Here is a 115,343-nt window from a genome sequence, read left to right as displayed (position 1 = left end):
TTACTGAGCAGAATATTTTCTTCTGCACAGGTAGCCTGGGTACTGAATGTATACGGGCCTACAGAAACTACAGTGTGGTCATTGAATCAGCTGAATACGGCAGATCATTACAACATACATATTGGCTGCCCGATCGCCAACACCTCCGTATATGTACTGGATGCCCGGTTAAAACCGGTGCCGGCAGGTGCTATCGGAGAGTTGTACATCGGCGGTGCCGGTGTGGCAAGAGGGTATTGGAACCGCCCTACGTTAACGGGGGAACGTTTTATCAATAATCCTTTCCAGACAACAGCAGAAAAAGCGACAGGCGCCAATAGCCGGATCTATAAAACCGGCGACCTGGTGAAATACCTGCCGGATGGCTCACTGGCTTATATCGGTCGTAACGACTTTCAGGTGAAGATCCGCGGCTACCGGATTGAATTGGGCGAGATAGAAAACCGCCTGGCTGCCTATCCGGGTATTCAACAAGCGGTAGTAGTAGCACGGGAGCAAGCTACCGGCAATGGCAAATATTTGGCGGCTTACTTTGCCGCCGCCACACCTGTGGCAGAAAGCGACGTACAGGCTTATCTGGCTGCCGCTCTGCCGGAGTATATGTTGCCCGCCGTGTTGATGCAGTTGCAGGAAATGCCTATGACGGTAAATGGTAAACTGAACCGGCAGGCACTGCCTGATCCGTTGTTTACAGATACCACGCCTTACGAGGCACCGGCTAATGATACAGAAGCTGCTTTGTGTGCCATTTATAGTGAAGTATTGGGTGTACCGGCAGCGGAAATCGGTGTACAGGATGATTTCTTCCGCCTGGGTGGTAACAGTATACTGGCGATCCGGCTGGCCAGCCAGATCAACAAGGCATTAAACAGTCACCTGAAAGTGGCAGCTGTTTTTACGGCAAAAACTATCCGGGCCCTGGCTGCACTGATACCTGCGACTGTAGCAGATCATAGCGGTATCGTGGCAACACCGGTAGTGCATCCGGAAGAACAACGCTTGTCTTTTGCCCAGGAACGGTTATGGTTTATCGAAAATTATGAAGGTGGTAGCAATGCCTACAATATTCCGGTTATGCTGCAACTGCCACCCGCTACCAACATCGGTTATCTGGAGCAGGCGTTGCGTGCGGTGGTACATCGGCATGAAGTATTACGTAGTCTGATTAAAACTACGGCAGAGGGTACTGGTTATCAGCTGGTGGTAGATGATACGATACATCCTTTGGAGATAGCAACCCTGGAAGTATCTACTGTAGAAGAGCTGGACGCTGCAATGCTGGCAGCGGTGCAACATGTTTTTCAGTTATCCGTAGAAATACCGGTACAGATAAAAATCTATACCCTGCGGTCTGCCACTGGTGAACCTACACATTACCTGAGCTTCGTACTGCATCATATTGTGTTTGATGGCTGGTCGGCAGATATCCTGTTACAGGAAACGGAGCACTATTATCATTATTATGCAACGGGTGCAACAGGTATGACTTTACCTGCTTTGACCATACAGTATAAAGATTTTGCGATTTGGCAACGGCAGTATCTGACCGGTGAGGTACTGTCCGGACAAATGACTTACTGGAAAGAAAAACTATCGGACTACGAACCACTGAACCTGCCAACAGACCGGGAAAGACCGGCACGCATCAGTTATGCGGGAGCTAACCATACATTTACGTTGAGTCAGGCATTGAGTGATGATTTGCGCACAGTGGCGAAAGAATTGGAGGTGAGTATGTACAGTCTCTTACTCAGTGGTTACTATCTGTTGCTTCATAGCTACAGCAATCAGTCAGATATTATCATAGGTAGCCCGGTCGCCAACCGGCACCATCCGGAGATAGCAGGTTTAATTGGTTTCTTCGTGAATACACTGGTATTGCGGGAACAAATTGAACCGAAACAACTGCTGACCGCATTTATTCAGCAGGTAGGTACAGCCGTGGTAGCTGCGCAGTTACACCAGGATTTACCATTTGAAAAACTGGTTGATGAATTGCACCTGACACCGGATCCTTCGCGGCATCCGCTCTTCCAGGTGATGTTTAGTGTACAGCACTTTGGTAATGAGCAGGCAGCTGATACCGAGCCGTTGTTTGTTCCATATCTGTTGCAGGGAGATTATCAGACTGCCAGGTTTGATATGGCTACGATGTTGGATGATAGTGAATCGATCATCAAGGGGCTGGTAAACTATGCGACCCATCTTTTTGAGCCGGCCACGATTCGGACGTTTATTGATACTTATATAGTGATCCTGCAACAGGTGGCTTCCCTGAAAAATGTTACCCAACGGCAGTTATCTGTCCAGGCGTTGCATTACCTGAGTACGGAACAAGAGACTGCCATCATACATCATCGCAATACCACCGATAAAGTGTATCCGACGGATATGACGATCGATCGGCTGTTTAAGGCACAGGTAAACCGTACCCCGGATCATCCGGCCGTTGTATTTGAATACCGGCAGCTGACCTATCGGGAGCTGGATGACAAAGCAGAGAGGATTGCCGCTTACCTGCACACCAGACATCATATACAACCCGACGACCTGGTCGCGCTTTGTCTGGATCGTACGGAGTATATGCTGGCAGCGATACTGGGAGTATTGAAAGCTGGCGGCGCTTATGTACCGGTGGATCCTGCTTATCCGGAAGACAGAATTGCCTATATCCTGGCGGATACCGGTACAAAAGTAGTATTGACAGATGAAAAGAGAATACCTTTTCTGGAACAACTGACAACTGCTGCCATCACGGCAATAGATACAGCTGCTATATATGAATCATATACCGTGGTTGATACGTTACCCGTAAACGTCACAACACAGCTGGCATATGTGATCTATACCAGTGGTACTACCGGTAAACCGAAAGGGGTGATGATTGAACATGGTGCAGTGGTTAACTACCTGTTTAACCTGCAGGAGATCATTCCTGCAGCGATTAACAATGTAGACTTTTCGAGCAACCTCTCTTTTGATTTGTCGGTGACGACCACCTTATATCCGGTATGTTTTGGCAAAACCATTTTTGTGTATGGGCAGGATATCATGCAGATAAATGATTACAAACAACACCTGTTACTGCATCGGATTGAACTGGTGAAGTCTACCCCGGCTTATCTCGCCCTGTTAAGTAATCTGGAACAGGATCCTGAAAATGAGTTGTTTGAAGAAGCCGGTTTGAATATTAAGATAACGATTACCGGCGGAGAAAAATTACTACCTCACCACATCGCCAACCTGTTAAATTTTTCAGATAAGATCATCGATGAATATGGTCCTACGGAAACAACGGTAGGCGCCACCATTTATGAGATAGACCGGAACACGGAACATTTTTCTATTGGAAAGGCGTATAACAACTACAAGATCTATGTACTGGATAGCCATTTGTCTCCTTTACCCATTGGGGCTATCGGAGAATTGTATATCGGAGGTGCGGGTGTTTCGCGCGGGTATCTGAACCAACCCACGTTAACGGGGGAACGATTTATTGATAATCCGTTCCGCACCGACGCAGAAAAACAGGCAGGTGCCAATGCACGTCTATATAAAACAGGCGATCTGGTCAGATATTTACCGGATGGTAACCTGAGTTACATCGGCCGAAACGATTTCCAGGTGAAGATCCGGGGATACCGGGTGGAGCTGGGAGAAACAGAAAGCCGCCTGTTGTCATTTACAGGTATGCAGCAGGTCATTGTACTGGCGAAGGAGCAGGCTTCCGGCGATAAATACCTGGTTGCTTACTATACGGCAGCAACAGTGATGGCGGAACAGGCATTGAGGACTTATTTAGCTGCACATGTGCCGGAGTATATGATACCGGCTGTATTTGTACCGTTAACAGTGATGCCACTCACCGCAAATGGTAAGCTGGATCGTAAGGCGCTGCCGGACCCGGTATTTACGGCTACACAACAGTATGTGGCGCCGGCCAATGAAACCGAAGCGCGCCTGTGTGAGATTTATGCGGCCATACTCGGACTGGAGGCTGCACAGATCAGTGTGGAAGATGATTTCTTCCGGTTGGGAGGTAACAGTATCCTGGCGATCCGGCTGATTAGTCAAGTCAATAAAGTACTGGATAGCCACCTGAAAGTAGCGGCTGTTTTCACTGCAAAAACCATCCGGGCGCTGACGAAACTGATACCTGTTACCATGGCAGATCATAGCGGTATCGTGGCAACACCGGTATTGCATCCGGAAGAACAGCGGTTGTCTTTTGCTCAGGAACGTTTGTGGTTTATTGAAAACTACGAAGGTGGTAGTAATGCCTATAATGTACCGTTAGTATTGCGGCTCCAGCCGGATACACAGGCCGATCGGCTGCTGCTGGCCCTGAGAAGTATTGTGCACCGGCATGAAGTATTACGCAGTCTGATTAAAACCACAGCAGAGGGGATCGGTTATCAGGAAGTACAGGATGATACCGTACAGCCGTTACCGGTAGAACTGCTGGATGTTTATACTCATTTGGCACTGGAAGATTGTCTGATAGCAGCCGCCAAGCATGTTTTTCGCTTGTCGGAAACATTCCCGATACAGGTAAAACTGATTACGCTGCACACCGATGGCGCGACAGAACGCTACCTGGTGGCAGTATTGCATCATATTGCTTTTGATGGGTGGTCCACCAATATCCTGATCAGAGAGCTACTGGCGTACTATGCTGCAGATAACATACTGCAGCTGCCTGCCTTACCGGTACAGTACAAAGACTACGCACTGTGGCAACGTCAGTATCTCACCGGTGATGTTTTAAACCGGCAGTTGAATTATTGGAAAGATAAGCTGGCTGCCAGTGAAGTACTGCACCTGCCCTTGGATAAGAACAGACCTGCGTATATCAGTTATGCCGGCGCAGACCTGCACTTTACGCTGGATAAAGCAATCAGTAACGAACTGCGGGTGTTGGCCAAAGAATTATCCGTAAGTATGTACAGCCTGTTGCTGAGTGGTTATTACCTGCTGTTACGCAGTTTCAGTAGCCAGGATGATATCCTCGTTGGTAGTCCTGTGGCAAATCGTCATCATGAAGAGATCACCTCGGTGATAGGATTCTTTGTAAATACGCTGGTATTACGGGCTACTATGCAGACGGACCAACCTCTGACAGATTTTATCCGTCAGGTAGGGGCAGACGTTGTGAATGCACAGTTACATCAGGACCTGCCTTTTGAAAGACTGATAGAGATGCTGGAGGTAACACCTGATACTTCACGTCATCCGATCTTCCAGGTGTTGTTCAGCATACAGCAAACAGCTGCTGAGCCGATTGCATTTGATCACTTGTTTGAACCTTATCATAACGGGGATTACAGCATCGCCAAATTCGATCTCTCGTTGATGATGGACGACAACGGTGAAGTACTGAAGGGCGTCTTTAATTATGCCACCAGTTTGTTTGAGCCTGCGACTATTGCTGTTTATGTAAATACCTACGTGGAAATATTACGGCAACTCGCCTCTCTGCATCAGGAGCAGCAACGCGATCTGAAAGTGAAAGATCTCTGTTATCTCAGCGATGCCAGCTACCAGGAAGTAGTATATGACCGGAATGCTACCGCTGTACCCTTTGCAACTGAACAAACCATTCACCGGTTGTTTGAAGCGCAGGTAGTTCAAACACCGGATCATATAGCCCTGGTATATGAAGCTACAGCACTGACTTACCGGGAACTGAACGAAAAAGCCAATCAGCTGGCTGCCTGGCTACAGACAAATTATGCGGTACAACGGGATGATCTGATTGCGCTTCACCTGGATCGCTCCGAACAGATACTCATTGCGATCCTGGGTGTATTGAAATCTGGTGCGGCCTATGTACCGATAGACCCTGGCTATCCGGAGGATCGGCGGAACTATATATTGACAGATACGCAGGCACGGGTAGTACTGACCAACAGCGTATATGCGGCTGCGTTATCCGATACGGATAGGCCGGTAATCAGCCTCGATAACCCTGATTTTCAAGCTACGCTGGCTGTCTGCCCGGTGAGTAACCCTGTGCATACGAGCCAGGCCGGAGAGCTGGCCTATGTAATCTACACCAGCGGTACTACCGGTCAGCCTAAAGGTGTCATGATCGAACACCGCGGTGTCATTAACCTGATCACGGCACTGATACCGGTACACCAGCTGGATCTTCACAACCGGGTAGGATGTTTCTCCAACTACGTGTTCGATGCTTTTGTATATGAGGCATTCCCTGCTTTGTGCAACGGAAATAGTCTATACCTGTACAGCAACCAGCTGCGTACTTCTCTGGATGACCTGACCGCGTATATCCGGCAACAGCAGATTGTAGTATCGTTTATACCTTCGGCTTTGGTACCGGCATTGGCACAGCAGAAAACCACCTTACAGCTGGTGTTTACCGGCGGCGAAAAACTGCCGGACCTGCAGCCGGAGAATATTCCTTTTGAACTGATTAACGAGTACGGACCAACGGAGATTACGGTATGTGCTACCCTGCATCCTTACCGGGAGAGTGGTAACAGCAGTAATATTGGTCGTCCTTTGGCTAATACTACTTTATATGTGCTGGATGCCCATGGTCAGCCGGTACCGGTAGGGGCTACCGGTGAGTTGTATATCGGCGGCGCAGGGGTAGCCCGCGGCTATCTGAACAATACCACGTTAACGGGGGAACGTTTTATCGCCAATCCTTTCCGTTCAGAAGCAGACATCACATCCGGTAGCAATAGCCGTATTTATAAAACCGGTGACCTGGTGCGGTACCTGCCGGATGGCAACCTGGAATATGTGGGGCGTAATGATGCACAGGTAAAGATCCGCGGTCACCGTATAGAGCTGGGAGAAATAGAAAGCCGGTTGGCTGCCTGTGAGGGTATCCAACAGGCTATTGTATTGGTGAAAGAACAGGTGGCAACCGGTGTGAAATACCTGGCAGGCTATTACGTGTCGCCGGCCTCCCTGGATGAAACGATTATACTGGAAATACTACGGACATCGCTGCCGGAGTACATGGTGCCGGCAACCCTGGTACATCTCTCCGCATTGCCGTTGACGGTCAATGGGAAGTTGGACCGGCGTGCACTACCGGAGCCACATTTTACAGCTACAGATACCTATCAGGCGCCACAGAATGAAACAGAAGCGCTGTTATGCGGAATTTATGCAGAAGTATTGGGGCTGGCAGCCGGTACAGTTGGGGTGCAGGACGACTTTTTCCGGCTGGGAGGAGATAGTATTGTAAGTATCCAGCTGGTAAGCCGTTTAAGGCAACGTGCAGGTATACACGTAAGCGTGAAGGACATTTTTCAATACAGAACAATTAGCGCCCTTTATACCCATGTCATTGCCAGAAATATGGCCGACATCACCCCGTTAAATACGGAACAGGGACTGCTGCATGGGGCCTTGCCGTTGCTGCCTATACAGGAATGGTTTTTCCACCATATAGAAACCGGCACTTTCCGGGATTATCAGCATTGGAATCAATCCTTCCTGATCCAGGTACCGGTGTTGGACAAGTCCATTCTGGAGCAGGCGATTGCGTTACTGTTGAGCTACCACGATGGATTACGCGCCCGTTTTAATCATACTGCCGATGGAGCTACCCAGTATTACCATGGTGCAGTGCCGCAAGGGATCCTCACCGTGGCGGATATACGTCATTATCCCTCTCCGGAAGCGCTACAGCAGTTGTTAACCAGCTGGCAGGCTGATTTTGATATCCTGGGTGATAAATTGTTGCACATAGGCTACCTGGAAGGATATACCGATGACAGTGCCCGCATATTCGTAGCAGTACATCACCTGCTCATTGATACGGTCAGCTGGCGGATTATCACCGAACACCTGCAGCAACTGTATGACTATATTGCCCTGCATGGATCATTGCAGGAGGCAGAGCAGGTGCTGGGTGAAAAAGGTAGTAGTTACCGCCAATGGGTAAACGTTATTCTCGATTATAAATTAACCGCCAGGCCGGAGGAAAAAATATGGTGGTCGCAGGCGGCAGCGGGTATCCCTGCCAGTAATGCTGTACTGTCGGCGATGGCTGATACCACGATGAGCTATGCTGCTGTCATGCTGGATCGGCCAACAACCGGTTTATTATTGCGCGAAAGCGGTCGGGTATATCAGACACAGATCAATGACCTCTTACTGAGTGCGCTGGGTATGGCCTTAACAGCTATTACCGGTCAGCAGCGCCACCATATTTTACTGGAAGGCCATGGCCGGGAAGAATTACATCCATTTATTGATATTACCCGTACCACAGGTTGGTTTACCACCATGTATCCCGTGGAACTGACATCCGTTTCCGGTGATATAGCTGCTACTATCATTTCAGTGAAGGAAATGTTACGCCAGATACCTGGCAAGGGCATCGGGTACGGAGCGCTGATTGGTTACATAGCGGAAGCACTGCCCCATATCAGTTTTAACTACCTCGGACAGTTTGATAAAGGAACATCCGAAACACAGGCTGGTTGGTTTATCAGCAGCGATGCCAGTGGTGTATTTACCGCGCCGGGTAACCAGGATCCGCATATCATTAATATTACCGGGATGGTGATCAACGGACAGTTGCAATTTAGTGTAGCCGGCCGTTTAAAACCAGCTGTATTATCGGCGCTGGCAGCCCGTTATCAGGCGGTACTGGAAGAACTGATTACGAACCTGGCAGGGGCTACCCGCAGTTATTTAACTGCCAGCGATGTAGCCCGGATCATCTCTCCGTCTTACCTCGATACCCTGCAGGCTAACCGGGAGATTACCGGTGTGTTGCTGGCCAACAGCCTGCAGGAAGGATTTATTTATCATGCCTTGAATCAGGGGACAGTGGATGATGCGTACCGGGTACAATTGCAATGGGAGTACCAGACAGCAATAGATATACCGCTGTTGATAAAGGCCTGGTGCGCTGCGCAGGAGAGATATCCGATATTACGGTTACGTTTTGCCTGGGCGGAAGAACTCGTGCAGGTGATCGATAAAACGGGCACCCTGAACTGGCGTTATGAAGACATTACCGCTTTATCCACTACTGAACAGGATGCCTTTATACAGCAGCTATCGGATACCGACAGAACGCTTTCCTTTGACCTGGCTGCCGGCTCCTTATTCCGGATATACCTGGTGAAATGTAGCCATACCCGTTACCAGTGTATTTTCAGCAATCACCATGCGATCCTGGATGGCTGGAGTATGCCGGTACTACTGGGACATGTACACCTGGTTTACCGCCAGTTGCTGAAAGAACAGCCGGTAAACTATCAGCTGGATAACAGTTACGTAGCTGCCCAACAATATCTGCAGGCACATCGTAGTGATAATATCGCTTACTGGGAAACAGCCGTGAGTCGCCATACTTCGCGGGAAGATCTCAGTAGTTTATTGAAAGTCGGACAGCGGCATATTGTTTTGTCTGATTACCGGCATATCCTGCAACCATTGGAATTGTCCTGGCAAATAACAGGAGAAACCTATCTGCAACTCAATGCCCTCTGTACGACCTATGGCGTTACCGTGAATGCGGTGTTACAATACCTGTGGCATAAACAATTAAGGGCGTATGGTCATAGTGAAACCACCGCCACTGGTATGATTGTATCCGGCCGTAACCTGCCGGTAGATGATATTGAGCAATCAGTGGGACTATTCATCAATACGTTACCGGTGATGATGGAACATACAGGTGGTGCAGCTATCAAAGCAATACAAGCTTTACAGGAACAAATTAATGACATCAATACCCGCAGCGACATCCGGTTGTCGTCGCTGCAACAACAGGGTGAGCGGTTGTTCAATACCTTGTTTGTATATGAAAACTATCCGGTGCCAGCCGATAGTGGGGCGGAAGATGAGCTGCCGGTTGTTTTCAAAAGTGGTACGGAAAAATTGGATTATCCGCTGGCAGCTGTGGCCTTTGAATCCGGTAGCAGCATTGTATGTCAGCTGAAGTATGCAGGAGAATTATTTGCGCAGGAACAGATACAGGATATACTGGATGGCATGGCTACCTTGCTGGAGCAGTTGTTGCAGACGCCTGCTATTGATAGCAATCTGATGCGGTACCTGTCTGCAAGCCAATATCAGCAGGTCATCCACGACTGGAATGCTACAGCCAAACCATACGCTGCCGCCCAAACCATTCACCGGTTGTTTGAAGCCCAGGTGAATCAGACGCCGGATCAGACAGCGCTGGTATATGAAGCAACGCAACTGACTTACCACGAACTGAACGAGCGGGCCAACCGCCTGGCGGCATGGCTGCAGGCCACTTATAATATCCGCCCCGACGATCGGGTAGTGTTATGCCTGGATCGTTCCGAACAGCTGCTGATCACCATCCTGGCAGTACTGAAATCCGGTGGCGCCTATGTGCCCATGGATCCGGACTATCCGGAGGAACGTAAAGCCTATATACTGGCAGATACACAGGCAAGGACCGTATTAACCAACGACGTATATGCTGCTACGTTAGCTACCTGGACAAACGAGGTAGTCAGCATAGATACACCTGCTTTTGAAGCTATACTGGCGGCTTATCCGATTGAAAATCCGGTGGCAACCAGCCGCTCTACGGACCTGGCTTATGTGATCTATACCAGTGGTACCACCGGGCAGCCCAAAGGGGTGATGATCGAACACCGCGGTGTCATCAACCTGATCTCAGAACTGATTCCGGTGCATCAGCTGGATCAGCATACCAATGTAGGTTGTTACTCCAATTATGTGTTTGATGCCTTTGTATATGAAGTCTTCCCGGCACTGTGCAATGGTAACTGCCTATACCTGTACAGCAATCAGCTGCGTACGGCTCCCGAAGCTTTAACGGCTTATATCGCTGCGCACCGGATTGCCGTATCATTTATTCCATCGGCGTTATTACCGGCATTGCTGCCTTATAAACCAGCCCTGGAGGTGATCTTTACCGGGGGAGAAAAATTACCCGATCTCCGGATATCATCGCTCTATGGTACCTTGATGAACGAGTACGGACCTACGGAGATTACCGTGTGTGCTACCCTGCATGCTTACAGGGATAGTGGCAACAGTAGTATCATAGGCCGTCCTGTTGCGAATACCACGTTGTATGTACTGGATGCGCAGGGGATACCGGTACCGGTGGGCGCCATCGGAGAACTGTATATTGGCGGCGCCGGTGTGGCAAGGGGATACCTGAACAATCCTACGCTCACGGGGGAACGTTTTATCGCTAACCCATTCCGCAGCGCTGCGGAAAAAATGGTCAACAGCAACAGCCGTTTATATAAAACAGGAGATCTGGTGAGATATTTACCGGATGGTAACCTGGAATATGTAGGCCGTAACGACTTCCAGGTGAAGATCCGCGGTCACCGTATAGAGCTGGGCGAAATAGAAAACCGGCTGGCAGCATATCCCGGTATTCAACAGGCCGTGGTGATGGCCAGAGAGCAGGCCACCGGCGGTAAATACCTGGCAGGTTACTACGTAGCTGCTACACCGTTAGACCGCGCAACACTGGTGGCTTACCTGGAAGATTATTTACCGGACTATATGATACCATCGGTGTTGATACACCTGGAAGCGTTGCCATTCACCGTTAATGGTAAGGTAGATCGTAAGGCCTTGCCGGATCCGCTTTTCACGGATACGGCCAATTATGTGGCGCCGGCTACCGATACGGAAAGCCGCTTATGCGCCATCTATGCGGATATCCTGCAACTGCCTTTAACCCAGGTAGGGGTGGAAGATGATTTCTTCCGGCTGGGAGGTAACAGTATTCTGGCGATCCGGCTGGTGAGTCGTATTAACCAGGAACTGGGCAGTGCGCTGCAGATCAGTGCTGTTTTCATCGCCCGTACCATCCGCCGGTTGGCGGCCGCAGTGCCGGAAACGGCAACAGCCGTGGCTATCAGTGCAACAGTTGTGGCGCATCCGGAGGAACAGCTGTTATCCTTTGCGCAGGAACGGTTATGGTTTATCGAAGCGTTTGAAGGGGGAAGTGATGCCTATAATATTCCTGTGATATTACAGTTATCACCCGCTACCAATATCGGTTATCTGGAACAGGCCTTGCGTGCCGTGATACACCGGCATGAAGTATTACGCAGCCTCATTAAAACAACGGCAGCAGGTACCGGTTATCAGCAGGTGGTGGATGATACCCTTGTGCCTTTGGAGATAGCCATGCTGGAAGTGACGACGCAGGAAGAACTGGAAGCGGCTATGCTGGCAGCGGTACAGCATGTATTTCACTTGTCGGCAGCTATTCCGGTACAGATAAAAATGTATACCCTGCATGCAGCCACGGATACGCCTACACGCTACCTGAGTATAGTACTGCATCATATTGTGTTCGATGGCTGGTCAACCGATATCCTGTTACAGGAAATCGGCCACCACTATCATTATTATGCCACCGGTGCAACAGCTGCCACGTTACCGGCATTGTCCATACAATATAAAGACTTTGCGCTTTGGCAACGGCATTACCTGACGGGTGAAGTGCTGGCAAAACAAGTGACCTACTGGACAGAAAAACTGTCGGACCATGCACCACTGAACCTGCCAACAGACCGGGAAAGACCTGCCCGCATCAGTTATACCGGGGCTAACTGCACGTTTACCCTGGATCAGTCGCTGAGTGACGATTTACGTACGGTTGCCAGAGAACTGGAGGTGAGTATGTATAGTCTGTTGCTGAGTGGTTATTACCTGCTGTTACATAGTTACAGCAATCAGTCAGATATTATCATAGGTAGTCCGGTAGCCAACCGGCACCATCCGGAGATTGCCGGTTTAATCGGTTTCTTCGTGAATACATTGGTATTGCGGGAACAAATCGAACCCCGGCAACTGTTGACCGACTTCATTCAACAGGTAGGAGCAGCAGTGGTTACTGCACAGTTACACCAGGATTTGCCATTTGAAAAACTGGTAGATGAACTGAACCTGACACCGGATCCTTCGCGGCATCCGCTCTTCCAGGTGATGTTTAGTGTACAGCACTTTGGCAAGGAACAGGCAGCCGCCGTAGATCAGTTGTTTGTACCCTATCCGTTGCCAGGTGATTACCAGACCGCCAGGTTTGATATAACTACCATGATGGACGACAGTGAAGCGACCATCAAAGGTTTGGTGAACTATGCTACCCGTCTTTTTGAACCGGCTACCATCCAGGCATTGATAGATACCTATGTGGTGATCCTGCAACAGGTGGCCGCGCTGAAAAATACGGCACAGCGTCATTTACCTGTGCATGCGTTGCATTATCTGAGTCCGGTGCAACATACGGCCATCGTGCATCAGCGCAACGCAACAGAAAAAGTTTATCCGACGGAAGTGACGATTGATCGCCTGTTTGCGGCACAGGTAAGTCGTACCCCGGACCATCCGGCTGTGGTATGCGGCAACCGGCAGCTGACCTATCAGCAGCTGAACGACAAAGCAGATCGGCTGGCTGCTTATCTGCACACGATACATGATATACAACGCGATGAGCTGGTAGCCCTTTGTCTGGATCGTACGGAATATATGCTGGTAGCCATACTGGCAGTATTAAAAGCAGGAGGCGCTTATGTACCCGTGGATCCTGCTTATCCGGAAGACAGAATTGCCTACATCCTGGCGGATACCGGTACCAAAGTAGTACTGACAGATGAAAAAAGAATACCGCTCCTGCAGCAACTGACGGCTACTGCCATCGCCGCGGTAGATACCACTACTATCTATGAACAATACGGTACTGGCTATACGTTGCCTGCCAACGCTGCGCAACAGCTGGCGTATGTGATCTATACCAGTGGTACCACCGGTAAACCCAAAGGCGTGATGATTGAACACAGCGCTGTAGTCAACTACCTGTTTAACCTGCAGGAGATCATTCCTGCGGCAATCAACAACGTAGATTTTTCCAGCAACCTGTCTTTCGATTTGTCGGTAACAACCACCTTGTATCCGGTGTGTTTTGGCAAAACCATCTTTGTGTATGGACAGGATATCATGCAGATAAATGAATATAAACAACACCTGTTACAGCATCAGATTGAGATGGTAAAGTCTACGCCGGCTTATCTCGCCTTGTTAGGTAACCTGGAACAGGAGATTGATAATGAGGTGCTTGCAGAAGCAGATTTAAATATTAAGTTAACGATTACCGGAGGAGAAAAATTATTACCTAACCATATCGCCAACCTCTTAAAATTTTCAGAAAAGATCATCGATGAATACGGTCCTACAGAAACAACAGTAGGTGCCACCATTTATGAGATTGACCGGAGCACGGAACATTTTTCCATTGGAAAGGCGTATAACAACTATAAGATCTATGTACTGGATAGCTATTTGTTTCCTTTACCCGTTGGGGCTATCGGAGAATTGTATATCGGAGGTGCGGGTGTTTCACGCGGGTATCTGAATCAACCCACGTTAACGGGGGAACGTTTTATTGATAACCCGTTCCGTACCGACGCAGAAAAACAGGCAGGCACCAATGCCCGTTTGTATAAAACAGGCGACCTGGTAAGATATTTACCGGATGGTAATCTGAGTTACATCGGCCGAAACGACTTCCAGGTAAAGATCCGGGGATACCGGGTGGAGCTGGGTGAAACAGAAAGCCGCCTGTTATCATTTGCTGGTATGCAGCAGGTCATCGTGCTGGCGAAGGAACAACCTTCCGGCGATAAATACCTGGCTGCCTACTACACCGCCGGCGAAGCCATTGCAGAACAGCCATTGCGGACTTACTTAGCGGCACATCTGCCGGAGTATATGATACCGGCAGTATTTATACAACTGGCGGCGATGCCGCTCACCGCAAATGGTAAGCTGGATCGTAAGGCGCTGCCAGATCCGGTATTCACCACTACGCAACAATATGAGGCACCGGCCAATGCAACCGAAGCGCGCCTGTGTGATATTTATGCGGCCATACTCGGACTGGAGGCTACAGCGATCAGTGTGGAAGATGATTTCTTCCGCCTGGGAGGTAACAGTATACTGGCGATCCGCTTGGTCAGCCAGATCAACAAAGCATTAAACAGTCACCTGAAAGTGGCGGCCGTTTTTACAGCAAAAACCATCCGGGCCCTGGCTACACTGATACCTGCCGCGGTAGCTGATCACAGCGGTATCGTGGCAACACCGGTATCTCATCCGGAAGAACAGCGGTTGTCTTTTGCCCAGGAGCGGTTATGGTTCATTGAAAATTATGAAGGAGGCAGCAATGCCTACAACGTACCTATCGTATTGCGGTTGCAACCAGCTGCCCAGACAGACCGGCTGCTGCTGGCATTGAAAAGCATCGTGCACCGGCATGAAATATTACGCAGCCTGATTAAAACCACGGAAGCAGGTATCGGTTATCAGGAAGTACAGGATGATACCGTACAGCCGTTACCGGTAGAACTGCTGGATGTTTATCATTCGGCAGCATTGGAAGCTTGTCTGACCGAAGCCGCCAATCATATTTTCCACTTGTCAGCGGAGTGGCCGATACAGGTAAAACTGATGACGCTGCATCCTGCCGGCGCAACAGCAGCACGTTACCTGGTCGTGGTATTACACCACATCGCTTTTGATGGCTGGTCTACCGATATCCTGATCCGGGAACTGCTGGCGCATTATGCAGCAGACGCAACGTTGCAGCTGCCAGCTTTGCCGGTACAGTACAAAGACTATGCACTATGGCAACGTCATTATCTCACCGGCGACGTCTTAAACCGGCAACTGACCTATTGGAAAGATAAACTGGCTGCCAGTGAAGTGTTACACCTGCCATTGGATAAGGCAAGACCTGCCCGCATCAATTATGCTGGCGCAGACGTCTACTTTACCCTCGATCAACCATTGAGTGATGGGTTAAGAGCGTTGGCAAAAGAGCTGTCTGTAAGTATGTACAGCCTGCTGCTGAGTGGCTATTATCTGCTGTTGCGCAGTTTCAGCAATCAGGATGATATCCTGATCGGTAGCCCTGTGGCGAACCGTCATCATGAGGAGATTACCTCCGTGATCGGATTCTTTGTCAATACCCTGGTATTGCGCGCCACCATGCAGACAGACCAGCCCCTGACTGATTTTATCCGGCAGGTAGGTACTGATGTGGTGAATACCCAGTTACATCAGGATCTGCCTTTTGAAAAACTGGTGGAAATGCTCAACGTAACGCCGGATACCTCGCGTCACCCGATCTTCCAGGTATTGTTCAGCATTCAGCAAACAGACGGGCAGCAGCTTACCTTTGATCATTTATTTGAACCTTACAATAACGGGCATTACAGCATCGCCAAATTCGATCTCTCATTGATGATGGAAGACAACGGCGAAGTACTGACCGGTGCATTTAACTATGCCACCAGTTTGTTTGAACCCGCTACCATCGCTGTATATGCAGATACCTACCTGGAAATTTTACGGCAACTCGCTTCCCTGCAACGGGAGGAACAACGTGGGTTGAAAGTGAAAGACCTCCGTTATCTCAACGCCGCCAGGTACCAGGAAGTTGTTTATGATTGGAATGCTGCCCGCAGCACCCGTGACACAGACCAGACCATTACGCAGTGGTTTGAAGCGCAGGTAGCGGCAACGCCGGATCATACCGCCGTTGTTTATGAAAACGAGCAACTGACCTACCGGGAGCTGAATGAACAAGCCAATCAACTGGCCGCTTATCTGAAAGCCACCTACGCGATTCAGTCCGGCGACCTCATTGTATTGTGTCTGCATCGTTCGGTGCAACTGCCGGTAGCCATACTGGCCGTATTGAAATCCGGTGCGGCTTACGTGCCCATGGATCCGGCCTATCCGGAAGAGCGCCTGGCTTATATCCTGACAGATACCCAGGCCCGTGTGATCCTCACCAACAGCGTGTATGCGGATACGTTAGCCGGTATATTACCCGAAACGGCTGCCACCATGGAGCTGATCGATGATGCCGGCTGGCAGGAAAAATTGGCCGGATATGCTGTTGAGAACAATAACGATTGTACCCCGGATAGCCTGGCATACGTGATCTATACCAGTGGTACCACCGGTAAGCCGAAAGGGGTGATGATTGCCCACCGGAACGTGGTACGTTTGTTTACGGAAACCCATGACTGGTACCACTTTACAAATACCGATGTATGGACGTTATTCCATTCCTATGTGTTTGATTTCAGTGTATGGGAAATATGGGGCGCCTTTTTCTACGGTGGCAAATTACTCATTCCTACCTATGAACAAACCAGGGATGCTGCGCTGTTCTATCGTTTCTGTCTGAACGAAGGCGTAACGGTATTGAACCAGACGCCGACTGCCTTTTACCAGCTGATAGCGGTAGCTGTCAACGAACCGGTACGGTTGCAGCAGTTGCGGTATGTTATATTCGGGGGAGAAGCCCTGAACCTCACCCAGCTGAAACCCTGGTATAACTGTTACGCAGATACGGCGCCGCAGCTGATCAATATGTACGGTATTACAGAAACCACGGTACACGTGACCTATAAGCGTATCACCGCTACGGAGCTGGACAGGGGATCGCTCATTGGTACGGTTATTCCAGACCTCTATGCCTACGTCTTGAACAATCAGCTGGTGCCATTGCCCACAGGTGCTATCGGAGAGCTGTACATCGGCGGTGCTGGTGTGGCTACCGGTTACCTGAACAGACCTACGTTAACGGAGGAACGATTTATTGCCAATCCGTTCCGTACGGCAGCAGAAACAGCTACGGGTACCAACAGCCGGTTGTATAAAACCGGTGACCTGGTGCGGTACCTGCCGGATGGCAGCCTGGAATATATTGGTCGTAACGACTTCCAGGTGAAGATCCGGGGTCACCGTATAGAGCTGGGAGAAATAGAGAACAGACTGGCTTCCTTCCCGGGAGTACAGCAAGCCATTGTGCTGGCGAAAGACCAGGCCGCCGGCGGAGGTAAATATCTGGCAGGCTATTATGTAGCCGAAACTGCCATGGATCCATCAACCATACTGGCTTATCTGCACGAATACCTGCCGGATTATATGGTGCCTGCCGCCCTGGTACACCTGACCCGGTTACCGTTGACCGTCAATGGGAAGCTGGATCGTCAGGCTTTGCCGGATCCACTGTTTACAGATGATAGTAATTACGAAGCACCACAAAACGAAACAGAAGCCAGGCTGTGTGAAATCTATGCAGATGTTTTGGGCCTGCCGGTAGCCAAAGTGGGTATCCGTGATGACTTCTTCCGCTTAGGGGGAGATAGTATTGTCAGTATTCAGCTGGTGAGCCGTTTAAGACAACGTGCAGGCATGCAGGTGAGTGTGAAGGATATTTTCCAGTACAGAACCATTGGCGCCCTTTATACCCACGTCATTGCCAAAAATATACATAACACCATCCGGTTAACCACCGAACAGGGATTGCTGAGTGGTACGATGCCATTGTTGCCAATCCAGGAATGGTTTTTCCATCATATGGAAACCGGTACCTTCCGGGATTATCAGCACTGGAACCAATCTTTCCTGATCAGGGTACCGGCACTGAATAAGACTATCCTGGAACAGGCTATCACGTTGTTATTAGGTTATCACGACGGATTACGCATTCGTTTTAACCGCACTACCGACGGATTTACCCAGCATTATCAGGGGGAAGTAGCGCCGGTACAACTCACAGTGGCGGATATACGTGAGTATGCGTCTCCGGAAGCATTGCAACAGCTGCTGACCAGCTGGCAGGCTGATTTTGATATCCTGGGCGACAAATTGTTGCAAACAGGGTATCTGGAAGGATATGCAGATGGAAGCGCCCGTATTTTCCTGGCCGCACATCACCTGCTCATTGATACTGTCAGCTGGCGGATTATCACGGAAAATCTGCAACAGTTGTACGACGATATCATTATGCATGGATCACCGCGGGATGCAGGGCTGATACTGGGCGACAAAGGAACCAGCTATCGTCAATGGATAAACGTTATTACGGATTATAAATTAACCGCCGACCCGGCAGAAAATGCCTGGTGGTCGCAGGTGGCAGCCGGCATCCCGGCCAGCAATGCGGTATTGGAAGCTATGGCTGCTACTACCGTGAGCTATGCGTCCGTTGTATTGGATCAGGCAACAACTGGTTCGTTGCTACGGGAAAGCGGCCGCGTTTATCAGACGCAGATCAACGATCTCTTACTGAGTGCACTGAGCATTGCCTTAACCACCGTCACCGGTCAGAATCGTCACCACATTTTACTGGAAGGGCATGGCCGGGAAGAATTACATCCGGCTATTGATATTACCCGCACTACCGGTTGGTTTACGACCATGTATCCGGTAGAACTGATATCCCATTCTGGTGATATCACTGCTACCATTATTGCCGTTAAGGAAATGCTGCGGCAGGTACCGGGCAAAGGTATCGGGTACGGATCACTGATTGGTTATGTTGCGGCAGCACTGCCCCGCATCAGCTTTAACTATCTCGGACAATTTGATAAGGGAGAACCCGACAGGCAAACCGGCTGGTTGATCAGCAGTGATGGCAGCGGTATTGGCATTGCTCCGGGTAATGCAGATCCGCACCTGATCAATATTAATGGTGTGGTGATCAACGGACAACTGCAATTCAGTGTAGCCGGTCGTTTGGAGCCAGCTGTACTGACAACCCTGGCAGCCCGTTACCAGGCCGTATTGGAAGAACTGGTTGCGCATCTGGCGGCTGCCCCGCGCAGTTATTTAACCGCCAGTGATATAGACCGGATCATCTCTCCGGATTACCTCGATATCCTGCAGGCCGATCGGGAAATTACTGGTGTTTATCTGGCCAACAGCCTGCAGGAAGGATTTATTTACCACGCCCTGAACCAGGGTACTGTGGATGATGCCTACCGCGTACAGCTACAGTTGGAATATCTCGCTGCCCTGGAAGTGCCGCTGCTGGCACAGGCATGGCAGGCTACCCAGGAACGGTATCCGGTATTACGGCTGCGTTTTGCGTGGGAAGAGGAACTGGTGCAAGTGGTTGATAAAACAGGGCACCTGGATTGGCGGTATGAAGATATTACGGCTTTATCTGCCACTGAACAGGACGCATTTATGCAGCAGTTACAGGAAAACGACAGAACTATTTCCTTTGACATGGCCGCCGGCGCTTTATTCCGGATATACCTGGTGAAGTGTAGCCATACCCGTTATCAGTGTCTGTTCAGTAATCACCATGCGATCCTGGATGGCTGGAGTATGCCGGTGCTGCTGGGGCATGTACATACGGTGTACCAACAGTTGGTGAAAGGACAAATCATCCACTACCCGCAAGACAATAGCTACGTAGCTGCCCAGCAATATCTGCAGGCGAATCGGGGCGACAATACCGCTTACTGGAAAGCCGCTGTGAGCCGCCATATTTCGCGGGAAGATCTCAGCAGCTTGTTGAAGCCCGGACAACGGAATATTATTGTATCCGATTACCGGCACGTCCTGCAGCCGGTAGAATTATCCTGGCAGCTGACAGGAACGGCTTATCAGCAGCTCAAAGCCCTGTGTGCGACCTATGGCGTTACCGTGAATGCGGTGCTCCAATACCTGTGGCATAAACAATTAAGGATATACGGACATAGCGAAACCACCGCTACTGGTATGACCGTATCCGGTCGCAACCTGCCGGTAGATGATATTGAACAATCAGTGGGCCTCTTCATCAACACATTGCCGGTGATCGTAGAACATAACGTAGGGGCAACCATTACGGCAATACAAAGATTGCAGGAACAGATTAATGAAATCAATAGTCGCAGTGACATTAATTTGTCTACACTGCAACAGGCGGGAGAACGCCTGTTCAATACCTTGTTTGTATATGAAAACTATCCGGTGCCGGCCGATAGTGGGGTAGAAAATGAACTGCCGGTAGTTTTCAAAGGTGGTATGGAAAAGCTGGATTATCCGATGGCCGCCGTGGCTTTTGAATACGGTCACAGTATCGTGTGCCAGTTGAAATACGCCGGCGAATTATTTGCACAGGAACAAATGCAGGCCATACTGGATGGCATGCATACCTTGCTGGAGCAGGTATTACAGGAGCCCACCATTGATAACCATCAGCTGCAATACCTGCCGCCCATGCAGCACCAGCAGGTGATCCACGACTGGAATGCAACCGCTCAGCCCTATGCGACGGAGCAAACCATTACCGGATTGTTTGAAGCCCAGGCAGCCCGCACACCGGATCGTACCGCCGTGGTGTTTATGGCGCAGCAACTGACGTATCGCGAACTGAATGAGCGGGCCAACCGCCTGGCAGCATGGCTGCAGGCTACTTATAACATTCGCCCGGACGACCGGGTACTATTGTGCCTGGACCGTTCCGAACATATGCTCGTCGCCATCCTGGCCGTACTGAAATCCGGCGGCGCTTATGTGCCTATGGACCCGGGCTATCCGGATGAAAGGAAAGCGTATATGCTGGCAGATACGCAGGCGAAAGTAGTATTGACCAACGACGTATATACTGCGACGTTAGCTGCGCGGACGACAACCGTGGTAGGTATAGATGCACCTGCATTTGAAGCGATACTGGCCGCTTATTCGGCCGAAAATCCGGTACCGGCCAGCCGTGCCACAGACCTGGCTTATGTGATCTATACCAGCGGTACCACCGGCCAGCCTAAAGGCGTGATGATTGAACACAGGGGTGTCATCAACCTGATCACAGCACTGATTCCTGTGCACCAGCTGGATCAGCATACCCGTGTAGGCTGTTACTCCAATTATGTTTTTGATGCCTTTGTATATGAAGCCTTCCCAGCATTGTGCAACGGGAACAGTTTGTACCTCTACAGCGATCAGCTGCGTACTTCCCTGGATGCGCTCACAGCTTATATTGCCGCACATCAGATAGCGGTATCGTTTATACCATCGGCCTTATTGCCGGCATTGCTGCCTTATAAGCCAGCCTTGCAGGTGATCTTTACCGGGGGAGAAAAATTACCCGATCTCCGGATATCATCTCTCTATGGTAGCTTAATTAACGAGTACGGGCCTACGGAAATAACGGTTTGCGCTACATTACATCCTTACCGGGATAGTGGCAACAGCAGTATCATAGGCCGTCCGATTGCCAATACCACCTTATATGTACTGGATCCCCAGGGCATACCGGTACCGGTAGGGGCCACCGGCGAACTCTATATCGGTGGCGCCGGCGTAGCAAGAGGATATCTGAACAATCCTACGCTCACGGGGGAACGATTTATCGATAATCCTTTCCAGACAGCAACAGAAAAAATAAGGGCTGTCAACAGCCGTTTGTATAAAACAGGGGATCTGGTGAGATACTTACCGGATGGTAACCTGGAATATGTGGGCCGCAACGACTTCCAGGTGAAGATCCGCGGTCACCGTATAGAACTGGGCGAAATAGAAAACCGGCTGGCGGCGTATCCTGGTATACAACAAGCTGTGGTGATCGCCAAAGAGCAGCTCACCGGCGGCAAGTACCTGGCTGGTTATTACGTAGCTGCCATCCCGGTAAGCCGCGAAAAACTGGAGGCTTATCTGGAAGATTATTTACCGGACTATATGATACCATCGGTGCTGATGCACCTGGAAGCATTACCATTTACCGTTAATGGAAAGGTAGATCGTCAGGCTTTGCCAGACCCGCTTTTCACAGGAACAGAAAATTATGTGGCGCCGGCAACCGCTACGGAAGACCGCCTGCGTACCATTTATGCCACGATCCTGAACCTGTTGCCGGAACAGGTGGGAGTAGAGGATGATTTCTTCCGGCTGGGTGGTAACAGCATTCTGGCCATCCGACTGGTGAGCCGTATCAATCAGGACCTGAACAGTGCCCTGAATATAGGCGCCGTGTTTACCGGCCGTACCATCCGTAAACTGGCGGCGTTACTGGGCGATACTGAAAAACCAGCCGCCATACAGATTATGGCGACGGTGGCCCATCATCCGGAAGAGCAGTTGCTGTCCTTTGCACAGGAACGTTTATGGTTTATTGAGGCCTATGAGGGTGGCAGCGCCGCTTATAACATTCCGGTAGTATGGCGGCTGTCGGCAGCTACCAATACCGACTACCTGTTACAGGCACTCCGTACCATAGTACACCGGCATGAAGTGTTGCGCAGTCTCATTAAAACCACGCCGGAAGGCAGGGGCTATCAACAGCTGATAGATGATGTAGTGCAACCTTTCCTGATTACAGACACCATCCTCTATGAGGAAACAGCTTTGCAGGCTGCGTTACAGGAAGATGCCAGCCGCATATTTAATTTAACGGAAACATATCCGCTGCAGGTGAAGTTATACCGCCTGCAAACCCCAACGGAAGAAATAGTTTACCTGAGTATTGTACTGCACCATATTGCTTTTGATGGCTGGTCAGCGGGTATCCTGATGAAAGAACTGGAGCAGTGTTATTACCATTACGAAGCATTAACAACCGGAGATATACAACGGGCACAGACCCATGCACTGCCGGCATTACAGATACAATACCGCGATTTTGCCCGCTGGCAGCGGGAATACCTGACCGGTGAAGTACTGGCAAAACAACTGACTTACTGGAAAGATAAACTACAGGACTTTGAAACCCTGCACCTGCCGGCAGATAAAGCAAGACCTGCCCGTATCGACTATACCGGCGCCAATCATGCCTTTGAGCTGGAAGCGTCACTCAGTACCGACCTGAGAGCGCTGGCCAAAGACCTGGAAGTAAGTATGTTCAGCCTGTTGCTGAGTGCCTATTACCTGTTGCTGCGCAGTTACAGCAACCAGTCAGATATTGTTATCGGTACACCGGTGGCCAACCGGCATCACGCGGAAATTACAGGCCTGATCGGCTTCTTCGTGAATACACTGGTATTGCGGGAACAGATAGCTGCTGAACAATCCCTGAAAACGTTTATCCGTCAGGTAGGGGAAGCCGTGGTAGCCGCCCAGTTACACCAGGACCTGCCTTTTGAGAAACTGGTAGATGAACTGGGACTGATCCCGGATACTTCCCGGCACCCCGTTTTCCAAACTATTTTCAGCTTGCAACAGTTTGAGGGAGAAACTACGGCCTTCAATGGATTGCTGACGCCTTATGCGCCCGACAGCGGCCAGCAGACGGCTAAATTTGATCTGTCGGTGATGATAGATGATAGCGGCGCTACCATCAAAGGCCAGTTCAATTATGCGACCAGTCTTTTTGAAGCAGCTACCATTGCTGGTTACAGTGATACCTTCCGCATCATACTGACACAACTGGCGGCGCTGAAAAATCCGCTGCAGGCGGGTAAACGGGTACAAGACCTGCATTACCTGGATGCCGGTCAGTATACCACCGTCATAGAGAAGTGGAATGCTACCACGAAAAATTATCCGGCTGAAAAAACTATTCACCAGCTGTTTGAAGAACAGGTACAACAAACCCCCGATCGCATTGCCGTGGTATATGAAGCACAACAGCTGAGTTACCACGCGCTGAATGAACAGGCGAACCGGTTGGCAGCTTACCTGCAAACAACCTGGCATATTGGCCCGGGCGACCTGGTAACCCTTTGCCTGGATCGTTCCGAACAGCTGCTGGTAGCCATTCTCGCCGTACTGAAATCCGGTGGGGCCTATGTACCCATGGACCCCGGTTATCCGGAGGACCGGTTGGCCTATATTGTGGCCGATACCCGTACCAAAGTGGTACTTACCAATAGCGTACAGGCGGCCACGTTAACTGCCTTACCAACACCTTTGGTGCGTATAGACGATCCTGCATTCCTGGCCATGTTGGCCACCAGCCCCGCTACCCGGGTGACTGGCGGCAGTACCGCCACCGATCTGGCGTATGTGATTTACACCAGTGGTACGACCGGTAAGCCGAAAGGAGTCATGGTACCGCATCGCGGAGTTATTAATCTCATCATGGAGCTGATTCCGGCCCATAGCCTGGATAAATATGAGCAGGTGGGCTGTTATTCCAACTATGTATTTGATGCTTTTGTATATGAAGCGTTCCCGGTATTGTGTAATGGCAATACTTTACATATCTACAGTAACCGGTTAAGAACCTCGCTGGAGGAACTGGCGGCATATATCCAACAACAGCGTATAGCCGTTTCCTTTATCCCGCCGGCACTCTTGTCTGCGTTTATGGATCATCAGCCGGAACTGCAGCTCATCTTCGCCGGAGGCGAGAAACTACCGGATATCAGTGCAGATGCCTTCTCCGGAAAAATCATTAACGAATACGGACCTACGGAAACAACGGTATGTGTGACCTGGCATCATTACCAGGCAAACAGTAGTACCGCCAATATCGGCCGTCCTATTGCCAATACGGCGTTATATGTGTTAAATGCCCATCAGGTACCGGTACCCGTGGGGGGTATCGGGGAGCTGTATATCGGCGGCGCCGGTGTCACCAGCGGTTACCTGAATTTACCGGCATTAACCGCAGAACGTTTTATCACCAATCCTTTCCGGACAGCGGCAGAAAAACAGGAGGAACGCAACGGTCGCCTGTATAAAACCGGCGATCTGGTACGCTACCTGCCAGGTGGTGACCTGGAATACATGGGCCGCAATGACGCCCAGGTGAAAATAAGGGGATACCGCATTGAGCTGGGTGAAATAGAAAACCGGTTGCTGGCTTATCCGGGTGTGAAACAAGCCGTTGTATTGGTAAAAGAACAGGCTGCCGGTGGTAAATACCTGGCTGGCTATTATACAGCGGCCACTTCACTGGAACAGGAGCAGATACGAGAACATATGAGTGCCGGCCTGCCGGACTATATGGTACCTGCGGTACTGGTGCCTTTGGAAACGATACCCCTGACCGTCAATGGTAAAGTAGACCACAAGGCCTTGCCGGACCCGATATTTACCGATACGGTACATTACGCGGCGCCGGAAAATGAAACAGAAGCCCGCCTGTGTGCGATCTATAGTGAAGTGCTGGGCTTACCTGCCGCACAGATCAGTGTACTGGATGATTTCTTCCGGTTAGGAGGGAACAGTATGCTGGCCATCCGCCTGGTACGTTTGATTAACAAAGCGCTGCACAGCACCATCGGCGTGTCGGTGATTTTCACCAGCAGAACGATCCGGGAACTGGCTGCACGCCTGTTTACCAGTACCAGTGAAGAAGTAGTGATCACAGCACCGGTAGTGTCCCGGCCGGAAGAGCAATGGTTATCTTTTGCGCAGGAACGGTTATGGTTTATTGAAGCATATGAAGGTGGCAGCAGTGCCTATAATATTCCGGTGGTATTGCAGCTGCTGCCTGCCACCCAGGTTGCATGGCTGATCGCCGCATTACAGGAAGTGGTACAACGGCATGAAATCCTGCGCAGTTATATCCGAAGCAGTGCAGCTGGTACCGCTTACCAGCAGGTAGGCGATAACGTAGGGGCATTCCCGGTAGTACAACAGGAAGTGTTTACCCGGCAGCAACTGGAGGCAGCGATCCTCGCTGCGGCTGCTCACAGGTTTAACCTGGCGGAAGAATATCCGCTGCAGGCGCAGCTCTACATCCTGCAGGAAGGCGACCATACCACCCATTATCTGGGATTAGTCTTGCACCACATTGCCTTTGATGGTTGGTCATCCGATATTTTGCTGCGGGAACTGGGGCAACATTACGCCGGCTTCGAAGCACAGGCAGCAGGAGATACCCTGCGTGCTGCTCAATACACCCTGCCGGCGCTGCCGCTGCAATACAAGGATTTTGCCGCATGGCAACGTTCGTACCTCTCAGGTGAGGTACTGGAAAGACAACTGTCTTTCTGGAAAACACAGCTCTCGGATTATGTGCCACTGAACCTGCCTACAGATAGAGAAAGGCCGGCACTGATTCAGTATGCCGGTGCAGATAGCCTGTTTAAACTGGACAAAGTGACCAGCGATGCATTACGGGCAGTGGCCAAAGAGCTGGAAGTAAGTATGTACAGCTTAATGCTCAGCGGTTATTACCTGTTGTTACATAGTTACAGCAGTCAGACCGATCTGGTGATTGGTAGTCCGGTTGCAAACCGGCATTATCGGGGGCTTACCGATATGATCGGCTGTTTCGTGAATAGTCTTGCGCTCCGGGTAGAGATCACCGCAGACCAGCCGGTGACAGACTTTATCCGGCAGGTAGGCGCCGTAGTCATTGCAGCGCAGCTCCACCAGGATTTACCTTTCGAAAAACTGGTGAGTGAGCTGGAAGTGATACCGGATACTTCCCGTCATCCGATATTCCAGGTGCTGTTTAGTGTACAGCATTTCGGACAGGAGCAGCCCGTGCAGCATCCGTTATTTGCGCCTTATCAGGCCGGAGAACCTGCGGTGGCCGCCAAGTTCGATTTGTCGGTTACCCTCGACGACAGCGCCGATGGTATCAATGGGGTGTTTAACTATGCAACGGCTTTATTTGATGCCGCTACCATTACCGCCTATATGGATACCTACCGGGTTATTCTGCAGCAGCTGGCGGCTATCGGACAATCGCGTAAGCGTGCGCTGAAAGTGAGCGATATCAATTACCTCAATCCGGCACACTACACAGATATTATCTACGAGCGCAACGCTACATCGGCGTTTTATCCGGCAACCACCACGTTCCGCGAGCTGTTTGAAGCACAGGTGGCGCGTACACCGGATAATATAGCCGTTATCAGCGGAACGGAACAGCTGACCTATTGGGAACTGAATGAACGCAGTAACCGCCTGGCCGCTTACCTCAGCGCCAATTGGGATATCCGGCCGGATGACCTCATCGCCATCTATACAGACCGCTCCGCCTATATGCTGATCGCCGTGATCGCGATATTGAAAACAGGCGGCGCCTATGTACCGGTAGATCCGGCATTCCCGGCAGACCGGGTACAGTATATCCTAACAGATACGGATACACGTATTGTACTGACCAATGAAAAATATGCAGATACGCTGGCCACACTCATGACAGGATCAACGGCCACACCGGTGTATATGGACAATATATCCCTGCAGGAAAAACTGGCGGCAGACTATCATAATATGAACCCGGTTCACACAGCTGCACCGGATCACCTCAATTATGTCATCTATACCAGTGGCACTACCGGTAATCCCAAAGGGGTAATGATTGCCCATCATTCTTTTGTGAACCTGCTGCATTATTACCGGCATACCTATTTCGGCGCGGAAGAAGCCATCCATACTTTATCTGTCACCAGTTATGTATTTGATATCTGGGGCCTGGAATATGGGTTGCCCCTGATCAGCGGCGGATTTATTGAATTGTCGGATAATAAATGGCTGGATATCGACACCAGTAAATATACCTTCATTCAGTTAACACCAGGATTGTTATCAGCCGGTTTGGATCAGATCCGGTTCAATAATCCTGCATTGAAACTGTTTGTAGGAGGAGAAGCCATTACCCGCGAGTTACTGAACAGAATATTCTCTTCCGCACAGGTAGCCTGGGTGCTGAATGTATACGGACCCACAGAAACTACGGTATGGTCATTGAATCAGCTGAACACGGCAGATCATTATAACGTACATATTGGTCGCCCGATCGCCAATACCTCGGTGTATGTACTGGATGCCCGGTTAAAACCGGTGCCGGCAGGCGCTATCGGAGAGTTATATATCGGCGGTGCCGGTGTGGCAAGAGGTTACTGGAACCGACCCACGTTAACGGGGGAACGTTTTATCGATAATCCTTTCCAGACAACGGAAGAAAAAGCGACAGGCGCCAATAGCCGGATCTATAAAACCGGCGACCTGGTGAAATACCTGCCGGATGGCTCACTGGCTTATATCGGCCGTAACGACTTCCAGGTAAAGATCCGCGGATACCGGATTGAACTGGGCGAAATAGAAAACCGCCTGGCTGCCTATCCGGGTATTCAACAGGCGGTAGTGGTAGCAAGGGAGCAAGCTAGCGGCAATGGCAAATACCTGGCGGCTTACTTCGCCGCCGCTACACCAGTGGCAGAAAGCGACGTACAGGCTTATCTGGCTGCCTGTCTGCCGGAGTATATGTTGCCCGCCGTATTGATGCAGTTGCCGGAAATGCCCATGACGGTAAATGGTAAACTGAACCGGCAGGCATTGCCCGATCCGCTGTTTGCAGACACCACGCCTTATGAGGCGCCCGCCAATGATACCGAAGCTGCTTTATGTGCCATTTATAGTGAAGTATTAGGTGTGCCGGCAACGGAAATCGGTGTACTGGATGATTTCTTCCGCCTGGGCGGTAACAGTATGCTGGCTATTCGCCTGGTGAGTCTCCTCAATAAAAGACTGGATACCCGGATGCGGGTATTGGAAATATTTACCGGCAGAACCATCCGCCGGCTGGCGGCGCAACTACATACCGTAACGGATACGGCTATCCGCATTACCCGTGCGGCCGTTGTAGCGCCGGAGTTGCAGCTGTTGTCCTTTGCGCAGGAACGTTTATGGTTTATTGAAACCTTTGAAGGAGGTACCAATGCCTATAACATTCCGGTTGTGCTGCAACTGCAACCGGAAACACAAACCGATGGACTGTTGTTTGCCATCCGTTCCATTGTACACCGGCACGAAGTGCTGCGCAGTGTGATCCGTACTACGGCGGAAGGCAACGGTTATCAGCTGGTATGCGATGATGTGGAATACCCTTTACCGGTTGCACACGTACACGTATATACGACCGAAGAACTGGAAGCAGCCATACAACAAGCTGCCCGGCACATCTTCCAGCTGGCCACCGCCTATCCGGTACAGGTACAGCTGTATACCCTGCATCATACTGCTGGTGAAGCAATACATTATGTGAGTATCGTATTCCACCACATTGCTTTCGATGGCTGGTCTACAGACATCCTGATCAAAGAACTGTATGCACACTATGCCCACTATGAAGCATTACAGGCGGGTACTGCCGCAGGAGAGCTATTGCCGCCACTGGAAATACAATACCGCGACTTTGCCAGCTGGCAACGGAATTACCTGACCGGTGCTGTATTGGATGCACAACTGGCTTACTGGAAAGAAAAGCTGGCAGGTTATGAAATCCTGCACCTGCCTACCGATAAGGTACGGCCGGCACAGGTAAATTATGCCGGCGATAATGTCGTATTTGCGCTGGATAAAAATGTGAGCGATGCCCTGAGAGCAGTGGCCAGAGACCTGGAGGTAAGTATGTTTAGCCTGCTGCTCAGTGGTTACTACTTACTGTTGCGTTGTTATGCCAATCAATCAGATATCATCGTAGGTAGCCCTGTGGCCAACCGGCATCACAGAGAAGTAGAAGGCATGATCGGTTTCTTTGTCAATACCTGGGCATTGCGGGAACAACTCAGTCCGGATCAGTCACTGATTGATTTTATCCGGCAGGTAGGTGCCTCCGTGGTAACGGCACAATTGCATCAGGATCTGCCGTTTGAAAAATTAGTGGGAGAACTGCAGCTACCGGCAGATACATCGCGGCATCCGCTCTTCCAGGTAATGTTCAGCGTACAGCAGTTTGGCAGCGATGCCGCGCCACTCAACCGCTTGTTTGCGCCGTATGCCAATGCTGCCGGACACGAAGTCGCCAAGTTTGATCTGACGGCTACCCTGGACGACAGCGGAGAAACCATCCGTGGTATGTTCAACTATGCGACTGCCTTGTTTGAACCAGGTACCATGGCGGGTTATGTAGATACTTATTTGTCGGTCTTAAGCACGCTTGCTACGCTGAAACGCAGTGGCGCGGCCTGCCGGATCGGTGACCTGCAGTACCTGCATCCGCAGCAGTTACATAAAATAGTACACGAATGGAATGATACAGCTGCGACCTACCCGGCAGACCAAACCATTGTACAGCTGTTTGAAGCACAGGTAGCCGCAACGCCCGACAAGATTGCGCTGATAGGGGAAGAACAACAGCTGACTTACCGCGAACTGAATGAAAGCGTGAACCAGCTGGCAGCCTACCTGAAAGCTACCTATGATATCAGACCGGATGACCTGGTGGGCATCTACCTGGATAAATCTGCCGGTATGCTGATTAGCATTCTGGCCGTGCTCAAAGCTGGTGGAGCTTATGTACCACTGGATACTTCCTGGCCGGAAGACAGAATCGCCTATATCATTGCTGATACGCGGACCCGGGTAGTACTGACGGGCAATAGTTATGCAGCCGCACTGCAAGCACTGACAGCTGATAGCGCCGTGATTATTGATAATGTAGACACCACAGCCTGGCACATTACTATCACCAACGCCTATCCGAAAACGAATCCGGCTACCGCCTGTGAGGCACATCATCTTGCCTATGTGATTTATACCAGCGGTACTACCGGTCAGCCGAAAGGTGTAATGGTAGCACATCGCAGTGTAAACCGCCTCGTGAAAAATACGGACTATATCACGATCACGCCGGAGGATAAGCTGTTGAGTATGTCCAGCTTCTCGTTCGATGCATCGGTGTTTGATATTTTTGGTGCTTTGCTGAATGGCGCTACTTTCATCATCCCGGAAAAAGAAGTGATGCTCGACATCAGCAAACTGGATCAGTTGCTGTATGCCGGCGGGGTTACCGTATTCTTTATTACGACCGCCTTGTTCAATACGCTGGTAGAAGAAGCGCCATCCGGATTGAAACAGGTGCGGCAGATTTTATTCGGTGGAGAGCAGGTGTCGTTGCAGCATGTTACCCGTTTCCTGGCTGCTTATCCGGCGGTACAGCTGACACATATGTATGGGCCTACGGAATGTACCACCTATGCAACGGCTTTCCAGTGTAACGGTCAGATGGTAGCCGCATCGGGTACCATTGCCATTGGCCGCCCCATTGCCAATACAACGGCTTATGTACTGGACAGTCAGCTGCATCCGCTGCCGGCAGGTGCGATCGGAGAACTGTATCTGGGCGGCGCCGGTGTGGCACGCGGATACCTGTATCAGCCGGCCCTTACAGCACAGCGGTTTATAGCAAATCCATTCCGTACTGCGGAAGATATACAACATCACACGAATGACCGCCTGTATAAAACAGGTGACCTCGTGCGTTATCTCGCAGATGGCAATATTGAATATGTGGGCCGTAATGATTTCCAGGTGAAGATCCGCGGCTTCCGCATTGAACTGGGTGAAATTGAAAGCCGGTTGTCTGCTTGTCCGGGTGTGAAACAGGCCATTGTACTGGCGAAAGAACGCAGTAACGGCGGCGGTAAATACCTGGCCGGTTATTATGCGGCGGCGGCAGCGATACCCCAGCAGGAATTACTGGCTTATCTGGGTGGTTATCTGCCGGATTATATGATACCAGCGGTATTGGTGCATCTGCCGGAATTACCATTGAATGCCAATGGCAAAGTAGACCGCCGGGCCTTACCGGAACCGGTGCTGACAGCCGATGGCCGGTATCTGGCGCCGCAGAATGACACCGAAACACGCTTATGTGAAATCTATGGAGAAGTACTGGGCGTACCTGTAGCGCAGATCGGCGTGGAAGATGATTTCTTCCGGTTGGGAGGTAGCAGCATCCTGGCCATCCGCCTGGTAAGCCTGATTAATAAACAGCTGGACAGCCAGATCCGGGTGCCGGCCATCTTTGCCGGCAGAACCATCCGGAATATTGCGGCACAGCTGCATACCGGCGCTGCAGAAGAAGTAAACATGCTGCCGGTGGAAGTATCCCATCCGGAATTACAGTGGTTATCTTTTGCCCAGGAACGCCTGTGGTTTATTGAAGCTTATGAAGGTGGTAGTAATGCCTACAATGTGCCGATCGTCCTCAAACTGATGCCGGCTGTTAATGCAGACAGCCTGCTGCTGGCCGTGAGAGCGGTGGTACACCGGCATGAAGTACTCCGGAGTCTGATCAAAACTTCGGCTGATGGTAATGGTTATCAGCTGGTGATCGATGACCGTGTAACGCCTTTACCGGTGGAAATGCTGGATGTATTTTCCGCCAAAGGACTGGCGGAAGCGCTGCAAACATCGGTAGGGCACGTGTTCCGGCTGGAAGAAGAATTTCCGGTGCAGGTAAAACTGTATACGCGGCATAAAAAACAACGGGCAGCAGAACGTTACCTGAGTATCGTTTTACATCATATTGCTTTTGATGGCTGGTCTGCTGACATCCTGTTACGGGAGCTGCATCATTATTATGCCTATTATGAAGCCCGCTTATCGGGAGAAGGCATTGCCACACAACCGGCCACTTTACCCGCGTTGAAGATTCAGTATAAAGATTTTGCGCGCTGGCAAAGGAATTTCCTGAGTGGCGTGGTGCTGGACAAACAATTATCTTACTGGAAAAATAAACTAACCGGTTATGAACAACTGCATTTGCCGGTAGATAAGGTAAGACCAGCCCGGGTGAGCTATGCCGGAGCAGACCTCTCCTTTGAACTGACCCGTAAGCTGAGTGAAGAGCTGAGGGCGGTGGCCAAAGACCTGGAAGTAAGTATGTTCAGCTTATTGCTGAGTGGTTACTACCTGCTGTTACGTAGCTATAGCAATCAGTCGGATATTATCGTGGGTAGTCCGGTGGCGAACCGTCATCACCGGGAAATCACGGACCTGATCGGGTTCTTTGTGAATTCATTGGTGTTGCGGGAGCAAATCGATCCGGCCGTGTCGCTGGTGGATTTCATCCGCCAGGTAGGACATTCCGTGGTGGAAGCACAGCTGCACCAGGATTTGCCATTTGAAAAACTGGTGAGTGAACTGGAGCCTGTGCCGGATACTTCCCGTCATCCGTTGTTCCAGGTGATGTTCAGCGTACAGCATTTCGGCCAGGCCGTTGCGCCGGTGCCGCAGTTGTTTGAAGCGTATCAACGCAGCAACAGCGGGCCGGTAGCTAAGTTCGATCTTACCACCACACTGGACGACAGCGGAGAGGTGATAAAAGGCGTATTCAATTATGCCACTGCCTTGTTTGAAGCGGCTACTATCCGGTCCTTTATTGCCACCTTTAAAACCATCCTCAGTCAGCTGGCGGCACTCAAATCCAGCCGGCAGCATCACCGTACCGTGGCCGATCTGCATTACCTGGATCAGCCGCTGTTTACCAAAATGATACATCAATGGAATGATACGGTACAATCCTATCCTTCCGAACAAACTATCCCACAGCTGTTTGAAGCGCAGGTAGCCGCTACGCCGGATCAACCGGCCGTCGTATATGAAGGACAATCCTTCACCTACCGGGAGCTGAATGAAAGGGCCAATCAGCTGGCAGCTTATCTGCAGGCAACCTATCATATCCAACCGGATGACCGGGTAGCGCTCTACATGGAGAGATCTGCCGATATGCTGATCACTATCCTGGCCATCCTGAAATCCGGTGGCGCTTATGTGCCGGTGGATACGGCCTATCCGGAAGACCGGGTGACCTATATCCTGGCCGATACCGGCGCCAAAGTGGTATTGACAGATACTATTGCAGCACCTGTGCTGGCAACCTGTATGCAGGAAGTGAACCTGCCGGTAGCCTGCCTGGATGAAAGGCTGTGGCAACATATCCTGTCGGCTGCTTATCCGCGTACCAACGTAGCGAGCACCTGTGCTGCACATCACCTGGCGTACGTGATTTATACCAGTGGTACTACCGGGCAGCCAAAAGGCGTGATGGTGGAACACCACAGTGTAGCGCGGCTGGTGAAGGGTACAGACTATGTAACAATAGACACTTCCGATACCCTATTGAGTTTGTCTAATTTCTCGTTTGACGGATCAGTGTTTGATATTTTCGGCGCCTTGTTAAATGGAGCTACCCTGGTGATTCCGGTGAAAGAGGCCTTACTCGATATGAACCGGTTGAATGCATTGATGCATGCCCACCAGGTATCGGTATTCTTTGTGACGACCGCATTATTTAATGCCCTGACAGAAGAGGCGCCGGACGGTCTGCAACAGGTACGACAGATACTGTTTGGTGGAGAACAGGTATCCCTGCAGCATGTAACGCGCTTCCTGGAACAACATCCTGCCATACAGCTGACGCACGTATACGGGCCTACGGAGTGTACCACCTATGCCACCTCGTTCCTGTGCAATCACCAGCTGGTGACGGCATCCGGCACCATTGCCATTGGTCGTCCGATTGCGAATACTACCGCTTACGTACTGGATCGCTACCTGCATCCGGTACCTGTGGGGGCAATAGGAGAGCTGTACCTGGGCGGCGCCGGCGTAGCACGCGGATACCTGCATCAGCCGGCCCTGACCGAACAACGTTTTATTGCCCATCCATTCCTCTCTGCGGCCGGAAAACAACATGCCGGCAACAACAGGTTATACAAAACCGGCGACCTGGTAAAATACCTGGGAGATGGTAACATTGAATATATCAGCCGGAATGATTTCCAGGTGAAGATCCGCGGCTACCGCATTGAACCGGGCGAAATTGAAACCCGCCTGCTGGCTTATCCAGGTATCAAACAAGCCATTGTAGTAGCGAAAGAACAGGCTGCCGGTACCGGCAAATACCTGGCGGGTTATTATGCTGCAGAGGCACAACCGGATGAACAGGCCTTGCTGCACTACCTGGGTGAGCACCTGCCGGATTATATGGTGCCGGCGGTATTGGTGTATCAACCCGTGCTGGCATTAAATACCAACGGGAAAATTGACCGCCGTTTGCTGCCGGAACCGGTGTTTACGGCGAAGCATACCTACCTGGCGCCTGAAAACGAAACAGAGCTGCGGCTATGTAAAGTGTTCGAAGACGTATTGGGTATACCGGCTGAGCAGATCAGTGTGGAAGATGATTTCTTCCGCCTGGGAGGCAGTAGTATCCTGGCTATTCAGCTGGTAAGAAAAATAAATCAACAGCTGCAAACCAGCATTAAAATAGCAGACGTCTTTATGCACAAGGCTATCCGGCCATTAGCTGCCCACATCAGCAAAGGGGAATATAAAGGCAAGCTGGTGGTAAAACTGAATAAGACAACAGACCAGGAAAATATGTTTATGATCCATCCCGGTGGCAGCGGATGTGAGGTGTATACCGGGCTGGCAGAAAGCCTGCAATCAGACTATTGCTGCTATGGTATCGACTCCTACAACCTGCATCATGCCGACAAGATCGCTGACCTGAACCGGTTGGCGGCCTACTACCTGGCCTGCATCGATGAAGTGCAGCCACCCCGCGAAGACGCCGCCTATCATCTGTTGGGTTGGTCGCTGGGCGGACAGCTGGCTATGGAAATAGCGGTGCTGCTGGAAGCCAGGGGCGTGAAAAATATAACGGTATACCTGCTCGATACCATCCTGAATGATGGCGACACCCGGTTGTTGTCGCTGAAAGCAGGACTGGATGAAGAACTCAGCAAATTGCTGAACAGGGAAGCCGCTATCCGGGAAGACGTAAATAACCTGAAAACACTGATGGAGATAGACTATCAGCTGGGTAAACAATTGATCTCCGACAGTCTCCGTTATACCAGCGTCGTATTGTTTAAAGCGATGTTACCGGATGAGAGATGGCAGGGTGAAAAGGCCGCATTGCTGAATAACTATGTATTGCAGTTGCCGTTTAATAATGTGGAATATGTAGTGGATGGCTTACAACAGCTGAAAGTAGTGAAGGTATATGATAAGAGTCATGCCAATATACTGGAAGATGTGGACGTATTGTTATCCGTCATGCTCAGATCAGTGTAGCAGATAATAACACAGGAAAAAAGGCAGGTATCTACATAAGATACCTGCCTTTTTAAAATAAGCTATGGGAGCCGGTCAGACGGTTTCCCGGTTGTTTTTATAATGAAGACATACCACGCCGGAGTCGAAAGCAATTCTCTTGATAAGATCCAGTTTGATGGTATGCGTAAGACCTTTGAACAAAGGAATGCCTTTGCCCAGCACAATGGGATTTACAAACAGCCAGAATTCATCAATCAGGTTTTCCTGCATGAGGAAATGTACCGTACTGGGGCTGCCGAAAATCAGGATATCTTTTCCGGCTGTTGCTTTCAAGGCCTGCACCTGTTCAGCTATCCGCTCACTAAAGATAATGGTCCGTGGTTTTTCGGATCCCTGCAGGGTAGTGGAAATAACCACTTTTGTTACCCGGTTGTACCATTCGGCATGTTCCAGGTCATGTGCAGAAGGGTTGGGCTGATCGGCGGCTGTCGGCCAGTAGCTTTCCATCATCTCATAGGTTTTGCGGCCGTAGAGTGCTGTATCTGCTGCGCGGGTACTTTGACTGGCATAGGTAAAGATTTCATCGTTGGCATTAATCCAATTCATTTCTCCCTGAGGACCTGCCACAAAATTATCCAGGGACGTATGCATGAATAATACGGTTTTTCTCATCTGCATTTTTTTGTAGGTGATGGGTATAGTTGCCAGGTAAACAAGTAAGGGGCAGGCTGCTATCTGCCTTGTTATCACTATCAGATATGGTTACTGTTTTATCGGATGCATGAAAATCGTGGCACGCAGTAATCAGGTGAAGTAACGAATCATTTCACATAACCGCTGTATCCGGCTACATTTTATCATGTTAGTGGAATAACCGTACCTAAGATCGCTATTTCTTTTAAATTTGTCAAGGGTTGACGGGAAAATATCCGGTCATCATCTACCTGAATTAATCTATGCGCATATGTACGATCAGACAGTAGCCGGAAAAGTGTATACGGGTATCAGCATCCGGGAGCAGGAATTTGAAAGCTGTATTTTTAAGGGATGTGATTTTTCCGACAGTGATTTTGCCACGTGCCGATTCCTGGACTGTACCTTTGAACACTGTAACCTGTCTATGGTAAAGCTGAAGGGAACGACGTTGAATAATGCCGTCTTCCGGCATTGTAAACTGCTGGGGGTAAATTTCAGTGAATGCCAGGATTTTTTATTCAGTGTAACATTTGAGACCTGTGTGTTGGATTTTACTTCTTTTGAACGGAAGAAAATGCCACAAACCGTTTTTACCCATTCCTCGCTGAAGGAAGTTAATTTTATCCAGACCGATTTGAAAAAGGCGGTCTTTGATCAGACAGACCTGTCGCGGGCGGTGTTTGATCAGACCAACCTCACCGGGGCCAACCTGGCCACAGCCTATAGTTATGAAATAGATCCGGAAGCCAACACCCTGAAAGATGCCTGTTTTTCAGCAGTGGGTCTGCCGGGATTACTAACAAGACATCGTATTCGGGTGATATAAATGATGGTAAAAAAAGCGCCCCGCCGGATTACAAATCCAGCGGGGCGCTTTTTTATAGTGATAATAGCATTAGTGCCGTACAACAATCTGTTGTTTGGTTATTTTTTTGCCATTAGACAGATGGAGATAATAGGTGCCTTCCGGTAACCGTTGGGTATCCAGTTGTACCACTGGTGTTTCCGGCGTAATTTTACCGGCTCTCACCAATACGCCCCTTTCACTCAGCAGGGAGATGGTAACAATACTATTGTCCGCTGATTTGCTGTCAAAGGCTTCCTGGTTGCGGGAAATGGTTACCTGGTTATCTACCGGGTTCGGATATACGATAAACACCGGATCTTCGCCGCCTCTGCAGGTACTCACGATGCCATCCAGGAATAAAGGATCAGAATCGCCACAGGCATTGCTGGCATATACGCCTATCATAAATGGACCTGCTCTGTTACCGGTGCGCACATTCACATCATTACTACCCTGGCCGCTGGTGATGGTGCCGGAAGTAGACCAGGTATAGCTGGTAGCGCCATCCACACTATTGGCAGCGAAGTAATAGGTGCTGTTGATGCAAAGCGGATGATCCGGATCGAGGCCGCTGATACCGGTAGGTGCAGCGAGGGTGCTGGAAATAGTTCTCTCAATGGTATCTACTAATCCGCAGGGACGGGTAACGATGGCCCGGATGGTGCCCGTGCCGGAGCCTGTGCTGCTGACAGAGACGCTGGCGCCGGTAGTCGCACCATTGATTTTGTAAGGACCCGTTACTGACCAGGTGATGGTGGAACTTGCAGGAGTACCGCCGATGGAGTAAGTGCCGGTACCACATAATTTGTTGGGTCCGTACAGGATACCTTTCGTACCGCAGGAGGTAATGCCATCCAGCGTTTGCGCACCGGTGCCGGCAGGATCGAGCCAGTCGGATAATCTTCTCCTGTTATCGGTGGAGTTACCCCAGGAGAGGCTAAAGCGACCGTACCAGTCGGCGCCGTTTTGATTGTTACAGGCAGACTGTCCGCCGTGCAGTTGTCCGATTACTCTGCGTTGATTGTTGATCAGCGGAGAACCGGAAGAACCGCCTTCTGTAATACCCCGGTTGGTTTGGGTCTGATCCCAGATAACCCGCCAGTGGTCCTGGTTACCGCCGGTACTTCCGTAGGCTGTAGCGCTGATCTGCGTATAGGCAGATATTTTTTTGACATCTCCGGCCGGGTGATGGATACCAACGCCGGCGGCGCTGTTGCCGCTACGATCCCAGCCCAGGTAATACGGCGTAACGCCGGTTTTGTTCACCGGGTCTTCTGTCAGCCGGAACAAGGCCACATCGCTGGCGGCATTGTTGGCTACCAGGGTTGCGCCGGAAGTAGAGAGAATAGCCGGTTCGCCGCTATTTGTACAACCCGGACTTTCGTAATGCCAGTAAAAAGACCAGTGTGCTGCATTGGGATTATTCACAGCATCCAGGCCGCTGAGGCAGTGGTTGGCTGTCAGCAAATAGGGGATCTGGTTGGCGGCGGTGTTGTTCACCAGGGAACCGGTACACCAGCGATTACCATTTACGAGGATGAGGGCAACGGCATTTTTTTCCTGTTGCCACGCAGCGCCTTCCGGGCAATTCACGTTTACATTACAACTACCGGATGTACCGAATCCGGTTTTGTCGCCGGGTAGTTTAATGTAGCGGTAACCTTGTACTACATAGGAAATGGAAATAATGCTTTGTCCTTTTACGGCGGCAGGTTCGATGTATTCCAGCGTAAGGGTGCTGCCATAAATCAACCCCGTAGCAAAGCCGGCTACGGCATTGTTAACGCCTTTGTTATTCCTTTCGGTAAAGGCGCCGATAGCTTGTCGGGATTCCTCATTGTACAGGAATAATTTACCGCCGGCAGGTAACCGGAACTGATCATACAACAGGTTGATGGATTTAGCATTGGTACTGTTGATTTTCAGTTGCCAGAGCCGATCGCCGTTGGGGAGGTCAGTCCAGGTACCGGCATTGTCCGGCCGGATGTTTACTTTGTAAAGATGTCCGAATCGCGGCGGTTGACCCTGTGCGGCTTCTGCGGCATCTTCTGCGGCCAGTTTTTTCAGATCTGGCGCAGGCAGGGTAATGACAGGGATCTCCGCTTTTTTAGCCAGGGCCTGTGGCTGCGTAAAGCTGTACGGTTGTTCATCCGTACTAATCTGTCCAAAGGTAGTTTGTGCAGCCATCAGGGTGATGCTGAACAGGGTGAGTAGAATTTTTGATTTCATGGTATCATCATGGTTTTAATCCGGATTTCATGGATGTAACGGCGGGAGGGTTATGGCTGGGGATAGGTTGTATGCGCTATCGGTTACGCATAAACGCGCTTTCACGGGTTAATCTTCCTGACGTACAGTTAATATAGATACAGGTGGCCATTAGTATAATGGTTCCTGATAACGGGCGAGACAACTTGGTGGCTTGTATCGGATCTGCCGTAAATATAAACGAAAAATATGAATAACATATTGACTTGGAACGGTACAAGAAAATATTAAACCAAAATTATTTTTGTTACCACCTCCTATGCTGCCGGGCTCATAATAAAGCGGATTGGTGTACCTGTATACCTGATCATGAAAAGGGTAATGTATAGAGAAAATGGTGGCTTACTGATACAATATTACCAGAAATGCTTACCACTACCTTACTAAAACGAATGATCCACCTTAATACAAGGAAAGGCCTCAGATTTTTTAGGTAAAATAATACCATTAGCCATGCGTGAGGAGGAAAAATATATTGCAGAGAAGGACTACGAAAATAAATGTTTTTTTCAAAGTAACGAATAAATGATGGAGGGATAAAAAATGTCTGTCTGACAGCGAATCCGGTTTTAGTTCGTATAGTGGGAAGCTATTGACCATATTGGTTTATACGAAAACAGGGAATAAGCCATAACCGGTATGGCTTATTCCCAAATAAACCTGTTTTTTAGTCATTCCAGATATCCTGACGAATGTACCAGTTGTCGTTGATATTTTTCCATACATATACATAATGTCCGGTTGCTACACAATGATCAGGCGTGGCGAAAAGTTCGTACCGGCCTGATTCAACCGCGATGTCGGCGGTGATGGTGATATGCTGCGAAGCGAAAGTACCACTGCTGATACCTTGTTGGAAAACAGCGGCGAAAAAATCACCGATAGCGGTATTGCCGGTAACAGCCGGCAGTTTGGGCGGAAAGAGCGTGGCGTCTGTTGTGTACAGTGTTGCCAGTCCGGTACTGTTTTTTTCCTGTACATAGGTGTTGAATAGCTGATTGCGTTGCATAATGGCTTGTTGCATGTGTGATTTATTTTTGAAGTGCTAAATTCGCGGCAGCGACTTGCAAAAACAAGATGGGACATTTTTGACCCATCTTTTTATTTTGATATCATGAAAAATAAAATCAGGGTAACGGCCAATAAAATATGTCCGTTGGAGCATGCGGTAAATACCATCAGTGGCAAATGGAAAATCCCGATTGTCTGGTATCTGCATCAGGGGGCCAGAAGACCCAGCGATTTTTTCTATCTCATTGCAGCGGTGAATCGCCGTGTGCTGACGCGACAGCTGAAAGAACTGGAAGAACAGGGTATTATTACCAAACAGCTGCTGAAACAAAAGCCGCTGGAAGTCTCCTGGGAGTTAACCCCATTGGGCGATCAGCTGGTTAAAGCACTATGGATACTGAATGATTGGGGAAGTGAATTGCTGGAGCGGCAAGGGGTGACGGGAGAATAATGTATCCGGGGTTTAATGTAGATGAGCTCCGTGTTGGTCATCTGCATAAAAAAAATAACGATAAAAGTGAATGATAACAAGGAGAACAGAGACGCAGTTTTTTTTCTTAAAAGCCGGCGTATGAAGCTTAATTGTTGTACCCATAAGCATTTTTCAGGTAGCCCGGCTACCTGAAAAATGCCAGCACTCAAACGGCCTGACAAATGATTTCCTTCTCCCATAAAAAGAAAGCCGTACGTACCGCCTGTTCAAAAGAAATACTTTTACTCCATTCCTGTACAATATCACCGAAAGCTACCGGGCTGAATATCTGCCCCAGCAAAGGTGATAGCTCTACATTTTCCAGGTAGGCCACTTCCCGGTCGAGATTCGGATGCCGGATGGCAGTTTTGGTTTGCAGCATATCAGCTACCACACAAGTCGTTTCCAGAAATGTTACCGCTGGGGAGAGCTGCATTTTTTCATGCCAGATCCGGCGGATTTCCTGGTGAGCGTTGGTAGCAGGCCTGGTAGCAATGGGTTCCGGTTGCGTCATGTTTTTGAACCGGTTGGACAATTGCTGATAAAAAGGCGTCGCCGTATTTTTGGATTCAATAAAAGGTACGGAACGTTCTTTCCAGAAAGGATGCTGCACACCGGGCCAGGCCTGTGCATAATAGCGGCTGGTCCAGTTGGTGTGATTGACAACTGATTCTACCATGCGGTCTTCATAGAAAGCCTGTGCTACGGGTTCTTCATTGGATTTCAGCAGGGTATTCACGGCAATGACCGCCTGCAGGGAAAAACGCATGGCTTTTTCTACGCCGGTAGACGATAACGGATCCAGGGAGAAGGCGGCTTCTCCTAAACGTATATACCGGTTATGCCACGGTTGCATATGTGCATAGGTGAATACCAGACAGGAAGAAATCTGTGGAAGTTCTCCGCCTGACAATGTTTGCCGGAACAACTTTCCACTGGCCACCATGTCATTGAATACCGGGCCTGCCTGCCGGTTTTTTACGGCTTCCGGATCTACGAAAGAGAGTATCCGGAATTGGTCATTGGGCATGGGGGAGCCCCACAGCCAACCATTTTCCGTGGCCTCCACCAGGGTTTCGCGAGGCATGCCGGCAGCAGGGATATACGACCACAAAGCCACGGCAGGAGGCGCCGTGAGCACCCGGTCTGCCAGCTGGTTGCCGCGCCTGCCGCGGGCATCCAGGATAAAGGTGGTGATAATGGTAAAGCTGGATTGCAGCTGTCTTACCTGTACTTCCCAATGATCGGCTATTTTGTTACAGGATTCAAAGCGGGCGGGTTGAAAGAGCCGGAGCCCGCGCTGTACAGCCAGTTCCAGCAAATCTTTGTCCAGCAACGCGCGATCTGCCATAATACCGGTACCCCGTGATACAGGGCTGATGATATTTGCATTGGTTGTTTCCCAGATTACCCTGGCGGGTAATTGATGTAAATAGTTTTGTTTGGTGAGTAAGTGTTCCGCCTGCAGATATTGGAAAATATTCCAGATGCCGGGAGACAGCGATTCACCGATCTGTGGCCTCGGGAAAGGCTCACTTTCAATCAGTGCCACACGGTGTCCCAGACTCAGCAGACGTAATGCGGCGCAGGTACCAGCCGGCCCTGCGCCAATGATTAACGCATCAATAGTGTTTTCAGGATTCATAACTTGATATTTATCTACCGGTACCAATCCGGTGCCAGTCTTGTAAGCCGTTCGTGCGCCTGTAGAGTATAATGCAGCCAGCCACGGATATAGTCACAGGCGGTTCTTCCTTTTTCCAGCACCTCATGATGACATCCGCCTCCGCACAGGTACCTGGCCCAGCATTGGGTACAGGGTGTTTGCTGATGTACATGCCGCGCCGCCAGCCAGTTGTTTTGCAATAAGGGATCCACACCATCGTTGAGGTGTCCCATATTGCCCGCCGGTTCATTGACGAATCGGTGGCAGGCAGATAACGCACCATCAGCAGATACACCTAAATAACCGGCTCCGGCCCCGCATGGGTAAGGCCTGTGTGTGCCTTTTGCGATTTCTTTCAGGGCATTCACCATGTTCAGGAACGGAAAACGTTGGCCGGCAATGACATACCGTTCAAACAATAATCCGCATTCCACCATCGCTTGTAACATCTTTTCCAGATCTGTACGGCTCATTTCTCCCTGTCCGTTGCTGGAGCGCAGCAGCGGCGAGAAACCCACACTATGGAAACCCATCTGTACAAATGTTTCCAGCGTACGGGCCAGGTCCATGTTGGCTGGCGTAACGGTTACCCGGGCACTCACCTGCATCCGTTGCTGCTGTTGTAACAGCGGCTGTATCTGTTGGATGATCCGCTCATAGGAGCCACTCCCGTTTTTCATGGGGCGTTGCTGATCATGTTCCGCGCCGATGCCATCCAGACTAACCGTAACGGCGAAGCCATGCGCTTCAAAAAAAGCGGCATCTGCTTGCCGCAACAAGGTACCGTTGGTCGTAATGGAGAAGCCCACCTGTACGCCCCGCTGCCGGCCTTGTGCTGCTGCATACACCGTCGCTTCCTGTAAGGCCTGGCGGTTGATCAGCGGCTCGCCTCCCAGAAAGGTCAGTTGTACTTTACTGCCAGCTGGCCGGTCTTTCAGTAACAGGTCAATGGAGCGTTTAGCCATGTCCGTAGTCATGTTTTTGGTAGGCCCGCCAAAGTCGCCCTGATCTGCATAACAGTAGGAACAGCCCATATTGCACTTCTGCGCAATGGCCAGGGAAATGGCATGTATATCCGGACTTTCCAGGGGAACGTCGGTGATAGCGGGTGGGGCATCCAGCCCCAGTGCGGTTAGTTCCGCTGCAATACCGGTTTCGTCCTGTTGTTGCAACAAGGCCTGGAGCCGTGTGGCCGTGGCAGGGGCAACAGGGTACAACCGGCTGCCATTAGGTATAAACAACTGCGTATAGCCGGCACCGGGTATCAGGTGACATTGCGGAGAATGGGGCGCTGCCTGCACAGCTACCCGGGAGGCAAGTTCACTGGCAATAGTTGCCAGTGAACGCTCCGGTGAAAGAAGCTGCGTCATAATACAGTTGGATTTAAAGGATCGGTATGACTACCCAATGCATCCCGGCCATCGATAATAAAATTCAGTTCCCCTTCCCAGTTGCGGAATAAGTCGTCGTAGGAAACCAGGCGGCTGTCTACCCGGTTGTCCGGTACATATTGCCCGGTACGTCTTTTGGAAAGCCACATATCGCCCTGACTGGATCCGTTGGGCGCCGGTGTCACATTTACATAGTCCGGCCGGCTGGCAGCCCAATAGTAACAGGCACATTCCCGGTAGTCATTTTGCCACGGCGCACATAAGCCATGGGTCAATTCACCGGGTTTGATCACATCCGGCGACAGCTCTGCGCGGCCGGGAATAAAGAAGCTATTGACGATCAGTGGAACGATCAGGAAGTTGTCGGGTGATTTGGTGAGATCATCGGCCATCACCAATACCGGCAGGGGCGCTTTTTCCTTGGTAAAATAAGCATGCACTTCGTCGCCGGGTTTTAATTGTCTGCCGGCAATAAGGTTGGACCATTCCATAAAAGCCGCACCGCTGGGGTTATCGGCAGTAGTGAGGTGGGTATTGTCGCCGCCGGGAAATACCGGACCTTCGCCCCGTACCATGGTAGGATAACCGTTGATGGCCACCAGCCGGTGTCCTGTCAGCTCCGGATGATCGCCGCCGTCCAGTACGTAATTATCGTTTTCGCTCAGCACAATTCCCTTGAAAGTACGCCGCCAAAGATTCCGGAAGTCGTATTCCAATCCGGGGAAGCAGTTGGAAATAGCTGCTCTGGGCAATACGCTATAAGGATTGCCTGCACCGCGGTAATGCAGCTGTGCGGTGAGGTTACCGGCTACCAACGGATCTTCCGGCAGGATAGGCGGGAGCGATTCATTCCGGAACATGGCCGAAGCGGCGGCCTTTATAACGGTATTGATCATACGATAAGTGAGGGTAAGGCCCCGCCCATCTGCGCCCCGCATTAAACCGGGCATCTTGCGGCGTTCCGTGTCGGAGAGGTTACCTATTTTATCGGGTCGGCGCAGGGCATCTGCAAACCAGGCGGCGGCCCCGGTACTCAGGCCATTAAAGACCCTTTCGTGCAAAGAGCGTAACGCCAGGTTATCGACAATAGAACCGGCCATAATAGGTTCGTAGAGGCGGCCGAAATCATTGGTGTCCTGCCGTACCATGGTACTGGCTATATTTTCCCGGCCATTGATCGGGTTGCCGTTCATGACAGCCGTATTCATCAGGGTAATGGATTCAAAGGCGCGGCGCACAATTTCTTCCGCTTCTTCAATGGGTACTTCTCCATCTATATCTGTGCCTTTGAGGATCTGTTCCAGTTCGTCGGATACGGCGCGTACCGGTAAGATGTCCGGCGCAAATGCGGGTGGTCCGGCTACGATATGCGCCGCTGCAAAAATGGGATGTGCGTCGTGCGCGGTTTTGGCAATACCTGCTATCACAATACCATCACATTCATCGTCGAGGTAGCCCCAGCTAACCTGGTTGCCATCTTTATCGCTATACCCGGCAAATATCTGTGCGGGCATGGTATAGGTAGCATCGAAAGATGATTTTTCCTTGTAGCCCAGCCAGCTTCCTTTGCCCGCATCATACTTTATGAGGTCGTCGTTGTTGATAATCGGATCATCCTCTTCGGTGGTATCACTTGTTTTGCGTGTCAGCGAGGAACCGTACACTTTACCGCCGGCCGGCGTGAAACGCAGCCGCAGACCAGGATAGGCCTCGGAGGGTGCAATGAGCTGCACTGTGCCCAGCGGCAGTTTTCTATTCTTCAGGAAATGTTCAGATTCCCCCAGCAGCGGATGTACCTCGAAGTTGTTGGTAATACTTTGAGACGCTACAATCTTATCATTTTCATCATTGGTACGGCGGAATACTTTGTAATTGGCCACCACAATATCCCATTGAATATCGCCGATGCCCAGCCCGGCCTGTTGCAGCAGGGCAGTCGTAACAGGTACCAGTTTGTCCGGATGTTCGTCCGTAATGGCAAATAGCTCCAGGAAGGGCGCTACCGGCCGGATGGTACCATCTTTGGCCGTGGTGGAAGCGGCATCTTTAAAAATGATACTGGTGGGATGTGTAACATTGATCTGGTGTGTATGCGGATCAATTTCAAATGTAGCAGCCGGTTGTATTTGCCGGAACCCGACCGGTTTATTCGGAGGTACAACCAGATCATAGGCGGCCACGGGATTCGGAGATGAGCCCAGACGGCCTACTGCCAACGGCGGAAGGATGCGTAATTCTTTTATTAACATGACTGATTTTTTAGGGAGTGTGAACAAGTAAGTTACCTGGTGGAGTGATTATCTGCAGCATGCAAGCGCTGCATCTGTCAGTTCATTGATGATCTGTAACAGCTGCTTATCCGCTTCCTGCAATGCATAGAGGTAACGATGATGTTGGTGGTGTGTGGTGAGCAACAGGGTCTCTATGATGGTGGCGGAAGCAATAATCAGGTCTTTGTGGGTACGCCACCGGTTATGTTCTCCTGAAGGTAATGACAGGGTGTAAGGCGTCAGGAAAGGAGGACCGGCAAATTTAGGCCCGCCCGCCTCATGCAGGGGCAATTGCACCATCACGGTAGCAATGGCGCGCAGGTTGTACATTTCACCAAAGGTGCCGTTGATAATTACGCCCCGGGGAGAGTGGGCGCTGGTATTATTCAGGCCATCATCCAGTAAAAAACTGTGGCTCAGAAAATTGAGCAGCAGGCGATACCGGATGTTGAAAAGATGTCCCCAGTTTTGCGCATCAGGATTGGTGATTTTATCATTTTCGGAAGATTGATCCTGTCTTTTGGTATACGATATTTCCGGATCCGGCGCGGAGGCAGCGATTTCGGGGTTGGTAGCCACATCTCTGGCCGGCGCCCAGTCATAGCCTTTGGCAACGAGTGCCCGCATTTCTATGTATACCAGTTTAAACCGTTCAAAGTGGGAAGGTTGTTCGCTGTTGCCATCAGAAGCTTCTCCCTGTTCTGCTATTTCATGCAACGCATTGTAGGCATCATCTCTGCTGGCCAGGGGTACTACCAATACATCCGGACTGCCAACAGGGTTGCCATGAAGGGTATTGCCCCGTTGTCCGCCGGCATAGCCGCGGCCCCATTCATCGAACTTGGCCTGATAGGGATAGGTGTCTGCCTGGAATACATCGTCTGCGATCACCGTGGGGTCTTTTATCAGTTGCAGCAATACTTCAAACAAAGCGCCTACCGTATTCGGATGCGGGGTTTGTTCCTTCACCCGTTGCTTGATTTCTTCCGCCAGTTCGTCGCCGCTGTCGAGCCATGTTTGCGGTGCTTCCGCATACACGTACTTCGCGAGCGAGTCGAGGGTGAGCTTTTCCAGTTTAAACGGAAACGGGTAAAAAGGCGTGTCCCAGGGATAGTCCTGTCTTTCAAAATGGAGCGGGGCGCCTAATAGTTTCAGCACATTCTGTACCGATACAAAGTGTCCCATTTCTTCTTTGGCAATGCCCAGGATAATCTCCTGCCATTTGCGGACCTGGTCGCGGTAATCGGGGTTGTCCGGAATCTGCGGACCACCCAGGCTATAGGCTGCATACAGGTATTGCAGCATCAGGCCATGTTCAATCTCCGCATCAATCTGTACGAGGAAACTAACGTAGTCCTTACCATTGAATTCAGGCGGGATGGGGATGGTGGTAGCAGCCACTGTTTCGGCCTCACTGGTGAGCGACAGGATAGTCGGTTCATCTCCCTGGAGGCGGGCTGTTTGCAGTTGTGCTGCTCTGGTTTTGTTAATGGCCGCCCTTTGGAATACGGGGCCAAGATACCGTTCAAAATTACGCTGCATAATTTGAGAAGGTTTAAATGATCGTATACATAAATGAGAGTGGAAAGCGGATCTTCATTCTAACATGACAACGAGGGGTGTTTAGCGATATTCTTCCGGATAATGGTTACTTCTCTTCTTTATTTCCTATGGTCATCTGAGGTGTGTTTTAAAGTTAACTACTTTTTTTTGAGCTGGCAAAATCAAATTTAAATCAGGTATCCTATCCGGAAAAAGAGGGTGTAGGCATGGCCGGTAGTCGGTGCCGACGACAATAAGGGTATAATGCGGTAAAAATATTACATTTGGAATAACAGGATTTCCCTTGATGGATCGTTTTACAAAAACTGCAGAAAAAACTAAACAGATGCGTAAAATAATACCTGATCCCGAAACAGGATTCCCCAAAGGATTGTCGCAGCCGGCCTTGCGGGCGCTTAACGGTGCCGGATATACGCAGTTGCAACAACTGACGGGTGTTACCGAAACAGCGATACAGCAACTGCATGGTATGGGAGAGAAAGGGATGGTGGTACTCCGGCAGGCGTTGGCAGATAAAGGCTGGGCGTTTAAAACAAACCCGGGATAATTGATTCCGTATACAGATCTATCCTGCAAACTGATAAATCCAGGTCATATGAAAACAGGCATCAACGTTATTATTACAGGTACTACCGGTATGGTAGGAGAAGGGGTATTGCATGAATGTTTACAGGATCCCCAGGTGGAAACAGTGCTGATCATTAACCGCCGGCCTTCCGGTGTATCCCATCCCAAACTGGAAGAAATCATACACACCGATTTTTTTGACTACTCGGATATTACCGAACAGCTGACAGGATATAATGCCTGCTTCTTTTGTCTGGGTATTTCTTCGGTGGGCATCAATGCAGACGACTATTACAAAACTACCTATACCCTCACCATGGCATTGGCCAATACCCTGAGCCGCCTGAATCCTGAAATGACGTTTTGTTATGTATCCGGCGCGAGTACAGACAGTACGGAAAAAGGCCGGATCAGGTGGGCGCGGGTAAAAGGTAAAACAGAAAATGACCTGATGAAATTACCCTTCCGCCAGGTGTATGCCTTGCGGCCCGGATTCATCCGGCCTATCAAAGGGTTATCCCGTATCCATGGTTATTACCGCTACATTAACTGGATGTTTCCTATCGGGCGGGCATTGTATCCAAAAGGCTTCTGTACCCTGCAGGAGCTGGGCCGTGCCATGATCCGGCTGGTACAGCATGGGTATCCTATAAAGGTGATCGAAGGGAATGATATTATTGCGCTGGCGAAACAATAATTTTTTTTCGGGAGATGTATAACGGTCAGTGATATACGTGATATGGTTTTCACGGATATCACTGACCGTTGTTATTTATCGGCGTATTTTAGAATAAGGGAGTAGCCAGTTTGATGAAGTACACCGTATTAAAATCGGTTTTACCGATCAGCGGCAGTATTTTCTGGATGTAGGTATTGTTGACCGGATCGGGAGGTACGATACCGAAGTCGTCGTCATTGCTGACCGCCAGGAGGCTACTGTTGATGAGTACAATGCCTTCCGGTTTATCATGCGGATAACCTGCTACATCTTTCAGCAGATCTACCACGAGTGATTTACCGACGGTGTGGATGCCGGCAGTCTGTAACTCTTGTTCAGACAATACTTCCAGGGTTTTGTTGTTGACCAGTTTCCCGGCGGCGCCGTCTGCAGGATCGGATACGTCGGTGCCGGTATTCAGGTCTATTTTATAAATTCTTTTGATGAGCGATGGCTTGGCCGGATCTCCGGGGAATTCACCGTCGCGTTCCAGCACCAGGAAGGTATTGTTGCTGATAGCGGTGATTTCGCTGTTCGCCGTATTTTTATTTTCTAATTTATACAGATACTGTTTGCTCTTGCCACTGGCAATATCATACGTCAGGATGCGGGTGTAGAGCGAATTTTTTACGTCGTCTTTGGAAGGGTTGTATAAAGGAGATTGCATAATGCCCACGAGGGTTTTGCCATCCGGCGTAATAGCAATGCCTTCCATGCCGCGGTTGGCGCGGCGTTTGGCGAATACCTGCGGAATTTTTCTGCCGCCTGTACCTGTGCCATAGGGATTGATACGCTCCAGTGTTTTACCGCTGCGGTCCAGGTGTAAGAGGTGCGGGCCGTATTCATCACTGATCCAGAAAGTGCCGTCTGCTCCGGCGGCCAGGCCTTCACTGTCGATACCTTCTATATCGGTAGCCAGTACATTGCCATCTTTATCGAGGGCAATTTCTCCGGTACCACCGGCGCCAATTGGATTGGGCAGACCCGTTACAGGTACATTGGCGGCGGATTTCATCCGGATGGTTTCCACCAGTATCATAGAGTCGCCGCTCAGGCGGAATTTACCGATCTGCGGATTAAAAGCAGGGACCGGAAAAATTTTGGAATCCTTCTGTATCCCGTCCACATTGGGACCGCGGTCTGTCATCAGGTAAAAATAACCGGGTTCTCCGGGTACGGTGGTAATGGACGAGCCATATCCGCCATTGTACACTTTCACACCGGTGTTACTGGTGGTCAGGACCGTGGCGCCGGCTAGCCGGGCATACGTCGGGTAACCTTGTTCAGGCGGTGTAGATGGGTTGTCGTCGTCTTTGTGGCAGGCAGCCAGCAGCAGGAAGCCCAGCGGAGCCAGGTAGCGGAGTGTTTTCATACCGGATGGAATGGTTTAGTGGCAAAAGTTGAACTGCAATGTGATACCGTTGTTATGTGTACGTTATGAAATAATGAAATTTCAATAGCGGTACGATCAGGTTTGTACAAATGCAGGATGGTATACCATAAAACTACCACAGGTATCTGCAACCGGCAGGCAGGGGATTATCTGCTGCGGTATCTCAGTATATGGGGCGTATGTTCACATAAAGGAGCAGACTAACGTATAGGTATATACGAATTATGCTGTTGGGATAGAAGTCTGGATGGGCGTGGTGATTTCCACCATGATATCATCCACGGTAAAATAGAAGCCGAATGTTTTCCGGATCCGTTGCGGCGCCTGATCGAGGATCGCAGGGCTTTGCAGCAGGCGTTCGTAGGTGGCGGTAACCGCTGCTTCGTCGGGCAGATAAAAGCCGATATGAAAGGAATCCGGATAGGTGGAATTGCCTTTTTCATTCAGGGTCCGGTTCATGAGTACCAGCAGGAAGCCATCAGGGCCGGTTAATACGGCCAGGTGCGCGTTGGGTTTCGGAGTGGTTGTCTGGAAACCAAGATAGGTCGTAAAGAAATCACTGGTAGCCAGTACGTCTTGTACGCTGAGGTTTAAATGATTCAGTGTCATCATAGCTAAATGTATAGTGCAAATATAAACGAACGATCATTCTTTTTAAAATATATTTTAGCATACTGATAAGATGAGGGTATCACAGGTCCGGAATTTGTGAAAAGGTGGAAGCTGAACGGGATGCTTTACCTTTATAGCTGTATCCGTATCTTTTTGTTTAAATCTGAACCCATGTTATCGAATCGCCACCTGGTCTTTATGGAAGTTGCCCATCAGAAAAGTTTTTCCCGCGCCAGTCAGGTATTGTTTATTTCGCAGCCGGCTGTAAGTATCCATGTAAAGGGGCTGGAAGAGCAATATAAAACCAAATTGTTTGAGCGGAAAGGGTTGCAGATTGAGCTGACAGAAGCAGGTCAGTTGTTGTATAACCGTTTGCTGACCGTAAAAATTATTCAGGAAGAAACGGAATTCGATATTTCCGTGATGCATGATAAACAACAGGCCAGCGGTATGCTGAACCTGGGGGCCAGTACCACGGCTGCCTTATACATTCTGCCGCGCGTGATGTCTGCTTTTCACCGGGAGTATCCGCTGGTGGATATTTCCCTGCTGAACAGAAACAGTGAAATTGTATTGGAAGCATTGCTGGACAAAGAAATTAATATCGGGGTAACGGAAGAGAAGGGGAAGTCTACCAACGTCACCTATCAGTCGTTTCTGAAAGACCAGATTGTAGCGGTATGCAGTCATGATAATCCCCTGGCAAAGAAAAAAATATATCCCGTGAAAGAACTACTCAACATGCCCGTAGCTATCCGGGAGCGGGGGAGTGGTACCCTGGAGGCGATTAAAAACGGACTGCATAAGAGCCGCATCCGGCTCAACGATCTGAAAATAAAAGTCCGGCTGGGTGGTACGGAAGCCTTGAAGAATTTTCTGCTGGAATCCAACTGTGTCGGGTTTTTATCTACCCGTTCCATTGCAAAGGAACTGGAACACGGCGAGCTGAAAGTACTGCAGTTTGAAGGACTGCGTATTGAACGCAGTTTTTACTTTATCCAGCGGAAAGGAGAAACCAGCGAGCTGAATAAACGGTTCATCAAGCTGGCCAGATCCCTCTATAATTAATAACTATAGCTCATAATATTTTCATATAGGTATGATACTCCGCTTAGGTATACTTTTGAACCGTATCAAAATCCGCTTTTATGAACATGCTATTCTATTATGAAGAATTATATAACACGGCTGCTGAACGGATCAATCAACTGGTAGATATTTCTGTGATGCACAGAAATACCTTACTGCAGCGGCTCCGGGAACAAACACCTTCCTTATTGATCACAACAGCAGATATTGACCTGGTAGCACAGCGGATAATGGCATCTGTAGGGGCGGTATTATGCCCGCAGGCTGCGGCCGAATATGCCGGTGTGAGTAAACTGCTGGAAATGGAAATGGAAGAATGGCCGGAATAAGATGGCGCTGTATTCTACAACTACGTATATGCTTCATCGTTTAACATAGGTTGGCCCGGAGCTTCCCGCTACAGCGCCAACCTTTTTCTTTCGTACCCATACCGGCGTTGCCGTACTATGCCTCCCGCAATACTTTAATCATCGCTGCCAGCTCTTCATTACCATATCCGGCCGCCATGGCTTTCTTGAACAATCCGGATGCATAGGCCGGAAAGGACGTGCTGATGCCGGCTTCCCGGGCTGTTTGCTCCATCCGGGCTGTGGCCTCTGCTGAAATACTCAGAGGACTTTGTGAAATAGCAAAGTTGCCGGACTGTATTACCTTGCCTTCATGTTGCAGAAATGCACCCATACCTGGCGCTATATTGGCCACAATATCCCCGTACATCCCTACATTAAATCCGTTGGATTCCGCTATCAGTGCTCCGTGGAAGAAGCCCAGCGCGGCGCCGTATACATACGAAAGGGTGGCCAGGTCCATCGTAGCCGCGGCATTGATCTGTGCACCCAGGTAGGTGATGTTGCCACCCAGCATTTTCAGGAACGGTTCGCCCTGTTGGAAGGCGGCTTCCTGACCGGATACAAGAATAGTGGTATCTGGCTGTGCCATTTGTTCGGGAGCTACCTGAATAGCGCCGTCGAGGTAAGTAGCACCTTGCTGATGTGCCCAGGTTTCACTCTCCTGTGCATCTTTAGGGCTGCCGGTAGTCAGCTGTATCAGCAGTTTGCCACGGATGGCGGCTGCTACCGCCGGCGTTTGCAATATCTCCTGTACGGCTTTATAGTCAAATACACACATGATAATGATATCGGCTTCACTGATGGCTGCTGCGGCAGAAGGGGCGGCGATGGCGCCTGCTTTTACGGCTGCTTCCGTTCTGGCGGCTGTTCGGTTCCATACGGTAACGGATAAACGATTACGCAGCATAATGTCGGCGATGGTAGTTCCCATGGCGCCCAGGCCTATAACGGCTACTTTAGTGGTTGGTGTGGTGGTCATATACTATGTTTTAAATGTTTTTAAAAGTGATAAACAGATGGCAAAGCTCCACAGAATGAGGCTGGCAAACAATAAGGGAAGAAAGATTCCGTAGGGATAAATTGTTCCCTATGCCTATGTATGGCCGGGCGAAAGCAGATACTTATCTTTAGTGTCTTAAAAGCAGTTTATGTGCGATAAAAATATGCAGGAGCAGCCGGAATGCGGCATGGAAGTAACAATGAAGGTACTGGGCGGCAAATGGATGCCCTGTATCATTGATGGTATCAACCGCGGCATCCGGCGGCCGGGAGAACTGCACCGGGAAATTGATATGGCCAGCCCGCGGGTCATTAATATGCAGCTCCGGGAACTGGAATCGTATAACATTGTCTATAAAATAGTGTACGACGAATTGCCGCTGAAAGTAGAATATTATCTCACAGAGTTAGGCGAAAGTATTTTGCCGGTCATTGATGCTATTGAACAATGGGGAAATGCTAACCGTACCTATATGCTTAATGTGAGCAAAGCCTTACAGGCAGCGGAAAAGCGCAGTATGATGAGCGCATTTTCCGTATCCTGACAGCAGCCAGAAATGATAGCGCAAGATAAGTAACGCATTCGTTAAAGATTTATTAATATACAAATGTCGCAGGTAGCAATTTGCATGCGCTATATTTGTTGAACAGTACTTGCTGGTTAGTCAGCATAAAGTTGTTACCTGTACGAGTTACCCAGTATCTTCTTTTTTAAACTTTTAAATTTAACTATTAAAAACACCCTGTTTATATTTTTTTGTATCGTACCTGTTTGTATTTTTTCCCGTTAACTCGCCAGGTTATCCGAATCACTGATCAGTGAACACGTATTGATATGTGAACGTTCCTGTTTTCTGTTGATAAAAGATTCCCTGGATTCATTCCCCGGACTGTAATAGTTCTGCACAAGGCCTTTCAAATCAGCTATGAGTAAGCAGCCGGTTGGCGCCACCGATTGTTGAAAATAAACCTTCCTGTGCTTTAGCACGGGCCGGGAAGGAGTGCATCGTAACCATTATTTTAAAATTCCAAATTCATTTACAATGAAAGTCCTGCAATTAACTAAACTGGAAGTTTCCAGCATGTCAGAAAGAGAAATGGGCAGCTTCGCCGGTGGTTTTAATATGGAAAAACTGAGCCTCGCGGCTTCCGTTTCCGGTGGTACCGTTACTGGTTCTGTAACCCTGAGCCACTCTGAAATGGATGGTCCTTTCGAAGGCGAAAAAGAAGATTAATATTTGGGTGGCAACCGCCATCTTTAAGTTGATGTGTTGATGGAGAGTGCGGCCTGGAGCAATTTCAGGCCGTACTTTCTTACCCGCATGCCATCACCTCTTTTTTCATTCTACAGTACAACAGGACCATGATTCTAATCTTAAGCCGGCAGGATGACGGTAGCACCGCGATGGTGATACAATGGTTGTTAGCATACAAAAAAGAATATCTGCGCCTGAATGCAGATACCCACACCACTACGTTTCATTACTTCGATATCAACAAACGGGAGCTGATCGTAGAACAGGACGGGAAGATGATTAATCTCTATGATGCCACTTCGCTATGGTACCGCCGCAGAGGCCTGTCGATGAAAAGTGTACCGATCGATTATTCCTTACATAAGAAGCCGGTCATCCCCGATGATGCCGACTTCCATCAGGAACACCTGAAAACGGAAATGTCGACCCTGCTCGACTTTATTTATCTCAACGTAGCGCAACACAGTAAAACCGTGTTGGGTGGCTACCGTACTTCCCAGGTCAATAAATTTGAAGTATTACAGATCGCCAGAGATGCGGGCCTGACGATTCCCGAGAGCTACATCATGACCCGCAAAAAAGATGTACAGAACCTGCTGGAGAAAACCCATATCGGACTTGTCACCAAAGCGATGGGAAACGGCGTCTATCATTTTACCAAAAAGAGAGGATACTATTCCTACACGGAAAAAATAACGCCCGCCGTTTTGGATGCAATGCCGGAAACATTTTTCCCCTCACTGATACAGGTACAGGTAAAGAAAAAATATGAACTGCGCATTTTCTATATCAAAGGAGAATACTACGCGATGGCTATTTTTTCTCAGCACGACAAAAAAACAACAGTCGATTTCCGTAAATACAACCTCGAAAAACCTAACCGCCAGGTACCTTATCTGTTGCCCGTTAAGGTACAGCAACAACTCACCACGGTCATGGACGCCCTGCAGCTCGACAGTGGCTCTATCGATATCATTGTAGATGAGCACAACGATTATGTGTTCCTGGAAGTAAACCCGATCGGCCAGTTCGGAATGACCTCTATTCCGTGTAATTATTATCTGGAAAGAAGAATTGCCCAACTCTTATAAATCTGTCTTTATGAAAATGAAAGTAAAGAAACTACGGGTCGATGAAAGAAAGCTGACGCAGCTTCCCATCTTTTATAATCATATTATTTACAATGAACTGATTACCCTGGAAGACCCTTTTTACCGGGTTACTTTCAACAAAAAAATGGGTTCCTACATACAGTACGCTGTGCCTAATAAACCGGTTTCAAAGATTATTGATTTCTCAAAGTTCCAGTAAGATGAATAGTATTGTTGCAGACGTTGCCCATCAGTATTTATATCTGTATGCAGATTGTTTTCCGGTAAAAGGACACACCAGAACAGCCTTGTACGATATCTCCCGTAAGCATTCCTATTTTTTTGATAATTGTTTTTATGAATTATTGCAGGAATTAAAAGATAAATCCATTGGTGAAGTAGCCGCCATGTTGCCGGCTGCGGAAGACGTGGCGGAGTTCGAAAAATTCATACAATACCTGCAGCAACAGGAACTGGCTACGATAGTGGATGACCTGTCTGTTTTTCCACCGATGTCGCTGGAGTGGGATCATCCCTCTGAGATTACGAATGCCCTCATTGACGTGCGGGAAAAAATGCACAACTTTCAACAGCTGTTTGAAGAGCTGGAAACGTTGAACTGTCAGCATATTCAGATCAGAAGCTACCGGCCTTTATCAGTAGATGAGGTAACAGACGTCCTTTCCCATACTACCGGCAAAGGGTTTAACTCTGTACAGATTATGATGCCCTTTACAGATGGGGAAACGAGTAACGCTTTGGCAACCGTGATTAAAACCTATAGTATCGGCTATCTGATTTTTCATAGTGTTCCGGCAGGCCTGCTGGAAGAAAGCCGTAGCCAGTGTAATCCGGAGGAAATCATGTTTACGGACCAGGTGATCGACAGTTGTCATGCCTGTGGGATTATTAACCAGAAATCCCTTTCCCTGTTGCCATTGAGTGGTTTTATTGAGAACATACGATTCAATGGTTGTCTGAACCGGAAAATAGCCGTGGATGAAAACGGGCGGATAAAAAACTGTCCTTCTTTCGATAACCATTACGGTTATGCGGGAGAAGTATCCCTGACGGCAGTAGCAGCGAGGGAAGCGTTCCGGCAACGCTGGTATATCAATAAAGATACGATCCGGGTATGCAAAGACTGTGAGTTCCGGTATATCTGCACGGATTGCCGTGCTTATACCACCGAATCACACGATGAATATGCCAAACCGGCTAAATGTAAATATGATCCTTATACAGGTGTATGGGCAGAATAAAGAAAAAAAAGACCTCTTACGAGATGTTTGTCTGGTGGATCGCCAGGGCTTTTTTATGGCAGTAGGCGCATTGGGCTGGTAATTTATGTGGGTATCACCAGACTTATTCTGTAATTTGCAGGCTTGCCGCAAATTGCAGGCAGGGTGATGAATAAATATTGATTCCAGCTTAAAACGTGCTCCGGGCCATATGAGTTTTTTAGAAGTATCCAATATCAGCAAACAACAGCAGGGTGTTTATACCGTAAAAGATGTTAGCTTTCAACAGGAAAAGCTGCAGCAGCTGGCTATTGCCGGAGAAACCGGCTCTGGGAAAAGTACCCTGATGAAAATAATAGGGGGGCTGGCACAGGCCGATGAAGGAAAAGTAATGTATCAGCAGAAAAGGGTACGGGGATCGCTGGAAGTATTGATTCCGGGGCATCCGGGTATTGCCTATCTGTCGCAGCATTTTGAATTACGCAATAATTACCGGGTAGAAGAAATTTTATCCTACGCCAATAAATTTATTCCGGAAGATGCCGCCAAACTGTACGAGATCTGCCAGGTGAGCCACCTGCTGAAACGTAAAACAGACCAGGTTTCCGGCGGAGAAAAGCAACGGATTGCACTGGCCCGCCTGCTGACCGGCGCGCCTGAGTTTCTGCTGTTGGATGAACCTTATTCCAACCTGGATATGATTCATAAAAACACCCTGAAATCCGTGGTAGCAGACCTCAGTGAGGAGCTGGGCATCACCTGTATGCTTATTTCCCATGACCCGTTAGACCTGCTTTCCTGGGCAGACGAAATAATGGTGATGCGGGCCGGAGAAATCCTGGAAAAAGGTACGCCACAACAGCTCTATCATCAGCCTGAATACGAATATACCGCCGCCCTGTTGGGTAAATATAACCTGATTACACCAGCGATAGCTGCCACCCTGGCGGAATTACCCGGACTTAACCTCAATGGAAAAGACCAGTACATCCGGCCGGAACAGTTAAAGATTGTACCGGCAGTGAATGGCGGCATGCGTGGGGAAATCAGCCGCGTCGCCTTTTTCGGCAGCTATATGGAGGCCGAAGTACTGCTGGCTGGCTCACCACTTACCATTAGAACTACCCAAACCGGTTTGCAGCAAGGAGATACCGTACACGTAGCCTTGGAACAGGTACCGGTGAAATAACACTTGCCAGTGTATTTTATAGCATGCATGCCGGTATAAAAACTAACCCGGGAAATGTTTGCGAAACCGGTGAGGTTTTTTATTTTTGGCGTGATAAACTTTATACATGCACACACCTCTGAATGTAATCAGCCAAATCGCGATTCATGCACCTGCCTCCACTGTTTGGGATGCATTGGTCAATCCGGAACAAACCAAAAAATATATGTTTGGTTGCGAAACCGTTTCCGACTGGCAGGAAGGAAGTACCCTGCTGTGGAAAGGCGTTTTTGAGGGTCAGGAAATGGTGGCCGTAAAAGGAACTATTCTGAAAATAGTGCCGGGCCAGCTGCTGGTGTATACCACCATTGATCCTAATTCCGGAATTGATGACACGTCTGAAAATTACCTGCAGGTCACTTATGACTTACAGGAACAGGGAGGTGTTACCACCCTGACGGTTACACAGGGCGACTATGCCACGGTAGCAGAAGGAGAACGGAGATACCAGGAAGCCTATAACAATGGCGAAGGCTGGAATCCTATCCTGCAGGCGATCAAACAACTGGTAGAAGCTGCATAAGTGTCAGCGAAATGTTATAACAACACGAGAGGCCGTTTCGTATAGAAACGGCCTCTCGTGTTTTGTCGTATAGCCGTGCCCGTTCGGCCGACAAAAAAACATATTTATGCCTGGGTGCGGAGTACTTTAATCAGCGCGCCCAGTTGTTCTTCGCCATAACCGGCATCCAGTGCCCGTTTAAACAGTCCCTGACTGAATGCCGGGATGCTGCTGTCGATACCGGCTTCATTGGCCTGTTTTACCAACAGGTCAAATGTGTAGGCACAGGTGCGGAGAGAGCTTTCCGGATGATCATAATTCCCGCTAACGATTACTTCTCCTTCATGTCGTACCATTTCACCGATAATGGGCCCCATATTCACCAGCATATTGCCCAGCAGGTTTACCGGAATCCCTTCTGATTCGAAGAGCAGGGCTCCCTGCATAAATCCGTTTATCATACCAAATACGGAAGCAAGTAGCCCCAGGTCCCAGGCTGCGGCAGCTCCGATGGCTTCTCCTTTATACATCACATTCCCGCCCAGTGCAGCCAGTACTGCGGTTGCTGTTTGAAAAGTGTCAGTGGCTCCTGCAACCAAGATGGTGGTACTTTCCTGGCCGATTTGTCTGGGAGTAGCCATCAGGGCGCCATCCAGGTAGCTGCCACCCAGGGCGGTTACCCAGGCTTGCGCGTTCCGTGCATCCTGCGGAGTACCGGTACAAAATTCTATAATGGTTTTACCGGTAAGATCTATGGCGGCTGTTTGCAGCAGGTGGCTTGTTGCTTCATAGCTGGAAAGGCAGGTAATGATGATGGGGCTGGCTGCTACCGCAGCGGTGATATCAGGCGCCAATAGTGCCCCTTCGGCGGTTAACCCGGCGGCGCGTGCTGCCGTGCGGTTCCATATGGTTACTGTAAAACCCTTTTGTAATAAAGTACGGGCGAGTACTGTGCCCATGGCGCCCAGGCCTATTACTGTTACTGCTCCGCGGTGTTGTGGAGTGGTTGTCATCTGTTACGTTTTTAGGTTCGTGGTTATTTTTTGATGACTCAAATGTCCAGACAATTACCTCCGTGAACAATAAGGGAAAAAATATTCAGGCAGGGATAAATTATTCCCTATAGCAGGGAGGCCGGAAAGCGGGGAAGGGGCCCTGCAGCCTTTCTGATTTTATAAAATTTGTTTATCTTCATTTCAAATTTTTTGGAATATGTATGAGAAGAAAATCCCGGAAAACCTGGAGTGTGGCATCAGTATCGCAATTAAGGTACTAGGTGGCAAATGGAAAGCCTGGATCATTGACTGTATCAACAATGGTGTATTACGCCCCAGTGAAATACATCGCAGAATAGATTCCGCCAGTCCCCGTGTGATTAATATGCAATTGAAGGAGCTGGAAGATTATGGTATTATTGGTAAAACCATCTATCCGGGATTACCGTTGAAAGTAGAATATTATCTCACAGAAGTGGGTAAGAGTATATTACCGGTGATTAATGCGATGGATAAATGGGGAAATGAAAAACGGGAGTTCATAGTGCCTGGTATAGAAGCCATGCAGCCGGAACATCAGTATTAGTATTCTTTTATTTTTCTATAAAAAAAGTGGTTGTCTCAACAGTAGTAGAGGCAACCACTTTTTTTATACCCATATCAATAGTTCATACAACCAGTTTAAACAAAAGCCTTACAATATATGAGTAACTGATTTGGGTTATGGCAATGAACAGTAACGCAGACAAACGTTTAATGCAATAGCATTGCAGTAGTACGATCCTCGCTATTTCGCTGTACAATGGACGCTGTGGTTATTATGCAGTGATGCGCGGGGTATAGTTTTGAGAAGAAGTTGTATTTTAGTTCCCCTAAACCAAAATAAGGTGTGAAATCCCTAACCTTTCATACCGTTAACACTCACTCAAATATGAAAAGACGTCAACTTATTACCCCGTTGGTCCTGCTGGCAGGACTTTTTCTTGCTGTGTTCATGATATCCTGCAGTAAAAAAGGCGATGCTGGTCCTGCTGGTGCTACGGGTCCTGCCGGTCCCAAAGGTGATCCAGGCGCCGGCTCCGGCGTGATCTATTCTGATTGGCTGGATGTGTCGTTTAAGCCAGATACTATACACCTCGTAGGCGGTCGTATTGATACAATAGGCTACTATGCGTTTATTGACGCACCTAAACTCACCCAGACGCTGTTGAATAGCGCAGATGTAAAGGTATACGTCAACACGAGCGATGCAAGTGACCCTGTCATTATTTCGTTGCCCTATCACGCTTCATCAGGTCTTAACATCCAGGTAATGGCTTACACACAGCGGATTCAGTTGGATGCCAACGCAGACCTGGGTACCATATTCGCCAATGGTAAGAAGTATCAACAATACCGTTACATAATCGTACCTGGCAATACGAAGGCAAGATCGGCTGCTTCGGTAAACTGGTCTGATTATGCGTCTGCAAAAGCATATTTGGGATTAAAAGATTAACAAACAGCGGCTGTCTCCTATTTAAAATGAGGCAGCTGCTTTGTTTTGACATTATGTTGATTGGGGGTAGTCTACAACCCTGTGTAATAAAAAGCTCCTCTTTATAAACAGTTGCTATAGCGCGCTGCACAACGTCCTGTTTGCAGCATAAAAAAAGCTGCCCCATTTATTAATGAGACAGCTTCTTTTATAGTACGACTTCGTATTTAGTCAATCACTTTGTAGCCCTCCTTTGGCAGCAAGGTGTGATTATAAAAAAACTCTTTGTCAATCCGTGAACCGCCGTTGCTGTCAAAGATCAGCCATTCCTGTTTGGTGGCCACTTGTTTGATGACCAGGAAGCTACTGCCATTTGCTTTTACGGTATAAGGATTCGGGGAAGCGGGTGTGGTCATAGTGGATTTGTCAAAAATCAGTGCGATGGGCAAGTTACTGACTGTAGCCGGAATGGTACCGGCTGGATCATCATAGAAATCCACGTACATATCGTATTGGTGATCAAACATGCCTTCATCATGCCGGTTACCATCAATCAGGACAACATTTAGATTGGCATACCTGATCCGGGCATAATAAATCTTCGTACATTTTCCGACGGTGTTGGCATACTTTTGTCCATTGCTGTCTATGTCTGCAAGCGCTTTTTTATCTGCTTCCAGTTCCGTTAACCCCTGGTATTTACCGAAAGGCACCGTATAACGCACAGTGTCCGGCAGGTAGCCCACGCCACATTCCCGATTAAAATCTTTACTTTTTGCTTCATTGTAATACAGTCCGCTACAATCACGGCGCTGTCCCATATAATAGTAACAATAGGATTTCAGGATGTTTTTATCCTGGTCACGAACCCGTTGTAACTGTCCCAGTCCATCATACTCATAATACAGTATTTTGCCGGCAGGGTCGGTGGCACTGCTCATACCCCAGCCGTAGGCATAGGTGTAGGTATTGACGAGCCGCGGCGCCAGCGTCGTGTTTTGGCGGATTTTATCTACTTCCTTGCGTATAACGCTGTCTGTCTGATAGGTCGTAAACAGCTGCTTGTTGGTGAAGGCCAGCAGGCTGTCGTAGTTACTGCCGGTAATCTGCGCCAGCGGATAACGGCCGGTGTAATCCCAGATGAAAGAGGTGTTTACATCGTTGGCTTTATGCAACTGCAATACATTGCCGTTGGAGTCGTAGCGGTCGTACAGCAACTGTGTTGTATACCGTTTGTCGGCCGCCAGCAGTTCATATTTTTGGGTAGTACCGGCAATGGTGGTATCCCGTACCTGAATGGTCAATGCTGCAAAATCGGACAGTGGCTGGTTGGTATTCAATGACCATACCTGTGCCGGCAGGATGTTTTTGTTGGGATAAAGCGCATACTGTTGTAATAGTGCACTAGTGGTAAACTGGGCCCTGTTGATAGTAATCGTCTTCCTGATTTCCACGGGCAATGCAGTCATATTGCGGGTCATCATCTCCCGGTAAATAGTCGGTGTTGCCTGTAAGGAAGGATGACTGCGCGGAATGTCCGCCGGATAGGTGTAATAAGTGGCTAAGTATTGATCTTTGCTGTTTTGCGTTTGGGTTTGTTTGAGTACCCGATAGCCTTTGTCGTAGGTGTAAGTGGTTTGGGTACCAATCGGATTGGCGCCGTTCATATCGTAGGTAGTGTCTTTTTCGGCAGTAAGGTAGGAGGGATAGGTGTATGTGAAGTAGGAAGTAATCCTGTAGTCATATAATTTACCAAACTGCCGTTGAGAGATGTAAACATTACGTATCGCCTCTTTAAAGCGATCACTGGTTACATCGTATTCATATCTGGTATCTTTTAGTAATGTCCCCGGTGTGGAATAATGCCTTTTACGTAACAACTTGCCTCTTTCCAAAGCCATACTGGTATGGGGGTCCATCACCCATTGACCGGGTGCGGTATATAGCATTCCTGCGTGTTCCTGGTCCAAATAGGCTGGATTATTATGATTGGTGTATTGATAGATAGTATAACTACTGTCTGCCAATATTTCTGCTACTTCACTGTAAGTAACATGATTACCGTTGGTATGACTAAGTGGTTCTATAGAATAGTCGTACCAGTACCAATAATCAAGTTTATATTCCTGAAGATCCCAATAGTTCCTATCAAGATAGTTTGGGACACCGGAGAGTATCCCACTGGAAGCTTTGCCTCCGGCATTGTAGTCGGTGATATACTGATAGGTTTTACTATTCGTGATTTTACCACCGATATCCGTGTCTGTAATTTTTTTGATACGCAAACCACCGGCTTTCAGATTACCACCTGCTTCTTCTAACCTAAACGGATACTTTTGAACGATTTTGCTATAAGCATGTGGTTCATATTCAAACCGGGTATTGCCGCCGGTAGGATAGGTAATACCAGTGAGTATACCTGCTTTCATCAATGAATCATGAGGAGCCCGGCTGGCTGCATACGCAGGTATTTCATCCGGTGAATAATAAGTGGAGTGGCCGGCAAAATAATTTCTACCGTTATAGAATCCCCAATGATCCAATTGTTGAGAATTATAGGCTGGTAGTGCTGTAGTATCATAGGTGAATAGGTAAGGAGATTTACGATTTAAACCCATTCCTATTTCCTGAACACTGGTCAGCATAAGTCGGGAATTGGATTGATCTTTGTAATTCAGCACCACTTTTTTTAGTAAATTATTGTTACCAGCATAAAAACTGATCGTATCCAGTTTCTTCCATCGGAAGACACCGAGGGTAGGAAAGCGGCCGTTGGGTCCCAAATCATTGTATATACTTGCCTGCAATTCATTCATATTGTAATCAAAAGACAATTCATTGGTATTTGAACGGGAGAACGTGACTTTTTGATCTGCAGCAGTAATTTCTGACAGATAAGATGGATTAATGATCGCAACACTTTGTTGATAAGGGTCGTTCCGGGAACCTATATTGTCATGGCTTCCGGTAAAGCTATACAACAATATGCTGGATCTCTGTGTGAGGAGAAGCTGATCATGTTGATACTTAAAATCAATCTTTCTGCCACTGGCTGTAATGATTTGGGTCAGGTGCCAGGAAGTAGGGATTACTTTGATGTTATAGCCGGAATTACCCTCGCTGTTTGATGCGCGGGTAAATTCTATTGATTCCTGAGTGCCACCGAATATATACCGGCAGCCATCTGGTGTGGTCAATGTAAACTTATAAAATATGCGTCGAAGTGGAATCGAACTGCCACCTGGTTGAGGTTGTAATTCAAAGTTTGTTTTGAGTTCTTCTTCCACTTTTAAGTATAAAGGGCTCTCAGATCGTACCTGCCATTTACCGGTATGATCATAAAAAAATGATCCGGAGTATTTTCCAAAATTGAAAATAAACTCATCAGGAGCGGGATATGCGGATGCACCACTTCTGATATTGACATAACGATAAAGACTGTCGCCATTATTCCAGTCATCAGCAGCGGATACGCTGTAATGACTATAATAGGAATACAAAGAATCCGGCGTGACATATGGAGAGATAGTTTCATCAACACCCCCATTCACCTCACGGGTAATCGTACCACCGGCTATCAGATTCCAGCCAAGGCCTACCCAACCAGGGTGATAATCAGGATGAATACCTCCTGCATGATAATTTAAACTAAGATCGACATTTATGCCGCCTAAGACAAGCTGCCCAACAGGAATAGATATTTGGGGTAATCCATTAAAGAGGGATGTTGGAATCTGGCCGTAAGTTCCCAGTGATGCGGCGTTGGGTGAGTGCGGGATCATCTCGGGAAAATGACCGTCTATCCCAGGTTGTTGCTGGGCCTGCCCCTTGCTGTACCAGGGAGTACTCAACACCACCAGCAAAATGAGTGTGAGGGTTTTAATCAGTTTCATGCCATACATGTTTTTGCAAATAAGGATATTAAAAAGGTATTCTTAGGGATGATTTTAGCGCAAGCATAGGTATCCGTATAGCCATGATAGTTTTATTGCAGGATAGGGTTCTTTTTATCTTGCAGCAATAGTAATACTGACAGGCGTCATACAGCAACTGGCATAGGTAACAACCATCTATTAAAATAAAAGATCTCTGTTTAATGATTTCCGGCAGCGAAAGTATTGTATTTGTTTTTGCGAAAAAAATGATTTCGCCTTTTGGCAGAAAAGTTAAAATAGCGTGGATAAGAAGAGGGAATGGGTAGGTGCTAAAAGACCTTATTTATTATTAGATGAAGGTATGGTTTAACTGGGGGCAATTGGTATGCTACCCGCGGTGGAATTTCAGGAAATACGGTACGGGTAATCAATCCGTCAGCTTCCAGGTTGCGCAGGAGAACCATCAACATGCGCTGGGAAATATCCCCGACCTTATGTTTCATCTCATTAAACAGCAGTGGGATAAAGCCTCCCGCTGCGAAAATAGCGGGTATACTCCATTTATCGCTGATGTGCACCATCATATCTGTACCAGATATAGCTGACTACCGGCCATATTGGCCAACCGGAAAATTTTCACCGGCAAAAGTTAGTTACTGATCATACAATGGTGTCCGTTTGCTGCATTAATAGTTAATTTTAGTAGGGTATTACTCAAAGTAACTATTGATCATTTAAATACTTTAATAATGAGCAACAAAATTTTAATAACAGGCGTTACCGGTAGTGTCGGTAAGGCTTTGACAAAATCACTGCAGGCACGGCAGGTTGCTTTTAAAGCCGCCAGCAGAAATGTAGCAGCCGCTAAAGAAAAACTGGGACTGCAGGAAGAGGTAGTCCATTTTTCCTTTGATGATCCGGCTACCTTCGAGGCAGCGACAGCAGACGTAGAGAAGGTTTTTTTACTGGGTCCTTCCTTTAACCCCCATCTGGACCAGCTGATGACTCCCTTCGTAGCGTATCTGGGAAAAAAGGGGATTAAGCGGATTGTATATCTGTCAGGATTAGGGCTGAGTGGTCCCGTTGGTTTGCTGGGCTTTCATGCCCGGATGGAGCAAAAACTAATACAGGAAGGATTTGATTATACCATCATCAGGCCGAGTTATTTTGCGCAGAATTTCAGGAACTACGAATATGAAAATATCACGGAGCGCTCTGTTGTGTTTGCGCCGGCAGGCAAAGGGAAAACGGCTTTTATTGACGTGGCAGATATTGCTGCAGTAGCAACGGAAGTGTTAACGAAGGAAGGCCATAGCGGGCAAGCCTATGAACTGACAGGCCCGGAAGCGCTGTCTTTCTATGAGGTGGCAGCCCTGCTGACCCGATTCACCGGAAAACAGATTACTTATCCGGAACCGGATGAGGATACTTTTAAAGCCGGATTGAAAGCTACAGGCGTGTCGGATCTGATCGGAGAGTATATGGCCATTATATACAACAACATTGCTAATAATAAGGTAGCTTTTACCACAGATACCATAGAGAAAATAACCGGCAAAAAGCCCACTGCACTGGAAACAGTACTGGAGCAGGACTGGGGGTAAGCACACGGTCTGAGCATATAACGTGAGGTATCATCCCTATAGGGGGGCGGTACCTCATATTTTTTTATGCCGTTTATTTTTGGAGCTGCATCCCTGTTTAACCTTGCTAACCGCTGAATATGTACCAAATGAAATCAGATGCAGGTATAGGTTATTTTATTTTTCGTTTATGCTTAAGCGTTATTGATACCGATGTAATGGCAAATGGGGAAGCGAATCGTTTATGATGCATTTCGCTGCAGTTGCCGGCACCGGAGAATCTGTTCGCCATTGTCGGTAGCCCAGTCGGCCAGCAACGAGAACTGTTGCATCAGCCCATAACCCAGCGGGGTCAGTTGGTACTCTACCCGTGGCGGAATTTCAGGGAATACCGTACGGGTAACCAATCCGTCGGCTTCCAGGTTGCGCAGGGTAACCGTCAGCATCCGCTGGGAAATATCCCCGATCTTATGTTTCATTTCATTAAACCGCAGGGTGCCAAAGCCACCCAGTGCGAAAATGGCCAGCATACTCCATTTATCGCTGATGCGCGCCACAATATCCCTCACCGGACATAGCTGATTCCGGGTGGTATTAGCCACCTGGAAAATTTCCTGGAATTTTTTTTCACCGGCAAAGGTGGATGGCTGGCTATTAGTTACCTCCGTGTTACCTGGTAATGCCAGTGTGCCTTCTTGTTTAATCATTAGTTACTTTTTAGTATTGCATTACCAAAAGTAACTATTGATCATTTAAATACTTTAATAATGAGTAACAAAATTTTAGTAACAGGCGCCACCGGCAGTATTGGTAAGGCTTTGATAAAATCACTGCAGACACAGCAGGCTGCTTTTTTTGCTGCCAGCAGAAATGTAGCAGCAGCAAAAGAAAAACTGGGTCTGCAGGAAGAAATCGTACATTTTTCCTTTGATGATCCAACTACTTTCGAGGCTGCCACCGCGGGTGTAGACAAGGTTTTCTTACTGGGTCCTCCCATTACGCCGGATCTGGATCTGCTGTTTGCCCCCTTTCTGGAGTACCTAGGAAAGAAAGGCATTAAACGGATCGTATATCTGTCGGCGTTAGGACTGACTAATCCCGAAGGCTTGCTGGGTTTCCATGCCCGGATGGAGCAAAAACTGGCGCAGGAAGGATTTGACTACACCATACTGAGGCCGTCTTTTTTCTCGCAGAATTTCAGGAACTACGAATATGAAAATATCACGGAGCGATCTATCGTATTTGCACCGGCAGGTAAAGGAAAAGCAGCTTTTATTGATGTAGCGGATATTGCCGCAGTAGCAGCGGTGGCGTTAACAACGGAAGGACACAGCGGGCAATCCTATGACCTGACGGGACCGGAACTCCTGTCTTTCTACGATGCGGCTGCCCTCCTGACCACCGTCACAGGCAAGCAGATTACCTATCCGGAGCCAGATGCCGATACTTTTAAAGCAGTGCTGAAAGCTGCCGGTGCGCCGGATTTTATCGGGGAGTATATGACCATTGTATACGATGGCATTCTCACCAATAAGGTTGCTTTTACGACAGATACAGTAGAGAAAGTGACCGGCAAAAAGCCCACGACACTGAAAACAGTACTGGAGCAGGACTGGCAGTAAATACACTGGTATCAATATACAACGCGAGGTATCATCCCGACAGGATGATACCTCGCGTTTTTTTATGCCCTTGATTTTTTTGATCTGCATCAATGTTTAGCCCTGTTAACCGGCGGACATTTGCCAAACGAAAAAAGAAACGATGCAGCTACCGGCTAACAACAGCATATTCCGGTTTTTGATCTGCATCAATGTTTAACGCCGGCCGGCGATAGACATTTGCCAAACAAATTCTTTCTTCACCCTTATCAGATCTGTCAATAAAAAACGGACGTAATGCCCGCATGGCGGAGCTATGCCCACTATAACACTGATTTATAAACGTAACAGTAATGAAAAAAAACAATCCAGTATTTTCCTGTATACAACGCATCCTTCGCAGGTGTTGGCCGGTAAATATTTGCTGCTTTTTACTGCTTGCCGGCAGCCATCCCTTGTATGCACAGGAGCAGAAAATCACGCTTGCAGCAGCCATAGAACTGGCTGTGGCCAATAGTCCGGCTTTAAAACTCACAGCGGCAAAAGTAGCCCAGGCCCAGGCGCAGTACAATCAGGTGAAAGATCAGGCGTTGCCAACCGGTAGTGCCAGTATAGGTTTCAGCCATGCCGCTGTTCCTGCCAATCATATTCAGCTCGGGTCGCTGGACTGGGTGTTACCTCGCCAGGCTACTTCCTACAAAGGCGGTATCTCCGTACAGGAAACCATCTTCAATGGATTTAAACTGAAATATGCAAAGTCTTCCACGCAGTTACTGGCTACCGTAGCAGGGTTGGAAGCGGAGAAACATAAAGATGATATTATCGCCGCCACCATTGATATGTACTATGATCTCTATACCGTATTGCAAACCCAACAGGTCATCCGGCAGGATCTTACAGCAGTGGATAGTATCATCGCCCAGGCTGAACAGTTATATACGCAGGGTATTGTGACGCAGAACGATGTACTCCGGTTTAAACTGCAACGCTCGGAAGTGGCCCTGACAGCAGTAGACCTGGAAACCAACCGTAAAATTGTCAACTACAATTTCACGGTGTTACTGGGATTGCCGGAACAGACCCAATTACAGCCGGATGATGTGGTAACGGGAAATAACCCTGCAGGCCAGTTGCAGCAATATCAGGAAGATGCCTGGAACTACCGGGTAGAACTAAAACAAAATACGCTGCAGACTACCATCGCCCAAAATGATATCCGGTCCTTGCAGGGAGAGGTATTACCCAAACTGTCTGCCGGCGCCAATGTCAACTATTTCCATGCCGGATCCGCTTTTATTCCTACAGAAGGCAGTTTTGTGGCGCCTTTCTCCGTTGGCGTAACGGTCGCCTGGAATTTCCCCAGTCTTTGGCTGAACAAAAATAAAATCGGCGAAGCCAGAATCCGGCAGCAACAAACACAACTATCCCGGAATGTATTGTGGGACCAGGTAAAGCAGGAGGTGAATAAATGCTACGAACAATACCTCCGGACAACGGAAAAAATAAAACTGCTGGAAGTAGCCGTTGCACAGGCGGAAGAAAATGATCACATGCAGGCAGAAAAATATCGCAGTAATGTCACCTCTGTCACAGATCGTATCGATGCCGGCACCCGCCTGTATGGTACGATGGTCAACATAGCGCTGGCGAAAGCAGAAGCCGGTTTATGGTGGTTCCGGTTAAAGAAAGCCACTGGTAAAATTTCAAAATAAAACACAAACATCTCATAAACATATGGAAGGCAATACTACTACCACACCGACAAAAAGAAACCGCATCGTTCCTGTTATACTGGCATTGGTCATCATCTCCGGTGGGCTCTTCGGGGTGCAGAAATACTACTATTACCGTACGCATGAAGATACCGATGATGCACAGGTAGACGGTGACCTGAGCGCGGTAGTCGCCAGAGCCGGCGGCTACGTGGATTCCATCGCCATCGAGGATAACCAGCGGGTAAATGCCGGTCAGCTCCTCATCCGGCTGGAAGACAAAGAATATAAACTGAAACTGGAACAGGCATTGGCCGCACAAAAGCTCGCTGGTTCCCGGATTGATGTATCTGCTACAGAAATCACGACCATGGAAGCTACCGCCAATGGTTACAAAGCGATGGTGGATGCAGCTAAAGCACGGCTATGGCAGGCGAACCAGGACTATAACCGCTATGCCCAGCTGGTGAAAAACGGCGCGGTGCCGCGGCAACAGTTCGATAAAGCCCAGTCAGATAAAGACGCCGCTACGGCAGCCTATGCATCTGCGGTGGCGCAATACAATGCAGCAATGGCCAAAACCAACAACAGCCGCACCCAGTTACAGGTGACACACACCGCACTGGATCAGCAACAGGTAGATGTGGACTATGCACAGCTCCAGTTGTCCTATACACAAATCAAAGCACCGGTTACCGGTATTGTTACGAAAAGAAGAATACAGAAAGGTCAGCTCATTCAGCCCGGACAAACCCTGTTTGCCGTTGTAGATGAAAACAGCCTGTATATCACGGCCAACTTCAAGGAAACGCAGATGGAACATATCCGTCCGGGACAGGAAGTAGCCATTGAGGTAGACGCTTACCCTGGTCATAAAATTACCGGTAAGGTACACAACTTCGCAGGCACTACGGGCGCTAAAATTTCGCTGCTGCCACCGGATAATGCTACCGGCAACTTCGTGAAAGTAGTGCAGCGTATACCGGTTAAAATCAGCATCGAAGCATCCGCTGAAGTGCGTAACCTGCTCCGGCCAGGCATGAACGTGACCGTTTCTGTATCCACAAAAAATTGATCATATGGCTGAACAAGGCGTAAGAAAATGGGTCATTACTATCACGATGGTATTGGCCTGTATGCTGGAATTTTTGGATACTACCATTGTGAATGTAGCCATTCCGCATATACAAGGTAATATGGGCGCTATCCTGGAAGATGTGGCATGGGTAACTACCGGATATGCGGTGGCCAATGTAATCATCCTCCCTATGTCCGGATGGCTGGGCAACCGTTTTGGCCGGAAGAATTATTTTCTCTTCTCTATCATCGTTTTCACCATCGCCTCCATGCTCTGTGGCAACTCCACCACATTGATAGAACTGATCCTGTTCAGGGTGTTGCAGGGGCTGGCCGGCGGTGGGCTTATTTCTACTGCCCAGGCAATTCTGCTGGAAACATGGCCGCCGGAAGAAAGAGGCACAGCAACCGCTATATTTGGCTTTGGCGCCGTGGTAGGACCTACCATCGCGCCGGCCCTCGGCGGCTACCTAACCGATACCTTATCCTGGCCCTGGGTGTTTTACATCAACCTGCCACTGGGTATCCTGGCTGCTGTACTCACTCATTGCTATGTAAGGGAAACCCCTAAATCCGGCGTGGGTAAACCGGTCGACTGGTGGGGCATCCTGTTACTCACCATCGCAGTAGGTAGTTTGCAAACTGTGCTGGAGAAAGGAGAGGAAAAAGACTGGTTCGCGACAAACTACATCATCGTATTAACGGCGGCAGCTGTGATAGGTATCCTGTTGTTCATCTGGCGGGAAACCACAACGGAGCATCCCGTGGTTAACTTTCAGCTGTTCCGCTACCGGAGCTTCTCGGCCGGCATGGTGACCTCCTTTGTATTTGGTATCGGATTGTATGGATCTGTATTTATCTTTCCGCAATACTGCCAGACCCTGCTGGGCTTTTCGGCAGAACAAACCGGACTACTGTTGTTACCCGGACAGCTCTTTACCATATCGCTGATGCCGATTGTCGGGAAAGTACTGAAGAAGGGCGTACCGCCACAACTATTTGTAATAGCGGGTTTCCTTTGCTTCTTTGTATTTCCTACCCTGATGAGCCGGGCGACGCTTTCTTCCGGACTGACAGACTTTTACTTCCCGCTGAACTTCCGCGGCATTGGTATCGGAATGTTGTTCGTACCGTTGATTACCCTCGCGATCAAAGACCTGAAAGGACCTGAAATAGGCCAGGGAGCAGGGTTGTATAACATGATGCGGCAGCTGGGTGGTTCTTTTGGTATCGCAGGATTGGCTACCCGTATCCATATCGGACAAAGTGTACACCGGAATTTTCTCCTGGAAAATGTCAACGAATACAACCCGGCGTACCAGGAGCGTATACAGGCTTATATACAGGGATTCATGGGGAAAGGATTTTCTCATGCAGATGCTGTGGAAATGGCTTTGAAAGCAGTAGATGGTGTTATTAAAAAGCAATCCATGCTGATGTCTTTTTCCGGCGCGTACCAGTTACTGGGGATCGTGATGTTATGTTGTATTCCCCTGGTATTCCTGCAGGGCCGGAACAAAAAACAGGTGGCATTACCGGCAGATGCCCATTGATGCCTTCATTGTAAAGATTTAAAATAACTACGTATATGCAACAGATTAATGAAGCCCGTCTGCTGAGTGTGAAAGTGATTGCAGGGCATACCTGGCATCTGAAAATTATTGTGCTCTGGCCGCCGGCCGGAGAGCAGATCCCGGGACATGTACTGCCTGTTTTTATCGGACATCCACACGAGTCAGGCGTAGTGCTCAAGAAGTATCCGTTATGGAATTATGAACCTATTCATCAGGTGATGGATATAGCTGTGAGTACTGTGAACGATGAGGTGGTACTCGACTGGCTCCGGCGCCTTTCTCCGGGAGATACGGTGTACTTTATGAATCCGGAAAAAGTATGGGCGTGGGAAGAAGAGGCGGCGGCGTACTACCTGATCGGAGATGTGAACGCCCTCCCGTTCCTGTATGAACTAAGCCGCGAACTGCCTTTCTCCAAACCCAGCCACAGCCTCATCTATGCAGAAGTGGCAGGTTTGTTTTTTCCGGATGTAGACAGGAGTTATCCGTTTAACTACGAAGTAGTATATCCTTATTCTGCCGGAAAGGTGGTAGATTGTTTCAAACTGAATTTTACAAAAGCAATCCCCGGCAGCATCGTATATCTTGCCGGGGATGAGCTGATCAATCAGGAGTTCATCCGGTTTTTCAAAGAGGAATGGCATTTTACGGAAAAGCAATTAAAAGTTGCGACTTTTGTATCATAGATTCACGATAAACATTGCGCTATAATTATGTATCACCTGCTTAGAGCCTACATTTTAGGAAAAGTTGTCATCAGCGAGGAAGGAATGGAAAAGGTGCTGGCCTGTTTTAAAACAGTAACGGCACAAAAGGATGAAATCCTGTTGGGAGAAGGTGGGCAGTCCAGGAATATGTACTTTGTAATCAATGGTTGCCTGCGTATTTATTTTTTGCAGGCAGATGGATCGGAAGCAACGCGTTATCTGGCTTTTGAAGGTAATTTCGCCTCCGCACTGATGGCTTTTATCACTGAGCAACCTTCCCTGGAATACCTGCAGGCATTGGAGAAATCTACTTTACTGACGATCTCCAGAGAGGATTTTTACAGATTGGTGGAAGAAGTACCGGGATGGGACCTGTTTTACCGGAATTACCTGGAAAGGGCCTATGTGATGAATACCAACCGGTTAATGAGTTTTATTACGATGGATGCCACCGAACGTTATCAGCGCTTGCTGATGGAAAGCCCGAAGATCGTACAACGGCTTTCCAATAAAATGGTGGCCAATTATCTGGGGATTTCCCAGGAAGCACTGAGCCGGCTGAAAAGCAGACTCAGTAAACGTTAGACCAAAAAACATTACAATCATGCATCAGGAAAATATACCAACCATACAGGCTGCACAGAATTTTTATGCCCATGCAGCTGTGACCGCGATAAAGGATGTGTCACCACACCTGCGTCGTTTTACTTTTAAAGCTTATGGATTAAAGGCCGTACATTTTTGCCGGCCTGGTAATCACATTAAAATATTTATTCCGCAGCCGGGGAGCGCTGAAATAGCCTTGCCGGATGTCAGCAGCGGCCGGCCTAACTGGCCCGACCCGACCCAAAAACCGGTCATGCGTACCTATACACTCCGGAAAATAGATCCCGGGAAAGAAGAGCTGGATATAGAATTTGCACTGCATGATGATAACAACGGCGCTGCCTGTGCCTGGGCCATGCTGGCCAAGCCCGGTGACCTGCTGGGTATTGGTATGAAAGCAGGCAAAACACTCCGGGAAGCTGACTGGTATTTTATGGGGGGAGATGAAACCGCGATACCCGCTATTGCCGCCATGCTCGAATCACTGCCCGCTACAGCCACAGGTATGGCTTATCTGGAAGTAGATACCCCTGCAGATACCTTTGAAATAATTACCCGGTCTGCCGTACAAATCAGGTGGTTGTATCGTAATGGTACCCGTCCCGAAGCGTCCCGGTTATTGTTGCAGGCGTTGCAGTCTGCACCGCTTCCTGCGGCTGCAGTGAGTACCCGGTATGTATGGGTGTCCGCTGAAGCCGAAGTGGTGAAAGCCGTGAAACAGTATGCCAAAAATGAATTGTTGTTACAAAGGGAAGAATTACATGCCACCGTTTACTGGAAGGCCGGAGAAAGTGAAGATGAGTACCAGCGTGAGAAATAGATATAGATAATAACGGGGTCGATTATACGAAAACAGGAGCTGCCGGTACACCATACAGGTGACCGGCAGTCTGTTAGGTTAGTGGTTAGTATAAGCTGGCAGCAGCTACTGGTACAGCGCCGGCAGTACTTTGCAAGGGCGCATCCAGGTCCGCTTCAAACTGCTGAAAAGCGATCTGTTGTTCTGCATGATAAACCTCTCTTGCTGCAATCGCATTGATGATACAGGTATTCCTGTAAGCACCCATACCCAGATCCGGTGTTACAAATCCATGGGTATGCAGCTCGGCATTCTGCACAAATATGTCGGTACCATTGTTGTCAATGGTATAATTCCGCTTCACATCATATTGCCCGTTTTCATCCCGCGCAATGCGTTCCTGAATACCTCCGAGGAAAGCGGGTTCCTTGTATTTGTAACCGGTAGCCAGTATCACAAAACCGGTATCGGCAGTAAAGGCGTGCTGTTGCCCTACATGTGTCAGATGTAAGGTCACGGCATCTTCTCCGGCACGGCTGATATGATCCAGCTGTATACCCGGCCGTAACTGCACCTGCAACGGTTTGTTGCCTACACTCATTTCATACAGCGTATCGAAAATACTGTTGATCAGGTCATAGTTGATGCCTTTAAAGAGCGGGTTTTGTTTGGCTAAAGTGGCCCTCCTTTTTTCTGCCGGCATATTGTAGAAGTAATCTACGTATTCCGGTGAGGTCAGTTCCAGTGTTAGTTTGGAATATTCCATCGGGAAAAAACGATCGGGGCGGGTATACCAGTTGAGCGACAGCTGATCTTCTGCATAAGGTAGCAGGTCGCTGAAAATTTCAGCCGCACTTTGTCCGGAACCGATCACGGTCACGGAAGATTGTTGCAGGATAGTGGACTTATGATGCAGATAATCGCCGCCATGAATCACCTGCGGGAATGCACCTTTCTGGGCAAATGGTGGCAGGTGTGGTTGTGTGCCCGTACCCAGCACCAGCTTCGCTGCATGATACACAGCTGTTTCCTGGGAGCGCAGGTTGGTAACCGTAACGGCATACAATTGGGTATCCGCTTCATAGGCGATAGCTGTTACCTGATGCGAAAAGCGGCAGCTGGCCAGTTGTGCGGCCACCCACTGGCAGTATACATTGTATTCTTTTCTCAGGATAAAAAAATCTTCCCGGATATAAAATTTATAGATTCTGCCCGTCGCTTTCAGAAATTGCAGAAAGCTGTAAGGACTGGTAGGATCGGCCATGGTTACCAGATCTGCCATGAAAGGTACCTGCAGGGTGGCATTGCTGAACATTAAGCCAGGGTGCCAGTTAAACTGCGGCGCCTGATCAAAGAACAGGGCGGATAGCTCTTTCACCGGCTCCAGCAGTGCTGCCAGACCCAGATTAAAAGGACCGATACCAATACCGATGACGTGATATACGTTGGGTGTTTTCATTTGTAAGTAATAATAACGTGAATGATTAATCGCAGGCGTTTTCCAATACTACCGGCTGCGTCTGCAGCCAGGCTTCGCCATGCTGCCGGATGATGTCCATCACACCCAGCACATGGTCGGTGGTGGTCAGCGGATTCAGAATGGTGAATTTCAGATAATAAGCGCCTTGCACCTTGGTACCTGCTACGAGCGCTTCTCCTTGTTCCAGCATTGCTTTGCGGATATGCTGGTTCATAGAACAGGCGCTGGTTTGGAAATTGCTCTCCGGATTGTACCGGAATACCAATGCACTGATATCGGAATAATTCAGCAGTTCGAAATCAGGATCTTCCTCCAGGATAGTAGCTACTGCAGCGGTGGTGTTGATCAGGGTGTCAAAGTATTCTCCTAATTGTTGTTTGCCCATGAGCCGCATGGTAAACCATAGTTTCAGCGCGTCGAAGCGCCGGGTGGTTTGCAGCGACTTACTCACCTGATTAGGCAAACCGTCTTCTTCCTGTTCCTTGGGGTTCAGGTAATCTGCATGGTATTTCAACAGGCCCAGGGTGGCTTTGTTTTTCACCAGGAAACTACTGCTGCTTACCGGCTGGAAAAAGGATTTATGGTAATCTGTTGTGACTGAATCCGCCAGCTCTATGCCATTGAGTAAATGACGGTACTGATTCGATAACAGTAAGCCGCAGCCATAAGCGGCATCTACATGAAACCATAGCTTGTATTGAGCGGCCAGTCTGCCTGCTGTTTCCAGGGAATCAATATTACCGAAGTCTGTATTACCGGCAGTGGCCACAATGGCAATCGGAATATTGCCTTTCTGCAGCTCCAGCCGGATGGCATCTTCGAGTGCATGCATGTCCATCCGGAACTGATCCGATCGTACTTTCACCACGGCCTGTTCGCCAAGTCCCAGCAACGACGCATTTTTCTGGATGCTGAAATGACTGATTTCAGAAGTGAATATCCGGAAGCGTGTAGCCTCCGCCGGTAGTCCGTCTTTTTTGATATTGTGGTGGAGATGATGTACCGCATAATGATCCCTGGCCAGTAATAAAGCCATCAGGTTGCTTTGTGTACCACCGCTGGTAAATATCCCGTCGGCATCAGGGCCGAAGCCAATCTCCCGGCAGGTCCATTCAATCAGCTTTTGTTCTATCAGGGTACCGCCGGCACTCTGGTCCCAGGTATCCAGGGAAGAGTTGATCGCAGAGATCAGTACTTCCGCTGCGATGGCCGGAATCACTACCGGACAGTTGAGATGCGCAATATATTGGGGTAAGTGAAAAGCAATGGCATGATCTGAATAGATGGTTTCTACTTCCTGCAACAGGCTTTGGTAATCGGCCAGCGGCGTGTTGAGATCTACAGTACTGAAAAAGGGCTTCAGGTCAGCAGGCGTGACGCCACTGAACGGTTTTTTATTATTGCCCAGAAAACGGGCAACAGATTCGCTGGCCAGTTGAATGGCGGATAAGTATTCTCCGGTAGTTTCTTCCCGGAAGATATCCTTGTAGGGCGCCGTAACGGGCGTTGGCTGTGATATATGGAGTTGCATAAGCAGGCTATTAGTGTGATATGATGTAATGTATCTGTTGGTGGTAACCTGGTTTAATCGAGCCAGGTTACTTTTTTTTCAATCGGGGCTCTTCGTTTTTGGGGTGGGAGTTGCTGCTGGTCATAATAACCGATATACAGAAAACCCAGACATTGTTCCTGTTCTGCCGTTTTTAACTGGTTGCCATAGGTGATGCAGGCAGCGCAGCTATCCCAGTAAGCGCCCAGCTGGTGGGCGGTACAGGTCAGCCACATGTTCTGCACGGCTGCGGCTACGGCGGATAGTTCTTCCCATTCAGGTATTTGAACGGTACGGCTGCGATGGAGTAGGATCGCAATCATGCAGGCCGCATTATCCGGATAGTGCAAGGTTTGCTGATATTGCGCCGGTGGAAATTTTTCCGGTGGCAGCGTTGTTTTATAATAATCGGCCATGTACTGCCCGAATAAAGGAAGTTGCTGGCCTTGTAATACCACAAAGCGCCAGGGTTCTGTCATTTTATGGGTGGGCGCCCAGGTACCATTGGTCAGAATTTCTTCCAGCAGTTCCCGGGGGATCTCTTGCTTTATAAAACTATCAGCAAACGTTGTTCTGCGTTGCCGGATGATACGGGTGATGGCTGCTCCGGACATACCAATCCCGGTATGATCCGTAGTAAGATCAAATTTGTCCATGCGGGTATTTTTTCTGAGTGGCTGAATGAAAGGCCGGGAAGCTATCAGGCTTCCAACGGCACTGCGCCGGCTAATTTTGTTTTATAAACAGCAATCGGATTTTTCAACATACCGGCAAACTGCAGGTTGCCAATCGGATCAGACAAGTTGATCATCTGCTGGTGGTGACGCAGCTGCAACCTGTTCAGGCAGCAACGATGAAACTCCGGCGCAAACAAATCATGCCGTTCAAATTTTTCTGCCAGCTCCGGATAACGTTCCTGATAAGCCAGTATACAAGCGGCTACCAGCTCCCAGAAATTGTCTTCCGGATAACCGGCATGTTCAACGAGGATATGTGCTACATAGCGGAAGAAATCATCGAATATATCTGTGAAGATGTAGATGAGTTTGTATTCGTCCGGTACTACTACAGATAAACGTTCCATCACTGCCGGTAATACTTTTTCTTTGGATAAGACACCTATTTCTTCTGTGATGTCTTTCATGATCGCCTTTACCGGCGTACTGTTTTCCAGGATGAGGATCAGGTTTTCACCATGCGGCATAAATACGATGTCGTGGTAGTAAAAACAATGGAGGATGGGGCTCAGGTAAGCATCGATGTAAGACCTTAGCCAGGTAGTGGCATCCGTCCCGCTGGCCTTTATCAGCGCAGGTAACAAGGCTTTTCCTTCCCGGTCGATGTGCAGCAGGGAGGCCATGGTCATCAGCTGTTGTCCGGGCTGCAGCCGTGCTACCGGGCTTTCGCGCCAGAGTGCAGCCAGCATTTTTTTGTAGGGACTATCTTTCTGCTGCGCCATTTCATAATAGAGATGACGATAACCTACGGTGGCTACTTCTGCCAGTAAGGAGAACCCTTTTTCCTGCAGGTAGGCGTCTTCTCCCAGCTCCTGTGAAATCCATTCGGTAATGGCGGGCGTAGTACGCATGTAGTAAGGAGACAGGCCTCGCATGAATCCCATGTTCAGAATAGAGAGTGCGGTTTTTACATAAAACTTCTCCGGATGACTGATGTTGAAAAACGTACGAATAGATTGCTGGGCCAGATAGGCATCTTCGGAAGTACCCAGGAAAATCAGCTGGCGATTGGCGATATCCGCGCCGAAGATATGTACCAGTTTATTGTACCACTGCCACGGATGTACGGGAAGATATACATAGTCTGCAGGGTTCAGACCGAGATCGGTGATTTTTTGATTGAAGGAAGCCAGCACGGCATCGCCCAATTCCTGTTGCAGCAATTGCTGGTAAGGGAGGGCGGTGATACCGGTGTAGGCAGCCCTGCTTTGATGACCGGCAATCCACAGCAGGTGTACCGGCGCATCTGCTTCCGGTGCATAGGCGCGGTAATCCGTGGCATCAAAACCAATACGGCCGTTGTTGGCAATAAAGGCAGGATGTCCTTCCATCATGGCATGTTCTACCTGTTGGTAATCTGCATGTACCAGTTCTTCGGAAGTAAATCCTGGTTTGGTATGCATGTAGGCGCTGCCGTATAAAACACTGCAGATCTCTTCCATGTATTTGGGCAGGGTGTCTTCATCGATACCCAGTGTTTGGGTGAATTCCGCAATGAATTGTAAGGAGTCCAAAGGAGCAGGTACCTGGTCTATCAGTTTTTCGATAGAGGTGGTGTCGATATACCAGTGATCCAGCTGGAGTATCTGTGCGCGGAAACGATACACTACGCCGGGTTTGTCGGCAGGTAGCTCATAATGTCCCCATCCGTCTTTGGTGTATTGTCGCAGCGGGGTGAGCAACAGTTCATGTGAAAGTTCCGTGAGCGCTTTGCGTATGTGCAAAGTATTGACTTTAAGCCATACTTCGGGCTGTAGATGGGCGATGGCCTGTTCGGGCGTAATGGTAACGGAATTGTTCATGGATAACTAAGTGTTAAATGTATAATATAAGTGTGTGTAATAAGGCAAAAAAACAGCTGCCGCCCTTTAGGTAAAGGCCGGAGAATAAGCAGGTATGAGGAGGTAAACAGGGTTAACTGACAAACGAAGCGGCGGCTAATGCGTGCTGATATGCTTCACGTGTCAGAAAAGCCAGATGGGCGGTTTTCTCAGGTAATTTTATTTCATGTTGATAGACAAATCCGGCCCGTTTATTCAGGACATGGATTTTTTCGTTGCGGGTATCCGGTTCCACAATCAACCGTTTCACTGTCGGGTAGCTGAACAGCACTTCTATAATCATGGTGAATACATGCCAGGTGAAATTTTTAATAGGCTGTACCGGAGGACTCATCAGAATATGGAAACCAAAGTCACCGGGTTGTACATCGTAGTACTCACCGATACGGTCTTTGCTGGCATCATAAAATTCTACCAGAAAAGCAGGTTGATCATGCAGCCGGCCGAGATAAGGATGGGTATGGGATGACCCGATCATCTCTGTGTAAATATTATTGATGGTTTCCGCTGATGTTTGTTGTAACTGCCAGAAGGCGGCATAGTCCTGGTTTAGCCAGTGGTGAATCACGGGAATATCTGCCGGGCATTGCAGCGGTTGCATCACGAAAGTGCCCAGTGCAGGAATTTCCTTTTTGAAAAATGCATGTGCTTCCGGGTTAAGTAAGGATGGAAGTACATGACTGTGGGTTAAAAAATCATGTGGCATCTTTGGGTTCGGGTTATTGTACTGTAAAACTATCTGTATTGTCTGCAGTGGGATGATCGAATAAGGAATTTGATTTTCCTAATCGGGAAAATGATGGGGAACAGCAAAGTTGGAAAGACGCTTAGGAGGTTGCCATGCGCGCTGATAGTAAAGAAAGACAGACTGGAAGATAAAGTGGTAATAACATGACTGCGGTGACTTATCAGGTGAGATGTATTACTGTTATTAATGCCGGCTGCGGTGGTATATCAGGTGTGCGATATAGTTGCACCCTGGTTGTTTTAATAGAGGCCGCCCCAAAAAGGTTGATTTCTTTTGGGGCGGCCACACAGTTTAGAATGCCTTACTGCGGCAGGTGCCAAAAGGACTTAACGGAAAGGTATACGCACAGATACATCCGGGTGCGCACACGGAACCAAATGGCCGGCAAAGGCTGCCCGTACAGGCTTCACTGGCTGCGGCGTTACCGCCTCCTTTAATTTGTTTTAATGCTGTCCGGGATACAGGTTTGAATTGAAGATGTTTCATGGATATCTGAGTTTAAGATGAACATAATATGGCCATACAGGTGCGGGTGGTATTTATCTATTACAGGATGAAAATAACCTGCCGCTATACGTGGTAAAAGAAACAGTTCCTGTTGCCGGAATGATAGACAACCTCATTACAGCTAACGGGATGAAATGTGCCGGAATAAACAAACAGTACAGGTGTCGGCTTTAACATCGGATTTACCACCTTTGATCGCTTTCAGAGAAGCACCAGCAACAGGTGCAAAGGAAAGTACGTTTTTCCCGGTGGTAAATTTATTTCTAAGATAGGAAGGCACTGTGCGATTATACTGCAATGATAGCTGTTATCCCGATGACATGAAATGCGGAGATACCAGACAGCCAATCAATTAAAATAGTAGTGGAGAAAGGAAATGGAAGGGTGCGTGGGAGATCGCTGTAGGTTTGAGGTATATCATCAGAAAGCGCCGGAAATGATCCTAAGATATTTTTAACGCTTTCTGATGATATCATAATAAAGACTGCACAATAATTACTACACTTTGGTCAGCCTCTGTAAATCATGTTGATACGATTTGCCTACAGATTATCTACTTTAGATTCCAACGCTGACTGGATGTTGGCGGGTAAAGCAGATAACAGGTCTACACCTGCGGCAGACTCAATGGCGTCTACAGAAGTTCTGTAGCTTTTCCAGTCGGTGCCGATAGTGTTGATGTTAGGCGTATTTACCGCAATAACGCGGGTAGCGGCATTGATTCTGGACAGGTCGTTGGAACCATTCGGAATCACCACTACTACTTTCCATACGTTGGAAGGTACGGTTACACGGCCACCGTCGATCGTGTTGGCATTACCTTTACTACCATTACCACCGGTACCATAGCTACCCATGATCACATATACTTCATTGCCGGCAGTAACGAGCGAACGAATGTACTGTTCCATGTTGTTCCAGGTTTGCTGATTGTTCTGCGGCGCCTGAGGAATCATGTTAGACATGAGGAAGGTACTGCTGTTGGCTGCTACGGTAGAAGTGCGGTCAGCAGAAGGACAGTTGTGTCCACGGTCGAAACCACTGCTGGAATAGCTGGAGCTACCTACCTGATACCAGGAGGAAGGCAACGCGGCATCTGCACGGAAGTCATCCTGACGGGGAGCGGAACCCAGGTCGCCGGATGCAATGTGCCAGCTTACCCAGTTAGGTGTACCTCTTACGCTGTTGTAGGAAGAAATGTAATAAGTGGCATTACGCAGATAGTTCTGGGTCAGCACAACGCTGGCCTGTGCACCGGTAGGGTTACCCAGCAACAGGTGGCTGTCATCACCGGTGGTACCACCGGTACCCGGACCTCCCGGATTGGTGCCACCGCCGGTTACTACCTGAATGTCATCGAAGTTGATACGGTTGCTGCCGCCGCTTACCTTGCGGATAGACAGGCGATAGCTGCCGGTTACATTCACGGTGAACGTAGCCGCCTGCAAAGTGGAGGTGGAAGAAGTAACGGTGTTGCCTGCCTGGGTGTAGCTGGAACCGCCGTCGGTAGAAATCCAGAGCTGCCAGGTACTGCTGCCGTCATTGCCATACACCGCGTGCTGGATCGTGATGGTTTCCGCACCGCCGGTAGCGTCGAAATTCATGGTCAGTTGACCATTGTTGCGTGTTCTTACAGATTTGGCGCCGTTCTTTACGTCTGCACTGGTATTGCCGATCAGTGCTTCGTCTAAACTCCAGCTGCCGGAGGAAAGGGTTACACTACCCACTGCATAGGCAGCTTTGGTACCACTTTCAAATGATTCTGATAACGTAGTTGTGCTCTCTGTAGTTGCTTTTTTGTCTGATGCCTGGTTAACTGTGCTGGCGGGTGTCACCAATGATTCTTTGCGGCATGATGCAAATACAATGATCGTTGTGAGAACAAACAAAAGTTTGATGGGTTTCATTATTGAGGTTTTGATTAAGGGCAAATTATTAACTCCTGTCTTGCCAACATAACTTTGAAAAACAATTTAATGATAACTTCATATAACCCTGTTGGTTGAAAAAAATACTCCACCGGATAATATTATCCAGTGGAGCATAACAGCAGTTGCTGCATGAAAAATCAGTATCCCGGATTCGGAATCAGCCGGGGATTCAGTGATAACTCTATCGCCGGGATGGGGAAAATCCGACGGAATGTTTCGTTATTTTTTTCTTTGAAACCCCACTTGTCTTCAAATTTACCGAAGCGAATCAGGTCATTCCTTCTCCAGCCTTCCCAGGCCATTTCCCGGGCACGCTCGTCGAGTAATTCATTCAGGGTAATATCACTGACCAGTGAGGTATGGGCACGGTTCCGGATTTTATTCACCAGTACATCCGCTGTCTGTAGTTCGCCCTTCACAGTAGTGGGTGCACCACCGCGCAAAATCGCTTCTGCTTTCATCAGCAATACATCAGCCAGGCGGAATACGGGGATGTCGTTGTTCTGAAAGCGGGTAGCGGTATTGATATTTTTATCCGGATAGAATTTAATGGAACGGGCGCCTTTTAGCTGTGCCAGCAAATCATTGCCTACATCCAGTTTGCCTTCTCCGCCTTTTTTCAGCGGCAGCTCCGGTGTGATTACCACTTCCCAGTCTATCGGTGTATCCGGCCCGGTATAGGTGGCGTCCAGCGTTTTGGTGCTGGTACGTACTTTCATGACGGAACCATCTTTATTGGTTTGTTTACCAGCCAGCCAGGTATTGTTACGTACGTCGCCAGGCAGGTTAAAACGGGCATAGAAGTCGGGAATGGTGCTCAGGGCTATACTGGGTCCGAAAGCCTCCGGGAGATCAAATCTGGCCTTTAAAAAGGGATGTAATCCGAACCGGGTAAAATGATTCCCCGGAATCAGATTGGCATCATAGGGAATGGCGAAGATGGTTTCCTGTATCTGCGGTCCGTTCTCCGGTTTGAAAACAGCCATGTAATCGGCATCCAGGCTATACGGCGCGTTGATGAGGATACTGTCTGCCATGGCAATGGCGTCGGTATAACGTGGCGTACCGGTATAGTACTGGGCATTGAGATACATTTTTTCCAGCAGCGCATAGGCCATCCATTTAGTGGCCCGGCCATAGGTGCTGCCGTTGACGGCAACCGGTAAATCAGGCAGCGCTTTTTTCAGGGTATTTTCTATAAAGGCGAATACTGCTGCGCGCGGCTGCGTGGCAGGCAGGGTGGTCACCGGAAAGGTATCGATGATGGGTACATTGCCATAGAGGTCCATCATGAAAAAGTAAAACAGGGAACGCATGGTGCGCAGTTCTGCCAGGTAAGTGGCCTGCTGGCTGTTGCCGGGAGCCGCGTTCACCAGGTTAATGGCATTGTTGGCGATGTTGATACCCCCAAATCCCCACTGCCAGGTGCTGATGACAAAAGGCAGGCTGGAAGACCAGGTATGCAGGTGTAGGAAACGGTATTTACCTCCGTCATCCCAGTTACCATCGCGGGCCGGAATGAAGGCCTCATCGGTAGACAGCTCCTGCAGCATCCAGTAGTCGACGCCGTAACTGAAACCGGTACCATTCATGAAATAGGTAGGGTCGCCGGATTTACTGTTGGCCAGCTGGGAATATACTGCACCTACGGCTGCTGCATAGGAAGCGCCGTTGGTAGGGAAGTTGGAAGGCGTATACCGGGAGGCCACATCCACATCCAGTTTACGGCAGGCAGACAAAGCCACCAGGATGAGCATGCATATATATAAGCGTTGATTACGTAGTGCCATGGTCGTTAGTTATGTGTAGTGGAATAATAAAAAACCGGTATCAGAAAGTAGTGTTGATACCTACGATGAAAGACCGGGTTTTAGGGTAATAATTTCTGACATCAATACCGGGGGTAAGGCCGCCCAGGTCCACTTCCGGATCTATACCGGTATACTGCGTGATGGTAAATACATTATTGACGTTGGCATACACCCGTAGTTTGCTGATATGCGGACTACGGGTTTTGATGGTATAACCCAGCGTCAGATTTTCCATCCGGAGGTAAGCGCCGTTTTCCAGGAACCGGTCGGATACCAGGAAGGAGTTTTTATCATTGTAAGACTCCTGCAGGGTATACCGGGCCACATTCGTCATCTTGGCATCGGTAGGCGTGTTCAGGCCGGCGAGGGTGGCGTTGAGTATTTTATTGCCCGATACGCCACGGATAAACAGTGTGAGATCAAAGGCTTTCCAGGTGAAAGTATTGCTCCAGCCATAGGTGATCTTAGGCTGTGCGTTGCCGGCCGTCAGCAGGTCGGCGGTTGTGGGAGAAGTGGTTACGCTGCCATCGGCTTTCTGATAGGTGGAGATACCATCTTTGTCTTTACCCAGGTAATGAAACAAGGTGAAAGTACCAATGGGCTGGCCTTCGGTTACTTTCTGGCTCCAGTTACCGGATTGTCCTTTACCACCTAATATGGCTACGGGTATATCCTTTAAGGTAAACTGTCCGCTGGAGAGAGAACTGATACTGTTGGTATTGTGCGATACGTTGATCGTGGTTCTCCAGGAAAAATCTTTCGTACTCACCGGGGTGGCATTCAGGATCACTTCTATACCCTTGTTGCTTACCTTGCCTACGTTGGTTAGCAGGGTGGTGGCAATATACTGCGTAGTGGATACCGGATAGTTCCAGATGAGGTCATCCGTTTGTTTGTTGTAGTAATCAATAGCGCCACTCAACCGCCCGTGGAACAACACAAAGTCGATACCGGCATTGAACATCCCGGTACGTTCCCATTTAAGATCGGGGTTGGCATTTTGTACCGGTGCAATCGCATTGATCAGTTGTCCGTTGTCATAGTAGCGGCCTACCGTGCTGTATTGCAGTTGTGCTGCCAGCGGATCGAAGCCAAGCGAATTGCCGGATACGCCATAACTTACCCGCAGCTTGAGATCTTCCAGGAAACGGAGCTGCTTCATAAAGGCTTCCTGACTGATACGCCAGCCCGCAGAGACGGCCGGGAAATAACCCCAGCGGGAATTTTTACCAAATGCAGAAGAACCATCATTACGCAGGGATGCCTGGAAGTAATATTTGTCGGCATACTGATAATTCAACCGGGCATAGTAGGAAATAAGACGAAGTGTCGTCAACGTGGTGGAAGTGGAGTTATCGAATACAATCGTGCCTGGCGGCGGATTGCTCAGTCCGAGGTTGTTGTAGGAAAGTGCATCACTGCCAAATCCTTGTGTGGTAACGCCAAATCCATCTCCGTTCTGGTCTTCCTGCCAGGAGTAACCCGCCAGTAATTTAAACTGATGTTTACCGGTGGTGAGATCGTAGTTGAAATAGGACTCAATGAGATTACGGGTATTGATCCAGGCGGTACGCGAAGCTTTCCCGTTGTTGCCTTTGGCGAGTACAGATAAACTGTTGTAGTAAATGTTGCGCGTAAACTGGTCCCGCTGTGTCGACAGGCTGGCGGTGTAAGTAAGACCGGGCAGGATAGTTACTTCCGCCAGGCCGTTGGCCAGCAACCGGGATGTTTTGGTTTTATCCTGGTTGTTTTCAATCAGCGCCACGGGATTATTGCTGCCGCGTACATTGCCGGCATAGTCTTCGGTAAAGCTGCCATCCGGCCGTTTGACAGACACCGTAGGCAGGTAATTCAACATATTGGAGAGTACTGCATCCGGTGAGTTTTGCTGGTTCGTAATGGTGTTGAATACGGAGAAGTCCAGCCGTAACCGGTCGTTAAAAGCCCGCTGGCCAATGTTGGCGCGGATACCCAGCCGGTTCAGGTCTGAGCCTTTGATGATACCGGGGTTGCTGAGGTAGTTCACACTTAAACCGTACGTAGTGGCTTTGGCGTTACCCATCAGCGAAAGGTGGTGGTTCTGGGAAACGGCCGTGCGCTGTACTTCTTTTTGCCAGTCTGTATTCACGGGTTGTTGGGTAACGGGGTCGAGGTCATTGTTGGCGGGTGCCAGTACCTGTCCGTTGTCTGCAAGGTATTGGCGGAGTTCATCGCCGGTTAGTACCTGCAGGCGTTTGGCCACCTGTTCTACGCCGATGTAGGCGTTGTAGGATAGCTTCATCTGGTCGTTCTTAGGCCGGCGGGTGGTGACCATAATAACACCGTTGGCTGCACGGGCACCATAGATAGCGGTAGAGGCGCCATCTTTCAATACATCGATGGAGGCAATATCATCCGGAGGGACGATGTCAATAGGCGCACCGGGTACGCCATCAATTACGTAAAATGGTTCCTGGGCGCCGTTGCGCAACGTGGATGGCCCTCTTAGTATAACCGTGGGCGTTTGGTTAGGATTCCCGCTTTTGGTAACGGTCAGCCCGGGTACTTTACCTTGCAGCAGCATGGCCGGATTGCCGATGACGCCCTGGTTGAATTCTCCTGCGTTCACAGAGCTGATGGCGCCGATGACATTTTTCTTGCTGGTTTTGCCGTAGCCGGTAATCACTACGTCGTTCAGTTGTTTCAGCCGTGGTACCAGCATGATTTGTAGTGGTCCGTCACCGGTGATGGCAACGTCTTTGTTTTCATACCCGATGAAAGAAATGTGGAGGGTACTGTTTTTACTGGTTACCGGCAGGCGGAAGAAGCCATCCACATTGGTTACTACGCCATTGCGGGTGCCGGCTTCCGATACACTTACACCGGTGAGCGGGGCGTTTTTCTCATCTGTTATCTTGCCCTGCACACTGTATTTTTCCTGTGCCAGCACAAAGGATGTCTGGAGTAGCGCAGGGGTGAACAGACAAAGAGCAGACAGCCGCGGGTGCATGAAAAACCGCAACAGGTAACGACTGAGATAGATCTTGTACATAGACTGTTTTTTTAGATTTGCTAGTGTTGATGATATGCGAATAAGCTATTGGCCGGAAGTGTACCCGGAAATGATCAGCTGTGCAGTGTGGTAAAACAGTGGCCTCCTGTATATGATATCATACAAGGGCATATGGCTGTGCAATATGTTGGCCGGTCATTGCGCGGATGACCAGTGGTTTTTACGTGCCGGCAAATCTAAAAATAAGGAGGTGTATTTTATAGCCTGCAAGGTTACCAGATTATTATCAAAAAAAGTGATGCAGGTAGTGCATGAAAAAAGCATCTCCGAAGGATGTTATAACATATATGGATATACGAAAATAAAATCCTGTAATAAAAGAACAGCAGCCCGGCGTTGCCGGGACTACTGTGTATTGCAATGGGATGACCATATACCGGTTGTAACTGCCGCTACAGTTGCCTTGCCTGCTCTGAACGCAGTATAGGTGTTAGTAGTATGCCTGTATATCGCTGACCGTATTTGCCGGGAAAACGCGCTGTCTGCGTATCCCGCATCGGGGAAGATGGTGGAAAGCAGGCAACGTACGGGAGCAGGATATCGCTTTTCATATCAGGGAAATATGCTTACCGGAAGTTACTGAAAAGTGCAAAGAAAATTAAGGAATGAGTAGTTTTTTTACGAGACGGGTTGTACCATTGGTAATCAATACCATGTAGTACCCGGCAGACAGGTTATCGGTGGAGAAGGTAATCCGGCTGCTGTTGTATTGCCGGTCTATCCGTACATTTTTACGGATATCCGTTACCGTCACGCGTACCGGAAAATGGGCATCGAAGGTAGATAGCTGTACCTGAACGATGCTGCCCGGTACGGCAGGGTTGGGAAATAGCACTGCATCACTGATGGGTATCTCAGCCTGCGTGGCGGCAGCCAGTATGGTTACCGTAAATGCTTCCCAGCCGCTGATGGCGGTACGGTTACAGGTCATCGGCTGCGTACCGTTTTCACTGGAAATATAACGGCCGTTATTCCCCCGCAGGGAAATCTTCCCGTCGGCATTTACAATCCAGTCAAATTTTTCCCAGTCCTGGATACTGGTACGGTTACACGTAATAGCCTGGGTCCCGTTTTCAGAAGATACATATTTCCCCTGGCTGCGCAGGGCAATTTTGCCGTTGCCGGCAGCTGTTACTACAAACTGTTCCCATCCACCGGCGGTGGTGCGGTTGCAGTTCATAGGGGTGGTCCCGTTTTCACTGCTGACGTATGCCTGATTGAATCCCCGCAGGGTAATGGTAGCGCCTATGGGGGCAGGAGAAGCGGGCGGCCCCGGCGCCACTGCGGCTACGGTACCGTCGTTGGCAACGGTATTTTCAAAACGGATATTTTGTAAAACTGCATTCATATTGCCGGCGCCGTCCATCAGATAGGGCGGTGGTATCCGGCGGAGGGCGGCATTTTCTCCGGCATCAAAACGTTTGTAGGTCCAGTGGCACCAGCCGATACCTTTGGCATTCAACGCGCTGATATTTTCACTGAGCCAGGTGTTGTTGTTTTCCCCGGTTTCTCCTACCCATACCGGTACGTTATGCGTTTGCCGGAAGTTAACCAGGTTGGCAATCAGGTTGATCTGGTTGGGATTGGGGTCGGTAGTGGTGGGAGAGTTGGTAATCCAGTAACGATGGGCATTGTACACCAGGTTGCTGCGGTTGCTGAAAGTAAATGGTTCCATATAGTCGTACTGGTTACCCCAGCCATTGCCTTCTATCATCAGCAGGTGGTTGTCGCCCTGCGCCCGGATGGCATTGATGAGCCGTTCGTACAGGGCATGTATCCACCGGTTGTCGGGTACATTATTAGGTTCGTTGATGAGGTCATAAAAAGCAATGGCATTTTGCTGATGGTAGCGGGCAGACAACCGTTGCCACAGGCGTACGGTAATATCCTGGTAGATGGGTGTATTCCAGAGGTCATTGCCTTTCAGGGCGTCGGCAATATTGGCGTCTGTACCCTGTGCGCCGGGGGCAGCATGCAGGTCCAGTACCACATAGATGTTCCGGGCAGTGCTCCAGGCCAGCAGGCTGTCGATCAGCCGGAAGCCTTCCAGGCTGGCATCATTGAACAGCTGGTTGTTATTGTACCAGGTGCCCAGCGAACTGACATAACTGCTGTAGGTATTGCTGTTGCGGGCTACGCCGTTACGAACAGCCCGTTGTGCGTTGGTGAGAAACAATTCATAATGTAGTGGAATACGCACACAGTTAAAACCAAGGGAAGCCATGTAATCGATGTCTGCCCGGGTAATAAAGTTGTTGCGCCACTGCTGGTAGAAATTTTCTACCGCTGCGTCAGACTGCCCCTGGTCATACAGCCGTTTTTTAATGGACCATTGGGTGCCGCCACCGGTAAAGGATGGTTTAATCATATACCCTTCCTGTAGTAGCCAGCCCCCGAGGCCAACCCCTTTCAGGATCACTTCCTGGCCGGCTTCATTGACCATTCGGGTGCCGTTGGCCTGCAAACGGGACAACTGGGAATAGGCGGGCGTTGTAAACAGGGTCATAACAACAAATAACCATAGGACATGGCGGAAAACGTGGATCTGCATAGTGGAATTTTTAGATGAAACAATGAAGCCGTTAAGGTAAAGCGCTACCGTATATCCGCCTTTTTTTCCACTACTTCAATACTACATCATAGGGCTAAAAGCTGTCTGGCAGAGAGATGGAGCGAATGCTTGCCGGTAAGGGTCAGCCAGGTAAAATATTATCCTACTAATTTAGTAGATTATTCATATCTTACCGTCGGTAGCGCAGGAACCCTGTACACTGGTGCAATACAGCTTCGCTGTAAGCCATCATCTTAAATAATGATCTGATCATCAATAATTGAAAACATGGATACCCAAGCCCTGGTAAATCTTTTGCGTAAAACCCATCAGGCAGAATGGGAGGCGACCCCCACATCACAGGATGCCATCTCGTGGCTGAACGATTTGGTACAGTTTCTTTTTCCCGGTAATCATCTCCCTAAATATACTTCCTATGAAGGGGTGCTTAAAAAAAATCAGATCGATCTGGAAAACATGTTGCTGACCTACCTCGATCCCCGGGAAATTAATATCGAAGCAATTGTGGCTGCCTTTTATGATTCGCTCGGTACCATTTACCAGCATCTCCGGCAGGACGCTGCTACGATTCATGCCTACGACCCGGCCGCTACGAGTGTCAACGAAGTGATTGTATCCTACCCGGGATTTTATGCCATCACCGTATATCGTATTGCCAACCGCTTATCACAGTTGCAGGTACCGGTACTGCCCCGCATCATCAGCGAATTCGCCCATGGTAAAACAGGTATTGATATTCATCCGGAAGCCTCTATCGGCGTCCCTTTTGTCATTGACCATGGTACGGGTATTGTCATTGGGGCTACCAGTGTCATCGGCGCCAATGTGGTGATTTATCAGGGGGTAACCCTGGGGGCTTTACAGGTAGCCAAGGAATTATCTACTTCCAAGCGGCATCCTACGGTAGAAGACAATGTAATTATTTATGCCAGAAGTACGATACTGGGAGGCGAAACCGTGATCGGCAGAAACAGTATCATTGGGGGCAGTGTGTTTGTGACCAAAAGTATCCAGCCGTATTCCCAGGTATTTAATACCCACCAGCTCCGTATCCTGATTAAATCCGAAAACAGGAATGAAGACCTGCCCACCGGCACCTGATCATCCTTAAAAATATATTGACCGGATATGGAAAATATATTTTTCTGTATCTATAGGAATATGACATTTTTAGAAAGATGCCGTTACCTGTTTTTCGTAGGGTTGTTGCCGGTAGGCCTGTTTTTATCTGCTTGTGAAGAAAACAAAAAGACGCCGGCAATACCGCAACGGGAAGCTGGTTATGCTGTACTGGACCCGCAACGGGTACATAAAAAAGCCGCACAGCTGCAACAGTATGCGGCCGCACATGGTTACAACACGCAATATGCTTTGCTGATTGATTTCCGCGTTTTTTCGGGCAATCCCCGTTTTGTATGTTATGATCTGCGCAGGCGGCGGATCCTGAGTAAGGGCCTGGTATGCCACGGCCAGGGACCGGATTACCGGGTGGAAAAACCCGTTTTCTCCAACGTAAATGGCAGCCGCTGTTCTTCGCTGGGGCGCTACCGGATTGGCGGCAAATACAATGGTCGTTTCGGTACGGCCTATAAGTTATATGGGCTGGACAGTAGCAACAGCCGTGCCTTTGAACGGTTTGTGGTATTGCACGGCCATGCCTGCGTACCCGAGGAAGCGCAATTACAAGGACTATGCCGCAGCGATGGCTGCCCTACTTTAAACCCCGCTTACTTTGAAACCGTACAGACTTACCTGGACAAACCCGGTAAGCCGGTACTGTTGTGGATATATCATTAAGGGATATTATGATGGAGTTCCCAGCTGATGAAGATCATAGTACCGCTTCACCAGCTGGTTGATGAACCGTTTCAGGTAACTTTCACTTAAAAAGGAATTCGACCAGTTGTCATACCGCGCACATTGTACCCCCAGATAAAAGAAATATACACTGACGCCGAGGGCAGGTAACAACCGTTTTTCTTCCTCGCTGATGGATGTAATGGAAGTATAGCCTTCCAGGAAGCAAGCCTGTTTGACCTGGAAAGTAGCCTCATCGCGAATCATGTTACTGAGCTGCAGCAGGTAATAGGCAATATCTATACATAGCCAGCCATTGCCGCAAAAGTCGAAGTCAAAAAGGGTGACCTGATGCGCGGTATTAATGTTCAGGTTATCATACCAGATATCCAGGTGTACGCCTCCGTGGCGGATGGCTGCCGTATCGGCCTGGTTGAGTGTCGCCAGCAGATATTGTTGGGCGGCCTGCATAAAATGCATTTCTTCGGTACCGGCAGATAAAAACTGTCCGATCTTTTCGAGCGAATCCACCAATAGCAACTGCGGTGTATAGGTAACTCTGTTTAATGTCCGGTGATGGGTAAGCTGGTGGAACCGTGCCATCAGCACGCCTATCTGGTAATGTACTTCATCGGCATATTGATGCAGCTTCTCGCCGTCGGCATAGGAGAACAACACGCCGTAACGGTCGCCTTCCGGCGCGGGCAGCACCTGCAGGTATTGTTGCTGCGGGTCGGCAATGGGGTAGGATACCGACAGCTGATTTTCCTGCAGGAACAGCAAGAGTTGCAGCTCTGCCTCGATCTCGGCGCGGGTACGCCAGTGGAGGCTATACACCCGGAATACATATTTGTGGCTGCCGGTATCAACCAGGTAAGTATCATTGATACCCGCTTTAATAATACGGCATTGTATAGTACCACTGAGCTGATATTGATGTTGTAGCCACGTGGCCAGGGCGCTGGCAGAAAGGTTGGAGTTGGAAACAGGGAAGTGTTGCATGGACGTGAAATTTAAAAGGGGGGTCAAAGGTATATAAAAAAACAGGTGGTGACCAACAAGTAGCAGAATAAAGTGAGGAAAGTAATCTTGTAGGGGTTTTAACAGGATTTTGCCACCATCGCCGGCACTTCTCTGGCCGATAGCCATTACATTTGTAAAAAAAATCAGGATATGTCTGTACGGAGCAAAGCAGTGTGGATGGTGATGCTGGCAGGGTTAACCGCCGGCGCCTTAACGGCGGGAGTTCCCGTGCGTGCAACAACGGAAGTGAGCCGGCAAACGGTAGCGGATATACGCGAAGGAGATATTATATTCCAGGTATCACAATCTTCGCTGAGTACCGCTATTCAGCTGGCTACGCACTCTAAGTATAGTCACTGCGGTATTATTTTTAAGAAAGCAGGCAACTGGTATGTATATGAAGCATTGCAACCGGTACGATATACGCCCCTGCAGGAGTGGATTGCGCGGGGCAAAGATAAACACTATGTGATCCGTCGGCTTCGGCAGGCAGATAGTGTACTCACGCCGGCGGTGCTGGAAAAAATGAAGACAGCCGGCGCGAAGTACCAGGGCAAGAATTATGATTTTTATTTTGGCTGGTCAGACGACCGGATTTATTGTTCAGAATTGGTATGGAAGATCTATAAAGCGGCTACAGGATTGGAAATAGGGGCCTTACAACCCCTGAAGGATTTCGATCTCAGCAGACCGGAAGTAAAGGCGAAGATGCAGGAAGTATATGGTAGCAAGCTGCCGTTATCGGAGATGATTATTTCTCCGGTGAGTATGTATAATTCGCCACTGCTGGTAACGGTAACGGATAAATGAAAGTAATAAAACACGGGTTACTGCATCCGTAGTAGTACCCGTGTTAAGCAGGTATCAGCCCGTATTATGCCGGCTGTAATACCATGGATAATATCGGGAACGGTTTGCCCATGCCGTCTACCGGAGAGCGGTGTACCACCTGAAACCCCATGTGGCGGTAAAATCCAACCGCCTGTTCGTTCTGCTCATTTACATCCACTTCGGTAATGTGGAGCTGTGTGATGCCGTGGCGTAGCAACGCTTTGCCCACACCTTTGCCCCGGGTATCCGGATGAATAAATAACATCTCTACCTTGTTATCCGCGGTGCCCATAAAGCCGGTAATCTGTCCGGTTTCATCTTTCGTACAGCATAAGCTGACCGCATCAAAATAGGTATTTAATATTAACGGTTTAAAGTATTGTATATCCGTTTCCGTTAGGAAATCATGTGTGGCTCTTACAGATGCTTCCCATACCTGGAGCAACTGTGGGTAGTCTGCTTTGTTAACCTGACAGATGTTCATATGCCTTATATAATATTGTTTGCGAAAATACAGGTAATCTTTTCCGAAGATAAAGGAAGTTTCGCAAATCAAATCTAATGTAACTGACTGGTTACTATGCTGAATAAACCCAAAGGGCGCCTGCATCCAGGTACATACAGATGCCCTTTCAGTTGCCGGTTACGCATCCACTTTCATTTCAAACAACGCATAGTCATTATTCTGGTAATGTTTCGGCAGCGTGTCTGTTTCTCCTACATGGGTAATGCCTTTGGGGGTAAAACCACAGCGGAGATAATAATCTTCCAGTTTCGGATTGGGACAGCCGGTATCTACTCTGATGAACAGTTTATTTTGTTCCCGCGCAAATTCCTTCGCCCAGTTAATAATATGCTTCACGAAAGAGTTGCCTCTGAAAGCAGGATTGGTACTGATCCGGTGGATATACACTGCCGGGTCGGCGTTCATTTCCAGCCAGATGTACGGATCACTTTCCGTGATCAGAAAAACACAGGCTACCTGCTGATCTATCACGATTTTCCATTGCCGCCCTTCTGCTATTTCTCTTTCAATCATCGCCGGGTCAAATCCTTTCCACACCCGGTCGGTATATAAATGTTGATAAGCAGTGGCAGCTTCATAAAGCTCCATAATAACGGAAATATCTTCGGGTGTACTTTTTAAAAATTGCATAGTCTGTTTATTTTTTTTATGGTAGGTGTACAACCGGCCGGTGATTATACAGGTGCAAATTTCTATCAAAAAATAATACTAGAACAGATTCAGTTTTGATAATTTTGACCAGATCAGATTTTAATAGGGTGAAACTGGTAGCCTGTTTGGTTGATATACGAAATGCCGTGTATTATCGATCAACCGTTAACGGTAACCGCTATATGAAAAATATTACCGGTGAAAGCTGCCGGTAATTATCTAATTTGTAGACTACAGGAATCATATCAGATGCAAGCCACCGTAACCTTATTGCAAACAGCTTTGCTGCCGGACTTTCCTTCCGGATCAGCTATAGTATATCATCAGGACAAACTTTACCTGGTGGGCGACGATGCCACCTATGTGCGGGTAATGGACACCCAGTACCAGGAAATAGCCCGCATTCCGCTTTTTGAGACAACAGTTCCCCGCATTCCCAAGGCGCAGAAGGCCGACCTGGAAGCGGCTGTGATACGGGAATGGGAAGGTGTAACTACTTTATTGCTGATTGGTTCCGCGGCCACCCCGCAACGGGAACAACTCATCTCCATCCCGTTATCCAACGCTGGCACCCCGCTCTTTTATCCCAATCCGCTGATACCGGCATTACAACAGGCCGGGTTAACGGAACTGAATATAGAAGGGGCTACGATCATTGGTGATAAACTGGTGTGGGCCAACCGGGGCAACGATACCCATCGTACCAATCACCTGCTGGTGACGGTACCGGACATAGAAACAACGGCAGCACCCATATCGTTGACCATGATAGCGGTGGATACCGGTATTAAAGATACCCCGCTGTTTACCGGCATATCGGAACTGTGTTACGTGGCACAGCACGACCTGCTGTTACTGGCGGTATCGGTGGAAGCCACGGCCAATGCCTATGACGACGGGGAAATCGGAGATAGTTATATTGCCTGGATAACGAATGTCAGTACCCGGCTGCACCACCGGGCACTTACCTGCGACGGATACGTGGCTTTAGGCGCTGTCAGTGAGGTATTGAAACAACAGAAAATAGAAGGCATCTGTGTGGAATCCATCACAGCTGATTCCTGGATATTACACCTGGCCTCCGATAACGATGCCGGCGCTACAGGCTTATTCCGCATCAGCTTCCGGCTCACTTCTTAACGGCGTGTAGCCTTTCACGTTTGTAAGATACCTGCCAGTATATTCACCACAGTGGTGATCTCTTTGGGATTAAGCGAGGCAAATCCGAAACGCAGGGCATTCAACGACAGGCCACCGTAATTGTAATGAGCGCCATCACTGATGGCCACGCCCTGTGCGGCTGCTTTAGTTGCCAGTACCGGCAGTGGGTGGCGGCGGTGGAAGGGCAGCCATAACGCCATGCCGCCATTCGGCGGTACAAAATCTACGGCATCTCCTAATTTAGCTGTCAATAGCCGGCATAACAGATCCCGCCTTTCATGATAAATCTTGTTGGACTTTTTAAGGTGTCGTTCAATCGTCCCATCGGCCAGCAATAAGGCGAGGGCTTCTTCCGACAGGTTATCGCCACGCAGGTCCATCAGGCGACGCAAAGCCGTGGCAGCTTCAATGAAGGCTGCCGGCGCAATCATATACCCGATACGGATAGATAGGCCCAGCGATTTGGTCATGGAGCCGATATAGATGACATGACCGCCATGGTCTGCACTGGCCAGCGGCAGTATGGGGGCCGTGGGGTAGTGGTAGTCGTAATCATAGTCATCTTCTATAACGGCCAGCTGATAGGTGCGTATCAGCTGTAACAGTTTCATACGGCGCACTGCACTGAGCGTGACTGTGGTAGGGTGGTGGTGGTGACTGATAATATACAGACAACGGATCTTACGGGTGCGGCATAATTGTTCCACCGCATCTGTATCAATGCCATCCTGGTCTGCCGGTACCCGCAGGAGTTGCGCACCCAGTTGCTCAAAACACTGGTCTGCATAAAAGTAATTGGGCGAGGCTACAATCACGGCGTCTCCTTTCTTCACCAGCAAAGAAGCGGCGAGGTAAATGGCCATCTGCGCACCTCTGGTGATCAGTATATTCTGCAGGTCCAGCCGGAGGCCTCTGGTGTGGCTGAGATACCGGATGGTTTCCTGCCGCAGGTTTTCACTGCCTGCCGTAGGCCCCTGTGTCAGGCGCTTGGGGTATTGCGGACTTTGGATAATGCTCCGGCAGGCCTTTATCCATTCTTCCAGGGGAGCCAGTCTGACGTCAGGTGCCCCATCATTGACAACCAACCGGGTTTTGGTGGGCGCTACCTGCGCTGGCAGCGAAGGAATCTGCGTATTGAACCGGAAGCCGGGCGTTTGTGCATAGGGCGATACGGCCGGTTGATAGCTCCTGGGCTTCATCAGCGGCAGATTGGTGGCTACCATCATGCCCTTGCGGGGGATGGCCACAATCCAGTCCTGGCTCAGTAACTCTTCATAGGCCGCGATCACGGTTTTGCGGTGCAGCTGTAATAGATCGGCCATAACCCGGCTGCCGGGCAGATAGCTACCGGGCTGCAGGATGCCTTCCTGGATCAGGTTAATCAGGCGGCCGGCAATCTGCTGGTAAACGTGTTGTTTCAGCTGCTTATCGGGTTGCAGGAGTGTTTGAAAAGGTAACATCTGGACTATTCACTAATTGTAATGTGGACTACTAAGATAGTCCTGATGGAATTAATTTTGAAGAAAAAAACAAGCGTTTTTTTGATCACGATACAAACCCATAACATGAGAATCGTTAAAACAGCCCTGGACGATGCATCCCGGCAAGCCTGCAGTGAAACCCTCTTACACCTGCGTCCGCATATCTCTCCGGATCGCCTGGTAGCCCAGCTGAAAGAAATGGCGGAAGAAGGTTTTCACCTGATTTATCTCACTGCAGATGAAGATGACACCAAAGTGGTGACCTGCGCCGGTTATCGTTACATACATAACCTGGTCAATGGCAGGATTATTTATATTGATGACCTGGTAACCTTACCGGCCTATCAGGGAAAAGGCTATGCGTCGGTGTTGCTGCGGCATATTAAAGCACTGGCTGCTGAGGCAGGGGTGCAGAAGGTAACGCTGGATTCGGGCCATCAACGCACCACTGCCCACCGTCTATACCTGAACCATGGCTATACGATTACGGCTCATCACTTCTCGCAATCATTATCATAAATATATAAAACGTATATCCATTCCTGTTATAGGACAGCGCTGCTGCAGCTGCCCTTTGCTGCTGCTTCGGGCATTAAAAAAAATAATACCTTTGCGGCATGGACATACTTTTTGACGAACAGAAACTCTCTGTAAAATATGATGAAGGCATCGATACAGTCGTACGCTGGAAAGATGTAACCGGTATCTCAGGATATAAAGTATATGCATATCCCGGAGAGGTGACTTTCCTGGTGTTTAATGTAGACAGGGGAGAAGGCGTGGAAGTGTCGGATGAGATGAGCGGATGGCTGGAACTGATGGGTAGCCTGCATACCATTTTTCCGCTGCCGCAGGGATGGGAAGAACCCCTGAACGAAATCGAGCCGGGAGAGGAAGATATCCTCCTCTATACCCGTAAATAGTATAAATGCCTTACATGAAAGGTTTACGCTGCCGGACCATTACCGCGGCGTAAACCTTTTTTTATGGCTGCGGGCAGCAGCCATATAGTAACAATCCCTCCGGGAAGCGATGTCCCCTTGTCTTTCCTATACAGATACCTTGTATATTTGCTGCGGTCCTGCCGCACGCATTGTTGATTTATTTAGTCTATTAATTTGGTAGACTAAAAAGTTGTTATTAATTTTATCTTTATAAAACAACGGGTCTGCATGAAAGGAAACTATAGCAACTGTGATCACCCGTTCAACCTGAATCTCTAAATAAATAAAATCTGTTCGCGCAGGTCCCGGAGTACATCATTAAATTTTATTAACCGGCTTTTCGTATAGTCTTCCCTGTTCACGCGGTATAGATCCGCCGGAGTGGCTATGTAGTTTATTAAACCAAAGTTACCTATGTATCTTATTTACGCACGCACGTGTAAGAAAAAATGGTTACGTGCTTTTTTTATGCTGGCTTTATGGTTGCCTTTAACAGTATGGGCACAGGAAAAAAGTGTAAGCGTGACCGGTATCGTGCAAAACGAACGCAAAGAAGTATTGCCGGGCATCTCCGTCATCGCCCGCAACAGTAACACCGGCGTGGAAACCGCCGCCCAATCCAATGGAGCGGGCATCTTCACTTTTACCGGATTACCAGCCGGCGGCCCGTATACTTTTCGTTTTACGGCGATTGGCTTTGAAACAAGACAGCTGGCCGGACAAGTCATCCAGGCCGGCAAACCCCTGCAACTAACCATTGTACTCCAGGAAGCTACTTCCGCCCTGAACCAGGTAGTGGTAGTCGGTTACGGTATACAGCGGCGGCAGGCTATTACAGGTGCCGTAACGTCTATCCGTGCTGCTGACCTGAAAGATCAGCCAGTGACCAGCTTTGGCCAGGCCATTGCGGGTAAACTGCCCGGTGTACAGGTTATTCAGAACAGCGGTGCCCCCGGTGGTAGTATCAGTATCCGTATCCGCGGCCTGAACTCCATTTCCGCCGGTACCGATCCACTCTATGTAATAGATGGTATTCCGCTTTCCAACGACCTGAAAAACCTGCAGGGAAGCACCGATGTGGTGAACATCACAGGCCAGGCTTCTTTTCAGAAAGCGCCAGACCCGTTGAGCACCCTCAACAGCGATGATATTGCCAGTATCGATGTGCTGAAAGATGCGGCTGCCTCGGCCATCTATGGCTCCCGCGCCGCTAATGGCGTGGTGCTGATTACCACCAAAAAAGGTAAAATATCCGGCCCGCCCGCTTTCTCCTATAATATGTATGCCGGCTTTCAGCAGGTCAGCAAAAAAATAAAAATGCTGGACGCCTATCAATGGGCGAAACTCACCTTCGATGCTAAAAACACCGCCTACCTCGACAATGTACCCGGTGCAAAAATCACGGATGATAATGCCACCCGTGGTAACGCTAACTATCAGCTACCCCCGGAAATCCTGCCTTATCTGCAAGGACAGCCCGGCCTGACGAATACCGACTGGCAGGACGCGCTGTTCCGCAATGCGCCGGTACAAAATCATACCCTGTCTGCTGCCGGTGGCAACGACAAATTCCAGTACTACATCTCCGGAAATTATTTCGATCAGCAAGGTGTGATCATTAACTCCGGCTATAAAAGATATGGGCTGCGGGCCAACCTCACAGCAGCGCTGACACCAAAACTCAAGGTAGGCGTGACCGTTAATCCTACGGTAGACCACTACGACCTGGTGAACAGTGAAGGCCCCTGGACCTTCGACGGTATCCTCAGTAATGCCCTGAAAGCATCTCCCATTTTCCCGGTATATAATGCAGATGGCACCTTTGCCACCAACAAACAAAATACCTGGGCCTATGGCTATTCCGGCGGAGAAAACCCGGTAGCACTGGCTTCGCAGATCTACGATAAAATGGATCATATCCGCAACCTGGGTAGTGTATATGGTGAATATGAAATCATCAAAGGCCTGAAGTTTAAAACCTTCTTTGCCGCAGATATCAATCATTTCAGCCGCAATTTTTTCCGCCCTTCCACATTGGGTAGCTACAAACCGGTACAACAGGCGGCGCCTACCATCCCTAAAGGATCGGCACAAACTGCCCTGGCAGTCAACTGGATCTGGGAAAATACCCTGAACTACCAGTTCGAAATCGGCTCCCGGCATAAATTCGATGTGCTGGCAGGATATACCTCTCAGAAAAATAATACCCGCGCGAGCGAAACATTGGGAACCGGATTTCCCAATGATGCCGTAAGAACTATCAACGCTGCCACTATTACCAGCGGCACTTCTTCGGAGTCGCAGTGGTCTTTGCTGTCTTACCTGGGCCGCGTGAACTACAGTTTTGCCGATAAATACTTTCTGTCCGGTAGCATCCGCAGCGACGGTTCCTCCCGTTTTGGCGCCCACAACAAGTGGGGCTATTTCCCGGCTGTTTCCGCCGGATGGCTCATCAGTAATGAAGGCTTCTTTAAGGTGCCCTTTATTTCTGAACTGAAAGCCAGGATCAGCTACGGTAGCAGCGGTAACTTCCAGATCGCCAACTACGGCGCCTACGACCTGATGGCCTCCAATAACTATGTACTCGGGCCAGGCACAGGTACCGCTGTGAATGGCGTAGGGGTAACACAGCCCGGGAATCCGGACCTGACCTGGGAGAAAACCGTGCAACTCAATGCCGGTATCGACATTGGCCTGCTCTCCAACCGGATCTATCTCAGCGCCGACTACTACCGGGCCACTACTTCCGACTTATTACTCAATGTACCGGTGCCGCTGAGCTCCGGATTCGGCACTGCTTTGAAGAATGTAGGTAAAGTACAGAACAGCGGATTTGAATTTGGGGTAACCTCCCGTAACCTCACCGGTGCGTTGGTATGGAATACCAGCTTCAATATTTCCGCCAACAAAAACAAAGTATTACAATTGGGTAGTACCAATGCGCCGATTATCTCTGATGGTGGTAACGGTACTATTTCCCAGCTATATATTACCCAGGTAGGCGCGCCTATTGGCAGCTACTACGGCTATGTAAACGGGGGTGTCTTCCGCGATGCGGAAGAGGTGAAAGGATACCCGCATTATCCTACTGCCAAACCCGGCGACCGCCGGTTTGTAGATGTGAAAGAGGATGGTAAGATAGATGCGAACGACAGAACTACCATCGGCAGCTACTTCCCGGATTTTATCTGGGGGCTGACCAACGAATTCCGCTACAAAAACTTCGACCTCACGGTATCCCTGCAGGCGGTACAGGGCAATGAAATCCTCAATCTGCAACGTCGCTTCCTCTTCAACGCGGAAGGTAACGGCAATCAGATGGCGGAAGTAATGAGCTACTGGAAGTCGCCCACCGACCCAGGTGATGGCAATGCCATGAGAGCCAATCGGGTGACCAATGCCAACAGTGCACAGATCAGTTCCTTCCACGTGGAAGACGGTTCTTTTGTCAGATTGCGTAACCTCACCATCGGCTACACCATCGATCCGAAAGTAGTCCGCAATAAAATCAACGGGCTGCGTATCTATGTATCCGGACAAAATATCTACACCTGGACGCGTTATACCGGCTATAATCCGGAAGTAAACGCCCGGCCTGACAGTCCGTTGTCACAGGGAGAAGATTACGGTACTTATCCTTTACCCCGGACATTTACAGCGGGATTAAACCTTACTTTCTAAAACCGGCTACCATGAAACTATCTGTTACCACCACCATACTCACGATTGCTGCTGCGCTGGTTTCCTGCAGTAAAAGTTTTATCGACCTGCCACCAGTGTCGAATCAAACCACCAGCACCTTCTTTAAAACATCTGCTGATTTCCAGCAAGGAGTGAATGCGATATACGACGGCTTACAAAGTAACCGTACCTATGGTAAATCCAGTTACTACCTGATGGAGATCCGCAGCGACAATACAGATATATTTGACCGGGGCGCCAATGCTGGTATTGCTTCGCAGATAGATCTCTTTACCGAAATCACCACCAATCCTTTCCTGACGGATGTATACGCCGGCTCCTATGTGACGATCTCCCGGGCCAATGCCGTGTTGGATCAGGTAGATGGGGCTGCGATACCCGACAACGATAAAAAACAATTCAAGGGAGAAGCGCTCTTCCTGAGAGCGTTGGTGTATTTCGACCTGGTAAGACTATACGGGAAAGTACCCCTGGTGATCAAAACGGAAACCACCAGTGAATCGCTCAACGACAAACGCAATGAAGTAACGGAAGTATATGCCCGCATAGAGCAGGATCTGCAAACTGCGGCCACCTTGCTGCCTGCTGCCTATACTAACGGTAACGACTATGGGCGTGCAACCGCCCTGGCCGCCAATGGCCTGCTGGGAAAAGTACTGGTAACAGAAAAGAAATGGGCGGCTGCTACAACGGTGCTGAACAAAGTATTGAACAATGCTTCCCTGTTACCGGAATATGCCGCGCTGTATACGCCTGCCAATGTGGTGAATGCAGAAACGCTTTTTGCGGTACGGTTTAAAAAAGGATTAAGTCCTTCGGAAGGCAATACCTACTTCTCTGATATGGTACCCGTGAATTTTTATTTCAATGGCATCAGCTATGGCGGTAGTAATAACAACAGGCCTACAAAAGATCTGGTGAAAGCCTATGAAGCCGGCGACAAGCGTCTGGCAGCCTCACTGGATACGACCTCTTATGCCAACGCAACTACGGTACAACGAGGCAACTACGTAAAGAAATACCTCGATGCGCCGGCAGCTACCAACGATGCCGGCAGCAGCTTCCCGATCTTGCGTTATGCCGATGTGTTGTTACTGGCTGCAGAAGCCCTGAACGAACAAGGTTATAGCGCCGGCGGCCCTGCCTTCGATTACCTCAACCAGGTACGCCGCCGGGCAGATATTGGTGAGAAAAAGGCCGTGGATTTGCCGGATCAGACCAGCTTCCGGGATGCCATTTTCCGCGAAAGACGTGTGGAACTGGCTTTTGAAAATAACCGCTGGTTTGATCTCATCCGCTATCAGAAAGGATTGACAATTATGCAGGCACACCTGCAACAGGAATATGGTTTGGCAACACCGGTACTCACCACCAACCGGCTATTGTTTGCTATTCCGCAAAGCGAAATTGATATTCACAACGACCCTGTCAATTTTCCGCAGAACCCATAAAACGATCGTAATGAGATCATAAAAAAAGCAAGCATGAAGCGACTGGTTTTTAGTTTGCTGTGCATGGCCGTATTTTTTACGGCACATGCGCAGCAAAGCGGGGATTCTTTATGGATAAAAGAAAACTACCGGAAGGAAGAAAAGTATATCACCATGCGGGACGGAGTAGGTTTATTTACCACGATCTACCGGCCCAAAGACACAATCACGGCGCATCCGGTACTGCTCACCCGTACTCCTTATTCCTGTGCGCCGTACGGAGCAGACCATTTTACACCGGACCTGTGGAACTGCTATTGGTCTGCGTATGTCCGGGAGGGTTATATCATTGTTATACAGGATGTACGCGGCCGCTGGATGAGTGAAGGCGCATTTGTGAATGTACGGCCCTTTAATCCGGATAAAAAAGGTACCGACATCGATGAGGCCAGCGATGCCTATGACACGATTGACTGGCTGGTGCACCACGTACCGGGAAATAATGGAAAGGTAGGCGTATTCGGGATTTCCTATCCCGGATTCTATGCAACCATGGCCGCACTCAGCGGGCATCCGGCATTGAAGGCGGTGAGTCCGCAGGCGCCGGTAACAGATTGGTTTCAGGGAGATGATTTCCATCACAACGGCGCCTTGTTTCTGATGGACTGTTTTGGTTTTTTTATGAAAGGATTTGGTTATCCGCATCCGGCGCCCACAGCGGTGCCACCGGTGCCGGCGCTGAAAATTCCGATGGCCGATAACTACCAGACCTTTCTGCAAATCGGCCCCGTGAAAAACTTTACCCGATTAACGGGCGACAGTATCGCCTTCTGGAAAGACCTGGTGGCGCATCCGCATTATGACGACTGGTGGCAGGCACGGGATGCCCGCAGGCATGTACAGCGTATAGCGCCGGCAGTACTGGTGGTAGGGGGGCTCTTTGATGCAGAGGATTGTTACGGCGCGTGGAACCTGTACAAGGCCATAGAACAGCAAAAAGGCGCTACGCATTTTAACAAGCTGGTGATTGGGCCCTGGTATCATGGCCAGTGGGCGGCTAACGATGGCACCCGTTTAGGACATGTACAGTTTGCAGCCAATACAGCTGCCTGGTATCAGCAAAATATAGAAGTCCCTTTTTTCAATTACTACCTGAAAGATAAAGGTAGCCTGGATACACTGGCAGAAGCCACAGTATTTTTTACCGGCGAAAATCAATGGCATCATTTTGCGCAGTGGCCGCCCGCTGCTACCGCGAGCAAGGCGTTGTACCTGCAACCTGGTGGGCAGCTGGACTGGCATAAGCCGGTGAAACCTGTACAGGCATTCAGCGAATATATCAGCGATCCGGCGCGTCCGGTACCCTATACGGGCGATGTACATTATGTACGTACCCGCGATTATATGACCGATGATCAGCGCTTTGCTGCCCGCAGAAACGATGTACTCACTTTTGAAACGCCGCCGCTGTCGGCTGCCGTAACCCTGAGTGGCCCGGTGCTGGCGGATCTGCTGGTGAGTATTTCCGGAACGGATGCCGATTTTGTGGTGAAGCTGATCGATGTTTTCCCGGATGATTTTCGTTATGCCGATGCGCCTCCGCCCAATAAAACCCGCAATGCCGGCGGCCCTTATCCGATGGGTGGTTACCAGATGCTGGTGCGGGGCGAAATCCTGAGGGGAAAGTTCAGGAACAGCCTTACAGTGCCCGAAGCGTTTGTACCGGGTAAGGTAACGCCGGTGAAGTTTCGATTGCCGGATGTGGCGCATACTTTTCAAAAAGGGCATCGCATCATGATACAGATACAAAGCAGCTGGTTTCCGCTGGCAGACAGGAATCCGCAGCAGTTCCTGAATATCTATGAAGCAAAGGAAAGTGATTTCCGGCGGTCCACGATCCGTATCTATCACGACGACCGCCGTAGCTCTGGTATTATACTGCCGGTGTTACCTTAACGTTTATTTGTCCGCCTGCTTGAAGTGAATCTCCATCACCATCTTTATGAGTACCTGGCGGGAGGTGGTGGTGTCTTCCTTTTGAAGGATGAGTTGCTGGTTGGTCAGCGTTTTTATCTGGAACTCCCGGGTGGCGCCGTTGGTTTCCACCAGCGTGATGTTTTTGTTATCCGGGGAGAGGCGGTAGGCTTCATAACGTTGCCCGCCATCGTCGATGGTACCATCTGCTTTGAAGTCCATCACATCCACCGGCGTAAAGTGGGTGTCGGTTTTTTCTTCTTTTTGTGCGTTGTCTGCGTAAATGGTATAGGTAAACTTTACCGGCTGCCATTTATGCACAATGGAAGCAGCAGGTTGACTACAGGCGCTAATGACAGCCATCAGCCCAAAAAGGAGGCGGTGGCGATAGTACTTTTTTTTCATGAAGACAACGGGCATTTCTCGAACCGTTCCGGGGACAAAAGTATCATTTTTGTGTGGATGCAGGTATTAATGGCTTTCACCTAGTTGTCGTTCCCGCTCAAAGAAGCTTTGCTGCTTCATTTGTTTTTCCACTTCATCAATGGCTTTCATCAGGTTGTTCCGGGTGTCGGTAATGGCCGTGAGGGCGGCCACCATTCTGTCCCATACCGGTTGCATCTGCGCAACGAGCGCGTTGCCTTTTTCCGTGAGGAGTATCAACCGTTTACGTTCATCCGTTTTATCTTTTCTGGACCGGATCAGTTTTTGTTTTTCCAGCTCCCGTAGCAGGCTGATAGTGGAGGGGTGGGTGTAACCTATTTCCGCCGCAATTTCCACTACGCTCAGTATGTTTTTCTTATGCAGGGTATAGATGACCGGAAACCATTTCGGTTCAAAGTCAATGTTATTGGCCTGGTAAATCAGCAGTCCGTCTTTGCGGATCTGGTCTGCCAGTCTTTGTAACCGCGTGGCAATGGCCAGCAGACCCGATTCATCGATTACGTTTGTCATACGTTTTCCGCTTTCAGCTGTAAATGATAGAAAACATTATCTGCACTCATAATGGGGAAGTAGCCAGGCAGGTCTGCTTTAGCGATCTGCTGAAAATGATTACGTTCATAAAAACGTACGGCTGCCGCCAGTTTGTCTACCGTTCCCAGGTAGAGATCCGTGATGCCGGTCTGCTGGCTATGGGCGATAAGGTGCTGGAGTAGTTGTTGGGCAATACCGAATTCTTTGCCGCGGAATGCTTTCCTGACAAACATTTTGCGGACAGCGCCTGCCTGGTGTCCGAGGGAGATGAGGGCAATGGTACCCACCAGTTCACCGTTGACGCTGGCACCCCAGAAGCCGCCACCTGTGCGATGATAGTTGTTTTCGATATCCAGCAGGTCTGGCTGATCTTCCAGCGTAATGGGAATGTTGAATTCCTGTTGCTGTATAGGAAGAATAATGTCAATCACTTCCCGGGAATATTGGTTGCCAATACTGTTGATAACTGGAACTGTTTGCATGATTTTCTATTTATGGTACAAAACTACGTAGTTGACTACATATGTCAAAAAATATTTTTTGAGGAGATGTTAAAACCTTTTCTGGTATGGAGGGACATGGTTTTATGGAGATGTTGTCAGCGATGGTTTGCTGATTGGCAGATGACCTTTTTCTGCTGTTTTTCAGATAGCTGTTGCAGCAGTTTATAAATGCCTGTTCACCCCTAAAGCCGGTTACTTCGTTGGGTATAACGGTTACGGCTATCTGTTTTTTAGCTGCACGGGTTGCGCTATGGTGTAGTTATAGGTGCTGTAAAGAGATGATATCCGACTGGGTTATTTTATACAACACATGTTTTTGCAGGGAACTATCAGCTGCGACTAAGGGATGATCAAACAGGCCTACCTGGTGCATACCAATTTTCTGCATGACTTTTTCGGAACGTTGGTTTTGTACAGCCGTGAAGGAATAGATTGCCGGAAAATGAAAATGGCGGAATCCATATTCCAGGCAGGCCCGTGCCCCTTCGGTGGCCAGTCCCTGACCCCATACAGCGGATTGTAGCCGCCAGCCTATTTCTGTGCAGGGAGTAAAATCGGTGGGGAAGGAAGGTGTAGAAAAACCAATGAATCCGATGAATGTACCCGTGCTCAGTAGATCGGTTGCATACAATCCATAACCCTTTTCCCGGAAATGCGTTTGGATGCGCATTATCAGTGCAGCGGTAGCTTCGGCAGTCATTAATTGCGGAAAGTATTGCATGACGGCAGCATCCTGGCCCATGGCAGTAAAGGGAAGGGTGTCGCTGTCTTGCCAGTGCCTGAATCCCAGGCGGGGAGAGGTAAATAAATATTTATCCATGATGAAACAGTACGTGAAGCAGCAAAAATAATCATCCTGTATCATTGACCCTAATAGATGTTGTTACCTGTTTTTTGAGGTGGCCGTGTATAAAGAAGTAGCAGGGAGCCGGAAATAGGCATAAGTGGAGAAACGATCAGATTTGCGGGATGCACTGGTGTGCAGCGGGTAAGCCATAAAAAGCCAGCCTGTAAATATGTTGTCAACGAAAGAACGTTACAGGCTGGCCGGGATCATTTAACAATATTCATCAAAGGTGGCGATCAGGTCACCGGCTACGGAACGGGCATCGCGACCTTCAATCCTGTGCCGGGGCACAAATGCTACTATTTCACCATCCTTGAACAGCGCAATGGAAGGTGAGGAAGGCGGAATATCCGGAAAGTAGCCACGCATCTTCGCGGTAGCTTCCAGATCCTGTCCGGCGAAAACACTGACCAGCCGGTCTGGTTTTTTAGTATGTTCCAGTGCGATTCGCACACCTGGCCGCGCCATGCCTGCAGCAGATCCGCAAACGCTGTTAATAACAACCAGGGTGGTACCGGTTTTCTGGTCCATGATTTTATCTACCTCTTCTGGTGTCAGCAGTTCCTGTACACCAATCTCAGTTAATTCTTCCCGCATGGGTTTTACTAATAAAGGAGAATACGGCATAATTTTTTTTTAGGTGTTTCAAAATAGTGTTGGTTACTTATTGTATAAAAAGATGAGCGCATGATTTAGCAGCATTCGTTGAATATGGTGTTAAGACGAAGGTGCAGCATGCAGGTGTTTTTGAACATGCAATGGCTCGTGCTCCCTTAACAGAATTCATCAAAGGCAGCGATTAAGTCATTGGCAATTGCGTTGGCGTCCCGGCTTTCAATGCGGTGTTTGGGGATAAAGTACACCAGTTCACCATCCTTGAAAAAAGCAAAGGCCGGCGAGGATGGGGGAATATCCGGAAAATAGCTACGTATCCTGGCAGTAGCTTCCAGGTCCTGTCCGGCGAAAACACTGACTGTCTGATCTGGTTTTTTTGTATGTTCCAACGCCTTTTGGATGCCTGGGCGCGCCGTTCCTGCTGCACATCCGCAAACGCTGTTAATCACGACCAGGGTGGTACCGGTTTGCTGGCCCATGACTTTATCTACATCTTCTGGTGTAATCAATTCCCGGACACCGGCATCGGTTAATTCTTCCCGGAAGGGTTTTACTAATAAAGGAGAGTACGGCATAAATTCTTTTTTAGGTGTTTCAAAACAGCTATTGGTTATCTTCTTTATAAAAAGATAAGAGAATTATTTAGCAGTATTTGTTAATCCATTTTTATTAACATATTGATATTAAGATGACGGGGTTAGGTGAATATAGACAATATAAAACTGCAGAGGGCCCAACAGGTGAAGGATTGAGACGCCTCCTGCCGGTAATTGTCTTGGGGGGATCAGGCGAGACTGCATCAGATGATCATCTGAGGTGTCAGTGAGTAGGGAGTGGAAATATCAGCCCGTACATTTTTCCGATCAAGAGAAAGAAAATTTAATAGTTGTTTTTCCTATCTTTATAACCAGCTGCCCGGTAGGCACATGACTACCAGCTGCTGCCAATGCCGCAAGGCCATTATAACCATTAGCAATAATACCGGTATCGTGATCATTTCCCCCAGAAGAATTAAAGCGTCCTTTTCAACAAGTACTCGTGTAAGCGATTGGTCATTCCTGAAAATAGCGCACCGCAGACCGGATATTGTATCAAAGAAAACGGCGACAATAGTTTTTTAACTTTATCATATGAAACACGTCTCAATTCTTGTGCCCCGCGGGCATACCAGTTTAACCAACATTGAAGGCACCCATCAGATACTATCTGAAGTGAATAACTTTATGGCCATGCAAGGCAGAGATCCCCTGTTTAAGATCCAGCTGGTAGGACTTTCGAAAGAAACCAGCCAGCGCAACGGACTATTTACCGTTAAACCGGATATCCTGATCAGTGAGCTGGAAAAAACAGATCTGATCATTATCCCGGCTTTAATGGGCGACCCGGTGGTAGCCATGGACCTCAATCAGGAACTGCTGCCCTGGATCACTACACAATACGAAAATGGTGCGGAAGTAGCCAGCTTCTGTATCGGCACCTTTTTCCTGGCGGCAACCGGCCTGCTGGACGGCAAGCAATGTGCTACCCACTGGCGGCTGGCCAATGAATTCAGAAATGCATTCCCCAATGCCCTGTTGGTAGACGACAAGATCATGACGGAAGAAGATGGTATCTTCACCAGTGGTGGTGCCTACTCTTATCTCAACCTGCTGTTGTACCTGATTGAAAAGTATGCCGGCCGCGATATTGCCATCCTGACTTCCAAGGCATTTATGATCGATATTGACCGTATCAGTCAATCGCCGTTTATTATGTTCCAGGGCCAGAAATCGCATGAAGATGAACCGGTAAAACAGGCGCAGGAATTTATAGAGAAAAACTTCCATGAGAAAATAACGGTAGACCAGCTGGCCAGTATGCTGGCACTGGGCCGCAGAAGCCTCGAACGCCGCTTCAAAAAAGCCACCTGTAATACCGTGACGGAATATATCCAGCGCGTAAAAATGGAAGCCGCCAAAAAAGGATTGGAAACCGGCCGCAAAAATATCAATGAACTGATGTATGATGTAGGCTATTCTGATACCAAATCATTCAGAGGTACATTCAAAAGAATTACCGGATTATCTCCCATTGAATACCGGAATAAATACAATAAGGAAGCGGTGAGCAACAATTGATGACTCGTTGGCTATTTCCGGATATTTTTTAGCTGGTATGCATAGCCGGTACAGCCCCTGTTCCGGTTATGACACATACCTGTACAACCACGTAGTTTTTTATCGCAGTATGGGTGCAGGCTTACTGGTCCTGTTGCCGCTTATAAAAGATGTATTTTAAACCATGCCTCCGTTTGATTTTACTGATTTTCCGGTACTCACCACCCCGCGTTTGTTGTTGAGAAAGCCACTGGCAACAGATGCGGCCGTGATACAAATAATCCGCTCCGATAAGCAGGTAAACCGCTATCTCGACCGGCCGGCTGAAATTAATGCCGAACAGGCAGCTGTTTTTATTACCCGGATTATTAAAGGGGTGGCAGCTAACCAATGGCTGTATTGGATGATTACTTTAAAGGATAGTCAGGAGGCCATTGGCTCTATCTGTTACTGGAATTTTTCACCGGATCAAACCATTATTGAAATCGGCTATGAACTGCTCCCTGACTATCATGGTCAGGGTATCATGCAGGAAGCTTTCGGCGTAGTACTGGAATACGGATTGACACAGTTACGTCCGGCCGCTATCATGGCCTATCCGCGGGTCGATAACCAACGATCCAGGCGCCTGCTGGAAAAGTATCACTTTGAACACATCCTGGAGGCTGCCGAAAAACGGGATCACCACGAACAAACCTATCAGCTGCTGAATACCCGTTATACCTCACCTGTAGCATAAGACAGATCGCCATTTACGCTGGCGCTTATCCCCGGATAACAGCGCTCGTGTACCTGTGTTTTTTAATGTGCATCAGAACCTGTTATTTTGTAAGGTTATCTGAAATTACATGCAGCAACAAAAACATAAACGACTTTCCTGGTACTGGCAATGCCAGCTGATAGGATGGTCAGTGGCAGCGATCTACTGGGAGCTGGACGCCTTCCGGGTAACGCCGTATTTCCGGCTGGACCTGGCGCTGTTTCATTTTGTGGCAGATGTAGCGGTGAATATACTCCTTACCCATGCCTACCGGCATTATGCCCGGCAACATCAATGGGATACCCTGTTGCCGGCAGCACTGGTCAAACGGCTTATTCCGGCAATATGCCTGCTGGCATTGGCATTCATGCTAACGGTAAACATTCGCTTTTACCTGGTAGGCTTGTATTTCCGGCCAGATGATACCGGATCATTTGTTGCCTACCTCTGGCAACATGCCTGGATTCCGTTTATAGCCGGACTGCGTATGATGGCAATCTGGGTACTGGCCTATCACCTGTATCAGTACAGCCGCCGGGAAATCAGGATGGCCCGGGAAAATGCCCGGTTGACCATCATTGCCCGGGAAGCCCAGTTAAGCCGGCTGGAAGCACAGCTGAATCCACATTTCTTTTTTAATTCCCTGAACAACATTAAATCACTGATAGCCGAAAATCCGTCATCCGCACGGCGCGCGATAGACCTGTTATCGGATCTGCTGCGTAGTGCGTTGTATGAGACCAGCGACAAACTGGTACCTGTCAGCCAGGAAATCAGTCTGGTAAAGGATTACCTGGAACTGGAAAAACTCCGGTTTGAAAACCGCCTGCATTATCAGTGGCAGATTGCCGACACAGTGTTACCTTGCCTGATACCTCCCATGAGTATACATATCCTGGTGGAAAATGCCATTAAACATGGTATCGCCAAACGGAAGGAGGGTGGAGCCATTATGATCAGTATGGAAAAAACAGTTGCCTGTATCACTATCCGGGTACAACAGCCCGGTACATTAACACCGGATAAAAACAACACCGGCCTGGGTATCCGCAACCTGTCTGAACGACTGCAGCTGCAGTACAACGGCCTGGCTACCTTTAGTCTGGAAGCGCTGCCGGAGGAAACCGTATTGGCCACCATCTTAATTCCGGCGATATGAACCCGATACAGGTGATCATCGTGGACGATGAAAGAGCGGCCCGCGAAGAAATGAAAAGAGCGCTGCAGATGTATCCGGATATAACTGTCGTCGGAGAAGCACAACATGCGGATGATGCCTGTGAACTGATCCGCACGAAAAAACCAGACCTGGTTTTTTTAGATATTCAGTTGCCGGAAAAAGACGGCTTTGCATTGCTGGCAGCTTTGGAAACAGTGCCGGAAGTGATTTTTACAACGGCTTATCATCAGTATGCAGTACAGGCTTTTGATTGTAACGCACTGGACTATCTGATGAAACCTATCCGGGAAGAGCGGCTGGAAAAGGCATTGGAGAAAGTCCGGGAAAAACTAATGCATAAAACGGAGCAACAGCAAACGCTTTCCATGAACCGCCGCATTTTCATCCGGGAAGGAACGTACAGCTATTATATTCGTATCGGCGACATCTACCTCGCGGAGTCGGTTGGTAATTACGCCCGGTTGTATTTTCAGGATAAAAAAACGTATCTCAAAACTTCGCTCAATTTACTGGAGGAAAAACTGGATATACATTTTTTCTTCCGGATCAACAGAACCCAGCTGGTGAATATCGATTTTATTACCCGCGTGCATCCGCTCGCAGGCGGGCGGTTACAACTAACCCTGCAAAACGGGCAGCTGCTGGAGGTTTCGGGCCGTCAGGCTGTAAAGTTCAGAACCCGGTTGTAATACAAAAACGACGCATGATCCGCTGTCCACCGATGAAAAAATCACCCGCTTATACAAATCATGCGCCATCAAAAAAGGTGATTATTTTTTCTTGCAGCTCACTTTTGTTTCCATGGTGATGTTCACGCCACCCTCATTAATTGTGGTGGTAGTAGTGCCACTTCTTTCCATGTCA

General features: G+C 49.0%; 72 protein-coding genes (2 of these 72 running past the window's edge). 37 read left to right on the top strand and 35 right to left on the bottom strand.

Annotated elements, in window-relative coordinates:
• Positions 1-36,537, top strand: partial view of a non-ribosomal peptide synthase/polyketide synthase gene (locus OL444_RS20345; RefSeq protein ID WP_264730169.1) — the 3' portion only. Its footprint begins 22,203 nt before the window's first position; the window shows 36,537 of its 58,740 coding nt (coding positions 22,204-58,740); its start codon lies off the left edge, out of view; the stop codon is at positions 36,535-36,537.
• A 75-nt stretch (positions 36,538-36,612) separates the two neighbouring features.
• Here OL444_RS20345 and OL444_RS20340 read toward each other — a convergent pair whose 3' ends face one another.
• On the bottom strand, positions 36,613-37,191 hold the full coding sequence (locus OL444_RS20340) for a dihydrofolate reductase family protein (protein ID WP_264730170.1): 579 nt from the start codon (positions 37,189-37,191) through the stop codon (positions 36,613-36,615).
• Between the two features lie 292 nt (positions 37,192-37,483).
• On the opposite strand from OL444_RS20340, the gene OL444_RS20335 reads away from it, so the two are divergent.
• Positions 37,484-38,041, top strand: coding sequence for a pentapeptide repeat-containing protein (locus tag OL444_RS20335; RefSeq protein WP_264730172.1), 558 nt, complete (start codon positions 37,484-37,486; stop codon positions 38,039-38,041).
• Positions 38,042-38,110: 69 nt separating this feature from the next.
• Here OL444_RS20335 and OL444_RS20330 read toward each other — a convergent pair whose 3' ends face one another.
• Positions 38,111-40,291 (bottom strand): PKD-like domain-containing protein, encoded by a 2,181-nt coding sequence (locus OL444_RS20330; RefSeq protein WP_264730174.1) that lies wholly within the window; start codon positions 40,289-40,291, stop codon positions 38,111-38,113.
• A 706-nt stretch (positions 40,292-40,997) separates the two neighbouring features.
• A complete protein-coding gene (locus OL444_RS20325) occupies positions 40,998-41,354 on the bottom strand; it encodes a YybH family protein (RefSeq protein WP_264730175.1) in 357 nt (118 codons plus the stop codon).
• A gap of 90 nt (positions 41,355-41,444) precedes the next feature.
• Between OL444_RS20325 and OL444_RS20320 the strand changes: the two genes are divergently transcribed.
• Positions 41,445-41,792, top strand: a complete 348-nt coding sequence (locus OL444_RS20320) for a winged helix-turn-helix transcriptional regulator (protein WP_264730176.1) — start codon at positions 41,445-41,447, stop codon at positions 41,790-41,792.
• Between the two features lie 187 nt (positions 41,793-41,979).
• On the opposite strand, the gene qhpG is transcribed toward OL444_RS20320, so the two are convergent.
• Genes qhpG through OL444_RS20300 form a run of 4 tightly spaced genes read right to left on the bottom strand, consistent with a single transcriptional unit; the run spans position 41,980 to position 48,682 of the window.
• A complete protein-coding gene (qhpG, locus tag OL444_RS20315; RefSeq protein WP_264730178.1) occupies positions 41,980-43,458 on the bottom strand; it encodes a flavin-dependent monooxygenase QhpG in 1,479 nt (492 codons plus the stop codon).
• 14 nt (positions 43,459-43,472) lie between these two features.
• The gene (locus OL444_RS20310) at positions 43,473-44,849 is read right to left on the bottom strand and encodes a radical SAM/SPASM domain-containing protein (RefSeq protein WP_264730180.1); all 1,377 of its coding nucleotides are present in this window, start codon (positions 44,847-44,849) and stop codon (positions 43,473-43,475) included.
• Entirely contained in the window at positions 44,846-47,119 is a 2,274-nt protein-coding gene (locus OL444_RS20305; protein WP_264730183.1) for a hypothetical protein, read from the bottom strand. The genes OL444_RS20310 and OL444_RS20305 overlap by 4 nt, the downstream gene beginning before the upstream one ends.
• Positions 47,120-47,167: 48 nt before the next feature.
• Positions 47,168-48,682 (bottom strand): ferritin-like domain-containing protein, encoded by a 1,515-nt coding sequence (locus tag OL444_RS20300; protein ID WP_264730184.1) that lies wholly within the window; start codon positions 48,680-48,682, stop codon positions 47,168-47,170.
• Between the two features lie 346 nt (positions 48,683-49,028).
• Here OL444_RS20300 and OL444_RS20295 point away from each other — a divergent pair, with 346 nt between their 5' ends.
• Both OL444_RS20295 and OL444_RS20290 read left to right on the top strand, forming a co-directional pair.
• On the top strand, positions 49,029-49,250 hold the full coding sequence (locus tag OL444_RS20295) for a helix-hairpin-helix domain-containing protein (RefSeq protein WP_264730186.1): 222 nt from the start codon (positions 49,029-49,031) through the stop codon (positions 49,248-49,250).
• Between the two features lie 48 nt (positions 49,251-49,298).
• A complete protein-coding gene (locus OL444_RS20290; protein WP_264730188.1) occupies positions 49,299-49,967 on the top strand; it encodes an NAD-dependent epimerase/dehydratase family protein in 669 nt (222 codons plus the stop codon).
• Positions 49,968-50,055: 88 nt separating this feature from the next.
• On the opposite strand, the gene OL444_RS20285 is transcribed toward OL444_RS20290, so the two are convergent.
• Together OL444_RS20285 and OL444_RS20280 are read right to left on the bottom strand one after the other, a co-directional pair.
• Positions 50,056-51,360 carry an esterase-like activity of phytase family protein gene (locus OL444_RS20285; protein ID WP_264730190.1) on the bottom strand — a complete coding sequence of 435 codons (1,305 nt, stop codon included), beginning with the start codon at positions 51,358-51,360 and terminating at the stop codon, positions 50,056-50,058.
• Between the two features lie 243 nt (positions 51,361-51,603).
• On the bottom strand, positions 51,604-51,993 hold the full coding sequence (locus tag OL444_RS20280; protein WP_264730192.1) for a VOC family protein: 390 nt from the start codon (positions 51,991-51,993) through the stop codon (positions 51,604-51,606).
• 171 nt (positions 51,994-52,164) lie between these two features.
• Here OL444_RS20280 and OL444_RS20275 point away from each other — a divergent pair, with 171 nt between their 5' ends.
• Both OL444_RS20275 and OL444_RS20270 read left to right on the top strand, forming a co-directional pair.
• Positions 52,165-53,061, top strand: coding sequence for a LysR family transcriptional regulator (locus OL444_RS20275; protein WP_264730194.1), 897 nt, complete (start codon positions 52,165-52,167; stop codon positions 53,059-53,061).
• 80 nt (positions 53,062-53,141) lie between these two features.
• Complete coding sequence (locus tag OL444_RS20270; RefSeq protein ID WP_264730196.1) at positions 53,142-53,411, top strand: hypothetical protein; 270 nt, start codon at positions 53,142-53,144, stop codon at positions 53,409-53,411.
• A gap of 115 nt (positions 53,412-53,526) precedes the next feature.
• Here the strand turns inward: OL444_RS20270 and OL444_RS20265 are convergent, their stop codons facing one another.
• Positions 53,527-54,411 (bottom strand): NAD(P)-dependent oxidoreductase, encoded by an 885-nt coding sequence (locus tag OL444_RS20265; protein WP_264730197.1) that lies wholly within the window; start codon positions 54,409-54,411, stop codon positions 53,527-53,529.
• Positions 54,412-54,580: 169 nt separating this feature from the next.
• Here OL444_RS20265 and OL444_RS20260 point away from each other — a divergent pair, with 169 nt between their 5' ends.
• The 7 genes from OL444_RS20260 to OL444_RS20230 all read left to right on the top strand — a co-directional run bounded on the left by OL444_RS20260 (position 54,581) and on the right by OL444_RS20230 (position 59,770).
• A complete protein-coding gene (locus tag OL444_RS20260; protein WP_264730198.1) occupies positions 54,581-54,976 on the top strand; it encodes a winged helix-turn-helix transcriptional regulator in 396 nt (131 codons plus the stop codon).
• Between the two features lie 498 nt (positions 54,977-55,474).
• A complete protein-coding gene (locus tag OL444_RS20255) occupies positions 55,475-55,666 on the top strand; it encodes a hypothetical protein (RefSeq protein WP_264730200.1) in 192 nt (63 codons plus the stop codon).
• Positions 55,667-55,794: 128 nt separating this feature from the next.
• Positions 55,795-56,778: a grasp-with-spasm system ATP-grasp peptide maturase gene (gene gwsG / locus OL444_RS20250; RefSeq protein WP_264730202.1), complete on the top strand. Its 984-nt coding sequence runs from the start codon at positions 55,795-55,797 to the stop codon at positions 56,776-56,778.
• A gap of 10 nt (positions 56,779-56,788) precedes the next feature.
• Entirely contained in the window at positions 56,789-56,998 is a 210-nt protein-coding gene (locus OL444_RS20245; RefSeq protein WP_264730204.1) for a hypothetical protein, read from the top strand.
• Between the two features lies 1 nt (position 56,999).
• Complete coding sequence (gene gwsS / locus OL444_RS20240; protein WP_264730206.1) at positions 57,000-58,040, top strand: grasp-with-spasm system SPASM domain peptide maturase; 1,041 nt, start codon at positions 57,000-57,002, stop codon at positions 58,038-58,040.
• A 190-nt stretch (positions 58,041-58,230) separates the two neighbouring features.
• Positions 58,231-59,208 (top strand): ABC transporter ATP-binding protein, encoded by a 978-nt coding sequence (locus OL444_RS20235; RefSeq protein ID WP_264730207.1) that lies wholly within the window; start codon positions 58,231-58,233, stop codon positions 59,206-59,208.
• A gap of 106 nt (positions 59,209-59,314) precedes the next feature.
• On the top strand, positions 59,315-59,770 hold the full coding sequence (locus tag OL444_RS20230; protein ID WP_264730209.1) for an SRPBCC domain-containing protein: 456 nt from the start codon (positions 59,315-59,317) through the stop codon (positions 59,768-59,770).
• 104 nt (positions 59,771-59,874) lie between these two features.
• Here OL444_RS20230 and OL444_RS20225 read toward each other — a convergent pair whose 3' ends face one another.
• Entirely contained in the window at positions 59,875-60,762 is an 888-nt protein-coding gene (locus OL444_RS20225; RefSeq protein ID WP_264730211.1) for an NAD(P)-dependent oxidoreductase, read from the bottom strand.
• A gap of 199 nt (positions 60,763-60,961) precedes the next feature.
• Here OL444_RS20225 and OL444_RS20220 point away from each other — a divergent pair, with 199 nt between their 5' ends.
• Positions 60,962-61,330, top strand: a complete 369-nt coding sequence (locus OL444_RS20220; RefSeq protein ID WP_264730215.1) for a winged helix-turn-helix transcriptional regulator — start codon at positions 60,962-60,964, stop codon at positions 61,328-61,330.
• 345 nt (positions 61,331-61,675) lie between these two features.
• Positions 61,676-62,242 carry a collagen-like triple helix repeat-containing protein gene (locus OL444_RS20215; protein WP_264730217.1) on the top strand — a complete coding sequence of 189 codons (567 nt, stop codon included), beginning with the start codon at positions 61,676-61,678 and terminating at the stop codon, positions 62,240-62,242.
• Between the two features lie 206 nt (positions 62,243-62,448).
• Here the strand turns inward: OL444_RS20215 and OL444_RS20210 are convergent, their stop codons facing one another.
• Together OL444_RS20210 and OL444_RS20205 are read right to left on the bottom strand one after the other, a co-directional pair.
• Entirely contained in the window at positions 62,449-66,114 is a 3,666-nt protein-coding gene (locus tag OL444_RS20210; protein ID WP_264730219.1) for a DUF5977 domain-containing protein, read from the bottom strand.
• Between the two features lie 311 nt (positions 66,115-66,425).
• A complete protein-coding gene (locus tag OL444_RS20205) occupies positions 66,426-66,677 on the bottom strand; it encodes a winged helix-turn-helix transcriptional regulator (RefSeq protein ID WP_264731746.1) in 252 nt (83 codons plus the stop codon).
• A 168-nt stretch (positions 66,678-66,845) separates the two neighbouring features.
• Between OL444_RS20205 and OL444_RS20200 the strand changes: the two genes are divergently transcribed.
• Positions 66,846-67,700, top strand: coding sequence for an SDR family oxidoreductase (locus OL444_RS20200; RefSeq protein WP_264730220.1), 855 nt, complete (start codon positions 66,846-66,848; stop codon positions 67,698-67,700).
• Positions 67,701-67,921: 221 nt separating this feature from the next.
• On the opposite strand, the gene OL444_RS20195 is transcribed toward OL444_RS20200, so the two are convergent.
• Positions 67,922-68,386 carry a winged helix-turn-helix transcriptional regulator gene (locus tag OL444_RS20195; protein WP_264730221.1) on the bottom strand — a complete coding sequence of 155 codons (465 nt, stop codon included), beginning with the start codon at positions 68,384-68,386 and terminating at the stop codon, positions 67,922-67,924.
• Between the two features lie 60 nt (positions 68,387-68,446).
• Between OL444_RS20195 and OL444_RS20190 the strand changes: the two genes are divergently transcribed.
• The 7 genes from OL444_RS20190 (at position 68,447) to OL444_RS20160 (ending at position 75,776) form a co-directional block, all read left to right on the top strand.
• On the top strand, positions 68,447-69,301 hold the full coding sequence (locus tag OL444_RS20190) for an NAD(P)H-binding protein (protein ID WP_264730223.1): 855 nt from the start codon (positions 68,447-68,449) through the stop codon (positions 69,299-69,301).
• Between the two features lie 332 nt (positions 69,302-69,633).
• On the top strand, positions 69,634-70,992 hold the full coding sequence (locus OL444_RS20185) for a TolC family protein (protein ID WP_264730226.1): 1,359 nt from the start codon (positions 69,634-69,636) through the stop codon (positions 70,990-70,992).
• Between the two features lie 22 nt (positions 70,993-71,014).
• Positions 71,015-72,067, top strand: coding sequence for an HlyD family secretion protein (locus tag OL444_RS20180; protein WP_264730228.1), 1,053 nt, complete (start codon positions 71,015-71,017; stop codon positions 72,065-72,067).
• 4 nt (positions 72,068-72,071) lie between these two features.
• Positions 72,072-73,622 carry a DHA2 family efflux MFS transporter permease subunit gene (locus OL444_RS20175; protein WP_264730230.1) on the top strand — a complete coding sequence of 517 codons (1,551 nt, stop codon included), beginning with the start codon at positions 72,072-72,074 and terminating at the stop codon, positions 73,620-73,622.
• A 35-nt stretch (positions 73,623-73,657) separates the two neighbouring features.
• Positions 73,658-74,329 carry an SIP domain-containing protein gene (locus tag OL444_RS20170; RefSeq protein WP_264730232.1) on the top strand — a complete coding sequence of 224 codons (672 nt, stop codon included), beginning with the start codon at positions 73,658-73,660 and terminating at the stop codon, positions 74,327-74,329.
• Between the two features lie 27 nt (positions 74,330-74,356).
• Positions 74,357-74,935 carry a Crp/Fnr family transcriptional regulator gene (locus OL444_RS20165; RefSeq protein ID WP_264730234.1) on the top strand — a complete coding sequence of 193 codons (579 nt, stop codon included), beginning with the start codon at positions 74,357-74,359 and terminating at the stop codon, positions 74,933-74,935.
• 19 nt (positions 74,936-74,954) lie between these two features.
• Positions 74,955-75,776: a siderophore-interacting protein gene (locus OL444_RS20160; protein ID WP_264730235.1), complete on the top strand. Its 822-nt coding sequence runs from the start codon at positions 74,955-74,957 to the stop codon at positions 75,774-75,776.
• An 85-nt stretch (positions 75,777-75,861) separates the two neighbouring features.
• Here the strand turns inward: OL444_RS20160 and OL444_RS20155 are convergent, their stop codons facing one another.
• From OL444_RS20155 to OL444_RS20110, 10 genes are all read right to left on the bottom strand, one after another.
• On the bottom strand, positions 75,862-77,214 hold the full coding sequence (locus OL444_RS20155) for a lysine N(6)-hydroxylase/L-ornithine N(5)-oxygenase family protein (RefSeq protein ID WP_264730237.1): 1,353 nt from the start codon (positions 77,212-77,214) through the stop codon (positions 75,862-75,864).
• 25 nt (positions 77,215-77,239) lie between these two features.
• Entirely contained in the window at positions 77,240-78,766 is a 1,527-nt protein-coding gene (locus OL444_RS20150) for a pyridoxal phosphate-dependent decarboxylase family protein (RefSeq protein WP_264730239.1), read from the bottom strand.
• A 53-nt stretch (positions 78,767-78,819) separates the two neighbouring features.
• Entirely contained in the window at positions 78,820-79,440 is a 621-nt protein-coding gene (locus tag OL444_RS20145) for a nitroreductase family protein (protein WP_264730240.1), read from the bottom strand.
• Between the two features lie 44 nt (positions 79,441-79,484).
• The gene (locus OL444_RS20140; RefSeq protein ID WP_264730242.1) at positions 79,485-81,323 is read right to left on the bottom strand and encodes an IucA/IucC family protein; all 1,839 of its coding nucleotides are present in this window, start codon (positions 81,321-81,323) and stop codon (positions 79,485-79,487) included.
• Positions 81,324-81,435: 112 nt separating this feature from the next.
• Entirely contained in the window at positions 81,436-82,068 is a 633-nt protein-coding gene (locus OL444_RS20135; protein WP_264730243.1) for a GNAT family N-acetyltransferase, read from the bottom strand.
• A gap of 333 nt (positions 82,069-82,401) precedes the next feature.
• Positions 82,402-82,596, bottom strand: a complete 195-nt coding sequence (locus OL444_RS20130) for a hypothetical protein (RefSeq protein ID WP_264730245.1) — start codon at positions 82,594-82,596, stop codon at positions 82,402-82,404.
• Positions 82,597-83,159: 563 nt separating this feature from the next.
• Complete coding sequence (locus OL444_RS20125) at positions 83,160-84,524, bottom strand: DNA/RNA non-specific endonuclease (protein ID WP_264730247.1); 1,365 nt, start codon at positions 84,522-84,524, stop codon at positions 83,160-83,162.
• 161 nt (positions 84,525-84,685) lie between these two features.
• Positions 84,686-86,338, bottom strand: coding sequence for a RagB/SusD family nutrient uptake outer membrane protein (locus OL444_RS20120; RefSeq protein ID WP_264730249.1), 1,653 nt, complete (start codon positions 86,336-86,338; stop codon positions 84,686-84,688).
• Between the two features lie 40 nt (positions 86,339-86,378).
• The gene (locus tag OL444_RS20115; RefSeq protein WP_264730251.1) at positions 86,379-89,390 is read right to left on the bottom strand and encodes a SusC/RagA family TonB-linked outer membrane protein; all 3,012 of its coding nucleotides are present in this window, start codon (positions 89,388-89,390) and stop codon (positions 86,379-86,381) included.
• A 619-nt stretch (positions 89,391-90,009) separates the two neighbouring features.
• Complete coding sequence (locus OL444_RS20110) at positions 90,010-91,962, bottom strand: cellulase family glycosylhydrolase (protein ID WP_264730252.1); 1,953 nt, start codon at positions 91,960-91,962, stop codon at positions 90,010-90,012.
• A 288-nt stretch (positions 91,963-92,250) separates the two neighbouring features.
• Here OL444_RS20110 and OL444_RS20105 point away from each other — a divergent pair, with 288 nt between their 5' ends.
• Complete coding sequence (locus OL444_RS20105) at positions 92,251-93,084, top strand: serine O-acetyltransferase (protein ID WP_264730253.1); 834 nt, start codon at positions 92,251-92,253, stop codon at positions 93,082-93,084.
• 60 nt (positions 93,085-93,144) lie between these two features.
• The gene (locus tag OL444_RS20100; protein WP_264730255.1) at positions 93,145-93,780 is read left to right on the top strand and encodes a murein L,D-transpeptidase catalytic domain-containing protein; all 636 of its coding nucleotides are present in this window, start codon (positions 93,145-93,147) and stop codon (positions 93,778-93,780) included.
• Between the two features lie 6 nt (positions 93,781-93,786).
• On the opposite strand, the gene OL444_RS20095 is transcribed toward OL444_RS20100, so the two are convergent.
• A complete protein-coding gene (locus tag OL444_RS20095) occupies positions 93,787-94,782 on the bottom strand; it encodes a phosphotransferase (RefSeq protein WP_264730257.1) in 996 nt (331 codons plus the stop codon).
• A 171-nt stretch (positions 94,783-94,953) separates the two neighbouring features.
• Here OL444_RS20095 and OL444_RS20090 point away from each other — a divergent pair, with 171 nt between their 5' ends.
• Positions 94,954-95,613: a YiiX family permuted papain-like enzyme gene (locus OL444_RS20090; RefSeq protein WP_264730259.1), complete on the top strand. Its 660-nt coding sequence runs from the start codon at positions 94,954-94,956 to the stop codon at positions 95,611-95,613.
• A gap of 64 nt (positions 95,614-95,677) precedes the next feature.
• Here the strand turns inward: OL444_RS20090 and OL444_RS20085 are convergent, their stop codons facing one another.
• Positions 95,678-96,118: an acetyltransferase gene (locus OL444_RS20085; RefSeq protein WP_264730260.1), complete on the bottom strand. Its 441-nt coding sequence runs from the start codon at positions 96,116-96,118 to the stop codon at positions 95,678-95,680.
• Between the two features lie 159 nt (positions 96,119-96,277).
• Positions 96,278-96,790 (bottom strand): GNAT family N-acetyltransferase, encoded by a 513-nt coding sequence (locus OL444_RS20080; RefSeq protein WP_264730263.1) that lies wholly within the window; start codon positions 96,788-96,790, stop codon positions 96,278-96,280.
• 270 nt (positions 96,791-97,060) lie between these two features.
• Here OL444_RS20080 and OL444_RS20075 point away from each other — a divergent pair, with 270 nt between their 5' ends.
• Positions 97,061-97,951 carry a DUF6929 family protein gene (locus tag OL444_RS20075; protein WP_264730265.1) on the top strand — a complete coding sequence of 297 codons (891 nt, stop codon included), beginning with the start codon at positions 97,061-97,063 and terminating at the stop codon, positions 97,949-97,951.
• A 14-nt stretch (positions 97,952-97,965) separates the two neighbouring features.
• Here OL444_RS20075 and OL444_RS20070 read toward each other — a convergent pair whose 3' ends face one another.
• Positions 97,966-99,432 carry an aminotransferase-like domain-containing protein gene (locus OL444_RS20070; protein WP_264730267.1) on the bottom strand — a complete coding sequence of 489 codons (1,467 nt, stop codon included), beginning with the start codon at positions 99,430-99,432 and terminating at the stop codon, positions 97,966-97,968.
• Positions 99,433-99,537: 105 nt separating this feature from the next.
• On the opposite strand from OL444_RS20070, the gene OL444_RS20065 reads away from it, so the two are divergent.
• From OL444_RS20065 to OL444_RS20045, 5 genes are all read left to right on the top strand, one after another.
• Positions 99,538-99,972, top strand: a complete 435-nt coding sequence (locus OL444_RS20065; RefSeq protein ID WP_264730268.1) for a GNAT family N-acetyltransferase — start codon at positions 99,538-99,540, stop codon at positions 99,970-99,972.
• 98 nt (positions 99,973-100,070) lie between these two features.
• Positions 100,071-100,376: a hypothetical protein gene (locus OL444_RS20060; RefSeq protein ID WP_264730270.1), complete on the top strand. Its 306-nt coding sequence runs from the start codon at positions 100,071-100,073 to the stop codon at positions 100,374-100,376.
• A 435-nt stretch (positions 100,377-100,811) separates the two neighbouring features.
• Positions 100,812-104,078, top strand: coding sequence for a SusC/RagA family TonB-linked outer membrane protein (locus OL444_RS20055; RefSeq protein ID WP_264730272.1), 3,267 nt, complete (start codon positions 100,812-100,814; stop codon positions 104,076-104,078).
• An 11-nt stretch (positions 104,079-104,089) separates the two neighbouring features.
• A complete protein-coding gene (locus tag OL444_RS20050; protein ID WP_264730274.1) occupies positions 104,090-105,550 on the top strand; it encodes a RagB/SusD family nutrient uptake outer membrane protein in 1,461 nt (486 codons plus the stop codon).
• 33 nt (positions 105,551-105,583) lie between these two features.
• Positions 105,584-107,485: a CocE/NonD family hydrolase gene (locus OL444_RS20045; protein WP_264730276.1), complete on the top strand. Its 1,902-nt coding sequence runs from the start codon at positions 105,584-105,586 to the stop codon at positions 107,483-107,485.
• Between the two features lie 3 nt (positions 107,486-107,488).
• Here the strand turns inward: OL444_RS20045 and OL444_RS20040 are convergent, their stop codons facing one another.
• From OL444_RS20040 to OL444_RS20015, 6 genes are all read right to left on the bottom strand, one after another.
• The gene (locus OL444_RS20040) at positions 107,489-107,908 is read right to left on the bottom strand and encodes a lipocalin-like domain-containing protein (protein WP_264730278.1); all 420 of its coding nucleotides are present in this window, start codon (positions 107,906-107,908) and stop codon (positions 107,489-107,491) included.
• Between the two features lie 66 nt (positions 107,909-107,974).
• Positions 107,975-108,457: a MarR family winged helix-turn-helix transcriptional regulator gene (locus tag OL444_RS20035; RefSeq protein WP_264730279.1), complete on the bottom strand. Its 483-nt coding sequence runs from the start codon at positions 108,455-108,457 to the stop codon at positions 107,975-107,977.
• A complete protein-coding gene (locus OL444_RS20030) occupies positions 108,454-108,960 on the bottom strand; it encodes a GNAT family N-acetyltransferase (RefSeq protein ID WP_264730281.1) in 507 nt (168 codons plus the stop codon). The genes OL444_RS20035 and OL444_RS20030 overlap by 4 nt, the downstream gene beginning before the upstream one ends.
• A gap of 280 nt (positions 108,961-109,240) precedes the next feature.
• The gene (locus OL444_RS20025; RefSeq protein ID WP_264730283.1) at positions 109,241-109,801 is read right to left on the bottom strand and encodes a GNAT family N-acetyltransferase; all 561 of its coding nucleotides are present in this window, start codon (positions 109,799-109,801) and stop codon (positions 109,241-109,243) included.
• A 237-nt stretch (positions 109,802-110,038) separates the two neighbouring features.
• Complete coding sequence (locus OL444_RS20020) at positions 110,039-110,455, bottom strand: BrxA/BrxB family bacilliredoxin (protein ID WP_264730284.1); 417 nt, start codon at positions 110,453-110,455, stop codon at positions 110,039-110,041.
• 146 nt (positions 110,456-110,601) lie between these two features.
• Entirely contained in the window at positions 110,602-111,018 is a 417-nt protein-coding gene (locus OL444_RS20015) for a BrxA/BrxB family bacilliredoxin (protein WP_264730287.1), read from the bottom strand.
• A gap of 555 nt (positions 111,019-111,573) precedes the next feature.
• Between OL444_RS20015 and OL444_RS20010 the strand changes: the two genes are divergently transcribed.
• From OL444_RS20010 to OL444_RS19995, 4 genes are all read left to right on the top strand, one after another.
• Entirely contained in the window at positions 111,574-112,560 is a 987-nt protein-coding gene (locus OL444_RS20010) for a GlxA family transcriptional regulator (RefSeq protein WP_264730289.1), read from the top strand.
• Positions 112,561-112,723: 163 nt separating this feature from the next.
• Entirely contained in the window at positions 112,724-113,278 is a 555-nt protein-coding gene (locus OL444_RS20005) for a GNAT family N-acetyltransferase (protein ID WP_264730290.1), read from the top strand.
• 109 nt (positions 113,279-113,387) lie between these two features.
• A complete protein-coding gene (locus tag OL444_RS20000) occupies positions 113,388-114,458 on the top strand; it encodes a sensor histidine kinase (RefSeq protein ID WP_264730292.1) in 1,071 nt (356 codons plus the stop codon).
• Positions 114,455-115,168 (top strand): LytR/AlgR family response regulator transcription factor, encoded by a 714-nt coding sequence (locus OL444_RS19995; RefSeq protein ID WP_264730294.1) that lies wholly within the window; start codon positions 114,455-114,457, stop codon positions 115,166-115,168. The genes OL444_RS20000 and OL444_RS19995 overlap by 4 nt, the downstream gene beginning before the upstream one ends.
• Before the next feature lie 81 nt (positions 115,169-115,249).
• Here OL444_RS19995 and OL444_RS19990 read toward each other — a convergent pair whose 3' ends face one another.
• Positions 115,250-115,343: the end of a hypothetical protein gene (locus tag OL444_RS19990; RefSeq protein ID WP_264730296.1), read on the bottom strand. 170 nt of this gene lie beyond the right edge of the window; the window shows 94 of its 264 coding nt (coding positions 171-264); the start codon falls outside the window, past its right edge; it ends in the stop codon at positions 115,250-115,252.

The sequence above is a fragment of the Chitinophaga nivalis genome (genome assembly GCF_025989125.1).
Taxonomy (GTDB): Bacteria; Bacteroidota; Bacteroidia; order Chitinophagales; family Chitinophagaceae; genus Chitinophaga; species Chitinophaga nivalis.
This window is presented reverse-complemented; position numbering and strand designations above follow the sequence as displayed.

Coding starts and splice junctions, on each gene's coding strand:
- OL444_RS20015 (WP_264730287.1), bottom strand. CDS start 111,018: ATGCCGTACTCTCCTTTATTAGTAAAACCCTTCCGGGAAGAATTAACC.
- gwsS (WP_264730206.1), top strand. CDS start 57,000: ATGAATAGTATTGTTGCAGACGTTGCCCATCAGTATTTATATCTGTAT.
- OL444_RS20080 (WP_264730263.1), bottom strand. CDS start 96,790: ATGCAATTTTTAAAAAGTACACCCGAAGATATTTCCGTTATTATGGAG.
- OL444_RS20145 (WP_264730240.1), bottom strand. CDS start 79,440: ATGGACAAATTTGATCTTACTACGGATCATACCGGGATTGGTATGTCC.
- OL444_RS20320 (WP_264730176.1), top strand. CDS start 41,445: ATGAAAAATAAAATCAGGGTAACGGCCAATAAAATATGTCCGTTGGAG.
- OL444_RS20005 (WP_264730290.1), top strand. CDS start 112,724: ATGCCTCCGTTTGATTTTACTGATTTTCCGGTACTCACCACCCCGCGT.
- OL444_RS20180 (WP_264730228.1), top strand. CDS start 71,015: ATGGAAGGCAATACTACTACCACACCGACAAAAAGAAACCGCATCGTT.
- OL444_RS20045 (WP_264730276.1), top strand. CDS start 105,584: ATGAAGCGACTGGTTTTTAGTTTGCTGTGCATGGCCGTATTTTTTACG.
- OL444_RS20280 (WP_264730192.1), bottom strand. CDS start 51,993: ATGATGACACTGAATCATTTAAACCTCAGCGTACAAGACGTACTGGCT.
- OL444_RS20230 (WP_264730209.1), top strand. CDS start 59,315: ATGCACACACCTCTGAATGTAATCAGCCAAATCGCGATTCATGCACCT.
- OL444_RS20085 (WP_264730260.1), bottom strand. CDS start 96,118: ATGAACATCTGTCAGGTTAACAAAGCAGACTACCCACAGTTGCTCCAG.
- OL444_RS20090 (WP_264730259.1), top strand. CDS start 94,954: ATGTCTGTACGGAGCAAAGCAGTGTGGATGGTGATGCTGGCAGGGTTA.
- OL444_RS20290 (WP_264730188.1), top strand. CDS start 49,299: ATGAAAACAGGCATCAACGTTATTATTACAGGTACTACCGGTATGGTA.
- OL444_RS20300 (WP_264730184.1), bottom strand. CDS start 48,682: ATGCAGCGTAATTTTGAACGGTATCTTGGCCCCGTATTCCAAAGGGCG.
- OL444_RS20200 (WP_264730220.1), top strand. CDS start 66,846: ATGAGCAACAAAATTTTAATAACAGGCGTTACCGGTAGTGTCGGTAAG.
- OL444_RS20065 (WP_264730268.1), top strand. CDS start 99,538: ATGAGAATCGTTAAAACAGCCCTGGACGATGCATCCCGGCAAGCCTGC.
- OL444_RS20305 (WP_264730183.1), bottom strand. CDS start 47,119: ATGTTAATAAAAGAATTACGCATCCTTCCGCCGTTGGCAGTAGGCCGT.
- OL444_RS20050 (WP_264730274.1), top strand. CDS start 104,090: ATGAAACTATCTGTTACCACCACCATACTCACGATTGCTGCTGCGCTG.
- OL444_RS20335 (WP_264730172.1), top strand. CDS start 37,484: ATGTACGATCAGACAGTAGCCGGAAAAGTGTATACGGGTATCAGCATC.
- OL444_RS20055 (WP_264730272.1), top strand. CDS start 100,812: ATGTATCTTATTTACGCACGCACGTGTAAGAAAAAATGGTTACGTGCT.
- OL444_RS20060 (WP_264730270.1), top strand. CDS start 100,071: ATGGACATACTTTTTGACGAACAGAAACTCTCTGTAAAATATGATGAA.
- gwsG (WP_264730202.1), top strand. CDS start 55,795: ATGATTCTAATCTTAAGCCGGCAGGATGACGGTAGCACCGCGATGGTG.
- OL444_RS20095 (WP_264730257.1), bottom strand. CDS start 94,782: ATGCAACACTTCCCTGTTTCCAACTCCAACCTTTCTGCCAGCGCCCTG.
- OL444_RS20340 (WP_264730170.1), bottom strand. CDS start 37,191: ATGAGAAAAACCGTATTATTCATGCATACGTCCCTGGATAATTTTGTG.
- OL444_RS20120 (WP_264730249.1), bottom strand. CDS start 86,338: ATGGCACTACGTAATCAACGCTTATATATATGCATGCTCATCCTGGTG.
- OL444_RS20310 (WP_264730180.1), bottom strand. CDS start 44,849: ATGACGCAGCTTCTTTCACCGGAGCGTTCACTGGCAACTATTGCCAGT.
- OL444_RS20205 (WP_264731746.1), bottom strand. CDS start 66,677: ATGGTGCACATCAGCGATAAATGGAGTATACCCGCTATTTTCGCAGCG.
- OL444_RS20195 (WP_264730221.1), bottom strand. CDS start 68,386: ATGATTAAACAAGAAGGCACACTGGCATTACCAGGTAACACGGAGGTA.
- OL444_RS20175 (WP_264730230.1), top strand. CDS start 72,072: ATGGCTGAACAAGGCGTAAGAAAATGGGTCATTACTATCACGATGGTA.
- OL444_RS20010 (WP_264730289.1), top strand. CDS start 111,574: ATGAAACACGTCTCAATTCTTGTGCCCCGCGGGCATACCAGTTTAACC.
- OL444_RS20035 (WP_264730279.1), bottom strand. CDS start 108,457: ATGACAAACGTAATCGATGAATCGGGTCTGCTGGCCATTGCCACGCGG.
- OL444_RS20070 (WP_264730267.1), bottom strand. CDS start 99,432: ATGTTACCTTTTCAAACACTCCTGCAACCCGATAAGCAGCTGAAACAA.
- OL444_RS20155 (WP_264730237.1), bottom strand. CDS start 77,214: ATGAAAACACCCAACGTATATCACGTCATCGGTATTGGTATCGGTCCT.
- OL444_RS20265 (WP_264730197.1), bottom strand. CDS start 54,411: ATGACCACCACACCAACCACTAAAGTAGCCGTTATAGGCCTGGGCGCC.
- OL444_RS20325 (WP_264730175.1), bottom strand. CDS start 41,354: ATGCAACAAGCCATTATGCAACGCAATCAGCTATTCAACACCTATGTA.
- OL444_RS20190 (WP_264730223.1), top strand. CDS start 68,447: ATGAGTAACAAAATTTTAGTAACAGGCGCCACCGGCAGTATTGGTAAG.
- OL444_RS20135 (WP_264730243.1), bottom strand. CDS start 82,068: ATGCCACATGATTTTTTAACCCACAGTCATGTACTTCCATCCTTACTT.
- OL444_RS20030 (WP_264730281.1), bottom strand. CDS start 108,960: ATGCAAACAGTTCCAGTTATCAACAGTATTGGCAACCAATATTCCCGG.
- OL444_RS20075 (WP_264730265.1), top strand. CDS start 97,061: ATGCAAGCCACCGTAACCTTATTGCAAACAGCTTTGCTGCCGGACTTT.
- OL444_RS20185 (WP_264730226.1), top strand. CDS start 69,634: ATGAAAAAAAACAATCCAGTATTTTCCTGTATACAACGCATCCTTCGC.
- OL444_RS20130 (WP_264730245.1), bottom strand. CDS start 82,596: ATGAAACATCTTCAATTCAAACCTGTATCCCGGACAGCATTAAAACAA.
- OL444_RS20105 (WP_264730253.1), top strand. CDS start 92,251: ATGGATACCCAAGCCCTGGTAAATCTTTTGCGTAAAACCCATCAGGCA.
- OL444_RS20285 (WP_264730190.1), bottom strand. CDS start 51,360: ATGAAAACACTCCGCTACCTGGCTCCGCTGGGCTTCCTGCTGCTGGCT.
- OL444_RS20025 (WP_264730283.1), bottom strand. CDS start 109,801: ATGGATAAATATTTATTTACCTCTCCCCGCCTGGGATTCAGGCACTGG.
- OL444_RS20125 (WP_264730247.1), bottom strand. CDS start 84,524: ATGAAACCCATCAAACTTTTGTTTGTTCTCACAACGATCATTGTATTT.
- OL444_RS20235 (WP_264730207.1), top strand. CDS start 58,231: ATGAGTTTTTTAGAAGTATCCAATATCAGCAAACAACAGCAGGGTGTT.
- OL444_RS20270 (WP_264730196.1), top strand. CDS start 53,142: ATGAACATGCTATTCTATTATGAAGAATTATATAACACGGCTGCTGAA.
- OL444_RS20275 (WP_264730194.1), top strand. CDS start 52,165: ATGTTATCGAATCGCCACCTGGTCTTTATGGAAGTTGCCCATCAGAAA.
- OL444_RS20245 (WP_264730204.1), top strand. CDS start 56,789: ATGAAAATGAAAGTAAAGAAACTACGGGTCGATGAAAGAAAGCTGACG.
- OL444_RS20100 (WP_264730255.1), top strand. CDS start 93,145: ATGACATTTTTAGAAAGATGCCGTTACCTGTTTTTCGTAGGGTTGTTG.
- OL444_RS20295 (WP_264730186.1), top strand. CDS start 49,029: ATGCGTAAAATAATACCTGATCCCGAAACAGGATTCCCCAAAGGATTG.
- OL444_RS20040 (WP_264730278.1), bottom strand. CDS start 107,908: ATGAAAAAAAAGTACTATCGCCACCGCCTCCTTTTTGGGCTGATGGCT.
- OL444_RS20150 (WP_264730239.1), bottom strand. CDS start 78,766: ATGCAACTCCATATATCACAGCCAACGCCCGTTACGGCGCCCTACAAG.
- OL444_RS20140 (WP_264730242.1), bottom strand. CDS start 81,323: ATGAACAATTCCGTTACCATTACGCCCGAACAGGCCATCGCCCATCTA.
- OL444_RS20260 (WP_264730198.1), top strand. CDS start 54,581: ATGTGCGATAAAAATATGCAGGAGCAGCCGGAATGCGGCATGGAAGTA.
- OL444_RS20225 (WP_264730211.1), bottom strand. CDS start 60,762: ATGACAACCACTCCACAACACCGCGGAGCAGTAACAGTAATAGGCCTG.
- OL444_RS20210 (WP_264730219.1), bottom strand. CDS start 66,114: ATGAAACTGATTAAAACCCTCACACTCATTTTGCTGGTGGTGTTGAGT.
- OL444_RS20215 (WP_264730217.1), top strand. CDS start 61,676: ATGAAAAGACGTCAACTTATTACCCCGTTGGTCCTGCTGGCAGGACTT.
- OL444_RS20115 (WP_264730251.1), bottom strand. CDS start 89,390: ATGTACAAGATCTATCTCAGTCGTTACCTGTTGCGGTTTTTCATGCAC.
- OL444_RS19995 (WP_264730294.1), top strand. CDS start 114,455: ATGAACCCGATACAGGTGATCATCGTGGACGATGAAAGAGCGGCCCGC.
- OL444_RS20255 (WP_264730200.1), top strand. CDS start 55,475: ATGAAAGTCCTGCAATTAACTAAACTGGAAGTTTCCAGCATGTCAGAA.
- OL444_RS20020 (WP_264730284.1), bottom strand. CDS start 110,455: ATGCCGTATTCTCCTTTATTAGTAAAACCCATGCGGGAAGAATTAACT.
- OL444_RS20330 (WP_264730174.1), bottom strand. CDS start 40,291: ATGAAATCAAAAATTCTACTCACCCTGTTCAGCATCACCCTGATGGCT.
- OL444_RS20160 (WP_264730235.1), top strand. CDS start 74,955: ATGCATCAGGAAAATATACCAACCATACAGGCTGCACAGAATTTTTAT.
- OL444_RS20220 (WP_264730215.1), top strand. CDS start 60,962: ATGTATGAGAAGAAAATCCCGGAAAACCTGGAGTGTGGCATCAGTATC.
- OL444_RS20170 (WP_264730232.1), top strand. CDS start 73,658: ATGCAACAGATTAATGAAGCCCGTCTGCTGAGTGTGAAAGTGATTGCA.
- OL444_RS20110 (WP_264730252.1), bottom strand. CDS start 91,962: ATGCAGATCCACGTTTTCCGCCATGTCCTATGGTTATTTGTTGTTATG.
- OL444_RS20165 (WP_264730234.1), top strand. CDS start 74,357: ATGTATCACCTGCTTAGAGCCTACATTTTAGGAAAAGTTGTCATCAGC.
- OL444_RS20000 (WP_264730292.1), top strand. CDS start 113,388: ATGCAGCAACAAAAACATAAACGACTTTCCTGGTACTGGCAATGCCAG.
- qhpG (WP_264730178.1), bottom strand. CDS start 43,458: ATGAATCCTGAAAACACTATTGATGCGTTAATCATTGGCGCAGGGCCG.